Origin of the sequence: Runella sp. CRIBMP (genome assembly GCF_009905605.1) — a bacterium.
GTDB lineage: Bacteria > Bacteroidota > Bacteroidia > Cytophagales > Spirosomataceae > Runella.
Map to the genome: position 1 here is coordinate 1 of NZ_JAAAKZ010000004.1, position 115,343 is coordinate 115,343.

Genomic DNA, 115,343 nt, shown 5'->3' on the forward strand with positions numbered 1-115,343 from the left:
AACTTGTCAAGTGGCAGCTACCAAGTCAAAATCTTGACAGCTTCATTACCCGCAGGTTGCACCATTTCAACCCAGAAAGATTTGGGTGGTGATGATACCAAAGACTCCGACATCGACCCCACCACGGGCTTATCGCCAGTGATTGTGATAGATGCTTTAGGTACAGGCATTGCCAAAGACAACATGACTGTTGACGCGGCATTGTACTCGCCCAAGGGCAGTATCGGTGACTACGTCTGGAAAGATGCCGACAACAACGGCGTGCAAGATGCCACCGAAGCGCCAGTAGCAGGTGTGATTGTTCAATTGTTGCAAGGCACCACCGTCGTAGCAACCGACACCACTGACGCCTCAGGACTTTACTTGTTCTCGAACTTATCAAGTGGCAGCTACCAAGTCAAAATCTTGACAGCTTCATTACCCGCAGGTTGCACCATTTCAACCCAGAAAGATTTGGGTGGTGATGACACCAAAGACTCAGACATCGACCCCACCACGGGCTTATCGCCAGTGATTGTGATAGATGCTTTAGGTACAGGCATTGCCAAAGACAACCTCACCGTGGATGCGGCTTTGTACTCGCCCAAGGGCAGTATCGGTGACTACGTCTGGAAAGATGCCGACAACGACGGCGTACAGGATGCCACCGAAGCGCCAGTAGCAGGTGTGATTGTTCAATTGTTGCAAGGCACCACCGTCGTAGCAACCGACACCACTGATGCCTCAGGACTGTACTTGTTCTCGAACTTGTCAAGTGGCAGCTACCAAGTCAAAATCTTGACAGCTTCATTACCCGCAGGTTGCACCATTTCAACCCAGAAAGATTTGGGAGGCGATGATACCAAAGACTCCGACTTTGACCCCACCACGGGCTTGTCACCAGTGATTGTGATAGATGCACTCGGCACAGGCATTGCCAAAGACAACATGACTGTTGACGCGGCATTGTACTCACCTTGTGTCAAACCCGATGCAGGTCCCGACCAAACGTTGGTCTGCGCAACGACCGCTCCTTCTACCGCCAACTTGGTAGATGCCGCCACAGGCCAAAAATGGAAAGTACTTTCGGTACAACCCAACACGACGGTCACTGTGACGACCCCCGCAGGCGATGTTATGGGTATGACGGCCCCTGGTACGTACCGATTTGTGCTCCAAACACAGTCTGATTCATTGGCCTGCCGCGATACCGTCAGCATCATTGTCCCTGATTGTAGCTGCCCACAAGTCAATATTCTGACGCCCAATGCCACTGTTTGTAAGGATAGCTTGTTTCCAACCCTGAGCATCGCGCTCTTGGGTAGCAACACCCAAGGCGTAAGCGCGGCTTGGTATGCCAATGCCACAGGTGGTAGCTCTTTGGGCACTGGATTGAGCTTCAAACCCGCAGGCACAGCCTCGGTGACCGATACATTCTACGTGGCCTTGACGGGGGCAAGTGCCAACTGTTTGGCCCTGCCACGTACCCCAGTGATTGTGACGGTACAAAACTGTAGTGTAGAAATAGATTTGGCCTTGAAGAAGTCGATTAATATCAAGATTGCTCAAATCGGCGATGAACTCACCTACACCATTAAGGTTTTCAATCAGTTGAACGTGCCCGCAACGGGGGTAGAAGTGACCGATTCGATAGCGGCGACGGTGCAGTTTGTCGCGGGTAGTTTTGTGGCGAGTCGTGGCAGTGCAACGATTGTGGGTAATGTGATTAAGTGGAACATTGGAGGCATTGCGGCCAACGCGGGGGCCAACGGCGACACAGTCACGCTGACCTACAAGGTGAAGGCCACGCAAGAAGGCGTTCATTTCAACACGGCCGAGATCAGCAAGACCAACGAGAAAGACGTGGACTCTACACCAGGAGATGGCAAACTAGGAGAGGATGACATCGAAAGTCAGTGTTTTACGGTTCCGTTCAAGCTGTGCCCAACTGAAAAAGTGGAGGTCAATGTCCCAGCGTTTTTAACCAATGTGCAATGGTTTAAAGATGGAGGAACAGCCCCGATTGCCGCTGGCAGCACCGTATTATTGACCGAATTAGGAACGTATACTTACACGGCCTCCAATCAGATATGCCCTGCCAATGGCTGTTGCCCGATCATCATTGAGCCGGGTGTCAATTGCTGTCCCGAAGATTTGTGCATTCCGTTTACCATCCAGAAAGTTAAAAAGAAGTAAGAAGAAGGTAATTACGGCTTTAGTATATTCGTAGAGAAATCACTGTGGGGCATTTCCCGCAGTGATTTCTCATTTTCAGCCGTATATTTGTTCCTCAATTTTATGGAAGTATGTTAAAAACCATTGTAAAAATTAGTAATGTTACCAACCTGTCCGATGCCCGCTATTGCGCAGGGATGGGGGTTGAGATGCTTGGATTTTCGATTGATGAAACAAGTGATACCTACGTTGACTTAAAGCGTTTTCAAGATATTCGTTCTTGGGTATCAGGGGTTCAAATTGTGGCCGAAACCGACTCACTCGAGGCCGAGACCTTGCTGGAAAGGTTGATTCAGTACCAACCCGATGCCATTCAAGTGAGCCATGCCGAATTGTTGCCTTGGCTTAAAAGTGAAACAAGTAAGCCACTTATCCTCCGAATAGAAGCCGATCAGGATGCCGACACGATTGAAGAAATCATGACCAATCATACGGCCTACGCGACGTATTTTTTGCTCGAGTCAAGTTCAGACACCGCGTTAGACGGCGATTGGCCCTCATTTTTGAACACCTTGGCCGCTCGTTTTTCCATTTTATTGGGCTTTGGAGTCACCGTCGACAATGCAGATTTTCTCCTTGATGACGTAAACATTGCGGGCATTGCCCTGCGCGGAAGCGACGAAATTCGTCCTGGTTATAAAGAATTCGGGGAATTAATGGATGTGCTGGAAGCATTAGAGGAGGAATAACCCACTGGCGGGTAGTCTAAGTATTGTCCGTTTTTTACCCCAATGCGTGGGATTTCATTTCATAGTTTTGTGATGTTAATCAATCAAAACTATGAAAAATTCCTCCTTCACACGTCGCGAGCTGATGCATCTTTTGGGAACAGGAACCGTCGGCTCACTCATTTCTCATACAACATCACAGGCTTATTCGCTACCAAACGACGGGGTTAAACCCATTTATGTTTCGAAGGGAAACGGTGACAAAATACGCGTTGGAGGAAATGCGATGACTTTAAAACTTTCAAAAACGCAGACTGGCGGGGGTTTGTCTTTCTTTGAAAATACGCTAGCTGCTGGCTTTTTGGGCGCTCCACCGCATTTTCACCAAACCTTCGATGAAATTTGTTATGTACTCGAAGGGACCGTTCACGTCTTGGTGGGAGAAGAAGTATTTGAGCTAAATGTGGGCGATTTACATTTGCGTCCGCGTGGTATAATGCACACCTTTTGGAACTCTGGAACCCAGCCCGCGCGATGTTTAGAACTGAGTGTACCAGGTGGGCATGAGGCCTATTTGAAAGAAATTAGCGCATTACTGAGCAAAGCTACTCCTCCCAAGCCCCGTGATTTTGCCGAGTTTGAAAAAAAATACGACATCGTTTATCAAATGGATAAACTGCCCGAAATAATGCAAAAGTATCACGTACATTTGTAAAAAAGCTGCGTATGTTTATCCGCTTTTACCCGCCTACGCCCGCCTTACGCCCTTATATTCAGAGGTATATGGTGATGCACGTTCAAACTGGAGAATCGGTACGGCCCATCGTAAAGCCTTTTCCCGCGAGCCCCGAGCAGTGTTTATTTTTCTACGCAAGGGATGAAGTCAGGAGTTATAAAAACCAAAATGAGCAAACCGTTTTTTCGTCTGCTTCCATCATAGTAGGGCCTCAGGTGACGCGGGTCAATCTGCTGCTCTATCCTAATCACCTTACGGTAGCTGTTTTTTTTCAGTCTGGCGGACTCCATGCATTGCTTGGCGGAATGCCGATGACTGAAGCTTTTGATTTTTCGATTGATAGCACCTTAATTTGGCCCACCGAAATGCGCGAGCTGAACGAGCAGTTGGCACTTACTGATAATTACGATCTAATGGTGGCGCTGGTAGAGGGGTTTTTGGTGAGGCAATACGCCCGAAATCATTTGAGGACCGAACCGATTGATAAGGTGTTTCGACTCATGCTTGACCCTCTTCACGCGCCTTCGATTGATCAATTGGCGGATGTCGCCTGCTTAAGTACTCGGCAATTTCGGCGTAAATTTTATGAAAAAATGGGCTTGAGCCCCAAAGTATTTGCCCGCATTGTGCGATTTAACAAGGCCTTTCGTCTCAAAGAAAAAAATCCTCATCTGGATTGGTTGGATGTAATTTGCCTGACTGGTTACCACGATTTTCATCACTTATTGAGGGACTTTAAGGAATTTGCCCACACTACGCCCACCCTATTATTGGAAGATGAACATCGGCACGATATACGGCTTTACTCCTCCACTGGAATAAAGTAAAAAAAAGGCTCTCTGCGGCGAAACAGAGAGCATAGATACTAATAAAAAAAACACAGGTAAAGTGCTGAATATAAACCCCTAAAGGAGTTGTTAATTCAGGTGGGTGTACAGCAATTCGCTAGGAGTTCTAACTTTTTTGAGTTTTGCCAACCAGTCGTTTGCTTCATCGCGGTAGCCTAAAGCTAGGATGGCGGTGCTTTTCAATCCTTTGTCTTTTAAGCCCAAAAGCTCGTCCAGTGCTGCAGCATTGAAACCTTCCATCGGGGTTGCATCTACTTTTTGTTCGGCCGCTGCCAGCATCGCAATGCTCAAGGCAATGGCTGATTGTTTGGCGGTATGTGCAAAATTTTGTTCGGGTGTTTGGGTCGTGGTCATCGCAATCAACCGCGTACGGTAGGCATCCGTGGCGGTGTCTGGTAAGCCCCTTTCGGCGTTTGAAAAAGCAAAGAAATTATTGATGCGTTGCTCGGTATATTTATCCCAAGCGGCAAAAACCAACAAATGCGAAGCATCCGTGATTTGGCTTTGGTCAAAGGCGATGGGCCGAATTTTTTCTTTCAATTCCTGATTTGTAATGACCAAAATCTCGTAAGGTTGCAAACCCGACGATGAGGGCGACAGGCGTATAGCTTCCAGTATATAGTCAATTTTTTCCTGGGGAATTTTCTCTCCCGTCATTTTCTTAGTGGCATAGCGCCACTGCAAATTTTCAAGCAAGCTCATATCTGTAAATACATTAATTGTAATTGTATATATTACAATTACCTACTTAAAATCGTTCATTTATTGATTGAAATGAATATATTATGCTGGTAAACATTTGTATATCAATAATTTAGTGTGTACGTAATTTTGGTATATTAATAAATCAGGGTATAAAAAAAGCGGCCCATGAATCCAAGGGCCGCCAAGTTTATTTTGATTTTGTGTTACTGTAACAAGACATCAAGCAATGGCGTAAAAGTGCTGCCGAGTGGGTTGACGGTGATTCCTGGTCCTGAATTTTGCCATGAAAATACCCGGCCATCTTTCATCGTGGCCACAAAACGTACCCGAATACGGTCGTTGGCACGCAAGTTGGCGGTCGCAAATCCCGTTTTGTTCAGTAACTCACTCACCGAGATTTGCTCTTTTCCGTTGAGTGCCGTGATGGATTTTACCATTACTCCGTGAGGGGCGCTTGTGGTCGCCGCAGGCGTAACGACGGTTCCTCTGACATGGCTGACGTATGCATCAACTTTCTCAATTTCAACCGCGTTTTGGCTTTTGGTGGTAAAACTCATGGAAGCCGAAGCCACACCTGTCAACGGTACGGTAATAGTGTTGACATTGGCAGCGGTAACGGCGGTGGGTAGTGGGTCGGGCAATGCCACGAAATGGGCACCGTTTTTAATTTCAGGAATAGGGCTTTTCTGCTCGCAGCCAAAAAAAGCGACGGCCAGTAATGCGCCAACAAAGGATATTTTTACGCTATTTTTCATATTTTTTTTCATTATTGATTAACAAATTAAGACCTCACTTTTCAAGAGATAACTACTTTTGCCAGAACACTTTATCGTTGGCTACCACGCGTTGTGCGGGTGCGTTGGGGTTCAGTTGCAGCTCTCCGGGAGTGGGGTATGGGTACGATTGCGGATAGCCCCGGTTGACGTTGGTAAAGGCGATGCCGTCGGTGTTGGGGTCATAAATTTTTGGAAAACCCGTCCGACGAATATCGTTGTACGATTCAAGCGCAAAACCAAAATTGGAAATCCACTTTTCGGTCATGATAAGCTCCAATTTACCGCTGTCGTTAGCCGCGTCGTACTTCACCAACACCGCATCTACGTATTCTTTGATGGCGGCCGCCGTGATGGCAGGCGCTCCGCCCCGGGCGGCGGCGGCGTTGACTTCGGCAAATGCCGCGTTGATGGCATCGCTGAAAAGCTGTTTGGCATTTCCAGTACTCACCCCCGTTTGGGCCAGCTCGGCTCGGGTAAATAGGTGCGAGTGATACGGCAAGATACGTTGGGGCCCGTCGCCGCGCGCGGAAGCTCCGCTTACCCCAGCGGCGCTCACGCCATTTCCGTCGTCAAAACGCCCGCCACAGTAGTAAAGCCCAATGATTGCGATGGAAGAAGATTGGTCAAATCCTTGGTTGGGCCCTTGCGACGAAAAGTAAATGGAAACAAAGTTGCCGTTGCGATATTCTACCGCGTTTTGGGCGTTGGGACGCGCTGCCGAAAGTTGATTGAAATAATAATACGGAATCCGGGGGTCTTGAATGCCCGTTAAAATGGGGTTGAGCATACTCGTTCCGAGCAAGATTTCGTGAAAATACGGGCTGATGTAATTGTCACGCCCCGTGGTGGTGATGTTGTAATCTTCCCTAAACGCAGGGTGACGGTTGTCGGGGGCGCTTGAGGTGCCGTAGTTCAGCGAAAAATTCCCGCCGGGCTTCATTAAGTCATCTTCTGCAATCAGCGCATTGACGGGCGCACTTACATTTTGTACCAACCGAACTTGGTTGTATAGTTTTAGTTTTAAAGATTTGGCAAACTGCCGCCAACGCACCAAATTGCCCGCGTAAATCAAATCATCGGTACGAGGGCTGAGTGCCGACGCTTTGGCGAGGTTGGCAATTCCTTCATCAATCAGGGTAAAGAGCTGCGGATAAATATCCTGCCCCTTATCAAACTTCGGAAATTGAATTTTGGCCGCCGTACTGGCTTCCGTAAACGGCACATCCCCCCACACATCGACCATGTAACTAAACGCCAGTGCTTTCATGATTTGGGCCACCCCAGCGTAGGTAAATTGTTGATTGGCAGTGGCTTGGTCAGACAGTACATTCAGGTTTTGGATGGCGCGGTAGAGGTTAGCCCATGCCTGCGTTCCCGCAAAATCCTGCCCAGTGATGGCATATTGGTCATTGGTACTGCGTTGGGTTACCTGATGCACAAAAACCCCAGCAGGGTTGGACAATCCGGGAGGCCCTGACCCAATCGAATTGACGATGTCCAATTGTGCATTGGTCAGCAACTGGGCCGTCGAGACTGCCGAAGGGTTGTTGGGGTCGGTGTTGATGTCGAGATTACAGGCGTTCAGGAGCAGCATGGCCACCGTCAGCACGGCATATTTTATATAATTATTTATTCGGTTCATTGTGTTGCAGAATTAAGTGATGTAGTCATTTACCTTGGTCCGTTTTACAGAATTTTGGATTTACGATTGCATTGTCCGTATTCCGTTTAGAATGTAACGCTCAAATTGACCCCGAAACGCCGCACGGACGGAGCCGAGAAAAAGTCAATTCCTTGGGTATTGGTGTTTCCAAACGTGTTGACTTCAGGGTCAAAGTTGGCGTGTTTGGGGAAGTGGGGCGCAAAATACCACAGGTTGCGGCCGCTCAATGTGAGGCTCACGGCGCCAAATGGCGTTTTGGTCAACAACGTTTTTGGCAAAGAATATCCCAAGGTGATTTCGCGTAAGCGGACCACGGATGCATCCCACACCGAGAATTCATTGGGGCCGTTGATGGCCAATGCACCGCCCGCCGCCTGAAACCACAGGTTGTTTTCCATTACCTGAATGTTGTTGGGGATGGGTTGTCCGTCGCCGCCGAGCAGTGGTTTGAGGGTATTGGCATCGCCCAATACGCCAGCCACTACTTTGGGCACTTCGCGGTCTTCGGTGTCTTGTGTTACCCCGCGGCCCAGCAAAAACTGGTTTGTCCACGAGTACAGGTCGCCGCCGTGGCGATAATCGACCACGCCGCTGAGGGTAAATCCTTTGTATTTCAAGGTGTTGGTTACTGCCAAAATAAATTTAGGATTGGGATTGGCAATGATTTTCTGTTGGATGTCAGGAATGGTCAGGCCCGTATTTGGATTGATGAGGGCGTTGCCGTTTTCGTCGCGGGCCACGGCGGTTCCCCGCAATACCCCAAACCACTCGCCGGGGCGAACCACGGGAATCGGGTTGTTGGTAAAAATATTACGCAATGTCACTTCTTCGACGCCGTCGGCCAGTGATTCTACGATGTTTTTATTTTGGGTGTAAGCTGCGAAAATATCCCATTTGAAACTATTGGCGAGTTGAATTGGAACCAAGGTAATCCCCGCTTCAATGCCTGAGTTGCGAATCGAGCCGAAGTTGGTCACAAAAGAAGTGTAACCCGACGACTGCGGCAACGAACGACGGGCGATAATATCGGTACTGAGGCGATTGTAGTACGTAAAGTCAATCACGGCCCTACCGCCAAAAAACTCAAGGTTGGTTCCGAGTTCAATCTCTTTCGTAAATTCAGGTTTTAGGTTGGGATCAAAGGCCGAAGAAGCCACCGATGCACCAGGCTGACCGTTGAAAGGATAATCATTGTAGCGTGTAGAACCCGTTTGTCCTGAGCTTTCTCCGAAATTGATTCTGAACGTATTGAGCGTTTGGTAAGGGTCGGCATCGCGGCCTACTTTGGCGTAACCCACTCGCAGTTTGGCGCTGGTCAAGGCTTTCGATTTGATATTAAACGCCTCGGTCAAAATGAAGGAAGCACTGCCCGAATAGTAAAAATAACTGCGGTTGGAGGCTGGCAGGGTAGACGACCAGTCATTGCGGCCCGTGAGGTTTAAGAATAAGTAATTTTTGTACCCCAAGGTCATGTCGGTAAAGGCCGCGTACATCCGGCGCTTATTGATGCCCGTATTTCCAGTATTGGGCGTTACGGTACTGACGTTGGTTATCAAATCAATGCCTCGGGTGACAATGCCTAGCCCGTTTACGCTCGTTTGGTCGCTGCCGCGTTGGTTGTAGTTGGCGCCCACAATGGCCCGTAGATTTATGTCCGATGTCAGGTTTTGAGTAAGATTAAACAGCAGGTTGTGGTCTTGTTCTTGAAATTCAATGGCGTCAAACTGCATACTTCCCACTCCCTGAGCGCCCGACAGCGAACCCGCCGAAATACGCTGAAAACGGTTGTCGTTGTAGCTGTTGAAACCTCCTTTATAGGTCACGTTCAACCAATTGGTTATGTCGTACAAAATGCTGCCATTCAGGGCAATACGGTTTACTTTGCTCGTAAAAATGCTGTTGTTGACTGACCAATACGGGTTGTCGGCCTGCCCAAACGGGAAGAAAAAGACGCCATTGCCAAACGGGTCTTCGTAGGGCAGCTGGTCGAGTGGCCAGTTACGAGGTTGTTGAAACATCCGCGCTAGGGGAGAAGTGCCGTCGCCCCCAAAAAGCGGGCTGTTCTGAAGGGTGTTGGTATAAGCTAAGTTGGCTCCGACGATAAAGCCGTTGTCGAGGGTGGTATTTCCGCCCACGCTGATGTTGGTTCGTTCAAAACCCGACCCTGGGAAAAAGCTCTGCTGGTCGGTACGCGAAATCACCGATGTGATGCTGGCTTTGGGGCCGCCACCCGTGATACTGACCGAGTTTTCGTAGACACTCCCCGTGCGAAAGAAATTTTTCACGTTGTCGGGATATGCTTGATACGCCACGTTTCCGCCAGGGCGCAGGCCGTATTGTGCAGCCAGTGCAGGGTAGTTGGTGGTGTAGGTGTTGTAGCCAACCCAAATTGGAATGGAGTCGACGGGGGCGGTAGAATTGGCCCAACCGCCTGCCGCGTTGTAGGTGCGGCCTAGGCCGAATGCGGGCCCCCAGGTGCCGTTGGCATTGGCGTAGACCTGCTGCGAACCCGAGCCATATTTGTTTTGGAAATCAGGATAGCTCGCGATTTTCTCGGCCGAGTATGACGTATTGTACGTAATTTCTAATCCTTTTTTTGACAGCTTGTTGGTGCCCGATTTGGTCGTGATTACAATCACCCCGTTGGCGGCGCGGGTTCCGTACAGGGCGGCGGCGGCGGCTCCTTTCAAGACCGTCATAGAGGCGATGTTGTTAGGGTCAAGGTCGGCAATGCGGCTAGAAAAGGCCGCACCGTTGTCACGGAAATTGCCGCTTTCGTTCAGGTCGTTGTTGTACGGAATGCCATCCACCACAAAAAGGGGTTGGTTACTTCCAAAAAAAGAGTTGGCTCCCCGAATGGTAATCCGGGACGAGCTCCCCGCTGCCCCTCCTGAGCCGTTGATGTTGACCCCTGGAATCTTGCCCTGCATGGCTTTCAATACATCAGGTTCTGATTTCTGCACCAACTTGTCGGCCGAGAGGCGCTCCACCGAATAGCCCAGAGATTTGTTGCTGCGCTCAATCCCGACGGCTGTTACTACCACTTCGGTCAATTGCTTGACATCGTCGCTTAGAATAACGTTAATGGTGGTTTGGGCCCCAACGGCCACTTCTTTGGAGGAATAACCGATAAAGCTGAACACTAGCGTGGCGTTGTTGGGAACCTGGATTTGGAAGGTTCCGTCGGAGTTGGTGGTGCTGCCCGTGGCAGAGCCTTTAATAACGACGTTAACGCCTGGTAGTGGGGTTGCGTCGGAGGCGGCGGTCACTTTGCCCGAAACGGTGCGATTTTGGGCATGGCCGTGGATGACACTCAAGAAAACCCCAAGCATCAGGAACAATAAACTTTTTTTCATAAATGAATTGAAGATTTGGTTTTTTAAATCTGTTGTGAACAACCTTTTACGATTGCTGACAACAAAGTTCTCCAATTCAATTTTGTTAAAAATCACCCATTTATAGGGGTTTATCAGTGGCGATGTTACCTAAATATGAAATTGGATTTTGCCCAAAAAAGGCGAATATTTTAAGCATGGAGCAGAATTGCACCTTTGGGGAAAGACGCTTGCTGACCAAAAAATAAAATATTCTACCGTCATATCCCTCATTTACGGTTACCCCTATTGTTAGGGAGGGGAAAAAACATAAAGAAAGCCTAACAGCCAAAATGCAGATACATCAAGCTCCAAAAACTACTTTTGCTTTGAAAATAACGGGCTAAAAATGGCGCAATTAGGGTGATTTGCCGCATGATTTTTTTCAGGAGCTTTGTCCCATCAATCAACAATGACTTTCTACTGCAAATAGTATGAAGTACACATTTGCAGGTATTCATAGATAAAAGATTCTCATACGATTTAGTTTAGGTTAAGAATTATAGCCGCAGGACCTTGTCTTGCGGCTATTTACTTTTTATCCCCTGGGTCAATAAAGGCTGAAAGTAAAATAGTACGATAAAAGACTTTTATTTTCATAAACCTTTAGCATACTGAAAATGAACAAAATAGATGTAAACCGCCGGGAAACCATGAAAATGCTGGGCCTCGGTGGCTCTGCCGGACTCCTTGGACTGTTCGGTGGTGTATCCAATGCCCAAGCACGGGAAGAAAAAGGTACGCCGTCGTACGCCAAAGCGATGAAACCCGTCAAAATCACGAGCGTAAGGGCCATCGCTACGGCCCCCCAAGGCTCCAATCTCATTGTTGTAAAAGTTGAAACTTCGGAGCCGGGCCTTTATGGTTTGGGTTGTGCTACCTTTACCCAGCGCGCGGCTACTGTGAGTGTGGCCATCAATACCTACCTCAATGAGTTTTGTGTAGGAAAAGACGTCGACAATATTGAAGACATGTGGCAGGCCGCTTATGTGAGTTCGTATTGGCGCAACGGCCCCGTGTTAAACAACGCCCTCAGTGGTTTGGACCAAGCCCTTTGGGACATCAAAGGCAAACGCGCCGGAATGCCGCTTTATCAATTGCTCGGTGGTAAAGTTCGTTTTGCCATTCCATGCTATACACATGCCAACGGCAACACCCCTGAGGCCACGGTGGAGAGCGTAAAAAGCATCATGGAGCGCGGTTTTAAGTACATCCGAATCCAGCAGGGCGGCTACGGCGCCGTGGGTAGTACCGAACAAAAACCTGATTTTAAAGCGGCAGGTTTTGGCGGAGAAACCGACAACTACATGAATGAGCGCACGTACCTGAAATCTATCCCTAAACTGTTTGAAACCGTGCGGAAAGGTTGCGGCGACGACATTGAACTGCTGCACGATATACACGAGCGGGTGCAGCCGATGGATGCCATCAACATGATTAAAAAATTGGAAGATTATCGCCCATTTTTTATTGAAGACCCTTTTTCTCCCGAAAACATGAAGTGGTTTAAGCAACTTAGGGCCAGTACTTCGGTGCCGATTGCGATGGGTGAGTTATTTAATAATATTAATGAATTTGTGGAACCAATGGTTAACCAGTGGTTTGACTACATTCGCATCCACGTCTCCCAAATCGGGGGAATTACGCCCGCCATGAAGGTGGCGAGGCTGGGTGAATGGTTCAATATCAAAACGGCTTGGCACGGCCCGGGAGACGTGTCGCCCGTGGGACACTCGGCACACGCTCACATTGATTTGGCGGTTTGGAATTTTGGAATTCAGGAAGCCGTCTCTTTCAACGAAAAAACGCTGTCGGTTTTTTCGGGTTGCCCAACCATGAAAGACGGGTATATGTCGGTCAACGAAGTACCAGGTATCGGGGTGGATATCAACGAAAAAGAAGCCGCCAAATATCCCATCACCACCAAATCTAACTGGCAGGTAAGGAAGTTTGACGGAACCATCATCCGACCGTAGGGGTAGGGTTTACCCCTGTCCAAAGAAGGCAGTAACCTGAGTCGTAAATTGTAAATTTTTCGTGTCTGATTACGTTTGCCCTTTTTTATCTCCCTTCCATCCAAACCTTGCTACTTCATGCAACGAAGAAACTTTATAAAAACGGCGGTGTTAGGCTCAACTGCGCTGGCGGTTGGATTGCCATTGTACGAAGCAGAGGCCGCTTCCAAGCTAAAAATCACTAAGATTCGCTACTATACAGCGCCCGGCTATAACAAACCCCTTTTTAATCAAGCCCGGGGCATTGTTGAGATAGAAACCGACGGCGGCATCATCGGCATTGGCGAAGGCGGCTCCAAAGATATGATTGAGCAATGCGCTCAGATGCTGATTGGCGAAGACCCGTTCCGTATTGAGCACCTCTGGCAGTATCTTTATCGCGGTATGTTTTATCCCCCCGGCCGCGAAAAACTCCACGGACTAGGCGCATTGGAAATGGCCCTTTGGGATATAAAAGGCAAGGCCCTAAACGTGCCCGTTTATGAACTGTTGGGCGGCGCTACCCGCGATTACATCGAATGTTACGCTACGGGGTTTCGTGCCTCCAAAGCCACAACGGAGGAAGGCCGAGCGCAAGACTGCATCGCAGCGGGGCTGCGGGCGTATCGGATTGGTCCCACGGGCGGAAATGGCACCGAGCCTTTTGATTTTTACGAAAACGTCAAAAAAACCATTGACTTCTGCAAGCGAATCGACACAGCCGTGGGTGGGGGCGGTAAGTGGGCCATTGACCTGCATACCCGTTTTGACATGACCGACGGCCTTAAGATTTGTACGGCCTTGGAAAATCTCGAACCCTATTTTGTCGAAGACATCGTGCGTTCTGAAAATCCTGGGGTGTATAAAACCGTACGCGCCATGACCAAAGTGCCGATTGCGGTGGGAGAACAATTTGGGGACCGTTGGGATACCAATGAACTGATTGAAAATCGGCAGATTGACTACACCCGCTTTACCCTTCCCAACACGGGTGGTATCAGTGAATTTAAGAAATTGGCCGCGATATGCGAAACGCATTATGTGGGTATGATTCCGCATTTTACGGGGCCTTTGTCCACAGCTGCCCTCGTGCACGTGTTGGGGGCGAGTAGCCCCATGCGTTGCTTGATGGAACTCGGCGGGGGCGAACCCGAACGTCCGCCTTATTTCAACGAAGATTTTATTAACTTCAAAAATGGTAAACTGTACCTCAACGACAGCCCTGGTTTGGGCGTGAAGTTTGACCCCAAAAAAGCTACCTTTGTGATGGAAATAAAAGAAAAAACCAAGTTTCCACACCCTATTTTAAAGGCTCCCGACGGTTCTATTCATAATTGGTAGTTGATATGAAGCATACATTTTTACCCCTGATGCTGTTGGTAATCGGATGGACAGGTTTTATTGCCTCCGCAGATTTTCCTACGGCCAAAATTTCCAATGGCCTGATTGAGGCCGAACTATACCTGCCCGATGCCCAGCGAGGGTATTATCAGGGAACCCGCTTTGATTGGTCGGGTGTGATGCCTCGGCTAGAGTACAAGGGTCACAGTTATTTTGGTATTTGGAATCCCGCCCCTTACGACCCCAAATTGCACGATGCCATAGCAGGCCCCGTGGAAGAATTTGTGGCCGTAGGGATGAATGAAGCACCCGTTGGCGGAGAATTTCTGAAAATCGGCGTAGGAACGCTCATCAAACCCGATGCTAAACCCTACTCTTTTTTGACGCCCTATACCCTCAAAAATGGCGGAAAATGGACGGTGAAAACATTTAAAGACAAAGTGGAATTTACGCATGAGTTGACTGATGCCGCGGGCTATGGGTATCTATATCGTAAAACCGTAAAACTCACCAAAGGAAAGGCGGAATTGGTTTTGGAACACAGCCTGAAAAATACGGGTACAAAACCCATCGAAACTCAAACCTACAATCATAATTTCTTCATGATTGACAATGAGCCGACAGGCCCAAATATGCAAACCCTTTTTCCGTATGAAATCAGCGCCGAAGGTAAAGGATTTGGTACAGTGGTGAAAGCAGAAAATCGGATGCTCGTCTTCACCAAAGAAGTACCGCCGGGCGAGAATGTATTTAGCAGTGGCGTAAAGGGATTTGACGCGACGCCCGAAGATTACGACATCCTGATTCAAAACCTGAAAACGGGTGCAAGTGTACAAATTAAGGGAGATAAACCTCTGGAAAAATTGGTATACTGGGCCTGTCATACCACTTCTTGCCCAGAGCCTTACATCAAGCTGTCGGTGAAGCCGCAGGAGGAAGTAAAGTGGAAAATTAATTATGTGTTTATTGCACGCTAAGTTAAAATCACGCAGTGGCGCAACGTAGCAAATGTTTTAATGCTTAACTCTTTGCTTCTCTGAGACTTTGCGTGATTTTTAACTCTGCTTAATGCTGGAAAACCAACGTGTTATTGGTAAAAAAGACAAATATGAAGTATTGGAAACACGCTTTGGGTGGTTTTTTTGCCTTACTGATTTGCGGAGCTGCGTTTCAGCTAACAACTGATAACAACATCGACTGGCCCAAATACGGAGGCAATAGCGCGGGAAGTAGGTACGCGGAGTTGACCCAAATAAATGCGGAAAATGTCAATAAATTGCAACTGGTGTGGTCGTACGATACGGGCGAGAACAACAATCCCGACGGTAAAGGCAATGATATTCAATGTCAGCCAATTGTGGTCAATGGTATTCTTTACGGGACCACCCCGCGTTTGAAATTGTTTGCTGCCGATGCGGCTACGGGCAAAGAATTGTGGAAATATGACCCTTTTTCCAATCCAAAAGTAAAGCCCAATTTTCATCCCGTCAGAGGGGTAGTATACTGGGAAGAGGGTGCTGATAAAAGAATCCTATATTCCGTCGGCGCTAAGCTGATGGCGGTCAATGCTTTGACGGGAGCGTTGATAACTGATTTCGGTGAAAATGGCTTGGTTGACCTCCACGCTGGGCTCGGCGACCAGCAAACGCTGGGCTACGACGTCAACATTTTTACCATTCGTTCCACAACGCCTGGTGTCATTTTTAAAAATTTGCTCATCATGGGTTCGTCGGTTTCGGAAGGCGGCGACGCACTCCCTGGCAATATTCGGGCGTTTGATGTGCGCACTGGCAAATTGGCGTGGGTATTCCGGACTATTCCGTTGCCGGGAGAATACGGCTATGAAACCTGGTCGAAAGATTCGTATAAGAAACTCGGCGGGGCCAACTGCTGGGCAGGTATGGTTTTGGACGACAAACGCGGCACGGTGTTTTTGGGAACGGGTTCGCCTTCGGTTGATTTTTACGGCGGCGCGCGCAAAGGCACCAATCTGTTTGCCAACTGCGTTATTGCCCTCAATGCCGAAACGGGCAAACGCCTCTGGCATTTTCAAACGGTTCACCATGATTTGTGGGATCGCGATATTCCCTGTCCGCCCAACCTGATTACGGTGATGCACAAAGGCCCCGACGGTCGCTCCCGAAAAGTGGATGCCGTAGCGCAGGCCACGAAAGACGGTCTTATTTTTGTTTTTGACCGCGACACTGGTAAGCCGCTTTTTCCCATCAAAGAAGTGCCCGTGCCCAAAGTTGCGGCGCTGCCCGGCGAAGCTCCTTGGCCCACTCAGCCCGTTCCCGTAAAACCTGCGCCCTTTGCCAATCAGACATTTACCAAAGCAGATTTGACCAATATTTCTCCAGCATCAGCGGCGTATGCGCAATCGGTTTTTGAAAAAAGTAGAGGAGGATTGAAAAACCTTCCACCGAGCACGACCGAAACCCTTTATTACGGCATCGGGGGTGGCGCTGAGTGGGGAGGCAGTGCGGTTGACCCCAACGGAATAATGTACGTTAATGCCAATAATATGCTTTGGTTGTTGAAAATGCAGGCCACCAATCCCCCAAAAACCACGAAAGCATTGACCAAAGGCGAGAAATTGTTTACCACTAACTGTGCCGTTTGTCATGCAATGGATGCCAAAAATACCGCCCTTGCGACTACGCAGGCGTATCCCAATTTGCAGGATGTGGGCAAAAAACTTACCCGTCAACAAATCCATACACTCCTCGAAACGGGCCGGGGCAGAATGCCGTCTTTTCAGCACCTTACCAAGCCCGACCGGGAAGCCATTGTTCACTTTTTGCTGAAAACAGAAATCCCGACGAAGGCCGATGATATTCATCGGGTAACGACGATTGAGAACAAAACTGGGCGGGATTTTCCGTATACGCCATTGTACCAAAATAAGGGATTTCGTCAGTTTAGGGACGCCGACAACTACCCAGCCATCAAACCGCCTTGGGGCACGCTGAATGCCGTGGATTTGAACACGGGGGAATATCTTTGGAAAGTTCCGTTGGGAGAATACCCCGAATTGGCAAAAAAAGGCATTCGGAACACGGGTACCGAAAACCACGGTGGCCCCCTCGTAACGGCGGGTGGTCTGCTTTTTATCGCGGCCACTTACGACGAAAAACTGCGGGCTTTTGATACAAAAACGGGAAAAGTGGTGTGGGAATATACCTTGCCAGCAGGGGGCTTTGCCACGCCGATTACGTATCAGGTCAAGGGAAAACAATACATTGCCATCGCGGCGGGGGGCACCCGGTATGACTTAAAACCCGGCGGCAAATACGTGGCGTTTGCCTTGCCTTGATTACAATCACTATTCACAAATTCACTGTTAATTTTTATGAGTAAAACTGCATTTTCGTGGGAATTATTTAACAAAGCGCCCATCGTTGGCATCGTTCGGGGATTGTCGTTGGAAGAAGTAAAACAAATTTTGCCACTGTACCGGGAAGCGGGTTTGACCACCATCGAAATCACGATGAACACTCCCGATGCCGAGAAAATTATTGAGTATGCCGTTGAAAATGAACAATATGGCCTGAACATCGGTGCAGGAACGGTGTGCACAAAAGATGATTTGAAGAAGGCTCTGGAGGCAGGCGCGCAGTTTATTGTGACGCCAATTCTGGATAAAAAAGTAGTCAAGGCCTGCGTCAAAAAAGAGATACCCATTTTTCCGGGGGCGTTTACGCCTTCCGAGATTTTTAAAGCATGGAGTTTAGGTGCGAGCATGGTGAAGGTGTTTCCAGCTACGCAAATGGGGCCGTCGTACATCAAGGAATTGAAAGCGCCCCTCAATCAACTCAAATTGCTCCCCACGGGGGGCGTGAGCTTGGACAATATCGCTGAGTTTTTAAAAGCGGGTGCCGACGGTGTAGGAATGGGGGGGCAATTGTTGGATAAAAAGTTGATTCAAGAAAAAGATTGGCAAAAGCTCAAACTACATTTTTCACAATTTATTAAACAACTTCCCCGCCGATGAGCGCCCCTAAAATAAAAAACTACCGTTGGTTGATTGTGGTTTTGCTCTTTACCGCCACCACAATCAACTACTTAGACCGGCAGATTATTGGGTTGTTGAAGCCTATTTTAGAAAAAGAATTTGCGTGGTCAGAGACCGACTATGCGCGTATCATTATGGCCTTTACGGCGGCGTATGCCATTGGGTTGTTGGCATTGGGCTGGTTGATCGATAAAATCGGGACAAAGCATGGCTACTCCATCACCATTGTATTTTGGAGTATAGCGGGGATGCTTCATGCACTGGCCCGCAGTGCCTTCGGTTTCGGCGTGGCCCGGGTGGGATTAGGCTTAGGTGAAGGCGGCAACTATCCAGCGGCGGTGAAAACGGTGGCGGAATGGTTTCCCAAAAAAGAACGCGCGTTGGCTACTGGGCTTTTCAATGCGGGTACTAGCGTGGGCGTAGTGGTAGCCCTGATTCTTGTACCGTGGATTTTGACGACCTACGGCTGGCAGGAAGTTTTTTGGATTACGGGGGCGCTTGGTTTTGTGTGGTTGATTTTTTGGCTTATCTATTACGATATTCCAGCCAAACAAAAACGCCTGACCACGGAAGAGTACGAATACATCGTCAACGGTCAGGAAAAGGAAGAACAGCACACCAGCGAGAAAGCCAGTGTTAATTGGATGAAATTGTTTTCTTTCCCCCAGACGTGGGCTTATATTACAGGCAAGGGCTTAATTGACCCGATTTATTGGTTCTTTCTGTTTTGGTTGCCGTCTTATTTTGCTTCCACTTTTAACCTTGACCTCAAAAAACCGAGTTTGGAATTGATGCTTATTTATACCGCCACCACCGTGGGAAGTATCAGCGGTGGCTGGTTTTCGTCGCAACTCATCAAGCGTGGTTGGCCCGTCATCAAAGCCCGAAAAATGGTCATTTTGGTGATTGCGGTTCTTGAATTGTCCGTCATTTTTATTCAGTTTGCCCCCAATGTCTGGGTAGCGGTTGGGTTGATTAGCTTTGCGGTGGCGTTGCATCAGGCATGGGCTACCAATGTATTTACGTTACCGTCCGACATGTTTCCAAAACAAGCCGTGAGTTCCATTGTGGGCATCGGCGGAATGGCGGGCGCGTTGGGCGGGATTCTTTTTCCGATGCTGATTGGTAGTCTGTTGGATACCTACAAAGCTGCTGGAAACCTCGCGGGCGGGTACAATATCATCTTTACCATTTGCGGTTGTACTTACCTGATTGCGTGGGGTATCATTCATTTGCTGACCCGTAAATCCAAAATGCTGGAATTGACGGAGTTGGAGTAGAAGGGTCGCAGGCGCTCGCGTCTCGCGACGGGGTGGCCCGAGCCGTGATGGTTATTGTTAGGCCTCTGGCCGTGAAATTTGATAATATTCGACCAACGAACAGAGCCCTCACTCCCCCCGTACAAACGCTACATTTCGTTGTATTCCTTCCAACTTGGTGCGTTTGACGGCGGAGTGGCGGAATATTTCCTGAAATACTTCCTGCGTGATTTCTTCCCAATCGCGGTTGGTAAATTCGGCTAACTCGGGATGCAGATTGAACTCGGGTGTTTGGTGCGGTTTGGAAAAACGATTCCACGGACACACATCTTGACAAATATCACAACCAAAAATCCAATTCTCAAATGTCCCCTTTACTTCTGTGGGGATAGACTCTTTGAGTTCAATCGTAAAGTAACTGATACAGCGGCTACCGTCGACCACGTACGGCTCCACGATGGCGTCGGTAGGGCAGGCATCCACGCAGCGCGTACAAGTGCCGCAATAGTCTTTTACGGGCCCGTCGGGCCACAAATCAAGGTCACAGATGATTTCACCGATGAAGAAAAAACTACCCATGTCGCGGTTGAGTAAATTTGAGTGTTTCCCTACCCAACCTAAACCACTTTTGGCCGCCCAAACTTTGTCCATTACGGGAGCTGAATCCACAAAAATACGCCCGTTGATTTCGCCAATTTCTTCCTGCAACTGCGCCACCAACTCCTTCATTTTGTCTTTTAGTACAAAATGATAATCGGTTCCGTAGGCGTATTTGGAGAGTTTTAGGTCATTTTCTCCTTCGGGTAGGCGCTGTTGGGGGTAATAATTGAGCAATACCGAAATAACCGACTTGGCACCCTCGACCAGTTTGCGCGGGTCGAGGCGTTTGTCAAAGTGGTTGGCCATGTAGTGCATTTGTCCGTGGCGGTGCTGATTGAGCCAATGCTCTAGCCGAGGGGCTTCTTCTTCCAAAAAAGTGGCCGTCGATATGCCGCAAAAATCAAAACCTAGCTCGGTGGCTTTTGCTTTGATGCGTTGACTTCGCTGCTGCCTGACAAAATCGTCGGTGGTCATGGAGAAAAAGTTTATAACAGAACTTAAATGCCAAACAATGTGCGTTCAGCCGTCAGGCAAAGTTATGTAATCAAGGCCAAGTTTTGTTAATTTGTGGTTAGTACAAAACCTATTTCCTATTCAATGAGACCGTTTGCCTTTTTATTACCTGCGTTTATCGCGCTGCCACTTTTCGTATTTTCGCAGGAAGAGCCTGAAAAACACCCGATTGATGTCGCGTTAGACAACTGCATGGACAAAAATCCTTCCACGCAGGGCATGGTGGGTTGTTTGGATGCCGCCTACAAAAAATGGGACGCCGAACTCAACAAAAACTATAAAGCCCTGACAAGCCAACTGAACGCAACTCAGAAAGCCGCCTTGCTCGCTGCCCAACGCAAGTGGATTGAGTACCGCGATTTAGAGTTTAAGATGCAAACATCCGTTTATGCCACCATGCAAGGCACGATGTATCAACCCATGGCCATCAACGACCGCATGGAAGTGGTAAAGAAACGTGCCTTAGATTTGAAAAACTATCTGGATTTACTGGAAATAAAGTAAAACATTTCTTTCGATAACACCCCAAACATCTATTCATCATGAAACTATTAACCACCTTATTAGCAGGAATTTTAACGCTTTCGTTAAGCGTACAGGCGCAAAAATCGGACGAAGAATTGCGCCAATTGGCCGATAAAATTGCCCACAAATATATCCTCACCGATGGCCATGTCGATTTGCCTTATCGGCTCAAAATCAAAAACTTTAGGCTCGAACGCCAATATTTAGGTATTCCTATCAGCACCACTGAGGGCGATTTTGACTACGAGCGGGCCAAAAAAGGTGGACTTTCGGCACCGTTTATGTCGGTTTATATTCCGTCGTCGTACCAGCAAACGGGTGGTGCCAAACAGTTGGCTGATACACTCATCACGATGGTGAAGGGCATCGCCAAGGCGCATCCCGACAAGTTTGCCGTGGCTACAACCCCCCAACAAGTGGATGCTAATTTCAAGAAAGGCATCATTTCGTTTCCGATGGGGATGGAAAACGGCGCCCCATTGGAAAAACTCTCCGACGTGGCGTATTTTCGCCAGCAGGGTATCAGCTACGTGACGCTCACGCACGGAAAAGACAACCTGATATGTGATTCTTCCTACGACAGTACCTTCACCCACAAGGGTTTAAGTGCCTATGGCAGGGAGGTTGTAAAAGAGATGAACCGCGTTGGCATCATGGTCGATGTATCGCATATTTCCGACGACGCATTTTATCAGGCCGTGGAGCTTTCAACCGTTCCCGTGATTGCGTCGCACTCATCGTGTCGTTATTTTACACCGACTTTTAAGCGGAATATGTCTGACGATATGATCAAGCTATTGGGTAAAAAAGGCGGCGTGATTCAGATCAATTTCGGTTCCAGCTTTTTGGATGAAAACTACCGTCAACAAGCGGAAGTATTGCAGGGGAAATTTATGAAAATACTGAAAGACAAAGGTTTGAAATTCGCCGACCCCGCCGCGCAAGACTTGTTGAAGCAATTCCAAAAAGAAAATCCCGTGTTGTTTGCCGACGTTGAAACCGTAGCCAATCACATCGATCACGTGGTGAAACTAACGGGCAGTACACAGCACGTCGGTATCGGCTCTGACTTTGACGGCGTGGGCGACAGCCTGCCAACGGGCCTGAAAGATGTGTCGCAGTATCCTAACCTGATTTATGTATTGCTCAAACGAGGCTATTCCGAAAGCGACATTGCCAACATCATGTACAAAAACGTATGGCGTGTGTGGTCAAAAACCGTGGCCAATGCCAAAATATAGTTGAACGACTTATAACTACAAAAAGCGCTGGTTGACCCGTTTTGTAAAATTCGTGTCAATCAGCGCTTTTGTTTATCAAACTTGGCCGCGTTCCTCTTGTCGCTCCGTTAAGACAGAACGAGCAAAGAAAGAAGGGTTAATCCGCTTAAGATAAAGAGGATGCCCGCGATTTGTTTTTTAATTGAAGTTGTCATAGCTGTATGAATTTTTGTGTAAAACTAACAGGGTGCAAAACAGCTTTCCAATGAAATGGGTTGAACCGTTGAAAAATGTAAATAAATGGTTCAATTTGGAGGCTAAGCCGTTGTTAGTTCAAAGACGCAATCCTCAATTAAAAGGTTGGTAAGGGTTGAGATTTTTATTTTGAGGATTGTTTATGCCAAAAATCAATGGCAAAAACACCCCTAAATCCCGTAACTTTGCCCCATGCGAATTAGTAACGAAATAACCGAGCGAATCAAACAAGCCGCCGACATTGTGGAAGTGGTGGGGGATTTTGTGTCTTTGAAAAAAAGAGGGTCCAACTACACTGCCTGTTGTCCGTTTCACAACGAAAAATCACCTTCGTTTAACGTTAATCCCGTTCGTCAGATTTATAAGTGCTTTGGCTGCGGAGCCGCGGGTGATTCCATCAAGTTTGTGATGGACATTGAGGGTATAAGCTACGGCGAAGCCTTGCGGCATTTGGCCCAAAAATACAATATTGAGGTCGAGGAAGAACAGCAAACCCCCGAGGAAGTGCTGCGCCAAAATGAACGCGACAGTCTCTACATCGTCCTGAATTTTGCCCAAAAATACTACCAAAATCTGCTCATGGAGCACGAAGAAGGGCAGTCTATCGGGTTAAGCTATTTTCGGAATCGTGGTTTCAACGACCCCACTATCAAGTCGTTTGGACTTGGCTATAGTCTTACCGACTGGGACGGACTGACCAAAGAGGCCGCCAAAAAAGGCTATAATCCTGAATTGCTCGAAAAGGCGGGCTTGGCCCTGCATAAAGAAGCCGACCCCCAATCCAACCGCGCCACGCGCTACTACGACCGTTTCAGGGGACGGGTGATTTTTCCGATTCATAATGTTTCAGGCAAGGTGATTGCCTTTGGCGCACGGATTCTTTCGGCCGACAAGAGCCAACCCAAATACATCAACTCTCCCGAAACCGACGTCTACCACAAAAGCAAAATCCTGTATGGCATCTATCAGGCCAAAAACGCCATCCGGCAGGAAGACGTTTGCTATTTGGTAGAAGGCTACACCGATGTAATTTCGCTGCACCAGGCGGGTATTCAAAACGTGGCGGCATCTTCGGGTACATCGCTGACGGAAGAGCAAATCAAGCTGATTGCGCGTTTTACCAATAATATTACGATTCTTTACGATGGCGATGCCGCGGGTATCAAAGCGGCCCTGCGCGGACTTGATATGGTGCTTGAAGAAGGGCTGAATGTAAGCCTCGTGACCTTGCCCGATGGCGAAGACCCCGACAGCTACGTGTATAAAGTGGGAGCAGAGGGCTTCAAAAAACACGTTCAGCAGGCTACGAAAGACTTTATTACCTTCAAAACCGAAATGCTTTTGAAGGATGCAGGCGATAATCCGTTTAAGCGAGCCGAAGCCATCAATGAAATTGTGACGAGTATTACCAAAATTTCGGACCCGATAAAGCGCCAGATTTTCTTCAAACGCACCGCCGATTTGATGAAAATGGACGAGCAAACGCTCATTTCGGAAGGCAATAAACACCTGCGCCGGCGGGAAGATAAAGCTGCCGAAAAGCCCGCGCAGTCCAAGCCGAAAGACCGCTTTAGAGAACGGCCACAGGAGCCTGCGGATATCCACTTTTCGGATAATTTTATCGAAGAAGAATTCGGAATCTTGGTGGAAGACTCTGTTCCCAATTCCGTGCCCGATGTAGCACCTAGGCACGAACCGCCTACGGATTTGTTCAAGCAAAGACTGTATTTTCAGGAACAGGCATTTGTCAAATTGCTGATTTTGCACGGACAAACGGAGCTGGAGACAGGCATTTCGCTGTGTCGGTATTTACTCCATGAGATTGGGGAAATATCATTTGAAAATCAGCTGTTTGACTTGGTCCTAAATATCTTCCGTCAGCGGTTCGGTTTGGGAGAAATTCCTTCGACCGATTATTTTCTTTCGCACATCGACCCTGATATACAGCGTTTTTCAATTGACTTATGCACCAGTAAGCACCATTTGAGCGAGAATTGGGAAAAGCACGATATTGTAGTTCCGACCGACGAAGAGCTTCTCCACGAAATCGCCTTTAAAAAAATCCTTCGCCTTAAAATGGCATATTCGGCCACTAAGATGAAGGATTTATTAAATCAGATGGGAAAAATAACGGGGAACTCTGACGAAGAATTTGCCCAAATTATGGAAGTCCAACGTCAGTATAAATTTTACAAAAATATCAACGACTTGGCCGCCAAAGAACTCGGTACGGTGGTGCCGGGGTATTAGCTTTTTCTTATGAACGCATGATTAAATCGTAGGCCGTTTCGAGCAATTCTTCTTTGTCCAACAAACTCAAAGACAGCGGCAACTGCGCCAATCCGATGAGTCGACGCATGATTTCAACGCCCGTAAATTGGTCGACCAATTGCGGGTTTTTGATTTCTCCGTAGGCCTGATACACCTTGCGGATGGTTCCTTCGGGTTGTTTGGCCATCATGAGGTGGGCCGTCATCACGCCCAAATCAAATTCAGGGCATCCATAAAAACAAAATTCAGGGTCGATGACTTTGAGGCCATACGTGGTTTTGAGCCAGCTACCTGGGTAAAAATCTCCGTGCAACAAACAGCGTCCGTCTGAGAGGTACACCATGCCCAATTCCCTGACTTTTTGTTTCAATTTTGTGTCGATTTTGTAGCCCATCGAAATCATTTGTAGCCCGCTAGAGATGGTGTCAAGGTCGAAGCCGTTGTTTTCTATCAGTGGATAATTAAAAATGTGTTCGTGGTTCAGCCCCCGCATCTCACGGTTGGCAAAAGACTCATCAATCGTTTCTTGCCACGTGAGGCGGTGGAGCATGGCGAGATAATGCGCCAAGGCTTCCGCTTCGGTCATGGAGAGCTGTTGGTTAGGTTGGTACAAAAAAGTATAGTCGCTCGCGGTGCCTAAGTCTTCCAATACCAGAATATTGGCATCGATATCTATGCCAATCAATTGAGGCATAAATTCGTTGATACTGGCAAAGGGTTGAATCTTTTCATAAAACCGTCCTTCGGTCACAGCGCGGTTGGCAGGTGCGGCGATTTGTGGATATTTTTCCACGTACGGCCGAGACTGTTTTATGATGAGCGTACGGTCGTGAGTGCGTACCCGCAAGGTATAATTCATGTTTCCTTCGCCGGGTTTTTCTAAAATCAATACTTGCTCGTGTTGTTTGAGCCAATTCTTACTTTTCAGATAGTCTTCGAGGAGGTGTGGTTGAGTGATGTCTAAGTGCATATTGAGGAATGAATAGGATTCGTGCTGAATGTTTTGAAATGTTACTATGATTGTTTTTACACAAAAAACCATAAACGGAAGTTAGTGAGTATAAATTATTTACCATAAAAAAATAATACCAGTAATGCGGCTCCCCAGCGCTGAACCCTTACAAGTATAAAACATTAGGAATGAGTTTGTTCTGGTAATGATATACGTTTAAAACGCAAATTGCCCTTTTTTACTAAAAAAATGTTTGCCACAATCGTTTCCTGTTTGCTTATTTGCAACCCCAAAAAAGGAGTACTGGTAGCGTTTGAATGCGATTTACCGTCATAAATACGAACTAATTCAATGACAGCATCCCAATTTATTGCTCCTATTGTAGGAGTCAGTGAGCGTCAGGCCCACAACACGATTACATTATTTGATGAAGGAGCCACGGTCCCGTTCATTGCGCGTTACCGTAAAGAAATGACCGGACAACTTGACGAAGTCCAAATCAACGCCATTAAAGAGCAATATCAGAAATTTCAGGAGGTTTTGAAGCGCCGAGAGGCCATGTTGAAGAGCATCGAAGAGCAGGGGAAACTCACGCCCGAACTGCGCAAACGTCTCGAAGAAACCTACGTTATGCAAACGTTGGAAGATATTTATTTGCCTTACAAACAAAAGCGTAAAACCCGTGCTTCGATGGCCATTGAAAAAGGCCTTGAACCCTTGGCACAGGTGATTTTTGCGGGAAAAGAAGCCAATCCTGAGCGCAAAGCCGAGCAGTTCTTGAACGATAAAGTTACCACCATCGACGACGCCTTGCAGGGCGCGCGGGATATTATGGCCGAGTGGATGTCTGAAAATGTGGATGCCCGAAATAAAATTCGTTATGCTTTTGAACGTACGGCGCAAGTTTCGTCTAAAGTAAAGAAAAACAAGCAAGAAGAAGGGGCAAAATACCGTGATTATTTTGATTTCAGCGAGCCGCTCAACAAAATTCCGTCGCACCGATTGTTGGCACTGCGTCGCGGCGAAGAAGAGGGTTTTTTGAGCGTAGATATTTCGCCCGATGAAGAAATGGCCATCGACCTTCTCGACCGCCTGTTTATCAAGGGGTTGCCCGCCTGCAAAGACCAACTGGAACTCACGGTTTCGGACGCTTACAAACGCCTTTTGAAGCCCGGCATCGAAACCGAATTTGCCAATAACTCAAAAGAAAAAGCCGACCGCTACGCCATTCAGGTCTTCACCGAAAACCTGCGTCAATTGCTGTTGGCGTCGCCTTTGGGCCAGAAACGGGTGTTGGCCATTGACCCAGGATACCGCACGGGCTGCAAAGTTGTATGCTTGGATTCGCAGGGAAATCTTTTGGCTGATACCGTTATTTATCCGTTCGACAAAGCGATGGAAGCGGAAGCTACCGTTAAAAGTTACCTCCAAAAATACCAAATTGACGCCATCGCCATCGGAAATGGCACCGCTGGCCGCGAAACCGAAGATTTTATTAAAAGAATCATCGCTGCCCAATCTTCCGAGAAAACCGTAGGGTTATTTATGGTTTCGGAGCAAGGCGCTTCCATCTATTCCGCCTCTGACGTAGCGCGGGAGGAATTTCCGACCAAGGACGTCACCGTTCGCGGGGCCATTTCCATTGGTCGCCGATTGATGGACCCCTTGGCTGAATTGGTGAAAATCGACCCCAAATCCATCGGTGTGGGCCAATACCAACACGATGTGGATCAGGGAATGCTCAAAACGGCACTGGATACCGTGGTAGAAAGTTGCGTAAACTCCGTAGGGGTCAACCTCAACACTGCCAGTAAACATTTGTTGCAATACGTCTCGGGTTTGGGGGCATCTTTAGCAAAAAATATTGTGGAATACCGCGCCCAAAATGGTGATTTTAAATCCCGTCAGCAGTTGATGAAAGTGCCGCGTTTGGGTGGTAAAGCTTTTGAACAGTGCGCTGGTTTTTTGCGCATCGAAAATGCTGCTAATCCGTTGGACAATAGTGCTGTACACCCCGAAAGTTACCCCGTGGTGGAAAAAATGGCCAAAGATTTGGGCACCAACGTGGCCGAATTGATGAAGAAGCCCGAACTTCGCCGTCAAATCAACCCGCAGAAATATGTAGGCGAAACCGTCGGTTTGCTGACGTTGCAGGACATTCTCAAAGAATTGGAAAAACCCTCCCGCGACCCACGCGAAGCCATCACCGCCTTTGAGTTTGACAGCCGCGTGCGCAAACCCGAAGACTTGCACGAAGGGATGATTTTGCCCGGTATTGTCACCAACATTACTGCTTTTGGCGCATTTGTGGATATTGGCGTCAAGCAAGACGGCTTGGTTCACGTCTCCCAAATGGCAAATCGTTTCATCAAAGACCCCAATGAGGTGGTCAAACTACAACAACACGTCACGGTCAAAGTGGTGGAAGTAGACTTGTCGCGGAAACGGATTGCGTTGACGATGAAATTTTAGTTGTTTACGTCGGTGAGGGCTGGGCGCCCCCGTTCAAAACCTCGCCGACGTTTTCTCAGCCATGTTCCGCATAGCCTGCCTGATATGCCGTTCATCATGGGCGATGATAAATTGGAATACATCACCCAGCTTTAGCGTGATAAAACGCGCAATGGAAATGGGAATTCGAATGGAGTTCAGGTCAGCTGAACGAGCTTCTTTTAGAAAAATTAGCAAATTTTCCTGTTGCTGAATGAATTCGGCCACTACCGCATAAGCATCTAAGTCGGGTGCGGGAATGTGCCCTTTAAACGCTTTGTATTTCTTTTTGCCCGTTTCGGGGTCCATCATTTTGATGAAATAAGCCCCAAGCCAAGAACTTTTAAAGGTGTCTTTGGGTGGCAAGTGAACGTTTTTTGCAATCCCTTGCTGAATTTTTGGCAGATAATAGTGCCCGTAACTATTGAGGTGGTCAAGACACTGCGCGATGCTCCAGCCACCGTTGGAGGCGGGCTGGAGCAAATCGTGCGCGGTCATGTTTTGAAAATGCCGGATAGCCTGCTGTAAGTGGCCATCCACGAGGTGTTCGAGGCTGTTCAATAATTGTTCTTTGGGGAGTGTTTCCATGGCTGTTGTTTTTATGGTCACAAAATTGGGGCGTTTTGCCAAAACAATTATTGGTATTTACCAAGATTTAATCCATTTTCACTTTGTTCATAAGTTTGCTAAAATTGGTGGCATCCATGCCCAGATAATTGGCCAGATACTTGTGCGGAACCAATTGTAAAATATGAGGACTGCGTTGCAAAAGCCGCCGGAAACGTTCTTCGGTACTGAAGCATTGCAATTCAACGAGTCGCTCCAGTACTCCCGTAAGTGCCCCTGTAATGCCCTGTCTGATAAGAAGTTCAATGGAATCGTGCGATTTCATTAACGTCTGCAAGTCGTGATAAGAAGCCCGTAAAAAGACGGAAGCGGTGAGGGTTTCGTAAGAATAACGCGACGGTTGTTGTAACATCAGCGCGTCGAGTACCCCGCCAAAAGAAGGGGCATAAGTAAAAACCAGCGTTGCTTCGCGGTGTTGTTCGTCATAATAATAAACGCGCTGTACGCCTTCAACCACAAAATACAAATACTTTTCCTTGTCGCCAGCCGACGTAATCACCTCTTTGCGTTTGGCCGAAAAAGGTTTCCAAAGTTTAGAAAAAGCATCCCATTCTTCCTCCGAAAGCGGCTGAATCGAAAGCGTAAGTTGTTTTAAGGAATCAAAAGCACTTTGCATGGTTTTAGGGTTGATTTCTACGTAGAAGTTCAGGCCGCCAATTCCTCTTTTTTGGGTTGTTTGGCCATTTCGCCAAAGTACTTATCTTTTAGTTTTAAAATGGGTTTTTCAATATATTCAAAAGAGAGAGCCGCCACGGCAAAAGTGGCTAAAAAATTTAAACAAACGACCCACAACTCAAATCGGTTGGGGGTTAATCCAAAAGCATTAAGCCCTTTTAAGAGGGCTGAAGCAGCCAAAAAATGATAAATATAAATCCCGTAGCTGATTTTACCAGTGTAATTAATAAGGGGATGTATACTGATTTTTGTTAACGTTTTGGAGGGATAATAAATGCCCCACGCAATAAACCAGACGGAAAACAGTGAAACAAACGTTCGTTCGGTAATTCGATAAAGGTTATTGTAAAGTGAGTAATAATTGAAATCTAGCGCATTTTTCGAAATGTTATAATAGCCGGGCATACTGCATAAATAAAGAAAAATTAATATGCCTAAAAGGGCTTTATTGGCCAATAGCTTCTTTAGTTGGTGGGGGTGCTTATAATGATAATACGAGATTAGCGCCCCAATGCCAAAACAATCAATGCAACATTCGGTCGTGTAGTGATTATAGGTAAAAGGAAGCTCCAATGAAAAATACCAAAGTCGTATGGCCAACCCCGCAATGGACAAAAAAATAAAAAAAAGCTTATGAAAACGATTGGGTATCAGGTAAATAAACAGTGGAAGAAAAATATAAAATTGTTCCTGAACTGCCAATGACCACGTTTGGATGTAGTGTATGGGATTGGTAATGGGGTCTTTGTGGTAAGCAATGACGTAGTTTTGCGTAAACGTTAGAAAATTGATAATGTACTCACGAAAATGATTCCGATTTACAATGACATAAACCAACAGAATCAATAGATAGACGGGCAGCGTTCTCAATAACCGTCGTGCCAAAAAGCGGCTTGTAGTGTACCAATATGATGTCTTGTTTTCTTTCCCTTTTAACAAAGGCCCTGTCAACAAAAAACCGGAAAGCACAAACGCGATGGTGCTGCCGAATGGTAAAAAAGCAAAGGGGTTTTCGGCCACCCAGTGGTGCAGCAAGACGATAAAAACAAAAACTACCCTCAATAAGTCTAGGTGTGGAAAGTACTGACGTTGAGTCATTTAGAAATGGTGTACGCCCAATGATACTTTGATAACTGTCTGTTAACTATAAGATTAACAGGTACTTGTCAAAAACGGTGTGGAAATTATATACCAATCGGGGCGTGTATCAATTGGTATATAACTTTTGCCAAAGGAACTATTTCTAAAAAGAAAAGCCAAGAAAAACTGGAAATAGTTATCAAACGGTTGTTCGCCTAAAATGCCGTATGACCCATGGGCTGACTTTTGCGAATATTTACGCAAGAAATTGAGCCTCCGTTGCATAAACGGAGAGTGAAGAAATAAAAGTATGACTTTTAGTGAGGCCTTCTTATCACAGAATAGGCTGCCTAATCAACATCTTTAACGCAGCGAAACCCCACATTGTACCGGCTTATTTTTTCGGGATGTAAATAATACCGATGCGTAGTACGGGTCAAGGCTTGGTCGTTGAAATTAGAACCGCCGCGCATTACTTTGTAGGTTTCGCCGTACTGTTCCATGGGAGTGTCATTGCCGGGATAAGGTCTGTACCAGTCGGCGGTCCATTCCCACACACTGCCGGCCATGTCAAAGCAGCCGTAAGGGCTTTCTGGCTTGGCAATTGAACCGCCTCTCGATGTTTTTTGGTCCCAAACCACAAAAGATTCATCGTAATAATTACCCCACGGGAAAACACGTCCGTCGGTACCCCGCGCGGCTTTTTCCCATTCTTTTTCGGTAGGTAGGCGTTTTTTTGCCCATTTGGCGTAGGCCGTTGCTTGGTGCCATGTTACGATTGCCGCGTTGTTTTCTCTACCCGCTAGAAATTTGAATTCGGGGTCAAATTGGGCAAATTCGGCATTGCTTACTTCGTATTTATCAATAAAGAAGGCGTTGGTTTCGGCCATTTGTTGGGGGCGCTCGTCGGGGTCGCCGTAGTGGCTACCCATGATAAAAGCGCCAGCAGGTACATACACCATCCCTTTGGGTGGGGTAGGTTGGGCCAACGTTGATTGCCCGATCACGAAACTGAAGCACAGCGCGTAAATGTATTTTTTCATCTTTGATTTCTTTACCATTTTGGGTCAATTAAACCATAATACCTGCCAAACCAGTAGTTGCGAATCATGGCGGCGGCGGTGCCCTCTTCTTCCGATTTTACCGTTTTTGTGCCGCCACCCTTCATCGGAATCTTGAACTCCCGCGTTTGGCGCTCAAATCCCCACATATCTTTGATGGCCTTCTTGCGCTCTTCGGTCATGATTTCTTCGCCCGTGAGGGTCTGATAGACCATGATAAACCAGATGTTGCTTTCCCAATCGAAGTTAATTGTTTTCCAATCTTCCCAGTGGCGGTTTAGACTCATACGGTACTTGTTTAAAAGGTTTCGGTCTTTTTCGTAGCGCATGAGCATGTACAGGGAGCGGGCTGCGTGGTAATCGTCGCCCACGTTTCGCCATTCTGCCGGAAAGAGCATTTTGGCTTTCAACTGTTCGTCGTCGTAGTGGTAACGGTCGATAAGCATGTGATAGGCAGCATTGTAGCGTTCTTTGCCTGTGATGCGGTGCGCTACTTTGAGGCCCATCAGCATCTTCAACGAATTGAGCGGCTGGTGCGGTAGGTCAGGGCAAAAATTGCCCCACATCGTCATTTTGCCATCAAGGTCGGTGAGTTTAAAATTATTGTCAACGACGCGCCCCATGAACCGGTCGAGCAATCCCGCCGCTTTTTGTTTGTAAGCATCATCGGCGCAGAGTTCCCAGAAGGTGCCAACCCCGTAACATATCGAAGTAAATTTATCCGAACTCAAATCTCCCAACCAACGATAACCCGGTAGAGAAGTGGACTTGTGCCACTCGTGGTACCACAGAACTTCTTCGTGCCACAGCGGCTCGTCGGTTTGGTTAAAGCTTCGGGCCACCAATCCGGGCACGCCTGTTACTTCCTCAAGTTTGAGCACGGCCTCAAAGATTTGGTTGGCAATGTCGCGGTCTTTGGGGTCTTTGGTGAGCGCGTATTTGTGCGAATAGGCTGCCAGCATTTCGGAGGTAGGGTCCAGACAATCGGCCTGTGAACCCACAATCGGGCGCTCCAATCCCGCTGGTGGGAAGATAACGTGCTGCATAATGGCACCTTCATTCCAGTGGTTGCCGCGCATCAATTGATCAAACAACTCTACCTTGACGTGGAGTGGGTCGGTCTTTTTGGGGAATTGATTCACTTTTTGCCCCCACGAATCTGTACGACTAGTGAGGTAGAAAAACATAAAAAGCAACAACAGTGCGCGTAGAAGCATGAAAAAGTCTAAGGTTGAGGGTGTTTTCCTGAAATACTGCCCAAAGGCCTTAACAGGCCACTGTCAACCCTCATTATCTTATTTGGTTTTCAAATCCTGTAAATAGAATTCGTCCACCTCTTTGTTTTCTTGCCATGTGTATTCAATTTCGTAGGCTATTTTTCGGGCCAAGTCAATGCCGTGCCGATCGCTGATAAAACCCAGCGTCATGTCCATGCCAGCCGATATTCCCGCTGAAGTGTAAAACTTGCCGTCCACGGTCCAGCGGGCTTTTTTTACCCAATTGACCTTGGGCCCCTGCGACGTGGCCCAGTCGTAGGCGCGTTTATTTGAGGTAGCGACAATTCCGTTCAGTTGCCCTGTTTTGGCCAGCAGTGCCGAGCCAGTACAAACTGTCAGGGTATAAACGGAGGTGGAAGAAAGGGCTTTGATTTTTGAGAGCAGTGCTTCGTGCTCTACTTCTTTGCGCGTTCCTTGTCCGCCGGGAATGAGGAAAATGTCCAATTTTTCGTCTTCAGGCAGCTTTTTCGTGACAATTTTTACGTTTTGCGTGCTTGAAATGATTCCGCCTTCTAAAGAATAAAACTCGATTTTATATAAATCTTTCAACCGCCCGAAGACCTCCACGGGTCCAAATACATCCAAGGTTTCGAAGTTATTGAAAAGTAAAATCCCAATCGTTTTGGGCTGGGCTTTGGTGGTGTCGACAACCGCACCTGACTGCGAAAAAGCAGTAAAATAAGATATTACCAATAAGGCCGACAAAAATTGTTTTTTCGTAAAAAGAGCGTTCATGATGAAGTAAAATGTTAAGGGTTGCCCAAAGATACAAAAGGAAAGCTTCTCCTTGGGCTGTGTCATCGCTGTCCAGATGGAATTTATGACTTTTCCGACTTCGTTGTTCTTATGACCAAGAATTACCCAGCCGTTGCGGGAGATTTACCGCCCAGAAAGCTTTTGTACATCAACGGTCGGGTTATTCACCTTCCAGATGTATCCCCATGAAAAAGCACCTTTTTGTATTCTTATGGGCCACTTGTTCGGCTCCACTTTTTGCCCAAAATGAAGGGTTAATCAACACCGCCAAAAGCCCCTTCGCAAAACTTTATTCGCCAGGAATGTCAGACGTTCAGTGGACGGGTGGTTTTTGGGCCGATCGCTTTCGGGTATGTAAAGAAACGATGGTTCCGCACCTGTGGAAGGTCTACACAGACCCCAATATCAGTCATTCGTTCCGTAATTTTGAAATCGCCGCTGGGGTAGCGGAGGGTAATTTTAAAGGGCCGTCGTTTCATGACGGTGATTTTTACAAAACCTTTGAAGCCGTGGCCAGCCTCTATGCAGCCACCAAAGACCCTGCATGGGACGCCATCATGGACAAGGCCATTGACATCATGGCCCAAGCCCAGCGCGAAGACGGGTACATTTATACCAAAGCCATCATTGAGCAAAAGAAAACAGGGAAGACCAAGCTGTTTGAAGATAAACTCAGTTTTGAAGCCTACAACTTCGGCCACCTCATGACCGCGGCCTGTGTTCATCACCGGGCTACGGGTAAAAACACATTGCTGGATATTGCCAAGAAATCCGCCGATTTTCTGATTGGTTTTTACAAAGTGGCCACGCCCGAACAAGCCCGCAATGCGCTCTGCCCCGCGCATTATATGGGGCTGACGGAATTGTACCGCACTACGCGTGAAAAAAAATACCTTGATCTGGTCACTTATCTCATCAACATCAAAGGCACGACCGAAGGGACCGACGACAACCAAGACCGTATTCCGTTTCGGCAGCAAACGGTGGCCATGGGGCACGCCGTGCGCGGCACTTATCTTTATGCTGGGGTGGCAGATGTGTATGCCGAAACTGGTGAAGATTCGCTGATGCGCTCGCTGAATCTGATTTGGGACAACCTCACCCAACGAAAAATGTACGTGACGGGGGCCTGTGGTGCGCTTTTTGACGGAGTATCACCCTACGGGACTTCTTATAAGCCTAACGATGTACAAAAAACGCATCAGGCGTTTGGGCGGGACTATCAACTGCCCAACGTCAGCGCCCACAACGAAACTTGCGCCAACATTGGCAATGTGCTTTTCAACCGACGGATGTTTACACTCACGGGCGACGCAAAGTACATCGACGTCGTGGAATTGGCGTTATACAACAGTGTATTGTCGGGCATTAGCCTTTCGGGAGATGCCTTTTTTTATACCAATCCGTTGAGTGCCTCCAACGACTTTCCGTACCAACTCCGTTGGATGGGGGGGCGCCTTCCGTACATTCGCATTTCCAATTGTTGTCCACCCAATACCGTACGTACCATTACAGAAGTGAGCGACTACGCCTACAGTCTGAGCGACAATGCCGTTTGGTGTAACCTGTTTGGCAGCAGTCAATTACATACATCTCTCAAAAACGGACAGTCGTTGCATTTACAACAAGAAAGCAATTATCCCTGGGACGGCAATGTGAAGATGACGGTAAACCAAGCACCTGCCGCCCCATTCCAAATCAAATTGCGTCTGCCGGGTTGGTGTGCAGAAGCCAAATTGATGATTAACGGTAAAGCAACTGATTTTACCGTTGAAAAGGGATACGTAACGCTTCAGCGTTCGTGGAAAAAAGGAGATGTCATTCAATGGACTCTGGAAATGCCCGTTGAACTGCTAGAATCCAACCCCTTGGTGGAAGAAAATCGTAATCAAATAGCCGTAAAACGAGGCCCCATTGTGTATTGTGCTGAATCAAATGATATGCCCGCCAACACAAGGGTATTTGATATTGCCTTGCCTGCAAACATGGCCTTTCAACCCGTTTTCGTGTCCATCGGCAATAGTTCGGTCATGGGTTTGGAGGGAAATGCCGTGGTAATTAACGAACAAAAATGGCAAAACCAACTCTACCGACCCCTATCCAAAAGTAAAAAAACGTTGCCCTTGCGACTGATTCCGTATTACGCATGGGCCAACAGAGGCCCTTCCGAAATGACGGTTTGGCTGCCAGTGGTACGGTAGGTGGGAGATTTTTTAGAAGGGAAGGGGCACAAAACACAATAAGAGAATAATCTTAAAACATCCCCAAGCGAAGGGTATTTTCAACTTCGCTTGGGGATGTTTTTTTATTGAAAATCATCTTACGCATTTACTTTTTTTATCCAGTTCAATACGTACTCGGCTACTTCTTCCCAGCCTTTTTCGCCCGCAATAAAGTGGCTTCGCCCTGCAAACTCCTTAAAATCGGTTGTACTATTGCTATCCTTGTACGAACCTGCAATTCGCTTTGTAAAGGATGATGAAAAGATATTGTCTTTTTCTCCTCCAATAAACAACAAGGGATTGTGGGGCTTTTTGAAATCAATTTTGGCAAACGATGCAAGAAGCGTGTCACGCGCAATTTTTCTGCTTTCGGGTACGGCAATTTGATCAAACAGCAAATCACTTTCTTCCTTGGTGTAGTTATTGAAAAAAGCGCGGTGGTACCACTCTCTGCTTCCCAAAAAAGCCTCGTTGCCCTTGAAGAAATTGACCACGGGCAGTACAATTTTGACGGTGGCCCAAGGTGCTAATACGTTTTTTGGAGGCGCTCCGTCGATACTTACACCCGCAACGGCTTTGTCCATTTCGATCAATTTTTGAACGACCAAGCCAGCCAATGAGTGCCCAACGACGATTGGTTTTTCGGGTAACGTGTCAATCAATTTTACGATGTTCATCACCACATCTTCAAATCCTGTTTGGGTGAGGTCGGGGTGGATATTGCTGCGAAGTTGGGCTGGAGTACCTTCGTGGCCAGGGTTGGCAGGCGTATATACTTTATATCCTTGCGATTCAAAATACGTTTTCCATTGCGCCCAGCTTGTATTGTTTACAAATAGTCCGTGAATAAGTACGATTGTTTTTGTCGATTTCATTGTCGTAAGTGGTTTGTTTTGATGATACAAAGGTGCCACTCACCCACGGCAATAATTTTAACCCAAGTTAAAATCGAACTATTTGCGCGAAAGTCTTTTTCGAATACGGCTTAACGAAGGGCCTTGGATGCCCAAATAAGAAGAAATATGGTACAACGGCACGTTGTTGAAAATATCCGGGTGGTCGTGTATCAAATCTAGGTAGCGTTGTTCGGGCGATTTGAACAAAAATCCCTCCAGTCGAGTCATGGTTACATTGAAGGCTTCCTGCGCCAAAAGCCTTCCGAAGGTTTCCCATTGGTGCGATTGTCGATAAAGCGATAATAAATCAATGATATTGATATAAACGATTGTGGCGTCGGTCAGGGCTTGGGTGTGGTAATCGCAGGGAATTTGATTGATAAAACTCTTGAAAGTGACCAAGAAGCCATGGGAAGAGTACAAAAAAACGTTTTTCTCCTCGCCCGTTTCTTCGTTGACGGTATAAGAACGGAAAGTGCCCGAGGTGACAAACCCTAAATCCTTACAGATGTTGCGGTGAACGTTGTAAAACTCGCCTTTTTTGTACGTTTTATGTTTCCAATACGCGGCCGACAGTTCAAAATTCTCAGCACTCAGGCTGGCAAATTGCTGAAGGGCATATTTCAATTTGTCGATTTCGGTCATTGCTTTTTCTCTCTGTGAATGGGTATCACAAGATAGCAAAATACTTCTAAAATAGTGGCCTGTGAAGGCACAAGGCTACTATGATGTTTGAAGGCTTTGAATCAAGAGGTTTGGCACTCACCGTGTTACAAACACTATGATTATTTTTGGGTTCGGAGTGGCCTACGGAACACTCCGAACAACGGGGGGGTTATTACTTAAAATAGCAACAAATTTTTTGTTTACTTATCAAGCGGTAGTAAGCCGTTCAATTTGAAGTAAAGTAGTGTCCAGTACCCACAAAAAAAGCAGCCCTACCTCGCGGCAGGGCTGCTTTTTATATTTCTAATTCCAAAGAATTACTTCACTTCTTCAAAGTTCACAAACTCACCTTCTTCTTTGCCGTTTGCGTTGGATGCCTGACCCGCGTTAGGGTCTTGCGCTCCTGGCTGGGCACCTGCGCCCTCTGCGCCAGCGGCGTAGATTTCTTGCGAGGCAGCGTTCCATGCTTCTGTGATTTTGGTCATGGCGGCATCGATGGCAACTACGTTGCGGGTGCTGTGTGCGGTGCGAAGTTCTTCGAGCGCTCCTTCGATGGCCGATTTGTTGCCTGCCGAAAGTTTGTCACCGTACTCCTTCAATTGTTTTTCAGTGCTGAAAATCATCGAATCGGCGGCGTTTACTTTCTCGATTTCTTCACGGGCGGCTTTGTCGGCGGCTTCGTTGGCTTTGGCCTCTTCACGCATGCGCTGGATGTCGGCGTCTGACAAACCGCTGGAAGCTTCGATGCGAATCTTCTGCTCTTTGCCGGTGCCTTTGTCTTTGGCGGTTACGTTCAGAATACCGTTGGCGTCTACGTCGAAAGTCACTTCAATTTGTGGTACGCCGCGCGGTGCTGGTGGAATACCGTCTAAGTGGAAACGGCCGAGGGTACGGTTTTGGGTCGCCATCGGGCGCTCTCCTTGCAGCACGTGCAACTCCACCGAAGGTTGGTTGTCGGACGCCGTCGAGAACGTTTCTGATTTCTTGGAAGGAATCGTCGTGTTGGCTTCGATAAGCTTGGTGAATACCCCGCCAAGGGTTTCGATACCAAGCGACAACGGAATCACGTCGAGCAACAATACGTCTTTTACTTCACCCGTCAACACACCACCCTGAATCGCGGCACCAATCGCCACGGCTTCGTCGGGGTTAACGCTCTTGGATGGTTTTCTGCCGAAGAATTTTTCTACTTCTTCTTGCACCCGAGGAATACGGGTCGAACCACCCACTAAGATTACCTCGTCAATTTCCGAAATCTTCAATCCTGAATTGCTCAATGCGCGCTTGCAGGGCTCCATCATGCGCTGGAACAGACGGTCGGCCAATTGTTCAAACTTCGCTTTGGTCAACGAGCGCACCAAGTGCTTAGGAATCCCGTTGACGGGGAAGATATAAGGTAAGTTGATTTCTGATTGGGTCGAGCTTGAAAGTTCGATTTTGGCTTTCTCGGCGGCTTCTTTCAAGCGTTGGAGCGCCATGGCGTCCTGACGCAGGTCGATGCCTTCGTCTTTTTTGAACTCGTCGGCTAGCCAGTCGATGATTACTTGGTCAAAGTCATCACCCCCGAGGTGCGTGTCACCGTCGGTCGATTTTACTTCAAATACGCCATCGCCGAGTTCGAGGATAGATACGTCAAACGTACCACCACCTAGGTCAAATACGGCAATTTTAACGTCTTTTCCTTGCTTGTCGAGGCCGTAAGCCAAGGCAGCGGCGGTAGGCTCGTTGATGATACGTTTTACATCCAGACCCGCAATGATACCCGCTTCTTTGGTTGCCTGACGTTCGGCGTCGTTGAAGTACGCAGGTACGGTAATCACGGCTTCGGTTACGGTTTGTCCGAGATAATCTTCGGCGGTTTGCTTCATTTTGGTCAAAATGTGCGCCGAGATTTGCTGCGGAGTATAGAGGTTTTCACCGATACGAACGCGGGGAGTGTTGTTGGCACCCTGCTCAACGGTGTAGGCTACGGTTTTCATTTCGTTGCTTACTTCGTTGAAGCGTTTTCCCATGAATCGTTTGATTGACGAAATGGTGTTGTTAGGATTGGTAATGGCTTGACGCTTGGCAGGAGCACCTACTTTACGTTCGCCGTTACCATTGTCCATAAAAGCGACTACAGAAGGGGTGGTACGCGCGCCCTCGCTGTTTGCGATTACGACGGGTTCGTTACCTTCCATAACAGCCACGCAAGAGTTGGTAGTACCTAAGTCAATTCCAATTATTTTTCCCATGTCTTTGTTAATTATTAAGCGGTTGGCCGCTGTTGTGAATGAATAGGAGATTGAATGTTTACTTTTTCAATCTGTACGGTCATCATTACACAATGAGCGTGCCAGCCAAAATTTGGGGCTTAAAAGTGACAATTTGGCAGAAAGTCAAACCGTATTTCCGACGACTTTGGCAATTTTTGGGGAACTGGAACGACCAATCGGCAGAGAATACTGGATTGGTGTGGTATCAAACTATTTTTAAGGCCCGTTCCACTCCCTTCTGAAACAGCCGCCCGATGGGCAGTTCGGTGCCGCCAATCTCGATATGGGAGGAAGTATAGGTTTTTATTTTGTCGATGGCGACCAGATAAGAGCGGTGAATCCTGACGAAATGGCTTTCGGGCAGTATTTCTTCCAACGAACTGATGGCCTGTTTTACAACCAAAGAATTGGAATTGGTGGTAGTGATTTTGACGTAATCTTTCAGGCTTTCTACGTACAAAATGTCGTTTGTGAATACTTTTATCATTTTTCGGTCGGCGCGAAAGTATAAAAAAGCGTCTTTATTGGGCTGATATGCCATTTTTTCGGGGTCGATGCTGCCGTTGTTGTCAGACTTTGTCAGTTTGGCCACGGCCTTTAAAAAACGGTCGAAAGAAATGGGTTTGAGCAGATAATCCGTGACATCCAAGTCAAAACCATCTACGGCGTACTCGCGGTAGGCGGTAGTGAAGATAATTTTGGGGGGATGCCGCAGACTGCGCACAAAGTCGGTTCCGAGTAGTTGTGGCATTTTGATGTCCAGAAACAGCACGTCAATTTGTTTATCCTGCAACAGGCTAAAAGCGTGGATTGCGTTTTCGCATTTACCCACCAATTCCAAATTTTCGACCAATCTGACGTATGATTCGAGTACCGCTAAGGCCTCGGGTTCATCATCGACCAACAGGCAATTCATTTTCATGGTAGTAGGGGTGTTTAGGAGGGGTATGTTCGTTGAGGGCGATTTCGAGCTTTACCAAAAACAATTCTTCTTCGGGCAGTATTTTTAGGGTATAGTGCGCTGGATAAAGCGAGTCAAGTCGTTTGATGACGTTTTGAAACATGAGTTCGGGTGTGGCATGGGGCGGTGTGCCGTGGATAATTTTAAACTTCAACCACCCCTCTGTAACCCTTAAATCAATACTTACCCAAGCCTGTTCCAGCGACGTATCTTCTTTGAAGGCGTTTTCCACGAAAGGCAGCAACAGCAGGGGGGGGATGTATTTTTCGTCGATTTCGCCCGCGAAGTTGAGCGAGACTTCTAAGTTGTTTTGCGCGTGGGTTTTGGCCAAATACACGTAGTTATGAATCATCTCAATTTCTTTTGGGAGCAACACTTCCTCCTTTTGGCTATCGTAGAGGAGGTAGCTCAGAAAATGGGAAAGATGCAGCACCACTTCGGGCGATTTTTTCGATTTTAGGAGCGTGAGTGTATGGAGGTGATTTAGGGTATTGAACAGAAAATCGGGATTGATTTGGGCTTTTAGCAATTGTAGTTCGGCCGTTATTTTTTCGGTGGCTAGTCGTTCGCTTTCGGCCTGCATCCGCAGCCAATGCTGGAGTATTTTGAGCCCACCTGCAAACATCCCGACGAAAACAAAATAGTAAGCCAGCTGCTGCCGAAAGGCCGATTCTTCAAAAATACAGCTACAAAAAGGTCGGGTAGGTTGCCCAACCAAAAGGGGGTGAATGGTGCTTTGATAAAGTTCTCTAAAAATCAGGGTAAACAAGGCCGTCAAATAAATTAACGCAATGAGCATCGCTACGCCCGTGACAAATTTTCGATTGGTAAAGAAAGGCAGAACTACGTAGAGGAAAATGTAAGTGTAGAGGAGAAAAACGGGGAATTGGGAAAAAAGTAAGCCATTAAAAATTTCTTGCCAAGCGTAATCGTCGCTACCTGGGGAGATGAGTTGTAGCAACAAAATAAATGTAAAAATACTACCCCAAAAAAGGCCATGTCGAAAGAGTCGGCTTTGTTGAAATAACGTTTGCATAGACGTTAGTTGGTAGCAATGTTACAACGGTTTAGGTAAGGGCTATCCGGAGCCACACGGTAAATTTTTCACTTTGAGAATCAACTTTTAGCTCGTACTGCTGTCGGTAAATTAAATCTAATCTTTTTTTGACGTTTTTGAGGCCGATACCCCCGATATTGTTGTTGTGAGGCTCATTGCTGGGGTCATTTTGGCTGTTTACAAGTTCGAAAAACAGAAATTTCTCTTTGACAATCAGATGAAGGTCAATGTAGGCTTGGCTTACCTGTTCGGCGGCTCCGTGCTTAAAGGCATTTTCTACAAAAGGAATCAACAACAAGGGCGCAATTTTCTGGTCGGCTAAATCACCCAAAAACTGGGTTTTAATGGTCAGCCTTGGTCCGTACCGCAGGCGTTCGAGTGCGATATAGTCTTGGAGAACCGCTATTTCTTTGGTCAGAGGCACTTCAGGAGCGTTGCATTCATAAAGCATATAGTGAAGTAATCCCGAGAGTTTGAGCACAATTTCGGAGGCTGTGCTCGACTGTTTTTGCGTGAGCGAATAGAGGTTATTGAGCGTATTGAATAAAAAATGCGGGTGCACCTGCGATTTGAGGAGTTGCAGTTCAATGGTGCGGGTTTCGTGGGTGAGTTGTTGGTTGGCGCGTTCCTTTTGGTATTGGTAGCGCAGTATTTTAGGAATCGCTGCCACAAAAGCAATCGCGTTGGTCAGCATATAACTATTAACGGTAAAGGCTACACGGTAGGTTGAATGTTCGGGAACGGGCATGGCACGGGTTCGGAAAGGAATAAAGACAAAATAGCGAAAGAGAAAATTGCCTAACAATCCCAGCAACAGCCAGATAATCAGAAGGATAAGGGCGGTTTTGTGGCGCTTTTTGAAAAACCAAGGAATAATGCCGTACAGCAACACATAGGCCATAAATATTTGATAAGGCATCCATACCAAGGTATTTTGAATACTTAGAATCAATGGAAAATTATGATTATAACCGACCCCAACGGAGATGATGGTATTAAAAATAATCCAGAAAGCGACGTGCCTCAGTAGCCAATTTTGCCAAGGATGACTCGGATTGTCTTCTAATAAATTCATGGGAATCTATCGCCTTAAGCGTTTGAAGGGCTGAATAAATCAGGGCAAAATCAACTGATATGAAAGGTAATTTAATGAAAAAGCAATGAAACATCAACGAAAAGCTTCAATTATCGCTGAACGACGCTTTTTCGTCGCTAAACGGCATTGACCGTCGCTTAAAGTTGTTCGTAATTCTCAACAAGTCTTGTAGCGATAAATATCCCTACTTGGGCGAATAAGCTGGTAGCGAATTAGGATATTTTGCAATTTAAAGTGTTCTTTTTTTTCGAAAATTAACTTACCCTGCTATGAAAACGATCTGCCAAATAATTGCAACTTCGCTTGTTTTAGGTGTGTCGGCCATTGCCCAGGCCCAGGAGTCGCCCAAGTGGGCTGGTATTGAAACGCCCACCTTTCAGACCCTCACAACGTCGGTGGAAGGAACCTCCATTATAAAGGTCCACGTCAATAAAGACTTGGCTAGTACCGTGAGAATCATCATGGTTGACCATTCGGGGACGGTGCTTGCCAGTCAAAAAATGAGCAAGTATGAATACCAAAAACTGGTTCGTTTTGATCTGAGTCAATTGCCCGCAGGAAAATACAGCATCGTGGTGTGCGACCGAGAACATACCGCAACCAAGACCTTCAGAAAAGAAGTAACGACCTTGGGTATTCCGCTTACGGCCCAGAATTTAGTGGCCGCACATTAATTTTCATCATAGGTTTGGTAATACAGCAAGGCTTGCTGAATATCTCAGCAAGCCTTCTACATCATTTTATAAAATGTTATTTAATCTTCACTTTGGTAGCCCCGTACCCAAACTTCTCCTTTTGGGCATCCTCAAAAAACTTCACGTTTTTGTGTTTGCTCATGCGGCGGTGCAGCTCAGTGCGGAGTACGCCGTTGCCTACGCCGTGGATGAACGTAATCTCGTCCATGCCGCTGGCGATGGCTTTTTCGAGTTGTTGCTCAAAAGTTTTTAGCTGAATTTCAACCATTTGTGAATTGCTCAGCGTCATAAAATCGCGGGTAAGCTTTTCGATGTGCAAATCAATGACCGCCGCTGGGCGTTCTACTTTTGTTGGAAGCGGTGTATCAGGCTCATTTTTCTCAAACATCTTTTCTTTCAGCGCCTGCGCGTTCAGCGGTTGGTCAGATTTTTCCTTTTCATCGCTGTCGAGTTGATACAGATACGCGTCTTTGTCGAGGAGCGGAGCTTTGCGTTTATTTTTAAAAAACGTGTTGGCCCGAAACTTCACCCGCTTGCTAAACGGCGCACGCTCGGGGGCAAAACCAACGGTGTAATACAGGCAATTGAACACAAACGTGCCCCACTCGTCAAAGTCCTTGATTAACAAATCTTGCACTTTTACGCTGGTTTTGGCTTTCATCACCCCGCCCGAAAGACCGCGTTGGTGGCGCTCGGTGGGCATCGTAAGTGCGTAGGGAAGGTCCCAGTCGGTATTGTTGACCAAATGCAACGCAATTTCGCGGTCGTTGAGCGGTACAAACGCCATAAAAATGCCTTTTTCAGCCTTGATGCCCGTCGGTCGTGATTCTGATGACTTTTCGACAGTCGGACTGACTTTTTGTCCGCGAAAAAACTGACCTTCTACCGCCGACACCACGGCCAGCTCTCGTTTGAGGACTGGCAAACGGAACCCTTCTTCAATTTCAATCTCCACCACATCGTTTTGCAAAAAACGCGTAATGATGCCTTCCTCTTTGGAATGGACTAATCTGACTTTATCGCCTATGTTCATTTGGGTATGGTACTTATTTCTTGTAAAAAATAATTAAGGTGTAAGGAGGTTTCTCTGCGCCTTTGCGTGAATATTCGCTACTGACGCAGTCGCAATGTGCCTTCTCCTTCATAGACAACCACTTCATCCTCTAATAGTTCCCGAATGGTGTCAATGGCCGCCTGTTCGTTTTTAATGCCAAACGACGCCACCAACTGTTGGGGCGTAAGTGGGCTTAAATTCAGCAACCGTAAAATCTCCGCTTTGAGCTTACCGTTTTCGGGATTGGAGGGTGTTTTTTTCTTTTTGGCCAAACAATTATCACAAATTCCGCAACGTTCGTCGGTGTGTTCTCCAAAATACTGTTGCAACAACTGAGTGCGGCAGCGGGTGGAATGCTGCACATAATTAGCAACGGCCTCGATACGCTCAAGGTCGGCCCGGTGTTTTTCCTGAATCGCCAAGGCATTGATGGGCAGCATGTCGGCGTCGTAGCGAGGCGTGAGGAAGCTTAATTGTGGCTTGTCGCGCTGCTTTTCGTACACCAAAACGCCCAAATCATGCAAACTCTGCAACATTTTCACCACGTCGGGTTCCATGATGTAGTGTTTTTGTGCGATAACGCTTTCGGAAATGTTGACAAACTGCGTGAAAATTTCGCCGCCGTACATTCGCAGCAGCAATTTGATGAAGCTATCGTACTGCGGATACTTGAGCTGAAGGTCATACAGCGCGCGATTGTCGACCACAATGTGAATCTTGGACGAGCTGTTGTACGCGTCGCTCAATTGCAAAAAACCTTCTTCTTCCAGCAATTTGATGGCGTAGTGGGTTTCGGAGGCGGGCAAGCCAAACGTCCCTGTAAAAGTCTGTAAATCAAAGTCGAAATACTCCAGTTCTCCGCCACCCACGGGCACGCGGTAAAAATTAGCCAACGCCTGATACACCCGCCGAACTAGCTCAATGGGCGGGTATTTTTGCTCCACATTGCGCACAAGTTCGTTCAGGTCTTTGGGCGAATACAGCGCCACGGCGTAGGCTTTTTGGCCATCGCGTCCCGCGCGCCCCGCTTCTTGGTAGTAAGCTTCGAGGTTGTCGGGCAGGTCGATGTGAATCACCACCCGCACGTCGGGTTTGTCGATGCCCATGCCAAAGGCATTGGTGGCCACCATGACCCGCACGCGGTTGCGAATCCAAGCCTCCTGTTTTTCGCCGCGCTGTTTGGTGGGGATGCCCGCGTGGTAAAATTCCGCCCGAATACCCTGTCGGTTCAGCCAATCCGCCACTTCTTTGGTGCGTCGGCGGTTGCGTACGTAAATGATGGCCGAACCGGGCACATTCTGCAAAATCCGGACGAGGCGAGAGTCTTTGTTTTCCTCAAAAAAAGCCGAATACGACAGATTGGAGCGCGCAAACGTTGCCTGAAAAACGGCAGGTTCGCGCATTTGTAGCTTTTCGCAAATATCCAACTTTACGGGCTCGGTGGCCGAGGCAGTGAGGGCGATAATGGGCACGCCCGGAATCAGGGCGTGGAATTCGGCAATTTGCAGGTAAGAAGGTCGAAAATCGTAACCCCATTGTGAGATACAGTGCGCTTCATCGATGGCGAGCAAGTTGATTTTCATCATCTTGGCCCGCGTCAAAAAAATATCGGCCCGGAGCCGCTCGGGCGAAACGTACAAAAACTTGGTGGTTCCGTGGATGCAGTTGTCGAGCACAATATCGATTTCGTGCCAGTTCATGCCCGAATAAATGGCGGCGGCCATGATGTTACGCCGCCGCAGTTGCTCCACCTGGTCTTTCATGAGGGCAATCAACGGGGTAACCACAATGCAAACGCCCTCCATAGCCAAGGCGGGAATCTGAAAGCACAACGACTTTCCGCCGCCCGTGGGCAGCAGGGCCAAGGTATCTCGCTTGGCCAGCACAGACTGAATAATTTCTTCCTGTAAAGGACGAAATTGGTCGTATCCCCAGTATTGTTTAAGAATCTCGTGAATCATGGACAGGTACTCAAATGAAACGCAAAGGTAATGGTTGGGGAAGTAAATAAAATTTTATAATGTTGCTGAAAGAAAATGGGCAAGCCCTTGGTGGTGTTTGCTCCGCTAAGCCTTTTTGATAAAGTTATGCTTAGGAAATACTTAGGATAGTTGGAGAAATTCGGGCACTATAAAAATTGTGGGTGAAAAACACCCACAACGGCAAAAATGGATAAAAATCAGATAATCATCATTGTTAGCTTGCTTAGGTGGTGTATAATCCTAACAATACTTGCTATATTTTTGATGATTTTTTCATTCTATGAGTACATAGAAAATGATAATGCCGAAAGTCAACAACTTTATTGTGCTGTGATAGACTATAGTAATAAGCAATATGATGATTTAACAATCATGACCCCGATTCAATAGAAGATATTGGTGCTATTTTGGCATATATTGAAAGAAAATAGAGGTGAGGTCACTGCCCAATTTTGTTTGATAAAGTTATTGATAGAAAATATCCATCATAATCAGAGAAAATCAGGCATTGTAAAAATTGTGAGTGAAAAACACCCACAAAGGCAAAATGGGTGAAAATGTATTTTCAGTGAAATTAAGAAATTCAGCCCTTGGCAGTGTTGTCTCCGCCCAATTTTTATGGCTAAAGAATTCCCAAAACGGCCCCCATTATACCCACTCCATCCCAAACAACTCCGCCAAATGCCCTTTTACCTTTTCTTCCACTTCAGCCATCGGGAGTTCGCGGCCGAATTCTTGTTGCAGAGAGGTCACGGCTTTGTCGGTGATGCCGCAGGGGACGATGTGCCCAAAATACGATAAATCGGTGTTGACATTAAACGCAAAACCGTGCATCGTGACCCAACGACTGCATTTAACACCCATGGCGCATATCTTGCGCGGGTTTTGTAGGGTTTCAAAATCCAGCCACACGCCCGTCAGTCCGTCGATGCGCCCAGCCGACAGGCCGTAGTCGGCGCAGGTCAAGATGATGGCTTCTTCCAGCGTACGCATGTAGCGGTGAATATCGGTGAAGAAATTCTCTAAGTCCAGAATCGGATAGCCGACCAATTGGCCCGGGCCGTGGTAGGTAATATCACCACCGCGATTGATTTTATAGTAAGTGGCCTCTATTTCAGCTAATTGCGTTGCATCAACCAATAAATTGTCGGGATGTCCGCTTTTTCCTAGCGTGTAGACATGCGGATGCTGACAGAAAAGCAGGTGATTGGTGGTGCTGCGTTGTTGGTCGGCGGGGGCATTCCGATTGTGGGCTTTGATGCCTACATTTTCGGCCAAAAGCTTCTCCTGATAGTCCCAAGCCTGCTGGTAATCAATCAGGTTTAATTTCTCAAAACGGACTTTTTTATTCAATACGGTGTTCATACATCACTAATGAAAAGGCGAAATTACCTAACTTTGTCGAAACACTTACGGCCATGCGTCAAATAACCATTCAAGTGCCTGACCAACAATACGAATTTTTTATGCAGTTGGTTCGTTACTCAGAGTGTGGCTAAGTGTGTTTACATTTAAGAATTTATCCTAATATAAAAATACCATTTTGTCACCCTGCTAAGGGCCTTTTGAATGCGCTATTATTGCAGTGCATTTTATCTGTCATTAGATTTCTACGGAATGACAAAAAATGCGAGTGAAAAAGGATGACTGAAAAATTATGATTCTAATAGCAGATAGCGGCGCGACCAAAACCGATTGGCGTATCATCAATCCTCAGGGAGGAATTCAACAGGCAAAAACGATAGGGTTGAGCCCGTATTACCAAACATCTGAATCCATTGCGGCCGAATTGACCCAAAACTTACTGCCTGCGGTCGACGGTGAAGTGACCGAAATTCATTTTTACGGCACGGGTTGTGCAGGGGAAGAGCCCTGCGCCATTGTTCGACGTGGTTTACAGGCGGTTTTTCCAACGGCTAAAACCATCGAAGTAGATAGTGATATGCTCGGCGCGGCGCGGGGGCTTTGCGGACACGAAGCGGGCATTGCCTGTATCTTAGGTACGGGCTCCAACAACTGTCTGTACGATGGGCGCGACATTGCCGATAAAATCCCCTCTCTGGGCTTTTGGCTCGGCGACGAAGGCAGCGGCGGATATTTGGGCAAAACCCTCGTGACGGCGTTTTTACAAAAAGAAATGCCCGAAGACTTGGCAGAAAAATTCGCCAAGCGCTACGGGCTAAATCGTGAAATCGTGTTGGAAAATGCCTATAAAAAGTCGTTTCCCAATCGCTACTTTGCTACTTTTTCTAAGTTTTTGTTCGACAATCGCAGTCACCCGTTTGCGTACAAATTGGTGTATGATGCGTTTATTGAATTTTTGACAAAATACGTCTGCAAACTTCCTGATTATCAAAAATATAAAGCTCATTTTGTGGGCTCTGTAGCTTTTTATTACAGCGATATTCTGCGCCGGGCTGCCGCCGAAAAAGGCATTGTGGTGGGGCACATCATGGAAACGCCCATAGCAGGTTTGGCGCTCTACCATCGGCCGCAGTAAATTTTATAAAAGTCCGTGAATCTGGGCGTATTGAAGGAGCATAATCGTTTTTCCGTCTTTGATTTCGCCCGTTTCTATCATTTGGAGCGCCTGTTGGAAGGAAAGCTCCAGCACCTGTATGTTTTCCTGCTCATGTTCGGCTCCGCCGCCCTCGTTGACTTTCATGTCTTTGTGGTATTCGGCCACGAAAAAATAAAGAATTTCGGTCACAGAACCAGGCGACATGTAGGCTTCAAAAATTTTCTTCACCTGCGTAATTCGGTAGCCCGTTTCTTCTTCGGTCTCTCTTCTAATACAATCTTCGGCGTTATCTTTGTCGAGCAATCCCGCACAAGCCTCAATTAACATACCCGTCTCATTACCGTTGACGTAGGTTGGCATTCTGAATTGTTGGGTAAGAATCACGGTTTGGCTTTCACGGTTGTAAAGAAGAATCACAGCGCCGTTGCCCCGGTCGTAAGCTTCCCGTGATTGTTGGGACCATTGCCCCGCAGGATTTCGGTAATCAAAGGTGATTTTTTTGAGGGTATACCAATTGTCTGAAAGCAGTTTTTCTTCAATGATTTTAACGTTTGGATTATTCATGGCTACCAATTTGATTGTTTTTGATTGAATTTGATTATTTTTGAGCAAAATAAATAAGTTAAGATGAGTTATCAAAGCAGAAAGCAAATCATTTTAAAAATCGTTGAAGAAAAAGGAGAGGCAGAAGTCAAGGAATTGGCGCAATTGATTGATACTTCGGAGATTACGATAAGGCGCGATTTGGGGCAAATGGCGGCCGATGGCCTCATTTACCGCACCCACGGCGGAGCCATGAAATTGAGTCTGGTGAACCCACCCGTCAGTTTTGCGCAAAAATCAGGGGTCAATGCCGAAAAAAAGGAGCATATCTGTCGTTTGGCAGCAGCTGAAATCCACGACGGAGAGGTGATTTTTATGGATTGTGGCAGTACCGTTTTTCGGCTTTGCCCGTTCATCAAAAACAAAAAAATAAAGGTCATTACCAATTCTCTGCCCGTGGTGTATGAGCTGATGAATACGGAAGTTTCCATCAATTTGATTGGTGGAGAATTGGACAATGAGCGTCAGGCTGTTCATGGAGTCATGGCTACCGAGCACATTCAACGGTACCGTGCCAACAAAGCCTTTCTGGGAGTAGATGGCATTTCAGCCGAGAACGGCCTGAGTGCTGGAAGCGAAAAAGAGGCTGAAATGACCAAAGCAATGGCTGCCAATGCCCTTGTAACTTACCTGTTGTGTGATTCTACCAAGTTGGGCCGAAACCGATACCTGACCTTTGCACCCCTTCAATTGGTAGATGTATTGGTGACCGATGAGCAGGACGAAGGCAGAATAGAGGGGTTTAAAAACGCGGGTTTGCGGGTTTTAAATCAATAAATAACGGCGGAAAACACTTTGTTTATTCCCCAAAAAACAAAAAAAAGTCGAGGACGGCAGTTGCTGTCCCCGACTTGAGCGTGTGCGTTCCTCAAATAATAAAGGCAAACATGCCCTGTAAGTCCAAGCTCCCTCAGCCTTACAAAAAGTATGTACGGAAAAAATCACTTTGGGGTTGCGCTTTTCTGAGAAATTTCTGTAAAATCCTTGGAAGGGATATAAAAAATGAGAAAATTAGTTTTTACCTTTGTCTCGCTATTGGAAGTTTCTCTGTTTCTCTCGACCGCATTGCTGCGTACTTGTCATCTGTCGGACGGAGTTTAGATCGAAGGCCGTCCGTAGCGCACCAAACGTTTTTACTGATCAAACAAATGAACATTTATGTAGCAAACGTCCCGTTCAAGGCGAACGATGACGAATTACGCGAATTATTCGAGGAATTTGGCGAGGTATCTTCTGCCCGCATTATCATGGACAAGTTTACGGGTAAGAGCCGGGGTTTCGCTTTTGTCGAAATGCCTAATGACGACGAGGCTAAGCAAGCCATTTCACAGTTGAATGAATTTGATTTTATGGGTAAAGTGCTCGTTGTAAACGAAGCACGTCCCCGTGAAGATCGTCCTCGCACTGGTGGCGGTGGTGGTTTTGGCGGCGGCGGCAATCGTGGTGGCAGTGGCGGCGGAAGCCGTGGCGGCTATGGCGGTGGCGGTGGTGGCCGTGACAACGATTTCAAGAAACGTTGGTAATAATAACTACATGATTTCTGTAGGGAGCCGATTCGAAAGAATCGGCTTTTTTTATTTGTTTTATATGGGGAAATGTAAGTAGGAGTTTTGGCTCTCCCTTACTTCTTAAAATTGATTCAGTAAAAATTGTTCAATTTATTCTTGTAAAGTCAATAGCAAGGTCAGCTACTTAAAAACACCTTTCTAATGACTCATTTTAACCTCAAAGCTAAATTATACAGGAAATTTTGGACGTATTCAAGAGGGATTATTTGTGTCGGATTGGCAGGGGGTATGAGCATATTTGCTCTGTTGTCGACCCAACAAAAGGACGGGCCTTCTCCCGCCAAAACGCCTGCCGAAGAGAAACTGACCTTCCAGCTTGAACCGGGTTTTAAAATACAGTTAGTGGCAGCCGAACCAATGATTCAGGCACCCGTGGTGGTTACTTTTGATGAAGACGGGCGGCTTTGGGTAGTCGAAATGAGGGGGTTTATGCCCACCATCGACGGAGAAGGTGAGGAAAAACCCGTGGGACGGATTTCGGTGCTCGAAGATAAAAACGGCGACGGAACAATGGACCACAGTACCGTTTTTTTGGATGGATTGGTGATGCCCCGGGCCATCGCGCTGGTCAAAGGCGGTGCGCTCGTAGCCGCCAATAATTCCCTGTGGTTTGCGAAAGACGTGGATGGAAACCTAAAAGCCGAATCCAAAATACTCATAGATTCTACCTACGCCCGCAATGGCTTGCCCGAACATACAGACAATGGGCTGATGCTCAACACTGACAATTGGATTTATAATGCCAAATCGCGCTTACGGTATCGGCTTGAGGATGGCAAATGGCGGCGCGATAGTACCGAATTTCGGGGACAATGGGGCATGAGCCATGATGATGAAGGGCGTCTTTATTATAATTATAATTGGTCGCAGCTCCACGGAGATTTGGTGCCGCCCAATTACCTTTCGCGCAATAAAAACCATACACCTACTACGGGTATTGACCACGGATTTACGATTGACCGTCGGATTTATCCCATACGGCCCAATCCCGCCGTCAATCGGGGGTATATTCCTGGCACATTAGATGCTTCGGGACGATTGCTGGAGTTTACGGCCGCGTGTTCTCCGTTGGTGCTCAGGGGCAGTGTTTTCCCAAAAGAATACAACGGAAATGTATTTGTGTGTGAGCCTGCGGGCAATCTCATCAAACGCAATGCGGTAGACAAAACGGGCTTTATGGTATCGGCTCGCGACCCTCACCCAGGCAAAGAATTTTTGGCTTCGACCGACGAGCGCTTTCGCCCAGTAGCTTTGACGACTGGACCCGACGGAGCCTTGTACGTAGCTGATATGTACCGTGGACTCATTCAGCACGGGGCCTACGTAACTCCCTATTTAAAAGAGCAAACCCTTACCCGAAAATTGATGCAACCCATCAATCGGGGGCGTATTTGGCGGATCGTTCCAGCCGACTGGAAACCCACCAAGCCGCGTAAGTTATCGAAGGCATCTTCGGCGGAGTTGGTAGCGGTGCTGTCGCATACCGAAGGGTGGCAACGAGACATGGCGCAACGTTTGCTCGTTGAGCGAAATGATAAACAATGCATTCCGTTATTGACGAATTTGGTACTAAACAGAACCAATCACTTAGCTCGTTTTCATGCTTTATGGACGCTTGAAGGCCTTCATTCCACTTCCGCCGACTTACTTTTTACATTATTGGTGGATAAAAATCCTTTGGTTAGCGCCAATGCGCTTCGTTTATTGGAGCCTTTTGCGAAGAAAGACGCGACAGTACGCGTGAAATTACAGCAAATTATCGGGCAGATAGAGGTGAACGCGGCCCCCGAACAGGTACTTCAAATGGCCCTTTCTGCGTACGTTCTTGAACCCGACGCAGCTCAATCCTTGTTGGCGAGAATTTTAACGAAAAATATCACTTTTCCGCTGGTGCGCGATGCGGTCATGAGTAGTTTATACAACCGTGAATTTAACTTTTTAGCATCATTATTAAAATCACCTCAATGGAAAACGTCGCAACCAGAGAAAGAAATATTTCTAGAAATGCTGACGACGGCCGTTGTTCGTAAACGGGATGCCAAGGAGATGTCGGCGCTGTTAGCGATGCTGGATGTCGACAAAGCGTCGTTTGGTTGGCAGCAAAAAACGATGCTTACCGCCATGTCTATTCAGGGTAAAAACCGCAAACTTAAGCCCATTCAGCTTTCGTCAGCACCTACGCTGTTTGCCCGTACCGACTGGGAGCCTCTCCAAAAAACGCGGCTTCAAACCGCTTCGGCGTTGTTTGAATGGCCTGGCCACGTGGCTCAGGCGAGCCAAGTTCAGCAGAGTTTGTTGAATGATGAACAGCAGCAACAGTTTGCGCTGGGGCGTCAACATTATCTCACTACCTGTGCGGGTTGCCACGGCAGTGACGGGGCAGGACTCAGCCGTTTTGGTCCGCCGCTGGTAGAATCTTCGTGGGTGTTGGGTGATGAAAAACGGCTGGCACTCATTGTATTGCATGGCATGGAAGGCCCACTTGATGTGGCAGGAAAGCTCTATGACGTGCCTGATATTCTGCCCGTTATGCCTTCGCATTCTACAATGGACGACGGGGCCATTATGGCAATATTGATGTATATCCGCAACGAATGGGGCAACAATGCAGGGCCCGTAAGCAAGGGAATTGTCGGTAAAACCAGACATACTTCGCAGGGAAGAGTAGTGCCTTGGACGGCCAAAGAATTGAATCAGTATGTGGCAGATACGAAGTAGGAGGAGTCAGGAGCGAGAAGTTGAGATGGGAAAAGGAGGTAAGAAATCAGAAGTAAGAGTTAAGAATTTTAAAATTCGTCGTCATTTACAAATCGTGACCAATATCAATGAAAAGACGCCAATTTATACAAAAGACTGCTTTGGGTTTCACGGCGCTTTCGTTGCCTGAATTTCCTTGGCCAATGGCCTCTACCCGTATGGGTATTGTGGTGCATTCGTACGCGAGCCGATGGAACTCTAAAGTTCAAAGTGCTAAATACCCAGGATTTCAAAATGCGGTTGATTTACTGGAACATTGCCATCAAATAGGCGCAGGGGGCATACAGGTAGTGGTGAAAGATTGGAGTCTTGATTTTGCCCAAAAGGTCCGCGACAAAAGGGAGAAATTAGAACTTTACGTAGAAGGGTCCATTGGTTTGCCCAAAAAGCCAGAAGATGTGGCTGCGTTTGAGAATGAAGTGAAGAATGCCCGGGAGGCGGGTGCACAAATCCTCCGCACGGTCTGTTCGGGTGGGCGGCGCTATGAGGTGTTTCATTCGGCGGCGGCCTTTCAAGATTTTAAGAAAAGCTCGTTGGTTTCTCTACAATTGGCCGAGCCGATTCTCCGCAAATACAAAGTCAAACTAGCGGTCGAAAACCACAAAGATTGGCGGGCGAAGGAACTGGTGGCGGCGTTGAAGCAGATAAACAGCGAATGGATTGGCGCAACCTTAGATTTTGGCAATAACATTGCCTTATTGGAAGACCCCACCGAGGTAGTGCAGGCGTTGGCCCCGTATCTTTTCAGTACGCACATCAAAGACATGGCCGTGGAAGAATACGCCGAAGGGTTTTTATTGTCAGAAGTGCCCTTGGGGAAAGGAATATTGGATTTGCCCAAACTGGTGGGTATTTGCCAGCAACACAACCCTAATGTCACGTTCAGTTTAGAAATGATTACCCGCGACCCGCTGATGATTCCGTGTTTAAATTCGGATTATTGGGCCACGTTCGAGGGTATTTCGGGGGCTGAATTTGCCCAAACGCTTCAGATGGTCAAAAAAAACAAGTACGCTTCGGCGCTACCGAGGGTATCACAACTAACGCCCGAGGAACGGCTGGCAGTAGAAGAAAATAATATATTGGAAAGTTTGAAATACAGTAAAGAAAAATTAGGCCTTAAATAACCAAAAAATTACCCCTGAATTGCACCCAAATGGATAGAGAAACATTCCCCGGAATCAAACAATTTGACTTGACAGGAAAAGCCGCCATCATTACTGGAGGTTCGAAAGGACTAGGACAGGCGATGGCCGCTGGACTCGCCTCGGCGGGAGCCAAAGTGATGATTGTTAACCGAAATGCAGAAGAAGGTGCTCAAACAGCACGGGAAATTAGCGAAGAATTTGGGGTCAAAGCCCTCTCTTTCAGCGCCGATACGACCGATTTGACCCAAACCGAAGCAATGGCCAAAGCCACGATGGACGCCTTTGGCCGCATTGATATTTTAATCAACAGCGCTGGTATCAATATTAGGGGCGCCATTGACGAAGTAACACCCGAAGATTTTAAAAAAGTAATGGATGTCAACGTCAACGGTACGTGGTTGTGCTGCCGGGCGGTGGTTCCGTACATGAAACAAAACAAGCGTGGTAGTATTATCAATATGGCCAGTACTTTGGGAATTGTGGGCTTGGCCAACCGAACGCCATACACGTCGAGCAAAGGCGCGGTGGTGCAAATGACCCGGGCGCTTGCGTTGGAGTTGGCGCCTTTCAATATCAACGTAAATGCCATTTGTCCAGGCCCTTTTTTGACCGAAATGAACTTACCCATTGCTGATACGGAAGAATCTAAAAAGTTTATTGTGGGTGCAACCGCGCTGGGGCGTTGGGGGTTGCTGCGGGAGATTCAAGGGGCCGCGATATTTCTGGCCAGCGATGCTGCCACGTACATGGTTGGCTCGATGCTTACCGTAGATGGCGGTTGGACAGCAAAGTAAGCCATAAGTACCCAAAAAGCTCGGTTTTTATACCTAGTTTGGCTGTGGCCCTTCGGATAAAATATTCGTAGGGCCATTTTTATTAGACAATGAGAACAATCACTTAAATCGTTGTAATGTCAAACCCTGATTTATGTAAATTGTAGCGATATAACCGTTATAAGTATATTCATTACCCCACACTGATTAGACGTACCTAAAGTTTGAAAATAGCTATGAAAAAAGTATTTATTTTAATGATTATAACCGCCGTTTGGCTACCTAGCCAAGCCCAGTTAGGCTACCGTACTCAGTGGGAGAAATCGGTAGGCTCCTCGTTAAATGGTGAGCTAGCCATTGGATGGCCTTTCAGTCATCAAACGCCCAACGGTTCAATCCTCTTTAGTTTTCCGTATCGCCTGTGTGTCCTGAAATGCAGTACAACCGTCGTGAATCGGACCATTTTTAGGGACAGTACTTTTAAAAAGGATAGCCGCTACTCACTTAACAATAATTTTGATTATCAGCCTTTTATCAATGGGTATTTTGTAGAAACTGGGAATTTTATTGATTCTCAAACCAATAAAATTTATTATACCTCAACCGTTTATGACCCCAACAGCGATGTGAAAGCCGTTTTTAATCGTGCCGAAAATCCTCTGAAAGTCGGAGCACTAACGCCCACTTCCAACGGAGAATTCTTGATTTCGTTGCATGAAAATGGGGCTTTTATCCCCGATAGTATCGTAAGTGTGGGCAAGAATGGGCAAGTTGCCTGGAAATATGCGATGCGTTCAGAGTTGTTTCGTTGGCAGGACTCTTCATATAAACCTACCGCATCTGATGAGCCTTTTTTGGGGAATGATAAGACCGCGGCCTACATTGCTAAGAGAGAGATTCGTTCTAAAACTGACTTTTCACTCCTTTTGGCTACCACCAAAAATCTCGTGTTGGTAGATAGTGCTGGGCGCGAAAAATGGAGTGTTTTGGCCGATTCAAGTGTTTATACAACCAAAATTGTGGGTCAGGATGCACAATCTCGCTACGTAGTATTGACGGTAAAAGATTCGACAGGAAATCTGCTAAAATTTGATAGAGAAGGAAAAAAAGCCAAGACGCTTTCCCTAAAATTGTCGCCTTTCTATAACCTCAATAATGTTGCCTTTCAAAGTACGCCCGACCACGGATTTTTGCTTTTTCGTAAAAACTACGCCATTCCTGAGCTCATCAAATTTGATAGTACTGGTTTGCCGCAGTGGCGGTTTTTGGGTCCTTCCTATTTGAACAAATTAAAGGTTTATTCCAACGGCAGAATCTTGGGATATTCGCACTATTACAACGATTACAAATTGTTTCTGCTTACGCCAAGTGGAAGTCCGATTTTCTCCGATAAAATTATTCATTTTGTGGAAAATAATCAGGGATGGATTTATTTTACTACGTCTCAGAAAGTCTACGCGGTCAATCCCGAAGGAGAACTCGCTTGGACGGTAGAACGGCCTACCTCCTATGCCATTTTAAGTTTTGACCGTGACGGAACGCTGCTTTTGACCGAGACCATTTCTGCAAAGAATGAAAATGCAGCAAGTTTCTTGAAATTGGCTGGTTTAGACGTAGTTAACAAATACCGTATTTCAAAATTTTCATCGACTGGGCGGTTGATTTGGGCATTGCCAGTTAAGCTACCCGTACAAGATTCCACCCGACAGGCTCGAATGCTGGCGGGCACGTATCCCTCCAACGACCAAAAAGGCGAATATCTGATTACCCAAATGTTGATCACCCTGAATCCTAACGCGACGATGGGAAATTGGGATAACTTTTCGCATGTCACCTCCGTCACTAAAATCACGAGGCCTTGCTACGAGAATCTTACCGCCATGCTTCAATCAACGGCATCGACCCTCTGCGAAGGACAAAAGCTACCTTTGACTGCGAATCCCGATTCGCTCCATTTTTTATCCTACCAATGGCAGCGCAACGGGCAAATTCTACCCAGTGCCCTCCAGTCCACTTTTGACGCCACCGCGACGGGAACCTACCGCGTTTTGGTGAGGGATACGGTTTGTGGGGTTTCTTCGTTATCGCCCGTCGTTGAAATAAAACCTGCCATAGAAGCCACCGTTACGCCCGAAGTGACTGGGCCGATTTATGCCCCACTGAAGGCCAAATTGAAAGCCAACGAAGGGGCAGGATTAACCTATCAATGGTTGAAAGATGGTATAGAAATCACAAGAGAAACCAGCGCGGTGTATGAAGCGGGAGAAAGTGGAAACTACGCCGTAAGAGTAACCAAAGACGGCTGTCGTAATACTTCCCAAACGTTGGGAGTTACGATTTTACAGCCGCTTAGTGTAGAACCTACGTTGACTAATTTGGTAAATGTTTACCCCAATCCCACGAATGGTAGGTTTCAATTGACGCTACCACCGCAGAGCCAACAGCCTTTTGTAGAAATGCTTGACGCCACGGGGCGTTCATGGCCTTTGCAGGGGCGTGCGGGGCATTATCAAGCAGACGCTACTCCTGGTTTGTATTGGATACGGGTGAAAGTTGGCAATGAGGAGATTAAAAAACGATTAATCATCATTAATTGAGGCTAAATAAGTGAAGAAAATATACCTGTTTGTTAGTTATTTGGGGGCTGATTCGCAAGATTCAGCTCTTTTTGTTTTATTCGCAATATGAAAAACCCTGTTTCCTAAACCTTTAACTTTTTATTGCAATGGCTGACCGAATAGGTGGTTATCGTATTGGCAAAATGCCAGACGATGTAACCCAAAAAAAAATCAAAAAAAACATTAATCTCCCGCCCAAAGTCGATTTGCGAAAATTTATGACTTCGGTCGAAATGCAGGTGGGAAATAGTTGCGTGGCCAACTCCTTTGCGGGAGCATACGAGTATTTGGCCAAGCGTACCCTCGGGGATTCTTCGGACGTAAGTCGCTTGTTTATTTACTACAATGCCCGGTATTTTGCGGGGGAACAAGACGAAGACAATGGCTCGATGATGGTCAATGCCATCGAAGGACTAAAAGAGTACGGTGCTTGTTCAGAAGATTATTGGCCCAACGATGAAGATAGGATCACTGAAGAACCAGATGAAGATTCCTACAATCACGGTTCTAATTTCCGGATTGTAGAAGCCGAATTCATCAAAACAGACCTAAATCTGTGGCGGCAGACCCTGGCAGAAGGTTACCCGATTGCGTTTGCTCTCAATACCTTTAAATCTTTTGACAGCGCAAATCGCAACAAAGGCCGCGTAATTATGCCCAGAGCTTCTGATGAGGTTCGGGAAACGCACGGTTGGCACGCCATGCTTTGTGTGGGTTATTCTGACCCCGACAAAATGTTTATCGTTCGGAATTCGTGGGGCGAAAGATGGGGCGACGGTGGTTATTGCTACATTCCGTACGATTATGTCATGCACGAAGACTACAACGGACACGATTCATGGATTGTGAAAGCCGTAGAAAATTTGGATTACAGCGAGGGTATTTCTGACGACAGCGAGGAGTCCAATTTCTACGATGAAGACCGGACCTACCTGACGGATTTCTACATTCAAGTCGAAGACCCCGAAGATTTTGCGGTTCAGCTAGAAGCCCTTTGTCAGGAGTACGTTACGGAGGAAGATGAGTTTTATTTTGACTACGAAACCATCGAAGATGAGGACGGGGTAGAGTATCTCGAAATCACCAACTTTGAAATTCTGACGGATGTGTACGAAGATTTCTTGGCAGATTTGGACGCGCTTTGCGACGAATACGCCATTGACGGAGATTATGAATACGCGCTAGTTGGGGCCGAAGAAGAGGAAGAAAACGAATAACGCAAGCATTGACAAGGGTTGGTTGAGACTTCAGTTTGTCATTTTGTGGTTATTTATATAATTTTAAGGAGATTTGTTTGTGATTTCGCTTTGTCAAACCAACCCTTTTACAATTATGAGAACCATTGATGCTTGGCTGAATGAATACGGCGAAAGCCATCAGAACCCTACCAATAAACTGGTGCACTGGATTTGTGTACCTGCCATTTTTTTTAGCGTGGTAGGATTGCTTTACAGTATTAAACTGCCCGTTTTGATTGCCGAAAATCTACCGCTCAATGTAGCAATGCTCGTACTGGCACTGGTGACGATTTATTACATACGTTTATCCGTTACTTTGGCCGTGGGGTTGATTTTGTTTACGAGCTTGTGCCTTTTTCTAGCCCAACAAGTTGAAAATCAAGGCTGGACGCTATGGCAGGTTTCGTTGGGCATTTTTGTAATTGCTTGGGTTGGTCAATTTTGGGGGCATAAAGTGGAAGGAAAAAAGCCTTCTTTTTTTAAAGATTTACAATTTTTGATGATTGGCCCCGCTTGGTTAATGCACTTTATCTACAAAAAAGCGGGAATACCTTATTGATAGTTTTATCTCAAATTTGGGGGTAATCGGTGCAATGCCGATTACCTTTTTTGTTTTCCTAAACCTAAAATACCAACTGATTTACCCTGCCTTATGAATGCCTTTGAACGTCAGAAAAAAATATACATTGAAGGAGCCTCTGGAATCGTGTCTTCCATTCCCGTTGACGCTCAGGGGCTGGAAAACAAAGCGATAAAAGCTTTGTCGCCACAGGCAGCGGCGTATATTGTGGGGGGAGCGGGTCACGGGGATACCATGCGCCAAAATCGTCGGGCGTTTGAGCGGTGGCGCATCATTCCACGTATGTTGCGCGACGTGTCGGCGCGGGATACGAGCATTGAATTATTCGGCAAAAAACATCCGTATCCCTTATTGTTGGCTCCCATTGGCGTGCTGGAAATGGCGCATCCTGAGGCAGATTTGGCCGTAGCCCGAGCCGCCGCCGCCATGCACATACCTTACATTTTTTCCAATCAGGCATCGGTACCAATGGAAGTCTGCGCGGCGGCAATGGACGACCAAACGCGGTGGTTTCAGTTGTATTGGAGCAAGTCGGACGAATTGGTAGCGAGTTTTGTTCGACGTGCCGAAAGTGCTGGTTGTGAAGCAATTGTGGTTACTTTGGACACGACCCTTCTAGGCTGGCGTACCCAAGATTTGGAGTTGGCGTATCTGCCTTTTCTGCGCGGAATGGGCATTGCCCAATATACTTCCGACCCCGTTTTTCGTCGATTGTTGGGAGAACCAGACCCCACGCCTGCGCCCAAACCTAAGATAACGTACGACGCCATACGTACCTTGTGGAACGTTATCCGACATTATCCAGGGAGCTTTTTAGAAAATACCAAATCGGGCAATCCTCGCAAGGCGGTCAAAAAATTTATTGATATTTATACGCGCCCTTCGCTGACGTGGGAAAACCTGGCCTATCTGCGCGAGATTACTAAACTACCTATTTTGCTCAAAGGAATTCTTCATCCCGACGACGCCCTCAAAGCCTTGGATCATGGTATCAACGGTTTGGTCATTTCAAACCACGGCGGTCGTCAGGTAGACGGCGCAGTGGGCACGATGGATATGTTGCCGCGCATCGCCGAAGTAATCAAAGGACGTATTCCTTTATTGTTGGACAGCGGCGTGCGCGGCGGGGCCGATATTTTTAAGGCTTTGGCGCTCGGCGCTACTGCCATTTGTTTGGGACGGCCTTACGTGTACGGGCTGGCTTTGGGGGGCAGCGAAGGCGTACAGCAAGTTTTGGCTAATTATCTCGCAGATTTTGATTTGACAATGGCATTGGCGGGTTGTCGCTCCATTGATGAAATCGTGCCAGAAAGCGTGATGGAAACGTAGGGTTGTAAACCGTAAAACTGCAAAACTGAAAAATTTTAAACCGAAAAACTTTAGACTCAGAACGCAATGTAAAAGTATCTTCTTTTAATTCTTTTTCAGCGCCAATGCCGATACCAGCGTCATGAGCAAACCTACTGGAAACGGCTCCATGAAGGTGACGGCAAAATTGTAAAACGGATTTTGATATTGGGCGTTGGCCTTGGCAATTTCGGCGGCTTGTTGGGCGATTTCAGCCGCGCTTTTACCGTCTTCTTTCATTTTTTGGAGATGATAGGCCCCAAAATCTTCCATAAAAGTAGGAAAGAAATTGAAGTAAAAAATCAACCACGTCAAAGCGTAACAAACGCAAGAAATAACCGTCACTGAAATACCGATTTGAAATGCCTTCCCAAACGTAATTCGTCCTTCGCTGTGTTGGTCGCGGTATGATTTGATACCGAAATAAACCAACGTTAAAGAGAGAATAATGGACGTAAATCCAAACCATACGCCGTAATCCGCAAAGGTTTCAAACCCAATGGCCCGGCCAATGGTGGTTAATAAAACCAGTAAAACAGATGAAACCGCGCCCGAAATAAGCCCGAACCGAATAATTGTCTTTTGCATAATTGGTAGTTTTGAAAAGGTGAATGTTAAACGGGGTGAAACCCTGTGCAAAAGTAAGGTTGAAGCCAAGAACGGACGGTCATCCTTTTGGGTGATTTTTTAGAAATAGCCTTAAATCATTCTTTAGTTTACCTTTAATATTCCCAATTCTTTGGCGCGGTTGATGGCTTTGGTGCGGCTGTTTACATCCAACTTTTCAAACAACCTCGCTGAATGTGTTTTGACGGTGTTGAGCGAAACAAACAGTTTATCCGCAATTTCCTGATTGGTCAATCCCTGCGTAATCAATTCCAGCACTTCCAACTCCCGTTTGCTGATTCCCAATTCCTTGATTTTATTTTCGTCAAATACCGGTGGTGCCTGAACAATGATGGGAGCGGGGGCTTTGCGGGTGAATTTAAGCCCCGCCCAAACCCCGATTCCCATGAATAGAACCGCAATCAATCCACCGTATATTTCAAAAATGTGCATTCGCACCAAAAATTGGTACTCGATGAGTTTGAGCACAATCAGCAGGAGACCCAATCCAAGTCCGTACAAAAGATACGTTTTTCTCATTCCTTCAAAAAAACAAATGACTGCGGTGGCATGACTTTTTCTCAAAATTGATTAAAATTGACAAACAACTCAATTTCTTCTCCATTATTCGCATGAAATTAGCTCATCAAACCGCCATTATTACCGGCTCTAGTTCGGGAATTGGCCGTGCCATTGCAGTTGCCTTCGGAAAAGAAGGAGCCAACATAATTGTCAATTACAACAGCAGTCGGGCAAAAGCCTTGGAAGTTGTCAAACAAATAAAAGCCGAAGGCGGTGATGCCATCGCGGTCAAAGCCAACGTGGGCAAAGAAGCCGACGTGCTCAAAATGTTTGAAAAGGCCATTGAGGCGTTTGGACAAGTGGATATTTTAGTGGCCAACAGCGGGATTCAGGACGATGCCTCTTTCCTCAACATGACCCTCGACCAATGGAACAACGTCATAAACATCAATCTGACGGGTCAGTTTTTGTGCGCCCGCGAAGCCGCCCGACATTTTGTGGCCCAAGCCGAAGGAAAAACCACCACGGGAGCCATTGGCAAAATCATCTGCATGAGTTCGGTACATGACATGATTCCGTGGGCAGGCCATATCAACTATGCCGCCTCCAAAGGGGGAGTGTTGATGTTTATGAAATCCATTGCGCAGGAGCTGGCCCCGCTCAAAATCCGCGTTAATGCCATCAGTCCGGGCGCGATTCAGACCCCCATAAACAAAAGCGTGTGGTCGTCGGAGGAAAACAGGCAAGCGTTAATGAAACTGATTCCTTACCGTCGGATTGGTCAACCCGAAGATGTGGCCAAGGCCGCCATTTGGCTGGCTTCTGACGATTCTGATTATATCACAGGAGAAACCCTCTACGTAGACGGCGGCATGATGCTCTATCCTGAGTTTTCAGACAACGGTTAATGAAACAGTGGTGCAGGTTGTGAGCAACCTGCACCACACTCCTACAACCTGCCCCCACTACTTATTTATCCCTCAAAATCCATCGTTTTTCCCAATCGACTGCTTTCAATCGCTAACTCCATCACGCGGGTGGTATTGCGCGCGTGTTGCGGCTTCACAATCAGCTCTTTGCCTTCGGCAATGGCTTCGTAGATGTTGTCATAAAAAGGAGTGTAGTGGCCTGGTAACGTTTTGATGGTTGCTTTTCCTGCTTCGGTGTATAATGTTCCCCACTGGTTTTCGGGTTCTTCTCCCCAGTTTTGGGTGTTGGGTAGGGTGTTTTTTCGCAACGTATCTTCCTGAATGTCAAGCCCGTATTTGATAAAGCTCCCCTTCGTTCCGTGAATGATATAGCGTAAGTTGTTTTCAAAAACCATTAAACTTGCTTTAAGAATGACGCTTTTGTCGGCATAATCCAGCCGGATGTCAAAATAATCGTCGGTTTCTCCACCAGAACGAACGATTTTGATAGTGGTGGTTACTTTTTGGGGAGTGCCAAACAACACCAATGCTTGGTCGATTAAATGAGGCCCTAAATTGTATAGCGTTCCTGCCCCTGCAGCGGCTACTTCTTTCCATGTTCCTTGGGCTACCTCGGGGCGAAAACGGTCAAAATGTCCTTCAAATTCAATCACTTCTCCCAACGTTCCGTCGTTGAGCAGTTTTTGGATGGTCAAAAAATCAGCATCCCAACGGCGGTTTTGGTAGGCCGTTACAACCAATTTTTTCTGTTCGGCCAGCGCAATCAGTTCGTCGGCTTCTGCGGTTGTATTGGTGAATGGTTTTTCAATGACTACGTGTTTGCCTGCTTCCAAAGCGGCCTTGGCGTAGGGAAAATGGAGGTCGTTGGGGGTACAGACAAACACAAGGTCGATGGAATCGTCGGCCAAAAGGGCTTCGGTGCTGCTGATAACCTCAATGGAGGGGTCGAATTCGTGAACTGATGCGGCGTTGCGCGTCACCACTTTGGTCAATTTGAAATGAGGGTTGACTTTCAAAAACGGCGCGTGAAAATAACGCCCTGATAGCCCGAAGCCAATTAAACCAACATTTAAAGGAGTAGACATAATAACAAGTTTTGAGTAACGTAAGGGGGTCTAAAACAGATTTGCAAATAACGAAAGCATTCTCCAAAAATGAAGGGTAAATCTTTCAAAAGTTACTGTATCGGCGCCGTCTTTTTTTAAGGAGTCGGGTAGGAGCTTCTTCCTGATTCGGTCCACAAATGTTAGTCATAGCAAGCGGTGTGTGTTGGGGGAATTCCTGATAAATTGGGCAAAAAGTTTTACCTTTGGCCTCTCAAAACTAGAACAGCTTTCGACGAATGCGTTTTTTTCAGAAGAATACCACGCTCTTTGCCCGACTCGGCTATTTCATATCCATTGTTATCTTATTGATTCTTTCGGTCATTGCCATTGAGTTTTTTGTGGGCAACGGCGACGGTATTTGGTTTGATTATGATTTAAGGCTCATTGGTTTTCGGGTGGTGGCGTGGGCCGTTGGATTGGTCAGTCTTTATTTGTTGATTCGGCAAAGTCCCCCCGTGGTTCAAAATATTTTGTTGTCATTGACGAGTGTATTTTTTGTCATTTACGGGATAGAAACCGTCGTAGGGTGGATTCATGATTCGGGCCAAAAAGCCCCCGCTGCCAACCAGCCCCAATATGCGGGCCCTGCGTATGATTCGAGCTACGCGTTTGACGAGTTCTTGGGTCGAAAACCCATCCCGAACCACAATTTTAAATGGGTTAAAATGCTGAATGGCAAGCCAGTGATTGATGTGTTGATGCACGTAGACTCGTTTTCGCGGCGCATTACTCCCTTTGCCGATAGCCTCAACGCCCAACGTAATCGGTATGCGTTATTTTTTGGATGTTCGTTCACCTACGGCGACGCAGTAGCTGACAACGAAACCATGCCCTATTATTTTCAGAAAAACAACTCGGCTTTTCAGGCGTACAACTACGGTTTTTTTGGGTACTCACCGCGCCACATGCTGGCTCGTTTGCAGCATCAAAACATGACCAAACAGGTGACTCAAAAGCAGGGTTTTGCGGTTTATACCTACATTGAAGATCACGTCAATCGGGCTATTCCGTCGGCGGGCTGGATTGGCATGTACGATGGTTATTTTCCAGACGTGGATGAATCTTCGATGCAAACCAACGGGGTGTATCGTTTTGTCCATCCGCTCAAATACCGCTTTGGGATGATGGTCTTCAAAAGCAAAGTCCGTCAGCATTTTGCCATGGATTTTCCGTTTGCGTATCGTCCAAAAGATTATGAACTTACCGCCAATCTCATCAAAAAATCGCAAGAAGAATACAAAAAACAGTTTAAAAATGACGATTTTTATGTGGTTTTGTACCCAGATGCTTTGAAAAAAGATTCCCCCATGCTTGGGTTGTTGAAAGAGCGGGGCATTAAGGTCATTGATTTTAGAAATCTGTTTCCATATCCGTCCAAAAAGTACCAATTGCAACACGATGGGCACCCCAATCCAGAAGCGCATCGACTATTGATGCAAGAATTGTCCAAAGAGTTGAAAACGAAAGGTGTTATTTAGCCTTCGTTTGACAAATAACCGAGTCGTATCATCGTATGCTTCAGATAGAACCGTTTGATTTACAGGGTATAAGCCAAGTGGCGCAGCGGCTCATTCAAGCCTGCCAGACAAGCCCAGTGTGGTTGTTTGAAGGCCAAATGGGGGCGGGGAAAACCACGCTCATAAAAGCTATTTGCCAGCATTTAGGGGTCGTAAATACAGTACAAAGTCCTACTTTTTCCATTGTGAATGAGTACCTTACCACGAGCGGGGAGGCTATTTATCATTTCGATTGTTATCGGTTAAAAAACACCGCCGAAGCCTACGACATTGGTTTGGAAGAATACCTCGATTCGGGTAATTTGTGTTTGATTGAATGGCCTGATAAAATTGCCGACTTGCTCCCCGACCGATTTGTTACCATCTCAATCAGAGAAGTCGTGAACGGGAAGCGGGAAATAATAGTTACCGATAACAACACTGACACGAACGACTAAACACTTTTTACAGAAATGACAGGTTTTGGAGAATTGGCTCAACAAACCGCTCTTTACCCACAGGAAGCACTGGCACCCGTCAAAGTGGGTCAACAAAGTTTGTTGATCGGACTGCCAAAGGAGGTGTCATTGCAGGAAAATCGGATTGCCCTAACGCCCGAAGCGGTTGCAATTTTGGTGCGCAACGGACATCAGGTAGTGGTAGAAAAAGGAGCGGGAGAAGGCGCTCAATTTCCTGACCATGAGTACAGCGAAGCGGGCGCTCAGATTGCTTATTCGCCGCAAGAAGTCTATACATCAGACTTGATTTTGAAAATTGAGCCGTTGGTTGAGCAAGAATTTGCGCACCTTAAAAACGGTCAAAAGATTATTTCGGCCCTCAATTTGCCCACCCGAGAACGTTCGTATTTTGAATTTTTGAACGAAAAGCACATCACTGGTATCAGTTACGAATACATCGAAGATAAAGTAGGCGGATTGCCTGTCATTCGGTCGTTGAGCGAGATTGTGGGGAGTACCGTCATGCTGATTGCGGCCGAATACCTCAGCAGTGCCAACAACGGACGAGGGATTATTTTGGGCGGGATTACGGGTGTGCCACCGACCAAAGTGGTCGTTATCGGGGCAGGAACTGTGGCTGAATACGCCGCCCGCACTGCCTTGGCTTTGGGGGCAGAAATTAAGATTTTTGACCAACACATCTACCGCCTTCAGCGCCTCAAGTACGCCATTGGTCAAAATATTTATACCTCAATCATTGAGACAGATACGCTGGCGGAGGCCATTCAGAGGGCCGATGTGGTGATTGGCGCGCTGCGCCCCAACGACGGCTACAGCCCAAGCATCGTTACCGAAGAGATGGTGTCAAGAATGAAGCCCAACTCGGTCATCATTGATGTATCCATTGACCAGGGAGGCTGCATCGAAACTTCGCGCATTACGACCCACAAAGACCCTATTTATCGGGTTCACGATGTGATTCACTATTGCGTTCCTAACATCGCGTCGCGGGTGGCACATACGGCGAGCATGGCGTTGAGTAATGTGTTCTTGCCTATGCTGCTACGGGCAGGAAATACGGGAGGTATTGAACAAATGATGTACGCAAATCGTTGGTTTAGCAAGGGTGTTTACTGCCACGGTGGTATGCTCACCAATCCGATTATTGCTAAAAAATTCAATATGCGGCACAAAGATTTAAGTCTGTTGCTGGCCGCAAGAATGTAAAAATAGGAGATATGAATGAGGCGTCAGAAGCCGCCGCTGCGGTAATGTTTAATTCTTCTTTTGACCCCTCACTTCTCGCTCCTCACTTCTGAAAAATTATGATTAACAACAGTAACGAAAACGCGTTGATGGACGATGCCAATTCGCCAGAAGTCAACCGACGGCTTTTGGGATTGATATCGCAGGATTTTGTTAAAATATCCGACCAATTAAAAGAGGCTTCGTACCAGATTCGAAAAAGAGGATTTTCGGAAAATCCCATTTTTGTGGCGGTACAAAACAACTTAGATTTAGGAGTTTTATTGATTGCCCAAAACGAACTGGATAACGAATGGTCGTACCGGGCCTCATTTCTGGATGAATTTACGCAGCGAGGATTAGTCGGTCCCGAAGCGGTAGAAATGTTTAAAGAAAACTACCGCAATCCCGACGAATATTGCTGTTTGTTCGTCATTCAGGGGGACTTTGCGGGATTTGTTTTTATCCCGTTTCCCGAAGACTAATACCATAGGGGCGGGGTCGTAGCGTCGTTTCGCTTGGCTCCGTCCTTTTTATTCGCCCTCAAACAACGGCGGGTGGTGGCACAATCATTTTAAACGCATTGGGAATTAGAATCGCTTTTACCTCGTTTACCTTACCCAAATATTCTCCATCTATTTGAAAGTGGACTTTTTTGGTGGACTTCATTCTCAATGCGTCTGTTTGAAAAATTTCTACGGTTTCTGAATTATAAGAAGCGTGAAAAAAGACCATCTTAAACAGCTCTCGTACCGCTAGTTTTTTAATCACCACCACTTCAAATAATTCATCTTCCAGCGTGCCGACTGGGTTGATAAGCGCCCCCGTACCGTATTTTGTGGCGTTAGCAATGACAATCATGGCGGCTTTCATTTTAATGGCTTTTTGGTCAATTTGGAGTTCAACTTCCATCATTGGATTTTGCCACAAAACCTTCAAGGAGGCAATCAAATATCCCCACATTCCTCGTACCTTCTGAATTTTAAACTTTTTCATGGCATAGGCGTTCAGGCCAATGTCACTGAGGTGAAGGCACAGCTCGCCGTTAATGACCGTGGTGTGAATTGTTTTGGTAATTCCCGTAATCAACACATCCAATGCCTGCGCGGGATTGTCGGTGATTCCCAATTCGTACGCCAGTCCATTGGCGGATCCTGCGGGCAAAATGCCCAATGAGATGTTGGTGTGTAAAATACATTCGGCCGCTAATTTGATTGTGCCATCCCCTCCGACCGCAACCACCCGATGGGGAGAAAACTGCTCAATTTTATCCTTTATTTTGGCTACGTTGGCACTTTTGGGGAGTTTATACAATTCAATCGTGTGATTCAGAGGGGCAAAATAGTTTGTTATTTCCTGCGCCCAATCTCTGGTGTTACGCCCTGAACCGGGGTTGAGGATAAAAAATATTTTGTAGTTTTCGGGGGTTGACATGGGTGGATAAAAGTTGCGATTAACTGCTATAATTTAGTAAATTGCTGAAGATGGAACACAAAGTAAACAATTCTGTCGTATCAGTGAAGGTTTATCACGGATATGGCCACCAAGAAAATATGATTTTGTATGGTCATGTGCTGGCTGGTAAAAAAGTAGTTCGACATCGGTACAGTACCAATGTTTTAAAGAATGTACTCCATTTGATAAAATTATTTTTTGTTAAACCCGTTCCAGGGGCCCGAGTGCAGTTAGAATGGGGCGAACAAAAGTTTTATACCACCACCGAAAAAGACGGTTTTTTTAAATTTGAATGGCAATCTACGGCCAATGTAGACGCGGGGTGGCACTTTTTAAAAGTACACTTACTCAACGAACAAGGCCAACCCACCGCCACAGGTGAAGGTAAAATTTTCGTGCCACACTCTACTCAATACGGATTTATATCCGACATTGACGATACGGTACTGGTTTCACACTCGGCCGACACGGGAAAAAAATTAAGGGTAATGTTTACCAAAAACCCCCGCAGCCGTAAAACATTTGCCGATGTAGTACGATTTTATAAACTCCTCGCATTTGCACACACGGAGCCTAATTTACCTAACCCTTTTTTCTACGTATCCAGCAGTGAATGGAACCTGTACGATGATTTGAATGAATTTTTCAAACACAATGGATTGCCAAAAGGAGCTTTTTTGCTCAATAAAATAAAAAGGTGGTACGAGTTGCTGCAAACGGGTGCCACGAAGCACCAAGGGAAATTGATGCGGGTAGTGCGGATTTTTGAGGCTTTTCCCAAACAAAGATTTGTATTGCTGGGCGATAATTCTCAAAAAGACCCCGAGATTTATGCGCTGTTGGCCAATAAATATCCCGAAAGAATCATTGCCCTCTACATCAGAAACATAAGCCCCGAAAAGGAAGATTTTACGAGAACAGTCCTAGATTCGATTCAGGATAAAAGCATACATACCTGTCTTTTTAAACATACCGATGAAGCCATCGTCCATTCAAAATCAGTGGGGTTGCTTGATTGAATCTTTGCAACTGCTTAATAATAAAGATTTTAAACTTAACTAAACACTTAATACTCACTAACCATTTATGCTGATTATTGATGCCCACTTAGACATGGCGATGAATGCCGTTGAATGGAACCGCGATTATACCTGTACGGTACAGGAACTTCGGGAGCGCGAAATTGAAAAAAATCTTTCGGACAAACGCGACCGGGGCAAAGGTACGGTTTCGCTGCCTGACTTGAGAAAGGGCAACGTGGGTTTGGTGGTGGCTACCCAATTGGCGCGGGTTACCCAACGCGGAAGTGCCTTTGACGGATGGTATTCGCCCGCGCAAGCCTGGGCCATGACCCAGGCGCAGGTGGCGTGGTATCAGGCCATGGTTGATTTGGGGGAAATGGTTCAGATAACCAATGCCACGGAGCTAGATTCGCACATCGCACTTTGGGAAAATACCGAAGTGCCCAACGATAAAAAGCCCGTGGGATTTATTCTTTCGTTAGAAGGGGCCGATTCGCTCGTTAACCTTTCGTATTTGGAAAAAGCCTACGGTTATGGCCTAAGAGCCATTGGCCCAGCTTGGTACGGCTCTGGTCGTTATGCGTCGGGGACGGGCACGACCGACGGGCTGACGGCTGCGGGCAAAGATTTGCTGCGAGAAATGGATGCGCTGGGAATGATTCTGGATGCTACCCACCTCACCGATAAGGGGTTTAATGAAGCTTTAACCCTTTTTAAAGGTCCTGTTTGGGCAAGCCATCATAATTGCCGGGCATTGGTGCCGCATCAGCGACAGCTTACCGATGAGCAAATTTTGCGGCTGGCTGAGCGCGGTGCGGTCATTGGTGGTGCGTTGGATGCTTGGATGATGGCCCCGGGTTTTGTGCAGCGACAATCAGACCCGAAAGCGTTTGGGGTAACCATGTCAAAACTCGTAGACCATTGGGATCATATCTGCCAGTTGACGGGCAATAGCCGACACGTTGCATTTGGGACAGATTTGGATGGAATGTTTGGTCGTGAGCAATCTCCCTATGATTTAGATACCATCGCCGATCTGCAATTATACCAAGATTTGCTCCGTAAGCGAGGATACGGGGAGGATGATTTAAAAAATATCTTTCACCAAAATTGGCTGCGGTGCTTGAAGCAAGCTTGGCAAAACAATATTTTATAAAAAGTTGTTGTCGCAATAAAACCTAGTTGCAAGTATTTGATATGTCCAAATTTTAAGTGTATAAATGACATATTAAAAAAAATTAATAAATAGTGCATATAACTTAATGGAAATTTGAAAATTACCTATAATTTGCGTTTGAGTAATTAAACTAATCCAATCTATTTATGCGTAAAACTCTATTGGTAAGCCTGTTATCGTTTTTTGTCGGTATAGGGCAATTGATAGCGCAGGACAGAACCCTGTCAGGTACTATCAAAGACGAAACTGGGCAAGCCCTGCCCGGCGTGAATGTTCTTCTCAAAGGCACTAATCGCGGAACAAATTCCGACGGTGAGGGTGCCTTTAAATTGTCGGTTCCTGCTTCTGGAACGCTGGTGTTTTCATCGGTTGGTTATTTGACTAAAGAAGTGGAATTGGGTGCGGCAACAGTCATTAACGTTCAAATGGAAACCGATGCCCGGACCCTCAGCGAAGTGGTGGTGACGGCATTGGGTATCTCCAAAGATCAGAAAGTATTGAGCTATGCCACCCAAACGGTGCAGGTCGCCAATATCTCCAAAGCCCGTGAATTAAACGTGGCCAACTCTCTGGCGGGTAGAGTCGCCAACCTCGACATCGTTCGTTCTTCTTCGGGCGTGGGTGGTTCTTCTCGTGTTGTTTTGCGCGGCGACCGTTCCATCACTGGTAATAACCAAGCCCTGATTGTGATTGACGGGGTGCCGATGGACAACTCAAACTTCAGTCCGGGCAATGCCAACGGTGGTCGCGACGGAGGCGATGGGCTTTCCAGCGTTAACCCCGACGACATTGAGTCTATTAATGTACTGAGCGGAGCCTCGGCCACGGCCCTTTACGGTAGCCGTGCTGCCAACGGTGCCTTGATTATTAGTACCAAAAAAGGAGCCGTTCGCAAAGGATTTGGCGTAACCATCAACAGCTCTTTCCAGGCAGAGCAGGCCATGGTTTTGCAAAAGTTTCAGGATGAATACGGACAGGGAAGCGCGGGTGTTTATAACCGCGCCAGTGAATTTAGCTGGGGACCCAAAATGACAGGACAATCGGTGGCCCTGTGGGGACCTGATCCTGCCAACGCTTCCAAAACGTACAACATGAACGCCAACCCAGGAAGTTATAAGGATTTCTATTCGACGGGTTCTCAAATCTCAAACTCCATCGCGTTTTCGGGAGGAAGTGAAAAGACCCAGACCTATTTTTCTTACACAAACGTAGGAGCAACGGGTATTGTTGACAACAACAAGTTGAAGCGTAACAACCTCAACCTGCGTATCTCCAATCAAATTGGCGAGCGGCTTTCATTGGATACTAAAATCACCTACTTGAGCGAAAAAATCGATAATCGCCAACAAACAGGAGAGGCTTTTGCCAACTTGCAGCGCCATATTCTGCGGATGCCGCGCAACATTTCGTTGGAACAAGCCCAACAATTTGAATACATTGACCCCGTAACGGGCAACCTGCGTCAGAACTTCTGGAATCCAGGTTCAAACGGTGGACAAAACCCTTACTGGATTAAAAACCGCGTCATTGCGGCCGATAACCGCGACCGTATCACGGGCTTTACTTCGTTGACTTATAAGTTAACTTCGGCCCTCAAAATCATGGCGCGGGGTGGGATAGACCGCTACGTTGATAAGTTTGAAGGAAAATGGTATAACAACACCTATACCATTGCCGACAACGGCGACTACCAAACCAACTGGCGTGAAGTGAGTGAGCAGAACTATGATTTGTTTGCGATGTACGACAAGAAATTCTCGGATTTCATTGCCGTCAATGCTACCGTGGGGGGAAGTATTCAGCGCCGTAAGCAATTGGATCAGAACACATCCAACGGTGGCTTGAACCGCGAGAACTTGTTCATCACCACCAATGCCCGCAATACCCAAACCACGCGCGGCATCAACGAAACCGAAAAGCAGGGTATCTTTGCCACGGCTGACGTAACATTTAAAAATGCCCTTACCGTAACCCTTACGGCCCGTAACGACTGGTCTTCGACTTTGCCCAAAGAAAGCCAATCGTACTTTTTCCCTGGGGCAGGTTTTTCGGCCATCCTGTCCAATATGATTACCATGCCGGAGGCCATTTCGTTTGCAAAAGTGCGGGGCTCTTTTGCCCAAACGGGTAACGACGCCCGCCCGTACCTGTTGAACCAAACCTATTCGTTTTTGCCGGGCGGTCCAAATGGATTTATCACCCGCGACGGAATCAAACCATTCCCTAATCTCAAACCTGAGTTGACCACGGCACTTGAGTTTGGTTTGCAGATGAAATTCCTTAACAACCGTTTCGGGTTTGATTTAGGTTGGTACAATAGTGATTCTAAAAACCAATTGTTCCAAGTGGCTATTCCACCAGCCTCAGGTTGGTCGTCGGAGTTTATCAACGCTGGTTTGGTTAACAACAAAGGGGTGGAACTTACCCTCAACGCTACGCCCGTACAGGCGGGAGATTTCCGCTGGGACATTGACTTGAACTACGCGAAAAACGTCAATAAATTGGTTGAATTAACGCCAGAATTGAAGGTTTTGAACTTGACCAATGACTTTATGAACAACATCCGCGCCATTGAAGGGGAACCGTTGGGTCAAGTGTTCAGCCGTGGTTATGTTCGTAATGCCTCAGGACAGGTAATTGTCGGTACCGATGGTCTGCCGCAAATTACTCCTGGTACTACGGTATATTTAGGAAACTCACGTCCTGACTGGACGGGTGGTTTGAGCAACCGGATTACTTACAAAAATCTGGCGCTTAACTTCCTCATCAGCGCTCGTATGGGCGGTGTAGTGACTTCCTTTACCAATGCTGTTATCTATGCCGACGGGGTAACCGAAGAAACCCTCGCCGGACGCGACAGCTACACCTTCCCGGGCGTAAAAGCAGACGGCTCTGCCAACAATATTGCCACCACTGCCGAGCGTTATTGGTTGAAAGTAGGCGGGCGTAACACCCCTGCTGGTGAGGTGTTTACGTACAGTGCGTCCAATATCCGTTTGAGAGAAGTAGCCCTGAGCTATAACTTACCATCGGGTTTGTTGCAGAAAACACCTTTCCAAGGTGCTTCGCTTTCGTTGGTGGGTCGTAACCTGTTTTTCTTCCTAAACAAAGCAAAAGGTTTTGACCCCGAACTCACCGCTGGCGCCCAAAATACCACGGTTGGTTTGGAATCTTTCTCGATGCCTTCAACGCGTACATTTGGAGTCAATTTGAACCTCTCTTTCTAATCCATTGACGTTTAATTTTGGGGATCAAACATTGTTTAACATTACAAATAGAGACAAAATGAAAATTTTCAAAAAACTTGTCATTCCGGTTGGTATGCTGCTGACGGCTTCGGTTGGGTTTTATGCCTGTACTGATAAGTTTGAAACACTCAATACCGATAAAACAAAGCTGACTTCCATTGATAAGTCGGCCGTTGGAAATGCCTTTGCGGCGGCACAGTGGCGCGGCGTATTTGGCGACCGTGGACCTTTTCAGTTGATGGAAAGTTTATTCGCCGATTTGCACGCGCAATATTATGCCAACGTAGCCATCAACTTCCCTTCTGACCGCAACGTGATGGTGGGCAACTGGCTGAATGGTGCTTGGAATAACTTTTATGGACAGCAGATTCCGCCGCTTTTGGTGGTGTTGGATGCCACCAAGCCCGGCGGGCAGGCCGAAGATGCGGCCATTTTTGCGATGGCTTCAATTTGGAAAGTACAGATGTATTTGCCCATGACCGATTATTGGGGCGCGATTCCGTACTCAAAAGTGGGTAGCGGCGAAAAAGTGGTAGAGTATGACAGTCAGGAGTTTATCTATAAAGACTTCTTGGCCACGCTCAAAGCGGCGGTGACTGAACTGCAAAAGTCCAAGGGAAAAACCATTTTGGGAAACAATGACCAAATGTATGGCGGCAACGTGGATCGTTGGATTAAGTTTGCCAACACCATGCGTTTGCGTTTGGCCATTCGTATGTCAAAAGTAGACCCTGCCTTGGCTAAAACGGAGGCAGAAGCTGCTGTTGCTGCTGGTACATTGGAAACAAACGCTGATGATGCTTTCATCAAAGTAACGGCCAATTCACCCAACCCGCTCGGTGGTATCACGGCATGGAACGAGTTCCGGATGAGTGCTGCCATGGAAAGTACGCTCAAAGGCTACAAAGACCCTCGCATCAGCAAGTTTTTCAGTCCAGTGTCGGGCGATACCTACAAAGGATTGCGTAATGGATACTCGCAGGTGCAATTGGGCCTACCCGAAAATGCGCCGGGAGCCAATTCAAACGTAGCGCCTGCATTTCAGGATGCCGCGCGTTTTACGCAACCTTGGGGTATTATGTTTGCTTCCGAAGCTCATTTCCTCCGCGCCGAAGGTGCTTTGAATGGCTGGAGCATGGGTGGAACGGCCAAAGATTTGTATGAAAAAGGAATTGCGCTTTCTATGACTCAGTGGGGTATCACCGACGCGGCTGCGATTGCCGCTTACACCGCTGGTACTTCTACGCCCGTCGCCTTAAATGACGTGGTAAAAAGCCCCGGTATGACCGACATTCCTGTAAAATGGGAAGCCACGGCCGCCAAGCAGCGTGAGCAAATATTGACGCAAAAATGGTTGGCGTTGTTTCCGTATGGCTTTGAAGCCTGGGCCGAATACCGTCGTTCAGGATTTCCTAAATTGTATCCTCGGGTAAATTCAGATGACCCTGATGTACCAGTGGGTAGTATTGTGCGCAGAGCGCCGTTTGTAGCGGGCGAAATCAGTACCAACAAGGCTGGCGTTGATTCTGGCGTATCCAAACTGGGTGGCGCGGATAAATCAATTACCCGTTTGTGGTGGGATAAACCTTAATTACACGTGTGAAGATAAATGACCGAAACGGGCGAGAAATCGCCCGTTTTTGGTTTAATACTCAATTTCTTCGTCCCAGAGCAGTTGGGCAAGATTTAGGACGTAGTCATCCAATAACGGAATGTTTTCATCGTAATTGACTAAATACCAAGGCGCATTGGGAGTAATGACAAAAATCTTCTTGGTTTGGGTGGTGATCCAAATGACTTTTTCGACACCAAAATCAAGCATTTTCTGCGATTTGTTCAACATGTACTCTAGGTCATTCGTAAGGCCAGTTCCTTCCAGAGCTATTTTAATGTCGACCTCAACGACAATTTTGGGGGCTACGTCAAAGTATTTATCGGTCAACGTAATTTTCTCTTTTTCAAAAACGGCAATATCGTTGGCTAGATTACTCCCCGAATTTACATGCAGCCCTGACTCATTGGAGGCTACTAAATATTTTTTTCGATTGATACGAACCCCAATATAAAAACCAATTAAATAGACAAGAACTGCCTGCAATGAACTGCTGCCCTTAATTTCTTCGAATGTTTTTTTTCCTGATAATACCTCTAAATAGCCACGATAAGGCAGGACTTGCCCGTCAAGCTCCTCATAGACGAGATGCGCGGGAATTTTAAGGATTTTTGGGCGGCGTTTGGTGGCAATAACAACCATAGCGTTTTCTTTTTTTGACAATTTTACTCAAAAAAAACGGCATAAACCAAGCCGAAATTTTATCTTGCATTCTCCAATAACCTCGTATATACCAATGAGTCCGGTTCATTTTTTATCCCCAAAACATTGGTTGTTTACCAGCCTGTTTTTGGTATTAATCCAAGCTTCAACGGCCCAAAATGCGGTTGTCCGCGAAACAACCCAAACCCTCACCACCTATCCTTTTTCGGACCCTGACCCCGTTCCCCAACCTGGTCGGGTGTATCCTTATTTTAGGTATGACGGCTACACCGCTCAACCGGTGATGAAAGAGTGGAAGTTTATTGAACTCGAAAACGACTACATTAAAGTATACATCACACCCGAAATCGGCGGGAAGATCTGGGGTGCGTACGAAAAGTCAAGTGATTATCCGTTTATCTATTACAACCACGTTGTCAAATTCCGCGACGTGGCCATGCGCGGGGCGTGGACGTCGGGTGGGATAGAAATCAACTTCGGCGATATTGGTCACGCGCCTACGGTCTCGGCACCCGTCGATTATTTTACCCGTACCAACGACGATGGCAGTGTTAGTTGCTTTTTAGGTGCTTGGGACTGGTCAGCCCGCACGCGTTGGATGGTAGAAGTAAATTTGCCGAAAGACAAAGCGTACTTTACTACCAAATCACACTGGTACAACGCAACTCCCTTAGAGACAAGCTATTATCACTGGATGAACGCGGGTTTTAAAGCCGCTGGCAATCTTGAATTTGTGTTTCCGGGTACAAATTACATCGGCCACAACGGTGAGGCGGGCACGTGGCCCAAGGATTCTTTGGGAAGAAACCTGAATTTTTATGAACAAAACAACTTCGGTTCTTATAAATCTTATCATGTGTTGGGAAAAAATACCGACTTCTTCGGCGGTTTTTGGCACAACAACAACATGGGTTTTGCCCGATATTCGCCTTACCACGAGAAATTGGGCAAAAAAATATGGATTTGGGGCCTTTCCCGCCAAGGCATGATCTGGGAAAAACTCCTGACCGATACCGACGGGCAGTATGTGGAATTACAATCAGGACGATTGTTCAATCAGGCTTCCGAAGGCAGTATGTACAGTCCTTTTAAGCACGTGTCATTCATGCCCTACACGCATGACAGTTGGACGGAATACTGGTTTCCGGTCAAAAATACCCGTGGCCTGACCCATGCTACGCCGCAGGGAGCAATGAATCTGCGCGTGCAGGATGGTTGGCTCAAACTGGATTATTGCGCGGTTTCGGCGGTACAGGATACGTTGAAAGTGCTGGAAAGGAATACGCTTGTTTTTGCAAAAAAACTGTCTTTAAAACCGCTCGAAATGGTGCGTGATTCGGTAAAGTGGACGGGGGATTTCGCCTCGCTCAGGATTCAGGTCGGGGCGGAGATTCTGGCCGATGGAAGGTCGACAAATACCCAACGGTTTTTAGGATTTGCAAAAAAAATTGATTGGAAATCAGATTATGGCATGTATCTCCACGCCAAAGATTTGATGAATCAACGCAAGTACATAGAAGCGGATTCAATAATTAATACATTACTGGAAAAAAGCCCTTCTTTTAAGCCTGCACAGGTCTTGCAGGCAGAAGTGGCTTATGTCAGAGGATCCACCCGTGCAGGTATAGTTGCTGATTTTGTGCTAGGTGATAATGCCTATGATGCCAAAGCCAATTTTATTGCTGGCCTGGCCTACGAAGGTATAGGAGAAATGTGGACGGCGGCCAAAGACCGTTTCGCTACGGCTTCCCTCGACCCGACTTATCGCGCTGCGGCGCTGTATCATTTGGCAAAAATGGCGGTCAGAGAAAAAAATTATGTCAAGGCGTTGGCGCTTTTACAGAAGGCGCTGGAACGCCAAGCCGACCACTGGGACGCTAAAGCCCTCGAAATTATTGTGTTACGCCTGTTGAAATCAAATGAGGCGGCTTTACAAAAAGCAAAAGAGATTTTGCAAAACGACCCGCTGAATCATCTCGTTCGGTTTGAAATAGCCCGGATGACGCAGAAACCGGAAGATAAACAGCAGTTTCTGGGAATGATACGGAGTGAATTGCCTTCTGAAACCAACTTGGAAATGGCTATCAGTTATGAAAAACTAGGGCTGTACCCAGAAAGTCTGGAGGTACTGGAATCATCGATTTCCAATCCAATGGTGAATCTATGGAAGGCGTATTTGTTGGATAAATTGAACCGAAAAGCGGAATCGGCGCAAGCCCTGGAAGCCGTGCTTTTGGCCTCTCCTGAAGGTGTTTTCCCTTTTCGTAACGAAACGGTGGAAGTTTTAAAATGGGGTTTGACGAAAAAACAACACGGGAAATTACGCTACTATCAGCATCTCGCAACGGCTTCAGTGCGTGGTATGCACGATGTAAGTGACTTTAGGGCTATCGAAATATATAACCCGCTACCTGATTTTTTTTCTTATTATTTGTACAAAGCGGAGGCATTGAAAAAGGACAAAGTCCAAGTAAAAACCGCTCTCGAAAAAGCCTATGAATTGGCGCCAAATAGTTGGCGAACCGTAAAAGCCCTCGCGGATTTTTATGCCGAAAACGGGCAGTTAAAAAAAGCCCTCGATGTCAATGAATCACGACTTTCTAAGTCTCAAAGGCTTGGCAAATCTGAAACCCCACTGCCCGACCACGAAGTGTACATTTTGGGGCAACAGCGGGCGCGGTTACTCCTGAAATCAGAGCGCTATAAAGAATGCATTGAGCTGATGCAATCTTTGAATATCCTGCCCAATGAAGGCGCTTCGGGCGCTCATGCGTTGTTTCGGGAAGCCAATATTCGGTACGCCGCCGAATTGTCCAACCGTAAAAAATACAAAGAAGCACAACTTTATCTAGAACAGGCCGAAACATGGCCCGAAAATCTGGGCTCAGGCGAACCTTACGACCCAGACAACCGCCTGACGAATTATTTGAAGAAATTTGTCAATCAAAAACTCAAAAATAGGGAACCAGAGGCGGTCGATTTATTGAAATTGAGCAAAGGTCTTTCAGCTAAAGAATTTGATTTACTGAAACTCTTTGAATAAGTTAAAATTCGTTACAAGCACCGATAAAATACCCCCCAAGGTTTGTTTTTTTAACTTTCGTAACTACTTGAAATTTACGTAGATGTCTACTTTTAAATGCTTTTTTGTGCTTGCCCTTGGGTCGATTTTGGCATCATGCCGCCCCGATTCTGATACCCTGTTTACCCGCTTAGACGCCGACGATACGGGGGTGACCTTCAATAATTTTGTGGAAGAAGACGCCGATAACAATGTACTAGGCTACGGTTATTTCTATAATGGTGGTGGAGTGGCCGCGGGTGACTTTAACAACGATGGCCTTGTTGACCTGTATTTTACGGGAAATATGGTAGCCGATAAATTGTACCTGAATTTGACGGCAAAAGGCGAAGGTATCACTTTCGAAGACATTACTGAAGCCGCAGGAATCAAACACAGCGGCTGGAAAACGGGCGTGTCGGTTGTTGATATTAACAACGACGGTTGGCTGGATATTTACGTTTCTCGCTCTGGGGCCGAAGACCCGAATTTGCGTCGTAATCTATTGTATATCAATCAAGGCAAAGTCGAAAATGGGGTGCGGTTTATCGAAAAAGCGGCTGAATATGGCCTCGACGACCCTTCCTACACCACGCAGACCGCGTTTTTTGATTACGACAAAGACGGAGATTTAGACTGCTTTTTGCTGAACCATTCGGTGCAAGAGTACGCGGGTTTTAGCAATTTGATTGCGCAATACCGGGATCAAACCGATACCCGTTACGGGAGCAAATTGATGAGAAATGACGCGGGAAAATTTGTGGATGTATCACGCGAAGTGGGCTTGATTAACAACGTATTAAGTTTTGGTTTAGGGCTGAATGTGACGGATTTGAACAACGACGGCTGGCTGGATTTATACGTATCTAACGACTACAACGAAAACGATTATTTATACCTTAATCAGCAGGGAAAAGGCTTTAAAGAATCCATCAGGGAAGCAATGGGACACACCTCTCTCTATTCGATGGGCACCGATGCCGCCGATGTCAACAATGATGGATGGATGGACATTGTGACGTTGGATATGTTGCCCGCCCAAAACGAACGCATCAAACTCACCGCGGGGGATGATAATTACGATAAATACCAATCCCTTATTCGGGCGGGCTTTCACCAGCAGACCATGCGGAATATGTTGCAGTTGAATACTGGCCTCCCAACCTCCCCCCAGTTAGGGGCAGGAGTAGGATTTTCTGAAATCGGGCAATTGGCGGGGATTTCCAATACGGATTGGAGTTGGTCGGCGCTGTTTGCAGACTTTGACAATGACGGATTCAATGACCTTTTTATTACCAATGGATACGCCCGGGATTATACCAACATGGAGTTTTTGAAATACTCCGCTGACGTACAGACGGAAAGCCGCCAAACGGGTAAAAATCCTGAAACGATGGACGTAATTGCCAAAATGCCGCCCATCAACGAGCCTAATTATATCTTCAAAAATAAAGGCTTTACGGAGCAAGGAACGTGGGAGGGGGGCTTTGACAATAAAATCAAAGAGTGGGGTTTTGAGCAGCCCAGTCAATCAAACGGGGCGGTTTATGCTGATTTGGACAACGACGGAGACTTGGATTTGGTGACCAATAATGTGAGCGAAAAAGCCTTTATTTATCAAAACAACGGACAACAGAAAAGCCCGCAAAACTACCTTCAAGTGCTACTCAAAGCACCCAACGAAGCCTTGAAAATTGGCGCAAAAGTACGCGTATATTCCAAAAATTTGGCACAGACGCAGGAGTTTCAGCCCGTTCGGGGGTTTCAGTCGGCGATGTATGTGCCGCTGCATTTTGGGCTTGGAAAAACAACAGAGATTGACTCACTGACCGTCACTTGGGCCGATGGAAAATCATTTTTGGTCAAAGCCCCTAAAACTAACCAACGCCTTATTACGGATTATGCCGACGCAATTTTGACCACTGCGGGCCTTTCAGCTTTCACCGCTCAGCGGCCGTTGCTCACGCCAGTTTCGTCCTCTCTTTTTACCCATTCCATTCCCTTGGTCAATGATTTTAAAATTCAGACGTTGCTGCCTCAAATGCTTTCGGGGGTGGGGCCCTGCATGGCCAAAGGCGATGTAAACAGCGATGGCCGTGAAGATGTGTACATCGGTGGCGGACGTGGGCAGGCAGGAGGATTGTTTGTCCAAACGAACGCGGGCTTTGTCAACTCGTTACAGGTAGATTTTCAAAAAGATGCTGTGTTTGAGGATGCGAGTGCGGTTTTTTTTGACGCCGACGGCGATTCCGATTTAGATTTGGCGGTAGTCAGTGCTGGCTACGCCTTAACGCCCGTGGATTCGCTCTTGCAACCTCGTTTGTATTTTAATCAAAAAGGAAAATTTGTACGAGCAAAACTGTCAGACGAATTGAGCAAGTTACGCATCAACGCATCGATCGTGGTAGCGGCAGATATTGACGCCGATGGCGACCAAGATTTATTCATCGGGGCGCATTGCACACCCGGAAGGTATCCAGAGGCGCAGAAGTCGGTTTTAATGCAAAATGACGGCAAAGGGAATTTTTCGGCAGTGCGTACTTTTTCACATTCATCATTAGTAACAGGAGCGGCTTTTTCCGATGTAAATGGTGATAAAAAACCTGATTTACTCCTTGCGGGTGAGTGGATGAGACCCATGGTGTATCTCAATCTAAACGGAAAATGGAATGAAGCCAAAGAAGCGACGAAATCGCTTACTTCTCAGCTGTCTTATGCACTCAAAAAAGCCGATTTGGACAACGACGGGGATGATGATTTTTTGGTTGGAAACATGGGCCTCAATACCCAATACCACGTTACTTCGGGCGACCAACTAAAATTGTACTTTAACGATTTTTCAGGAAATGACGGAATGTTGCCTTTGGTAGCCGTCACTGAGAACGGAAAAGAATACCCTTATGCGGGTCGTGATGAATTGTTGGACCAAATCCCCGCCCTCAAAAAGAAATATTCTAGTTATGTGACTTACGCCACTGCCACCCTGTCTGAAATGTTGGGCGATGATTTGCTGAAGTCGGCGCGCCAATCTAATGCGCAGGAATTACGCACTGGAATCCTGTGGAACGAGCGTGGCCAATTCGTTTTCAACCCTCTGCCAATTGAGGCCCAATTTGCTCCTGTGTACGGTATTGAGGTGGTAGACATCGACAAAGACGGAAAGCCAGACGTAATTTTGGGCGGCAATTTGGACCGGACCCGCGTTCGTTTGGGAAAAATTGACGCCAGTAAAGGGCAGGTATTTCTAAACGCGGGTAATCACGATTTTCGTTATGCAAATCAGGAAAAAGCAGGTTTAAACATAGAAGGAGAGGTGCGCTCTATACGTGCTGTGGGTCCCTATTTATTGTTCGGAATTAACCACCAGTCAGTTCAAACGTATAGGTTGCCTTAAACCAGTAAAATTTAGGATTTTTGCCCAGATTCTTGTATCTTTACGCGTTAAAAAATTGAAATATTTACAGTGGGAGCACCCTATTCGTTACTAATTCCAAAATATGGCAAACGAAACGATTGAAATTCCGGAACAAGTAGACAAAAGTAATTATTCAGCCGAAAACATTCAAGTTCTTGAGGGTCTGGAGGCGGTGCGGAAGCGTCCCGCAATGTACATTGGTGACATCGGCGTCAAAGGCCTTCACCACCTTATTTGGGAGGTTGTAGACAACTCCATTGACGAAGCGCTGGCGGGGTATTGTGATCGGATTGAGGTAGTAATTAATACCGACAATTCCGTAACGGTAAAGGACAACGGACGGGGAATCCCGACGGGAATGCATACCAAGGAGAAAAAGTCGGCCCTTGAAGTGGTTATGACTGTACTTCACGCGGGGGGAAAATTTGACAAGGATACCTACAAAGTTTCTGGTGGATTGCACGGGGTAGGGGTATCTTGTGTTAATGCCCTTTCAAAATACCTGCGTGTTGAAGTACATCGTGAGGGAAAAATATTTGAGCAAGAGTACAGCATCGGCAAGCCCCTTTATCCTGTTCGTGCTATTGGCTCAGCCGATGACACTGGGACCTTTGTTCACTTCCTCCCTGATGACAGCATTTTTACGGCATCTGAGTACAAGTACGAAACCGTTGCTAACCGAATTCGCGAACTTTCTTTCCTGAACAAAGGAATCACGCTGACACTCACTGATTTGAGAGACCTTGACGAAAGTGGTCAGCCTCGCTACGAAGAGTTTCATTCACAGGGTGGTTTGGTTGAGTTCGTTACTTACTTGGACAACACCCGCGATCACCTCATCCCGACCCCCATTTATATGGAGAATGAAAAAGGGGTGGTACCAGTAGAGGTGGCGATGATTTATAACACGTCGTATTCTGAAAACGTGGTTTCTTACGTCAACAACATCAACACCATCGAAGGCGGTACCCACGTATCGGGTTTCCGTATGGCGCTGACAAGGACGCTCAAAAACTACGCCGAAAAGTCGGGAATACTGGCCAAAGAGAAAATTGAAATCAGCGGCGATGACTTCCGCGAAGGTCTGACGGCGGTCATCTCGGTAAAGGTGCAAGAACCGCAGTTTGAAGGACAAACTAAAACCAAGTTAGGTAACTCCGACGTGGCGGGGGCGGTAAGCCAAGTGGTGAGCGAAATGCTCGACAACTTCTTGCAGGAAAACCCCAAAGAAGCACGTACCATCGTTGATAAAGTAATCCTCGCCGCCAAAGCCCGTATTGCCGCCCGCAAAGCCCGTGAAATGGTGCAACGCAAAACGGTATTGGGAGGCACAGGCTTACCTGGAAAACTGGCTGACTGCTCCGAAACTGACCCTGCGGGCTGCGAATTGTACCTCGTGGAAGGGGACTCGGCGGGTGGCTCGGCCAAACAAGGCCGTAACCGTGCTTTTCAGGCCATCTTGCCGCTTCGTGGTAAAATCCTGAACGTAGAAAAAGCGCAGGAATACAAGATATATGAAAACGACGAAATCAAAAACATGATTACCGCTTTGGGAGTTGTGTTTGGAAAAGATGGCGACGAGCGCGCCCTCAATATGGACAAGCTCCGCTACCACAAAGTGATCATCATGACCGATGCTGACGTGGACGGAAGCCACATCCGTACGTTGATTTTGACGTTCTTCTTCCGATACATGAAAGACCTCATTGACAACGGGTACGTGTATATTGCACAACCGCCGTTGTACTTGGTGAAGAAGGGCAAAGAAGAGCGTTACTGCTGGACTGAAACCCAACGCGAGCAAGCCGTGATGGAAATTGCGGGTGGCAAAGAAGATAGTGTTTACATTCAGCGCTACAAAGGTTTGGGAGAAATGAACCCTGAGCAGCTCTGGGAAACGACCATGGACCCTACGCGCCGCAGTTTGAAGCAGGTAAGCATTGATTCGGCGGCCGAAGCAGACCACCTGTTCTCAATGCTGATGGGCGACGAAGTTGCCCCCCGTCGTGAGTTTATTGAACGTAATGCTAAATATGCGAGAGTGGACGTCTAATTGTTAGTGTTAACAAACCATTAAATTGAGCCACTCTGCCCCCGGGACGAGTGGCTCAATTGTTTTATAAAGTACCTTTGACCTTACTTCATTACGTGAGCCATGGGATAAATGAAAAGAGAGCGGTTTTGCAGAAAACGCTCTTTCTGAACAATAATCACCACGTTTACGCATTTGAATAAATATATATTCCATTGGTTATCTCAGTTAAAAGATTGTTTTAAATTCCGAATTTCTTATGCCTAGTTCTCAGCATTCTAACGATAATCGCAAAAGTGGTTTTTCTTCTTTATTTTCTTTTATTCGCGACCGTAAAGAAGTGAAGGAAGGGGAAGCGCCTTACGACGGAGACCGCTTTGCCCGCTCGGCCGAACGCCTTAGTCAGACCATTGAGCAAAGTAATTTTATCAGCCGCGACCTTAGCTGGCTACAATTCAATTACCGGGTATTGGACCAAGCACGTAGTGCCCGTCGGACCGTATTTGAGCGGATGAAATTTCTGGCGATTTCAGATTCAAACCTTGATGAATTTTTTACCATTAGGGTGGGGAGTTTGTACAATTATCTTGACTACGGAAAAGAGCGGGTGGATTATTCAGGATTACGAGAAATTCCGTTTCGGAAAGCATTATTTTCCGCCATTCACAAGTTCACACAGGAACAGGACGAAGTTTTTGAGAATGATTTATTGCCCCTTTTCGGAGAACAAAAATTAAAAATAGGTCGGTGGGATGATTTGGAAGCACCTGAGCAGGAAGAAGTTGGGAAATACTTTGACCGGACCATTTATCCGATGCTTACGCCCATGCTGTTTGACTATACGCATACTTTCCCCATTCTGCTGGCCAAAACCCTGATTTTCGCCGTCGTCACTCGCGCCACCGAATCGTTGAAGGAAGATGAAGAAAATCGTAAAATTTCGTTTGTTCAGATTCCCGCCAATCTGAAACGTTTGTATACAATTGAACGAAAAAACGGGGAAACCGTATTTATTCCCATTGAAGAAATCATGCGGCATGAACTGCGCAAACTGTACCGCAATGTCGAGATTTTGGATATGCATTTGTTCAGAATCGTGCGAAATGGTGATTTTTCCATTGATGACAACGACGACGTTGAAACCGACTTTTTGGACGAAGTAAAGCAAAAACTCAAAACGCGTCGGTTGGGGCGAGTGGTACGTATGGAAGTGGAGCCAAATATCTCCGAATGGCTGCTCAATTTATTGAAAAAACGTTGGGAAATAGATGATTATAACGTTTTTACCTGCCGACATCTCTTAGACTTTACTTGTTTGTGGCAAATAATCAAACATCCAGAGTTTGCGGAGTTGGTTCCTACCCCGCCCGCACCCGTACCGCCTTTGGGGGTAACTCGCGAAGAGATGGAGGATATTTTTGAAACCATCAAAGAAGGGGATATACTTCTGCATCACCCTTACAATAATTTTGAGCCCGTACTGGAGCTTTTGGAAGAAGCCGCTGACGACCCCAAAGTGTTGGCGATTAAATTGACCATTTATCGTTTGGCCAAAAAATCACGCATCACAGAGGCCTTGCTGAAAGCCGCCGAAAACGGCAAGCACGTCTCGGTACTTTTTGAGGTAAAAGCCCGCTTTGACGAAGAAAATAACATGCGGGAAGCCCAACGCCTGCAAAAAGCGGGGTGCTTTGTTATTTACGGCATTAGCCGTTTCAAAACTCATACCAAACTACTTCAGATTGTGCGGGCCGAAGAGGAGGGCGTCATAAGTTATTCACACTTGGCCAGTGGAAATTATAACGAAGAAACGGCCAAACTATATACTGATATTGGCCTTCTGACCTGCGATGAAGTCTACAACCGCGACATTACCGAGTTTTTTAACGTCATTACGGGGCATTCATTGCCCAATGATTACCAATATTTACTCACGGCTCCGCGCGACATGCGCAAGCAAATCATCAAGTTGATTCAGCAAGAAGCTACCAATGCGGCCAACGGTTTGGTGAGTGGTATCTGCTTTAAAATCAACTCGTTGGAAGATAAAACAACTATTGAGGAACTCTACAAGGCATCACAGGCGGGAGTGCCTATTCGGCTGATTGTAAGGGGTATTTGTTGTCTTCGTCCTGGGCGGCAGGGGTTGAGTGAAAACATTACTGTGCGTTCAATTGTGGGTGATTTTCTTGAACACACCCGGATTTTCTATTTCCACAATAACGGCAATCCCAAGATATACGGGGGCAGTGCCGACGTCATGGTGCGCTCCTTTGACCGCCGGATTGAATCCATGTTTGCCTTTGTTAATCTCCGCGTGAAGCAGCAGGCCATCAATATTTTGGATTATAATCTTCGTGACAATGTCAATTCGTACGAGTTGTTGGAAGATGGGCATTACGTAAAATGCGTGGAAAAGGGGGACGAAGAATCGTTTGATATTCACAAAAAGTTCTTCCACGTAACTTTGGAAGAAGTAATGAAAGCAAAACTTTTTGCCGAAGCCAAGGCCGAATCAACCGAAAATTCAACGGTCGAACCAACCATAACCCTTTCTGAATCAGAGGTATGAGAGTCGTTTTAGTCTCGTTGTCTTTTGTTTTATTTGGGGGTTGTTTTTTGCAGCCTATTCAAGCTCAAACAGAGAAGAAAAAAGCGCTCTTTGTCATTGTCGACGGAATTGCGGCGGATGTGATTGAAAAGTTAAAATTGCCAAATCTGACGGCTATTGCCCAAACGGGAGGCTACACACGAGCGTATGTGGGCGGCAAAAAAAACACCTATTCTCAAACTCCCACCATCTCGGCGGTGGGGTACAATAGCTTGTTGACGGGAACGTGGGTAAACAAACACAACGTGTGGGACAATAACATCAAAGACCCTAATTATCATTATTGGACCATTTTTAGGTTTTTTGAAGCGCAGTATCCTCACAAGAAAACAGCGGTTTTTTCAACTTGGCTCGACAATCGTACAAAACTGATTGGGGAAGGGTTGCCGCAAACCAACCAACTACAACTAGATTATTTCTTTGACGGATTTGAATTGGATACGCTTCATTTTCCGCACGATAAAGAAGCCGAATATATCCATCAAATTGACGAAAAAGTGGTTGACGAAGCCGCGCGATACCTCCAAAACGAAGCACCTGACCTTTCGTGGGTTTACTTGGAATATACAGACGACATGGGGCATAAATTCGGTGACAGCGACCGTTTTACCAACGCAGTTCGTCTGATGGACAACCAAATGGGGCGATTGTGGAAGGCCATTCAGTATCGGGAGCAAAATTTTGGGGAAGAATGGCAACTGTATATTACCACTGATCACGGACGCGACGCCGCAAGCGGCAAAAACCACGGAGGACAGTCGGACCGGGAGCGGAGCACTTGGATTGTAACCAATGCCAAAGACCTTAATGCCTATTTTCAGGGAAAAACGGGAGCCGAAACGCTCCCTGCTGTGGTGGATATCATGCCATCTATCGCTCGGCATTTGGGCGTTTCGATTCCTAAAATACAGGCATTTGAAGTGGACGGAAACCCTCTGACTGGCAAATTGTCGCTCGTAAATTCAACCTTGAAAAAAGAGGGAAATCAGTTGGACTTGACGTGGAAAGCGCTAGAAAAGGAAGGAACCGTAAAAATATGGCTAACCACCACCAATGAATTTGAGCAGGGTAAAAAAGATCGCTATTTGCTCATGGACGAAGTGCCCGTCGTCAACGAAAAAGCCCTGATAGATGTAACAAAAATTCCTTCAAAGTTTTATAAGATTGTATTGGAAGCAAAATACAATGTACAAAATAAGTGGTTGGTAGAATAAATACACCATTCCAACCTTTGGCTTGATGTCAGCGTCATGGTTTTAGCAGCTTTTTTTGCTGTCTATACTATTATAAGCAGAATGCGTTGACACAATGAAAAAAATAATTTTGTTCGGACTGGTGGCTTTGATTGGTATTCGCTGTCAGTCCACTTCAGATGCAGTACTGGCCCCAGAGGCGGCGGGATGCATTTCCGATCAGCCGATTTTAACTGGGAAATGGACGATGACGGAGTTCCGTTATTTTGGGGGATGCTGTCCCGTTATTGCCGATTCTTCTTGGAAAAAAGCCCCCGAAAATTCGTATTTATTGGAATTTACCAACGACGGTCAGTTAAAAGTGACAAATAATCTTTCGGGAACTAATGGTGTAGCGCCAGCATTTCCCGCCAGATTAATGACAGATTTTAAATTTGATGGAAAACAGATTTCGTTGGGGGAGCAAATTCTTGGTGGGGTGGCCTGGGAAAAGAAAACGCGGGTGGTAAAATTAACCACTAAAGAATTGATACTGGGGATAATCGTGGGCAAAGAAGGCGAAACCAATGAGCGAAAGTTTGTGAGAATTTGCCAATAAAAAACGATTGCACGTGGATTGATGTTGGTTATAATAGACAGCAGGGTAGAACAACGATTGCAAAACAAGTAAAACCTGAATCTAAGGTGCTTCCTTAGGTTGTAGAAGGTTTTCTACAACTATTTAGCAAGATTTTTAGGGTATTTTGCTTTACAGTTTGTAGTTTTATGCCTGTAAATTAACTCATCAATTTCATATACTATGGCATTATTTGATTTAGATATGATGCAAAGCCTCTATGCTAAGCTCGGTGAACGAGTAGAGGCTGCTCGTAAAGTGGTAGGCCGTCCGCTTACGTATACAGAAAAAATTCTGTATGCTCACCTTACGCAAGGAGACGCAACCACCGTTTATGAGCGTGGAAAATCATACGTTGATTTTGGTCCCGACCGCGTAGCTATGCAGGATGCAACGGCTCAAATGGCGTTGTTGCAGTTCATGCAGGCGGGTCGTCCTAAAGTAGCGGTTCCTTCAACCGTACACTGTGACCACTTAATTACGGCCCAGGTAGGTTCGTCGGAAGATTTAAGTAAAGCAGTGGTTGAAAATCAGGAAGTATACGATTTCCTTTCTTCTGTTTCCAATAAATACGGCATTGGCTTCTGGAAACCCGGAGCGGGTATCATTCACCAAGTGGTGCTTGAAAACTACGCATTTCCAGGCGGTATGATGATCGGAACCGACTCACACACCGTAAACGCGGGTGGATTGGGAATGATTGCCATCGGAGTGGGTGGTGCAGATGCCTGCGACGTAATGGCTGGCTTGCCGTGGGAGCTTAAATTCCCTAAATTAATTGGGGTAAAACTAACGGGTAAATTGAGCGGCTGGACGTCGCCAAAAGACGTAATCCTAAAAGTAGCAGGTATTCTTACTGTAAAAGGTGGAACGGGTGCTATTGTGGAATACTTTGGTGAAGGGGCTACTTCGATGTCATGTACCGGCAAAGGAACGATCTGTAACATGGGTGCTGAAATCGGAGCCACAACTTCCACCTTTGCCTACGACGAGTCGATGGAGCGCTACTTGCGTTCAACGGGTCGTGATGCCGTAGCCGACATAGCCAACACGGTAAAAGAACACCTTACGGCTGATGCGGGGGTATACGATGAACCCGAAAAATATTTTGACCAAGTTATTGAAATCAACCTCAGCGAACTAGAGCCACATTTGAACGGGCCATTTACGCCTGACTTGGCAACGCCAATTTCAAAAATGAAAGAAGCGGCTTTGGCCAATGGTTGGCCGACCAAAATTGAGGTAGGGTTGATTGGTTCATGCACCAACTCTTCTTACGAAGACATTGCTCGTTCGGCTTCTTTGGCGCGTCAGGTAGCGGCCAAACACCTTAAAACCAAAGCTGAATTTACCATCACTCCCGGCTCTGAGCAAGTGCGTTACACGGTAGAAAGAGATGGCTTCCTGGCCACTTTTGACGAAATTGGCGGTAAAGTATTTGCCAATGCCTGCGGTCCCTGCATTGGAATGTGGGCGCGGGTGGGTGCTGAAAAGCAAGAACGCAACACCATCGTTCACTCGTTTAACCGTAACTTTGCCAAACGGGCCGACGGAAACCCCAACACCCTGGCATTCGTAGGCTCGCCTGAATTGGTGACGGCCTTGGCCATTGCGGGTGATTTGACATTTAATCCCCTGACTGATACCCTCATCAACGAATTGGGGGAAGAGGTAAGACTTGACGATCCAAGCGGAGACGAACTGCCACCACGTGGTTTTGACGTAGAAGATGCTGGCTACCAAGCCCCTGCTGAAGACGGCAGCGGTATTTCAGTAGCCGTTTCTCCGACATCGAATCGTCTTCAATTGCTTGACCCGTTTGCGGCTTGGGAAGGTACCGACCTCAAAGGTTTGAAAGTGTTGATTAAAGCCAAAGGAAAGTGTACTACCGACCACATTTCGATGGCGGGTCCGTGGTTGAAGTACCGTGGTCATTTAGACAATATATCAAATAACCTTTTGATTGGTGCTGTAAACTTCTTTAACGAGAAAACGGATAACGTTAAAAACCAATTGACGGGCGAGTACGGTCCTGTACCCGCTACCCAGCGCGCTTACAAAGCGGCGGGTATCGGTTCAATTGTAGTTGGTGATGAAAACTACGGTGAAGGCTCGTCACGTGAGCACGCGGCCATGGAGCCTCGCCACTTGGGAGTACGTGCGGTACTGGTAAAATCGTTTGCTCGTATCCACGAAACCAACCTGAAAAAACAAGGAATGTTGGCCTTAACATTTGCGGATAAGGCTGATTACGACAAAATTCAAGAAGACGACAGCGTTGATATTGTTGGATTGACAGAATTTGCTCCAGGAAAATCGTTAACGTTGGTATTCAACCACGCTGATGGAACCAAAGACGAAGTAGTAGTCAATCATACTTACAACGACCAACAAATCGAGTGGTTTAAAGCAGGTGCTGCATTGAATATCATTCGGGCGCAAGTTGCTGGTAATTAGTCTGTTACTCAGAAATACGTAATAGAGTAAGCGGGGCATTTGCTCCGCTTATTTTTTGTTCAGTTGGTGAAGTGACAAAATAAAAAAAGCTGCCGAGAGGCAGCTTTTTTTGAAAAGTCTTTGCAGAAATGTTATTGGCGGGCTGCCTTCCAAGCTACAAAGTCAGACATATTTACCTGACCGCGAATTTCTCCACCTCTATTAACAGCCGTGTGAAGATTGGCGTAAAATAGACCTGAGAAAAGCAAATTTTCCTGTTGTTGGTTTAATCCCTCCCATCTACCAGAAATAGGTGATGTGGTTACTGCGCTAAACGTATGGACTACACCGCCAGTTTCCCAACTGTTTCCGCTGTGGAAGTGACCAGCCGTTGGGGTAAGGCCAGAATACGTAATGGTATAAGTAAGGGTTTTGGTTTCTTTGTTGTAAATCCCTTCCATCCTACCTGTAGCACTCGTTGTAACAGGAGGAACCTCATTAGCACCAGTCAACGTCGCTTCAAATTTAACCTCTGGATTTGTGTGTGGACCTTCGTCTTTACAGCCAACCATAACGCCTACCGTGAACAGGGCGAAAAAAACGGGTAAAGCTTGCGTCAATCTCTTCATGGAATTTGCTGATTTGTTTGTTTAGTTGCAATAATATAGGTTTATCTCAGAATATACAAAAATTTGTGCATAAAAATCCTTCAACGTACCCTCCAAACGTCTAATTTTCGAACGTAAAGCGGCTGTTGGTCCCACCAAATACGGAGCCACTCGTCGGTTTCTCCGATGACCGTTACTTTGTTTCCCTGGGCAATCGACAATGTGACCGGAGCCGCCGAGGAGGGGGCATCCCGCAGATAAGTTTGACCTTTGTTGATGATGGCAATCTGGTAAGAATCAGGGAGATTGAGTAGCAAAAGTAGGGCAATTAAATAGGCAATCACCACAAATTTATGACGGCTTCGAATGGATTCTCCCTTGACTCTCTTTTGGTTTAACGCCCAAAATGCATAAATGGCCACAATCAACAAAAATAAATTAAAGTAGAGGGAGTATTTGCGAAAGAAAAGGAAAACAAAACTAAAATCATCCACTTCATAACCCATCAGGTTGTGATTGGCGGCAATTTCGTTGATTTTGTTTAAGATGTTTTGACGGGGTTGTTTATTATAAATCATGCTTAGATAATAAAGTGCCCGTGCATAGTCATTTTGCTTTTCGCTGATGAAAGCCAATTTATAATAAATTGGAATGGGAATAGCGGTCGTGTTGACGACCTGCGAAAGGTGCTTTTCGTACAGTACCTTTGCCTCTGCCTGCCGGCCGCTCAAAAACAACGAATCAGCTTGCGATAGGTTTACGTCCTGCGCCTGTGTCGACAGCGTGATGATGAGTAAACACATCCATTTCCAACAAATCGATAACCATTTATTGTTCTTCAATTGTTTTTTATCGGTTGGTATATCCCTCATTTTCCACGCCACTCTTCCCGTTTTTTCTTATTAATTATTCAATTTCACAAAACCACCGTCGATTAAGTAATCACATCCTGTAATGAAACCTGCTTCGTCAGAACACAGGTAAAGGGCCAACGCGGCAATTTCTTTGGGTTTTGCCATTCGCCCGATGGGTTGTGTTTTAGAAAGTTTCTCAAACATTTCTTCTTCTTGCCCGGGGTAGTTTTTAGCAATAAAGCCATCCACAAAAGGTGTATGTACGCGAGCGGGCGAAAGGCAATTACAACGAATGTTGTTGTGTAAATAATCTTTAGCCACCGAGAGTGTCATGGCAATGACGGCACCCTTACCAGTCGAGTACGCAAAACGATCGGGAATCCCTACCGATGCTGCCACCGAAGCGGTATTCAAAATAACGCCGCCCCCTTTAGACAAGAAATGGGGAATAGTAGCAAAAAGGCAATTGTACATGCCCTTTACATTGACGTTCATGATGCGGTCAAAGTCACTTTCGGTGGTGGTATGTACTTTACCGATGTGGGCGATTCCTGCGTTATTGACTAAAATATTAATGGGATGTTGTTGGGAAATGGCGTCAATTGTGGCAATCACGTCTGCCTGTTTGGAGACATCCAGCCCGTGAGCTTGGGCCTTAAACCCTTCGTTTTGGAGTTCAGCGGCCACACTTTGCGCGAGCGTTTCGTTCAGTTCAAGAATATGGACGTAAGCGCCTTGTTGGGCGAAGAGTTGACTGATTGCCAGTCCAATACCACTGGCACCGCCCGTAATAAGGGCTACTTTATCGGTAAGTGAAAACATGAGGTGTAAAATCTTTTTGCTGATTAAAGCGCTAAAGGACGTAAAATTACCGCGATTTTATAAAATTGAACGTTTTTAACCCTCTAATTTTATAAATGACTAACTTTTTAGGTCCATGAATCCAAACCGTGTTTGCAATCGTATATGTACCAATTATTCAAAATCGTATCTTTAACCACTAAATAAGTTTCTTTTGAAGAAATAAGGCCAATTAGGTAGTATTGTTTTTATTAAAATTTCTAAAAAAGATGCATAAGTATACATTAGCATTGGCAGGCTGGTTGATAGTAGCCTTGGGAGGATGTAAATTGTCAGAGATTACCCCAGCCATTGAAGAGGAAGTGACTGGTTACAGAGAGTTTATTAATCAAGCGTACGGTGCTGATCCAGTTCAAAAATGCGATATATACGCCCCTGTGACAACGGGAGAGCGCCCTTCAGAAGTGTTGATATTGTTGCACGGAGGCGCGTGGGGGTCGGGAGATAAGTCGTTTCTGATTCCAAGCGTGATGGGGCTCAAAGGTCGAAACAAAAATTTAACCATCGTCAACGCTAATTATCGCCTTACGAGTACCAAAGGCATTCGGTTGGAGCAGCAAATGGCGGACATCCAACTATTGGTGGAGTATTTGCGGAAAAATGCCGATAAGTTTAACATCACCCCAGAGGGGTTTGTGATTGGTGGGGTAAGCGCAGGGGGACATTTGGCCTTAAATTATGCATATTCCAATTTTGCTGGGGTAAAGCTCAAAGGAGTGGTGGGTATTGCGGCCCCGACCGACTTAACTTCCGAGCCACTTCGGGAAGCGGGCCTCGAAATCCCAATTCAACAACTGATCGGAAAAACCTTCTCAGATTCACCAGAAGAATACCAAAAAGCAAGTCCTTTCTTTATCGTTAACCACAAAGCCCCACCGATTACGATGCTTTTTTATGGCGGCAAAGACAGGGTGGTTCCCAAAGAACAAGGTGAAATTCTTTGCTTCAAACTCAACCTTCTGCGTCTAAAATACCGTTATTATTTTTATCCTGAAGAAACCCACGATTTTACGGCAGACCTGCTAATTGATAAGATATTAAGTATTTATTGAAACCTTACTTAATAACGGTCATCGTTCCTTTGAAGGTACGATCGGTAAATTTCAGGCCGTAATAATATTGTCCCGTAGGCACTCCTTCGGCGCACCATTTGAATTTGCGGTCGGTAGATGTAAAAATAAGTTTCCCCCATCGGCTGTAAATATCAACCTGCAAAAACTGTGGCCCGCAGGTAGCGACAGAAAGACTTTCCAAAAAGAAACAATCGTTTTTGCCGTCGTTGTTGGGGGTAATTACGTTCGGAATGTTTTTGTCAAGACTTTCAATGCTGGGCAAGTCACCAAATCGTAACACTACCGCTACGGTATCGGTTTTTACGGGGCCGCAACTGTTGTCTTCGGTAATGAAATTGACGGTTAATTCTTTGCCCGACAGCTCAGTGTATTGGGTGCAGGAAGGCTCCCATTCAAAGCGAGAAACCAAGCGGGGTGCGCCCGTTTTATCACTAAACTTCATCCCGTATTGGGCAAGCGTAAAACCTTTGGGTTGGGCATAGAGCCTGAGTTGGTCGGTCTTGTCGAGGTCATCACCAAACACGTCAAACCCGAGGACGGCGGCATCTACGGAAGGGAGCGGCACATCAATGGGCTGTCGGCTCGTCAAACTCGTCGATACATCGGGGGCGTTGTTGGGCTTGGCGGTGGATTGTAGCCGTACACTGACGGTATCTTTTACTTGCTTGTTGCAGGCCACATCCGTAACGATAAAGTCAACGATATACTCTCGATTAGTGGCCGTACAAGGTGGAGTCCATGTAAAAGGCTGCGTTACGCTTCCCTTGCCTGTGGCGTTGTTAAAGGTCATGCCCGCCGCCGCTAGCTGAAAGTCCCGCCCTTTGGCTTCCAAGACCAAATCATCATTGTCGAGGTCAATCCCCGTTACTTTGAAATTGAGGGTGGTACCTTGCGGAATGGTGGCGCGGTTGTTGCTCAAATCGGTGGTTACGTCGGGATTATTGTTGGTCGAACCTTCGATAATAACCCGAATTCGTAAGGTATCAGTCAAGGGTTGCGGACAGCCGTCATCGCTCACAATCACCTCCAAAATAACGGGTTGATTGTTTCGGCTTTCCACGCATTTTTCAAAACAAATCTGTGCTTTTAGGGTATCTGTTGCGGAAGTAGTAATGAATGAAACAGGGTTGGCTACGACCGACTTATCGTCAAAATTAATGCCAACTGTTTTGATGGTCAGCCGTTGGTTGGGATCACCGTCGGTCAGCATGATGTCTAGGCATTTGGCCTGATCTTTTTTGATAGTTAGGGTCTCGCCTTCTTTGTAAAAGGCTCTTTTGCCCGTTTCGCGATAGAGGGCTACGGGCGTTCGGTTGAGGGGACAGTCCACGGCTTTCAGCTGAAACTCCCGCCGTGTGGCGCCAATTTTTACCCCTTTGCGGTATTCTTCCACCAGTACTGCAAATACGTACAGCCCCGCTTTATCGGCGGTGACGCTCAGCACGCCCGTTTGGCGGTTGATGGTCAACGGTCGTGGGCCAGGAATCATGTTTTCGTTGGTGATGCCCGGTGCCCAGTTTACTTCGGGGTAGCTACTGGCTCCGCGCGCAATAGGCTCGGGATTGTTAGGGCCTGCGTACCCCGCCCATGGCTTAGAGAGAGAATAAACGAGGCTGTCGCCATCGGCATCGGTACCGCTGAAATCGAAGACAAAAGGGCGATTCAGGCAAATATAATCCCCTTTTAGCTCCCCGAACTTGGGCGATGAATTAACGTAGGGAAGATTATTTTGGACCAACGCGGGGAACTCCGTGTAAAAAGTCTCTCCCGTGCTGGCGGGGTTGGTAATGTTGGTAATGATACTATTGCGACAACAGCGTTCCCACACGATGTAATAGCCCTTGGGGTCGTTGAAATTTTGGGTATTAATGACGATTTCGGAAGAATACCTGAGCAGTAATGTCCTTAAATCGGTATTGGCATTGCTGCACGTGGGGTTGGTGTAATTAATGAGCTTTCGGGTAGTTTGCGGAAGCTCAATATTACCCATGGGTGCATTGTCTGATTTACGGTAAAAATACAGAATCACGGTGGAGGTTTCGGCCCCAGTACGACCGTTGGCTTGGTCAAAATAAAAATTAAGCCCAATGTAAAAACGGTTGGCAGAACGGTTGGTTGGATAAAATTCAATTTCGCCTCCCACAATATGCGACGCCCACGAAGTGAGCGGAAAAAGCACCAATATCCACAATGCGCGAAGTAGAATTTTTTTCATAAGGTTTTAGGGCTTAACTTCTCGTTGTATTTTTGCCGAATTGTTTCAAACTCTTACGCAAAAAAACACCGTTGCTTTGCTTGATGAGTAGAAAGGAATCAATGTAAAGATTTATGGATAACGTAACGAATCAAATTGGATGAAAAATTACAAAAAAAATAGACAAGTCGTATCTAATTTACTCATTGAAGATTTTGCATCCGAAGGAAAATGCATTGGAAAGCTGGAAGGCGCGGTTGTTTTTGTGGAAGGCAACGTGGCTCCAGGAGATGTAGTTGATGTTGAAATTCTAAGTTTTAAGAAAAAAAAGTTCTACGAGGCCCGCGTTATCAAAACGCATTCATTGTCGGAGAAGCGGGCGGAGCCGTTTTGTGAATACTTCGGCACTTGCGGAGGCTGCAAGTGGCAGCATATTGGCTATAAAGAACAACTTCAATTTAAGTGGCAGCAGGTCAGCGACCACCTACACCGCATCGCCAAGGTGCCATTGCCTGAAATTGAGCCAATTTTTCCCTCTGAGAAGACCACTTTTTATAGAAATAAACTGGAATATACTTTTTCTAATTTGCGTTGGTTTACCAACGAAGAAATTGCACAAGGTGTTGAACTTGAGCGAAATGCGTTGGGTTTTCACATTCCCAAACGTTTTGACCGGATTCTGAACATTGAAAAATGCTTTCTTCAACCCGACCCTTCCAACGATATTCGCAACCAACTGCGGACGTTTGCGCTTTCAAAAGGGTTTCGTTTTTATGACCAAAAACACAATGTCGGCTTTGTACGTAATGTCATTATCCGAACCGCAAATACGGGCGACGTGATGGTGATTGTGCAGTTTGCGGAGCCGAATCAGGAAGATATTGATGTGACAATGGCCTTTCTGGCCGAAACTTTCCCCCAAATCACTTCGCTACAATACATCATCAATACCAAAGGTAACGATTCTTACTATGACCAAACGGCCATTCTTTACGCGGGTAAGCCGTACATTGAAGAACAAATGGAAGGCCTGACGTTTAGGGTTGGTCCCAAATCTTTTTATCAAACCAACTCCGACCAAGCCTACGAATTGTACAAAATAGCACGTGACTTTGCGCAATTGACGGGTAATGAGCACGTCTATGACTTATACACGGGTACAGGAACGATTGCCAATTTTGTGGCGCGACAGGCCAAAGCCGTGATAGGTGTAGAGTACGTGCCCGAGGCCATCGAAGATGCCAAAATAAATTCAGCCATCAATGGCATTGAGAACACGCGCTTTTATGCGGGCGACATGAAAAACGTGTTGAACGAAGAATTTGTAGCACAAAATGGCCATCCTGATGTCGTCATTACTGACCCGCCACGCGCAGGGATGGATGAGCCTGTGGTACGCACGCTACTGCGCATGGAGCCGACTAAAATCGTGTACGTAAGTTGTAACTCTGCCACGCAGGCGCGCGATTTGGCGTGGTTGGATGAGAAATACACCGTACAGCGCGTACGCCCCGTCGATATGTTTCCGCATACGCACCACGTGGAGAATGTGGTGTTGTTGGAGAAGAAGTAGGCATACCTATCAGATCACATTTTTACTCTTGCTGAGTTTTTGATTCGCTGACTTCCTCAAAGCCTCATCTGTTCAGGGTGAGGCTTTGAGGTTGAAATCCTACACTCTTTTATCGCTCTATTGCATAAATACTTTGCACTTCTGCGTTGGTGAGGGCACGGTTGTAGATGCGGATGTCGTCTAAAAAACCATTGAAAAAATAGCTCCAACAACCCATCTTGCCAATATATAAATCACTGGCGTTGGTAGCGATAAAGTTATTAGAAACGGCCTTCGAAGAAATTAAATTACCATTCACAAATTGTTTTAATACAATGCCATCATAGGTAATAGTCAAATATCTCCATGTATTTATTTGAAATGGTATCGTAGGATAATCGCCGTTATTGCCAGCCCAAACGTTTGACACAAATGTGCCGTTTGGCTGAGGTGAAATAGCCCAACTTAACGTTCCCGTATCACAGCTTTTGGCAATCATCGTGTGGTTGCCATAGGGCACAAGGCTTCCGTTTCCATCTCGTCCTGTTGCAGATTGCATGTTGGCCCAAATACTAATTGTGAAAGCATTTGGCAAACTCAATGAGCCACTATTAGGCACTCTTATAAAATTGCCGTCAGTAAATCTATATGCTTTATTGGTATTTCCAAATCTATCTGTTCCTAAACTTGCCCCATTGACTATGCCGTGATTCAAATTTCCACTTTCGTCATTGGCATTGCCATTGAATGGGTAATAGGCAATGAGGCCGTTGTTCGAAACACAAGCTTGAATCTCGGCGCGAAAAACAGTACCCGATGAAGTTTTAAACCCCGGATTAAGGGTAACCGATTGGCCTGCAAAAAAATTGGTTCTTGCACCTGAGAGAATTGTAGCGGTGGTAGTGATTGTTCCATTGGTTTGTATATTGGTGGTTCCATAATTGCCAGATGAATTTTGATTCCCTACGCATGGTAATGGGGTATAATTGATGGTAAGTTGTCCCCTCGCACTCTCACAACTATTGACGGTGCAACTTATATAATAATAAGTTGTGGCATAAATCGTGGGTGTAGTATAGATTCCACCAGTATTTAACAAGTTGCCACCTGTTTGTGCATCATACCATTTGATTGTTCCTCCTACACAAGCATTGGTATAGTTTAGCGTAACGCTTGTAGCCATCCCAATACTTGTAGCCGGCACATTTGGCACTGCAGGTGGCGTACAGCCTCCACTTATCGTTACTGTACCACTGCCCGTACTACTTTCACAGTTGTTGACCGTACAGCTTGCATAATAAGTGGTAGTAGTTGTGAGGGCTGAGGTGGTGTAGGGGTTGCCCGTAAAGAGCAACGTACCGTTTGTTTGTTGGTTGTACCATTTGACCGTGCCGCTACAGCCCGAAGCTGTGAGGCTCGCCGTTTGGCCGCTGTTGATGGTGGCGGAGGGGACGGTAGGAGCGGTAGGGGGCGTACAAGCTCCGTTGGTAATGACCAGTGTTTGACGATTGCCCAAAGCATCGTAGGTATAAACTACCTGTGTGCCATTGGGATAAGTAACCGACGACAACCTGCTGAGGTCATCATAGACGTAGCTTATTTTTTGGGGAGTTTGGGCATAGCTATTAACTACCCAAAAGCCCATGAACAAAATGATGATATATGTTTTCATTATTAAAATTCATTTTAAAATTTTTTAACAGAAGGAATTTAAAAGAGACAAAATCTTAGAGAACCTCAAACTCCCCCCTCGACACCCACAAGCCCATTGAACCTGTTTGGGTTTTTGCATTCACTTTTCATTTTTGAACCTGCCTTTGAGGATTACAAATCCTTTATCTCCGAGGTCGAAATTACAAATCCCGAACAACTGGAGGAAAGGCGAAAAATCTCGAACAACGGGGGAAGCAAAGAGATTATTTTACTTTGACATTTTTGTAACTTCCTCTTCCTGCATTATCTATACTTTCAAGATATTTTTCATAGGCTTCTTCATCCTCTGAAAATTTAACTGGATCATACCCCATTATTGCATTTATACCTTTAAGAACGCCAGGGGTTTTAAACAATTTTAATACTCCTGGAGTAACATAGGGGCCATAGTACGTATCTACATTTTCAATGAACTCATAAAAGTATGCGACACGTTCTTCCTGAGTTTGAATATCTTTTAAGTTCTTATTTAGAAAGCTTACAACTTCTTTTGTTTCTTTAATTCTATCATAAACGTCGCCTCCCAACCATGAACCTATTTTATCGGCTAAGGTAATTTCTATATCAAACCTATTTTTTTTTTCATTGTACACGACAGATAACAAACCACTTGCATCTGTTCTCATCACAGGATTATTATCCGCATACGGATACAAATTAGTCGCCCAAATGGGGTCTTCGCTTACAAAGCGGCCTGTGGTGGGGTCGTAGTATCTGGCACGCATAAAGTAGAGGTTGGCGTTTTCGTACTGTACGCCGTGCTGCCCTACGTACCTAAATGGGTTGTCGTCGGTGGTAGGGGTTTGTTGTAGTATTTTGCCAAAGGCATCGTATTGGTATTGGCGTACTACCGTTTGGGTAGCATTGGTGGTGGCTATGGTGCTGCCTCTAAAATCGTAGTGGTAAAACTCCGTTGTGCCTCCTACACTTTGTCGGTAAAGCAAGCCCGTGGGGCCATATACATAGTAATATTGGTACGTACCTGCATCATCGGTTTCGGCTATTACGCTGTTGGTCAGTTCGTTGATGATGTATCGTTTGCCTATTTTGGCTCGGCGGGTTTCGTTGCCGTCGTAATAGTAGCTGTTGCCGTAGCCTGTCAGGAGGTTATCACGGGTATCGTAGGTCAGGGTTTGCCCTGCTTGGGTCGTGATGGCTCCGTTGTTATCAAAGCCGTAAGTATTGCTCCCCGCCTGCGTTTGTAGGTTGGCGTTGTCGGTGGTGTAGTTGGTTGTGCCTGCCGTTAGGCTTATTGCTGCCGAGTACAGCTCAACGATGTTTTCTTCGAGGTGGTTGCCTGCGGCATCCAATACGTAGGTGTAGCTGTTCAGCACCACGGCCCCTGTTTTTTCGTTTCGCATACCCGTCATACGCCCTGCGGCATCGTAGGTATAGATGCACTTCATGCCGTTGGGTAGGGTGTAGTTGAGTAGTTTGCCGTCGTCGTCGTAGCTGTATGTAGTGGTGCGGTTTGCCCAATCGGTTACGGTACTGAGGCGGTCGTTGTTGTCGTAACCGTAGGTTACGGTTTTGCCGTCGGGGTAGGTAAGCGTGGTCAGATTGTTATTATTGTCGTAGGCGTACTGTACGGCTTTGCTGTCGAGTGTTGTTTTTGAGATCCGTTTTAGCAAATCATAGTCGTAGTCCAATATATAGTTTCGTCCGTTTGAGGTGTTGCTGATGGTGTTGAGTGTGCCGTCGGGGTTATAATCGTAAGTGGCATAGCTATCGGTTTTTACCCGTCCGCTGGCATCGTAAGTAAACGTAAATACATTGCCATGTTTGTTGGTATAGGTTTTCAGCGAGCCATCATCGTAGTAGGTAAAAGATTCGGTCTTACCGCCAAACGAGCGGCTCATGAGTTGGTCGGTCTGTGTATTATAACTCATGGTAGTGGCAAATCCCTTAGCGTTGGTGATGGTCGTCAGATTGTCGTTGGCATCGTAGTTGTAGTTTGTCGCCACGCTCATGGGGGCGGTGGTTTTCTTCAAAAGGTCATTGGCATAATACTCGTAGGTGGTTTGCTTAGAGCGTGGGTCGGTGGTAGTGGTCAGTCGGCTGAGGGCATCATAAAGGGCCGAGGTTGCAATTGCAGGATTAGCACCATTGGCTACGCTCGTACTGGTCAGGTTGCCATAAGTGTTGTACCCAAATGTAGTTTGTATGCCCGTAGGGGTCGTTACGATATTGACCAATCCATCGGTACGGCGAGAGATGAGGGTGTTTTTGCCTAATGGGTCGGTGATTTTGGTCAAATTGCCTGTGCCGTTGTACTCAAATGTGGTCGTAAATCCTCGCCCGTTGGTAGAGGTCAGTACATCGTTGAAGCCATTGTAGGTAAACGACTGAGTAATACTATCTCCTGCGGCTTTGGCAGTTTTGATGAGTTGCACGTTGTACGGTGGCGTAGAGTAGTACTGAATCCTCACGCCAGTACCATTTTGCATAAGTCGTGTTACCGCAGTGGGGTCGTTGGAGTTGCCGTAGTCCATTCCCAAGTCAAGCGGTTGGGTGCCTGTGGTGGTTACTTGTGTAGGCAAGCCGTTGGTATTGTGGTTATAATTAGTAGTTTTCTGCAAACCATTTTCATCCGTTGTTTTTACAACCGAACTCGATGAGGAAACCGTACCTGCGTAGTTGGGCGTAAGGTTTACGTCCATTTTTTGTACCACGTTTGCCCCGTTCATGGTGCGGCTGCTCGTGAGTTTCCGCTGTTGGTAGGTATTGTCTATGACATTTCCTTTGGGTAGGGTGATGGTTTTGAGTAAGTGGGCTGTACTGTCGGTGTATGTAAAATACCCGTAAGTAGTGGTTTTGAGTGTCCCGTTTAAGTCTGGCTCTTTGTATTCTTTTAAGTCAGGATATCCATCGCCGTCAATGGGTATATGATAATCAAAAGTGATTTTACGACCATTAAACACACCGACACCACTTAAATTTACTTCCGTTAGCCAATTGGTAGAGGTTTTATACAAAAAATTCAGAGTACGCCCAGCAGGGTCAGCTACGGATTTTAGGCGTGGGTAGAGGCCATCCCCTAATTCGTTGGTAAATGTGAGGGTATTGTTATTGCGGTCTTTGATAGATTTGATGAGCATATACTTTCCCGCTTTTCCTGCCTGTGTCTCAAAACGATACACCACTTTGCTCGGGGTCGTAATTTCTATAAACCCACTGCCCTGTATCATTGTATCAAAAACACCTATACTTTCTGGCACCCATGTTCCGCTTGAATTTTCCTTGTAATAGTGTAAAGTTCCGTCGGGATAATGCACTATTCTTCTGCGATTGGGGTCGGCGGATTCGCCATAAGCCAATACGTAGCAGTTGAAAGAGTGCGTCCAACCACGCCCCAGTGGATTGTTAAAAAGCGAATCGGGCAATTCGGTCGTATAAGAATTGTAACTATGGGCAAAAACCAACGGCACTGTACCATCAATGGCAAAACTTGTTTTGGTGTAGTGGTTAAAATTCCCTCTGTCATTGCCAATGCCTACGCCCAGATTGTCGGGGCGGAAAGTGTTGGGAATGAAGAACCCAGCATTGATTTGGGCAAGCGTAGGTTTTGTGATACTTGCCGAGGTCATGATGCGGTAGAGCATCAAGAAAGCATCTTCGCGGGTGCAATTGGCATCGGGAAAAAAACTACCACCCGCCCCCGTAACAATGCCCAAATTATAAGCCTTTTGGATGTATTTGTAATAGCCGTGCGTAGTAGGGACATCGCTAAATGGTAATGTGCTGGTGCCGGTATTTTCGTCAATGTTCCATGCTTCGAGTAGAACTTTCAAAACAGCACCTCTACTGATATAACTCAAAGGCTCAAAATAAGTACGATTTCTATCAAAAGGAGAACGTCCGTCTTGATATTGTAGGTAAGAGAGAATCTTAGGATAGCGAAGCGAATCAGAGTTGAAAGCTGCTGTTTGTAAATCTACAAAAGGAACATCAAACTTTTCTGCATTAAACGTATTTCCGGTTGGATTGTTAGCGAAGGCTATACGCTGGTTCAAATCCAAAAGGGATAGTGTGGTGATTTTGGCTAAATCAATGCGGGCAATGTTGGTAGAAGCACCAGTCGAAGGGCTTAAAATACGGTTGGCAGAAACATTTTGGGGGGTATACCCTTTTATGATTTGTTGCTGACACAGATAATCAATAGCGGGTTGGGTTATGGTTGGGTTTACTCCACAGTTTGTAGTCGAATTACAATCAGCGAAAGTACAATTTACTGTTACTGGTGGAGCCATGCAATATTGTACTGAACCTCCTGTGGGTTGCGAGATGGTAATGTTGGTATTTGTATTCGCATAATTTAGAATACACATAATAAAAATTTGTCCTGCTTGGACAGAAATGCCCGAATTGACAACCGTGCCTCCACAGAGGCTGCTATGAGTTACACACGGTAACTCTACATTGGCATCTCCGTTATAATCACAAGCCAATGGTGTTTGAGTTGTTAAATTGCAGGCCTGCGAAAAATCGTTGTTAGGCAATGGACCCCAAATGATACCGTCCACATCTACATTGGCTGAATTGGTAAAATTGAAGCGTAATGTTCCTGTTGTAAGTGCTTTTACATAAAACCACGTTTGATTATTTCGTGTACTAATACAGTCCCAACTTGTATTGGTAGTACCATCTACACAGTTATTCCCCACAGGACCAGGATATGTAATAGAAGTATTGCTGCATACCAACTGCGAAGTTGGAAGCGTAAAAAATAAGTTACAACCTATGATTGGAGATTCACAAGTACTTAATGCAGCGAAAGTACTGAGACGCTTTTTATCTTGTGCATAACACGCACAGCTGATTGTCAAAATGATGAGAAGTCCTAGTTTTTTCATAGTGAAAACTTGGTTTATTTTAGTTATTATTCTTCCCCTCACACCTTCCTCCTCCGCGCCACTTTCAGCCTAAGCCCATTTTGGAGGAGGATTTCGGATTTGGAGAGGTGGGTCTGGATATAGTCGCGGCGGATGAGGTAAGTCTTGTTTATGCGCACAAACTCTTCTGCGGGGAGGCATTCCTCAAAGCGTTTAAGGGTTTTACTACAAACTGTTTTCGTGCCGTCGGCAAAGCGCAAGATTGTGTAGTTGCTGGCACCTTCGAAGTACACGATCTTGTGGATGGGTACGGAAGGGTCGGCACGTAGTGGCCAAGCGGGTGGAGGGAGGACTTTCATCGTGTTAGCGTATTAAAATCGTAGCTGAAATAACTATATGCCCGCAAGATTTTGTCGAGAAAGTCCTACCAATGGTTCAAATTTCGAACCATTGGTTTAAAAAGCTGCTTTTATGGCAAGAGGAGCTTGTTACCCCCTCCCCAACAATTTCTTGAAAAAACCTACTAGTGCACCAGATTGTGGGGCGAGGTGCTGTGGGGGATGGGTCAAAAATTGACGTAGGCGTTGGCCGCCTTGGCGTGAAGCGTACAAGGCTTTTGATGTGTGGTGAAGTTTGATAGCCAACTCACTGTGGTTGTAGTTGTCGAGGTAATCAAGGTTGATGAGCAGGGAGTTGCTCACCGTAAAAAAACGCGCGTCGGTGTAAAGCGTTTCGGTATAGTGGCCCAGATTACGGCTCGCAATGATTGTGCTGTGGTCTTTGAAATAAAAAGTGGTCATGCTGCTTTTGGCCTCCAAATACAGCACCTCGTCGAGCGATACCATCTGAATTGTACCCTTGAGGAGGGTAACGGCTAGGCGCCCGCGCGACGGGCGGGTAGGTGTGCGCAACAGGTCGAGGAGCATATCCAACTGTGCCATGCTTTGCAATGGCTCACGCTGACGAGCTACTTGCTGCACGGCCTGTTGGAGTTCATCTCCACTAAATGGTTTTACCAGAAAATCAACAGCGGCGTATTTGAAAGCTTGGGTGGCGTTTTGAAAATTCTGGTGACCCGTCATAAAAATAATGCTCAACCCCTCCAAACACCCGTTTTGGCGCAGGTTGTCGAGTAGATGATAGCAGCTTCCGCCCGAAATCTGTACGTCGGTAATGAGCAAATCAGGCCGCATGTTGGCAATGAGCGCTGTACCATCGTCCACTGATGAAGCCATACCTACCACCTGTGCCTGCGGACACAGTTGCGCCAAAAACGTACAGACGGTTTCAAGCTCGGCAGTGTTATCTTCTACAATAACGGTACGCAGCATACGGCCTTGGTTTGGGGATATGATTTCGCCACTGTTTTGCATGTGGAGTATTGTTTAGACGTAACCAATCTGAATAGTTACCACTGTTCCAGTAGTTTTTTGTAGATCTTCTACGATAATCTCAATTTTATAACCCAACTGATTGAGCAGTTCCATACGAGTTTGGGTCAAACTCGTCGAAACTGACTGATGTTGTTTGTCAGGTTGTAGTTGAGCCGCGGCTTCACGGCCTATGCCGTCGTCTTCTACTTTGCACACGAGGGTCTCGTCGGTAAGTGTCCAAAAGTGGATTTGTAGCGTTCCTTTTTCAGATTTGTGCAGCAGTCCGTGAACAATGGCGTTTTCGACAAAAGGCTGAATTAAAAAGGGGGGCAGGCGGTGATTAGCTGGGTGAAGGCTGGTTTTTAACTCCAACACGTACTCAAACCGCCCTTCGTACTGCAACTGCATCAAGTCAACGTACATTCGAAGCAGTTCTACTTCGCGCTCCAACGAAATCTCGCGAGTGAAGGGATTGGAGTCAGTAGTTTCCTTGAATAACGAGTCTTCTAAATAGGCCCGCGTCAAGCGACTCATTTTGATGAGGTTGTCATTGGCCCGCTCGGTGTCTTGGGTGAGTACTAGTTTTTGGATGGCCGACAGTGCATTGGACGTAAAGTGCGGGTTCATCTGCGACTGTATCGTTTGGGCTTGTAACAGGCGCATCTGCCGCTCGCGGGCTTCGATTTGGCGTTGTTGAGCCAGCAGATTACGGCTTTTTTTGCGGTCACGCCACCATAAAAATCCAATGAGTACCGACAACAATGCTCCTATCAAGCTCGCATACCAAAAGAAATTGGGTGATTTCCAAAAGTACAGCGATACCACAAATTGAACCTTAGCTATACTCGAAGTACTGCCTTGAAGTGTACCCATGCGCGAGCGTATTTGCAAGTTATGGGTGCCACCTGGTAGATTAGCCAAATGAACCACAGGGCTTTCTTGCCATTGGCTCCACGAGTCGCTGTAGTTTAGACGAAAGCTAAACTGGGAGCGGTAGGGTTTGTCCTCTCCCAATGATTCGACTTTGATGCTGACATTATTTTCGCCAAAAGGGAGACGTATTGGGTCGATTTGGCCCGAAAATGGCACGCGTTCTTGATTGACCTGGGTGATGATGGTTTGGATAGGGCGCACCCGCAAATCTAACTGCTGCGGGTCGAGTACTGACAAAACCGTGGACGACGTGAGCCAGATATGCCCGCGCGAATCACGATAGCTGCCCAACTGGCCGGGTTCTAAACCCAAAAAGCCGTTATGGTGATTAAATGTCTTTACTACCTCGTTGCCTTTTTGGTGAAGGTGTTTGAGGTCTATCACGTGCAAGTTTTGCATATCGCCCACCAGCAGGTGCGTGGGGGTAATTTGCTCTATCAACTGTACGTATTTGTTAAACTGTCCTTGCAATACCTCTTCAAAGTTGTCTTTTTGGGCGTTGTAGCGGCATAGTATCTCATGGCCTCCCGCCCAAAGCGTGCCTTTCCAGTCAAAATACAGTACAGCAATTCCTCTGGTAGGGAGTTTACCGTTATCTTTGGTGTAAGATTTATATTGTCGGGTGTCGGGGTCGTAGCGTTCGATGCCCAAACCCGCAAACCAATAGTCGCTGTTGGGGGCTACGGCATTACACATAATGAGGTGGTCAAAAAGGGGGGCTTTGCCTCTTATTGAATCGGTACGGTAGGGCGGTTGGGTTTCGATGGTGTAAAAATACTGATCACCAGCCGCGACTATTTTACGACGATTTTTGTCTTCGGCCAAACAGAACGCCATCGGGTTGCGCTTGGTAGGTCTGAAATACTGCCATTGTCCATTAGCATAACGATACACGCCCTCGGCTTCGGGAAGCCAACATGCCCCCGATTGGTCGCGTAGGGCGCGGTAGTACCACTGGTCAGGAAATATTGGTAAAGAAATCCGATGTTGCTGACTGTAACGATTGGAGACCGTTACGTAATTTTTGGGTAAATCAGTCAATTCTTTGCCATCAAATTCTTGCAATGATACCCTATAGTTACCAATCAAAAACTTCCCGTTGGCCTGTTCCACAACCGTCCAAGCGTAAGGCACTTGCTCGGTTGTGAAGTGTTTGAAACCGTTGCGAACTAATCCCCATAAACCTTTTTCGGTAGGTAACCACAGTATCGAAGAGGCTGATTGGTTCAAAAACTGGTCATGCCCCGACATGGGCGGGTTCTTACCCAGCGACTTGGGAGTGTTGCTGTTGGCGGGTAGGTAGTAGAGTTGGTCTTGGTGGGTAAATACAAAATCATAAGGCAGCACTTTGAGTACCTGTAATGTGTTTGGCGTTAACCTTAGATAGGGGACCAGTGCCTTGCCATTCCATATATAGCGTTCAGTATTGTTGGGTGTGATGGTTTTTATCAGATGAACATCCCCGTGGATTTGCACCATCATACCCAAACTTTTTCCAATCGTGCTGATTTTACCTTTTTGGTAACTGTAAATGTGGGTGTGGTTTTGTAGAAGATAGCTATCGCTAGCAGCATGATAGGCGTATCCTAAGATGTTCTCTTTGAGTTTTTTTACCCAGGCAACGGTCAGTAAAGTATCGCCTTGTACTTCGAGCAAGGCCCCTTGTGCGGCTACTTGTATTTTGTTTTGCTTGGTGAAAATTAAGTTTCCGAAGGTGTAAGGCGCTTGGTATTTTTTGAAAGTCCGCCCATCAAAACAAGCAATGATTCCTCCTCCTGTTAAAAACCAAATGTTGCCTTTTTTATCTTCTTGAATATCCGTTACTTCTCCATTCCAAAGTCCTTCTTTTTTGGTAAAGTTTTCAAATGTTTCGCCATTGAACTTACTGGCTCCGTACCAAGTGCCACACCACACGTAGCCACGACTGTCTTTGAGTACGGTCAGCACTTGGTTTTGTACCAAGCCGTCTTGGGTGGTGTATTTCAAGACAGGGTATTGCTGGGCAACGACTCTTGGGGTTATCAGCCACAAAATCAACCTTAAAACATAAAACAGATGCTTCATCAAGTTGGCATTTAGGCTGCGATGTTAGTAATTTCTCCCACAAAACGGCTCAGATTTTTCTGATTTTGGTTGTTTTTTCAAACCATTGGTAGAAATGAGGCGATTTATTTACATGTAGTAGTATTGGAAAAGAAATAATAGCATCCTTCTGTCACTTGTGTCTTGTTAGCCAAAGCCTTAAAAAAACAACCCCTCGACGGAGGCCCGCCGGGGGTTACTGTTTTCGTTACCTATCAATTATCTATTATCTACTTTTTGTTTAATGAGCAATATTGAAAAATTCACTTTTTCTTCAGAGGCCACATTTCTGACTTCACTCGGTTGTCGGCAAAGGCTTTTTCGGCTTTAGCTACGATGTCTGGATATTGGGCTGCCACGTTATTTTCTTCACCGATGTCTTTTTTTAGATTATAGAGTTCCAATTTACCCCCTTTGGCACTTAACTTGACGGCTTTCCACTCTCCTCCCAATCGTACTGCTTGGTCAAAACCGCGCTCATAAAACTCCCAGTAGAGTGATTCATGTTTTTTCTTCAAGGGTTTTCCTTTGAGTGTATTGGCAAAAGAAAGTCCGTCTAAATCTTGGGTTTTGCTACCACCTGCCAACTCGGCTGCGGTTGGGAAAAAGTCCCAGTTGGCCAAGACGTCGTTGTTGGTCAATCCTTTTTTTACTTTGCCACCCCAAGCAATCAGCGGAACGCGGATTCCACCTTCGTACATATCGCGCTTGATGCCCTTCAACGGGCCATTGCTATCAAAAAACACGGGGTCTGCTCCGCCTTCTTGGTGTGGGCCGTTGTCGGAAGTAAAGAATACGTAGGTGTTTTCAGTCAAATCAAGGGATTTTAATAAATCCATCAAACGCCCCATATCGCGGTCTAAGTGCGTAACCATGCCTGCAAAATTGGCCTTGGGTTGTGCCTGTGAGCGATAGCTACCCCCTTTTTGAATAAATGGAGTTTCTGGAAACAGACTTGTTTTTTCAGCACTTAAAAACGGAGAGACCGACTCAGGCGTAGGGGCAAAAACCTCGGCGTGAGGCATCGTAATGGCCAAATACATGAAGAAAGGTTTTGCTTGGTTATTCTTGACAAATTCCAAAGCAGCATCCATGATATACAGATGCGAATGCCTGAGTGAGTCAATGGGTTGAATCACGGTTTTGCCCTCTTTGATAGTCCAAAGATTGTTAGTAAAAAAATGATGGGCATGAACGTGGTGGGTGTACCCCAAAAACTCATCCCAACCTTGCTTCTCGGGTGAGCCGGTATTATGTGCCTGTCCTAAGCCCCATTTACCAAAAATACCCGTGTGATAGCCGTTTTGTTTGAGATACTCGGCGATGGTAAAGTCTTCATCGCGCAGCGGTATTTCGCCATTGCCTCTGATGTAGGCATGACCCATGTGTTTGCCAGTCATCAAGGCACAGCGCGAAGGCGCACAAACCGTACTGCCAGAGTGGTAGTCAGTGTAACGAATACCTTCTTTTGCCATTTGATCGAGATGGGGTGTTTGGAATTTTTTCTGCCCGTAGCAGCTCAAGTCTCCATAGCCCAAATCATCGGCCATGACATAGATAATATTGGGTTTGGAAGTTGGTTTGGTGTTTTTAAAACCAAAAATGCCCACAGTGAGAAGCAGTGCAATGATGATTGAATATTTCATATTATTGGGATTGCTTTTTTACTTACCATAGCCTGGATTCTGTTCTAAGGCGGTATTATTTTGCAATACCACTGTGGGAACAGGCCATAAATAATCACGGTCTTTGTTGAATTTACGTGTACCGATTTTACCGCCTGTAAAATTATAAATATCCGTATTCATTACCTTCTCTGCCGTACCCCACCGACGAATATCATGGTAATATAGCCCCTCGCCAGCCAACTCAATGCGCCGCTCGTGACGTATTTCTTCACGCATTTGCTCTTTCGTCAGTCCAGAAGTAAAATTGGGCATACCAGCACGTTTGCGGATAAGGTTCAAAGCATCATAAATGGCTTGGTTGGGGCCTGTTACCTCGTTTTGAGCTTCTGCAAACATTAATAAGACATCAGCATAGCGGAATACCATGTAATTCAATTCTGACAATCCAGCCGCAATGGTTGTCCCCGCTTCGTTGTCTTTATAAACAGTATATTTTTTTTGTCCAATTCCCGTAAAACCAAAGGTGTTGGCAAGTACCGTTTTTGCTCTAAATGTACTGCCTGGTAAAATATTGGTTTGGTTCATGCGGGGGTCACGGTTGTCGTAGGGCTTTTTGGGGTCAAAAAGCTTTGACTGAGACGCTGGCAAACCATCAGTCATGTAATAATCATTGAGCAAATCGGGTAGGGGGGCTATCGAATTGAAATCAGTAAAGGTAATGTCCATTGAATGGGTAAACTCGGGATTTTTGAACTGAACATCAAAAATTACTTCTGTATTCCCTTCTTTGTCGAGTTGAAATAACTCACGATAATCAGGAAAAAGGGTATATGACTTGCCATCAATGATTTGTTTGGCCGCCGACGCTGCCCCCTGAAAATCACCTTTATAGAGCATTGTACGGGCTTTTAGAGCCAATGCAGCCCCTTTGGAGGCATGTCCTTTGGTAGTGCCAAGTTGCGGCAAGTCAACTACGGCTTCATCACAGTCTTTGATGATTTGTGCATATACCTCGTCGGCTTTATTTCTGGGCAATGTTCCTTGTTTTTCTAAATTGGGGGTTTCTAAAATTAGGGGTACACCGCCATAATACAGCCAGAGGTTGTGATAAAACAATGCCCTCAAAAACTTTGCTTCGGCAGCATAGCGTTTTTTTAGGGTTTCGTCCATGGCTATTTTACCTATGTTGTCTAACAATGTGTTGGCGCGTCCAATACCTACATAACAAGCGCCCCATTTGCTATTGATGATTCCATTGTTGGCGGCATCGTGGATACTTTGGGAAAGAAACCCACCACCTCCTGTGTTATTGTAAGTAAATGCATTGGGCGTGGCTGCCTCCATGGCAATCATGGACACGTCGCCATATACATTGGTATTAAGAAGGGCATTATAGGTGCCAATAAGTGCCGCCTCAGCGTGTTGGCGAGTTTTCCAAAAGTCCACTTGGGTGAGTCTGTCGGAGGGCGATACATCTAAAAAATCGGAACAACTGCCCAAAACCAGACTGAGGGCTAAAATTATGTATTTTCTCATTTTGCGTTTCGTTTATGAATTAAAAAGTAACACTTAAACCTCCGGTTACCACCTTTGCAATGGGATAGGCAATGATATTCTCGTTGGCGGCATTTCTTTCTGGATCACCCAAGGTAAAATCAGCAAAAGTCAGTAGGTTTTGCCCATTTACAAAAGCCCTTAATCTGCTTATCCCCAGTTTTTTAGTGAGTTTGTCAGGAATAGTATAACCTAACTGGATATTTTTCAATCGGAGATAGGACGCATCTCTCATCCAAAAATCAGACACTTGGAAGTTTTGCGGATACCCATTGGCCGTCGTCAATCGCGGATATTTCGCATTGGGATTATTGACCGTCCACGATTCTGTCAGGAATTCTTTGGTGACCCCTGCTCCATTGCGGTACGGGAATCCTAAGTTGGCATTGACGTAGTTTTGAAGCCCTTGCACCCCTTGAAAGAAGGCGGAAAAATCAATGCCTTTATAGTCGGCACCAAACGTAAAACTGTAAGTGTATTTAGGGATAGTATTGCCGATGATTTCGCGGTCGTTATTATCCACTCTATTATCACCGTTTACATCCACGTAGCGAATGTCGCCGGGCAAAGTGACCGTATTTTGAAAGGGGGCCGCTTTGATTTCGTCGGTATTTTGGAAGTAGCCCATACTGCGTAAACCAAAATAGGAATCAATCGGATACCCTTCAAAAATCACGCGGTTTCCATTGAATATTCGTTGACCTCCTGTGTTCAGAACATTGTTGGACAATTGCAATAAGTTACCACCGAGGTTATAACTGAGTTTACCTATTTTATCCCGCCAATTGAGGGTAAACTCGATACCTTTATTTTGAACTTCGCCTATATTTCGTACTGGCCCGGTCAGGTTTCCGACTTGCTGTGGAATATTCACCTGACGCAAAATACCCGAGGTGATTTTATTGAACCAGTCAAACTCGCCCGTCAAGCGTTGATTAAAAAGCCCAAAATCAAGCCCAATATCCGTCATGGTGGTCGTTTCCCAAGTTAAATTTTGCTCGGCTATTTGTGTAACTGCCCCACCGCTTACTACGGTATTATTGTAATTGTAATTTATTCCAGACGTGACGGCCTCTATGAATCCAAACAATTGTTGCGGCTGACTACCCAATTGTCCCCAAGAAGCACGCAGTTTGAGGTTAGAAATCGGTTTTACGTTTTTCATGAATTCCTCTTCATTGATGCGCCATCCCGCCGAAATTGAGGGAAAAAAGCCCCAACGTTTATCGGGAGCAAAGCGCGACGAGCCAT

At 46.4% G+C, this 115,343-nt stretch carries 83 protein-coding genes (1 of these 83 running past the window's edge); 44 read left to right on the plus strand and 39 right to left on the minus strand.

Annotated elements, in window-relative coordinates; translation table 11 throughout:
• From GVN20_RS13410 to GVN20_RS13425, 4 genes are all read left to right on the plus strand, one after another.
• Positions 1-2,175 (plus strand): SdrD B-like domain-containing protein (locus GVN20_RS13410; RefSeq protein WP_206023266.1); only part of this gene is annotated, 2,175 nt, incomplete at its 5' end.
• Positions 2,176-2,285: 110 nt separating this feature from the next.
• Positions 2,286-2,903: an N-(5'-phosphoribosyl)anthranilate isomerase gene (locus GVN20_RS13415; RefSeq protein WP_166558828.1), complete on the plus strand. Its 618-nt coding sequence runs from the start codon at positions 2,286-2,288 to the stop codon at positions 2,901-2,903.
• A 91-nt stretch (positions 2,904-2,994) separates the two neighbouring features.
• Positions 2,995-3,597, plus strand: a complete 603-nt coding sequence (locus tag GVN20_RS13420; RefSeq protein ID WP_166558829.1) for a cupin domain-containing protein — start codon at positions 2,995-2,997, stop codon at positions 3,595-3,597.
• An 11-nt stretch (positions 3,598-3,608) separates the two neighbouring features.
• Positions 3,609-4,445: a helix-turn-helix domain-containing protein gene (locus GVN20_RS13425; RefSeq protein ID WP_166558830.1), complete on the plus strand. Its 837-nt coding sequence runs from the start codon at positions 3,609-3,611 to the stop codon at positions 4,443-4,445.
• Between the two features lie 90 nt (positions 4,446-4,535).
• Here the strand turns inward: GVN20_RS13425 and GVN20_RS13430 are convergent, their stop codons facing one another.
• From GVN20_RS13430 to GVN20_RS13445, 4 genes are all read right to left on the minus strand, one after another.
• Positions 4,536-5,168 (minus strand): NAD(P)H-dependent oxidoreductase, encoded by a 633-nt coding sequence (locus tag GVN20_RS13430; RefSeq protein WP_166558831.1) that lies wholly within the window; start codon positions 5,166-5,168, stop codon positions 4,536-4,538.
• Between the two features lie 206 nt (positions 5,169-5,374).
• Entirely contained in the window at positions 5,375-5,926 is a 552-nt protein-coding gene (locus GVN20_RS13435) for a hypothetical protein (RefSeq protein WP_166558832.1), read from the minus strand.
• A gap of 52 nt (positions 5,927-5,978) precedes the next feature.
• Entirely contained in the window at positions 5,979-7,589 is a 1,611-nt protein-coding gene (locus tag GVN20_RS13440) for a SusD/RagB family nutrient-binding outer membrane lipoprotein (RefSeq protein ID WP_166558833.1), read from the minus strand.
• 86 nt (positions 7,590-7,675) lie between these two features.
• The gene (locus tag GVN20_RS13445; RefSeq protein ID WP_166558834.1) at positions 7,676-10,966 is read right to left on the minus strand and encodes a SusC/RagA family TonB-linked outer membrane protein; all 3,291 of its coding nucleotides are present in this window, start codon (positions 10,964-10,966) and stop codon (positions 7,676-7,678) included.
• 638 nt (positions 10,967-11,604) lie between these two features.
• Here GVN20_RS13445 and GVN20_RS13450 point away from each other — a divergent pair.
• From GVN20_RS13450 to GVN20_RS13475, 6 genes are all read left to right on the plus strand, one after another.
• Positions 11,605-12,960 carry an enolase C-terminal domain-like protein gene (locus tag GVN20_RS13450; protein ID WP_166558835.1) on the plus strand — a complete coding sequence of 452 codons (1,356 nt, stop codon included), beginning with the start codon at positions 11,605-11,607 and terminating at the stop codon, positions 12,958-12,960.
• A gap of 117 nt (positions 12,961-13,077) precedes the next feature.
• Positions 13,078-14,319 (plus strand): mandelate racemase/muconate lactonizing enzyme family protein, encoded by a 1,242-nt coding sequence (locus GVN20_RS13455; RefSeq protein ID WP_166558836.1) that lies wholly within the window; start codon positions 13,078-13,080, stop codon positions 14,317-14,319.
• A 5-nt stretch (positions 14,320-14,324) separates the two neighbouring features.
• Positions 14,325-15,296 (plus strand): hypothetical protein, encoded by a 972-nt coding sequence (locus tag GVN20_RS13460; RefSeq protein ID WP_166558837.1) that lies wholly within the window; start codon positions 14,325-14,327, stop codon positions 15,294-15,296.
• Between the two features lie 131 nt (positions 15,297-15,427).
• Positions 15,428-17,635 carry a PQQ-binding-like beta-propeller repeat protein gene (locus GVN20_RS13465; protein WP_166558838.1) on the plus strand — a complete coding sequence of 736 codons (2,208 nt, stop codon included), beginning with the start codon at positions 15,428-15,430 and terminating at the stop codon, positions 17,633-17,635.
• A gap of 36 nt (positions 17,636-17,671) precedes the next feature.
• A complete protein-coding gene (locus tag GVN20_RS13470) occupies positions 17,672-18,313 on the plus strand; it encodes a bifunctional 4-hydroxy-2-oxoglutarate aldolase/2-dehydro-3-deoxy-phosphogluconate aldolase (RefSeq protein ID WP_166558839.1) in 642 nt (213 codons plus the stop codon).
• Complete coding sequence (locus GVN20_RS13475) at positions 18,310-19,614, plus strand: MFS transporter (protein WP_166558840.1); 1,305 nt, start codon at positions 18,310-18,312, stop codon at positions 19,612-19,614. The genes GVN20_RS13470 and GVN20_RS13475 overlap by 4 nt, the downstream gene beginning before the upstream one ends.
• Positions 19,615-19,722: 108 nt before the next feature.
• Here GVN20_RS13475 and queG read toward each other — a convergent pair whose 3' ends face one another.
• Entirely contained in the window at positions 19,723-20,667 is a 945-nt protein-coding gene (queG, locus tag GVN20_RS13480) for a tRNA epoxyqueuosine(34) reductase QueG (RefSeq protein ID WP_166558841.1), read from the minus strand.
• 123 nt (positions 20,668-20,790) lie between these two features.
• Here queG and GVN20_RS13485 point away from each other — a divergent pair, with 123 nt between their 5' ends.
• From GVN20_RS13485 to dnaG, 3 genes are all read left to right on the plus strand, one after another.
• The gene (locus tag GVN20_RS13485; protein WP_166558842.1) at positions 20,791-21,210 is read left to right on the plus strand and encodes a lysozyme inhibitor LprI family protein; all 420 of its coding nucleotides are present in this window, start codon (positions 20,791-20,793) and stop codon (positions 21,208-21,210) included.
• Between the two features lie 38 nt (positions 21,211-21,248).
• Positions 21,249-22,472, plus strand: a complete 1,224-nt coding sequence (locus GVN20_RS13490) for a dipeptidase (protein ID WP_166558843.1) — start codon at positions 21,249-21,251, stop codon at positions 22,470-22,472.
• A gap of 426 nt (positions 22,473-22,898) precedes the next feature.
• Positions 22,899-24,956 (plus strand): DNA primase, encoded by a 2,058-nt coding sequence (gene dnaG, locus GVN20_RS13495; RefSeq protein WP_166558844.1) that lies wholly within the window; start codon positions 22,899-22,901, stop codon positions 24,954-24,956.
• Between the two features lie 7 nt (positions 24,957-24,963).
• Here the strand turns inward: dnaG and GVN20_RS13500 are convergent, their stop codons facing one another.
• Positions 24,964-25,947 carry a phosphotransferase gene (locus GVN20_RS13500; RefSeq protein WP_166558845.1) on the minus strand — a complete coding sequence of 328 codons (984 nt, stop codon included), beginning with the start codon at positions 25,945-25,947 and terminating at the stop codon, positions 24,964-24,966.
• A 333-nt stretch (positions 25,948-26,280) separates the two neighbouring features.
• On the opposite strand from GVN20_RS13500, the gene GVN20_RS13505 reads away from it, so the two are divergent.
• A complete protein-coding gene (locus GVN20_RS13505; protein WP_166558846.1) occupies positions 26,281-28,401 on the plus strand; it encodes a Tex family protein in 2,121 nt (706 codons plus the stop codon).
• Positions 28,402-28,434: 33 nt separating this feature from the next.
• Here the strand turns inward: GVN20_RS13505 and GVN20_RS13510 are convergent, their stop codons facing one another.
• From GVN20_RS13510 to GVN20_RS13535, 6 genes are all read right to left on the minus strand, one after another.
• Positions 28,435-29,007 carry a DinB family protein gene (locus GVN20_RS13510; RefSeq protein ID WP_166558847.1) on the minus strand — a complete coding sequence of 191 codons (573 nt, stop codon included), beginning with the start codon at positions 29,005-29,007 and terminating at the stop codon, positions 28,435-28,437.
• A gap of 67 nt (positions 29,008-29,074) precedes the next feature.
• A complete protein-coding gene (locus GVN20_RS13515) occupies positions 29,075-29,662 on the minus strand; it encodes a Crp/Fnr family transcriptional regulator (protein WP_166558848.1) in 588 nt (195 codons plus the stop codon).
• A gap of 29 nt (positions 29,663-29,691) precedes the next feature.
• Entirely contained in the window at positions 29,692-30,819 is a 1,128-nt protein-coding gene (locus tag GVN20_RS13520; RefSeq protein WP_166558849.1) for an acyltransferase, read from the minus strand.
• Between the two features lie 332 nt (positions 30,820-31,151).
• Positions 31,152-31,844, minus strand: coding sequence for an SUMF1/EgtB/PvdO family nonheme iron enzyme (locus GVN20_RS13525; protein WP_166558850.1), 693 nt, complete (start codon positions 31,842-31,844; stop codon positions 31,152-31,154).
• Positions 31,845-31,855: 11 nt separating this feature from the next.
• The gene (locus GVN20_RS13530; RefSeq protein WP_166558851.1) at positions 31,856-33,079 is read right to left on the minus strand and encodes a hypothetical protein; all 1,224 of its coding nucleotides are present in this window, start codon (positions 33,077-33,079) and stop codon (positions 31,856-31,858) included.
• Between the two features lie 78 nt (positions 33,080-33,157).
• On the minus strand, positions 33,158-33,874 hold the full coding sequence (locus GVN20_RS13535) for a DJ-1/PfpI family protein (RefSeq protein ID WP_166558852.1): 717 nt from the start codon (positions 33,872-33,874) through the stop codon (positions 33,158-33,160).
• 206 nt (positions 33,875-34,080) lie between these two features.
• Here GVN20_RS13535 and GVN20_RS13540 point away from each other — a divergent pair, with 206 nt between their 5' ends.
• A complete protein-coding gene (locus tag GVN20_RS13540) occupies positions 34,081-36,096 on the plus strand; it encodes a glycoside hydrolase family 127 protein (protein ID WP_166558853.1) in 2,016 nt (671 codons plus the stop codon).
• A 119-nt stretch (positions 36,097-36,215) separates the two neighbouring features.
• Here the strand turns inward: GVN20_RS13540 and GVN20_RS13545 are convergent, their stop codons facing one another.
• The 6 genes from GVN20_RS13545 to GVN20_RS13570 form a co-directional block, all read right to left on the minus strand.
• Complete coding sequence (locus GVN20_RS13545; RefSeq protein WP_166558854.1) at positions 36,216-36,992, minus strand: carboxylesterase; 777 nt, start codon at positions 36,990-36,992, stop codon at positions 36,216-36,218.
• A 78-nt stretch (positions 36,993-37,070) separates the two neighbouring features.
• A complete protein-coding gene (locus GVN20_RS13550; protein ID WP_166558855.1) occupies positions 37,071-37,658 on the minus strand; it encodes a Crp/Fnr family transcriptional regulator in 588 nt (195 codons plus the stop codon).
• A gap of 338 nt (positions 37,659-37,996) precedes the next feature.
• Positions 37,997-39,913 carry a molecular chaperone DnaK gene (gene dnaK / locus GVN20_RS13555; RefSeq protein WP_166558856.1) on the minus strand — a complete coding sequence of 639 codons (1,917 nt, stop codon included), beginning with the start codon at positions 39,911-39,913 and terminating at the stop codon, positions 37,997-37,999.
• Between the two features lie 226 nt (positions 39,914-40,139).
• The gene (locus GVN20_RS13560) at positions 40,140-40,856 is read right to left on the minus strand and encodes a LytTR family DNA-binding domain-containing protein (RefSeq protein WP_166558857.1); all 717 of its coding nucleotides are present in this window, start codon (positions 40,854-40,856) and stop codon (positions 40,140-40,142) included.
• Positions 40,828-41,931 carry a sensor histidine kinase gene (locus GVN20_RS13565; RefSeq protein ID WP_166558858.1) on the minus strand — a complete coding sequence of 368 codons (1,104 nt, stop codon included), beginning with the start codon at positions 41,929-41,931 and terminating at the stop codon, positions 40,828-40,830. Before GVN20_RS13565 ends, GVN20_RS13560 begins: the two co-directional genes overlap by 29 nt.
• Before the next feature lie 31 nt (positions 41,932-41,962).
• Positions 41,963-43,027 carry a sensor histidine kinase gene (locus GVN20_RS13570; protein WP_166558859.1) on the minus strand — a complete coding sequence of 355 codons (1,065 nt, stop codon included), beginning with the start codon at positions 43,025-43,027 and terminating at the stop codon, positions 41,963-41,965.
• A gap of 290 nt (positions 43,028-43,317) precedes the next feature.
• Between GVN20_RS13570 and GVN20_RS13575 the strand changes: the two genes are divergently transcribed.
• Positions 43,318-43,722, plus strand: a complete 405-nt coding sequence (locus GVN20_RS13575; protein ID WP_166558860.1) for a hypothetical protein — start codon at positions 43,318-43,320, stop codon at positions 43,720-43,722.
• Positions 43,723-43,798: 76 nt separating this feature from the next.
• Here the strand turns inward: GVN20_RS13575 and GVN20_RS13580 are convergent, their stop codons facing one another.
• The 3 genes from GVN20_RS13580 to lipB all read right to left on the minus strand — a co-directional run bounded on the left by GVN20_RS13580 (position 43,799) and on the right by lipB (position 48,144).
• A complete protein-coding gene (locus tag GVN20_RS13580) occupies positions 43,799-44,776 on the minus strand; it encodes a DUF2027 domain-containing protein (protein WP_166558861.1) in 978 nt (325 codons plus the stop codon).
• A 77-nt stretch (positions 44,777-44,853) separates the two neighbouring features.
• Positions 44,854-46,758 carry an ATP-dependent DNA helicase RecQ gene (locus tag GVN20_RS13585; RefSeq protein WP_166558862.1) on the minus strand — a complete coding sequence of 635 codons (1,905 nt, stop codon included), beginning with the start codon at positions 46,756-46,758 and terminating at the stop codon, positions 44,854-44,856.
• Between the two features lie 669 nt (positions 46,759-47,427).
• Positions 47,428-48,144 carry a lipoyl(octanoyl) transferase LipB gene (gene lipB, locus GVN20_RS13590; protein ID WP_166558863.1) on the minus strand — a complete coding sequence of 239 codons (717 nt, stop codon included), beginning with the start codon at positions 48,142-48,144 and terminating at the stop codon, positions 47,428-47,430.
• Between the two features lie 292 nt (positions 48,145-48,436).
• On the opposite strand from lipB, the gene GVN20_RS13595 reads away from it, so the two are divergent.
• Positions 48,437-49,279: an N-acetylglucosamine kinase gene (locus tag GVN20_RS13595; protein WP_166558864.1), complete on the plus strand. Its 843-nt coding sequence runs from the start codon at positions 48,437-48,439 to the stop codon at positions 49,277-49,279.
• 3 nt (positions 49,280-49,282) lie between these two features.
• Here the strand turns inward: GVN20_RS13595 and nudK are convergent, their stop codons facing one another.
• Positions 49,283-49,864 (minus strand): GDP-mannose pyrophosphatase NudK, encoded by a 582-nt coding sequence (nudK, locus tag GVN20_RS13600; protein ID WP_166558865.1) that lies wholly within the window; start codon positions 49,862-49,864, stop codon positions 49,283-49,285.
• Positions 49,865-49,927: 63 nt separating this feature from the next.
• On the opposite strand from nudK, the gene GVN20_RS13605 reads away from it, so the two are divergent.
• The 9 genes from GVN20_RS13605 (at position 49,928) to GVN20_RS13645 (ending at position 61,914) form a co-directional block, all read left to right on the plus strand.
• On the plus strand, positions 49,928-50,680 hold the full coding sequence (locus GVN20_RS13605; RefSeq protein ID WP_166558866.1) for a DeoR/GlpR family DNA-binding transcription regulator: 753 nt from the start codon (positions 49,928-49,930) through the stop codon (positions 50,678-50,680).
• Between the two features lie 371 nt (positions 50,681-51,051).
• A complete protein-coding gene (locus GVN20_RS13610; protein ID WP_114459469.1) occupies positions 51,052-51,426 on the plus strand; it encodes an RNA-binding protein in 375 nt (124 codons plus the stop codon).
• 186 nt (positions 51,427-51,612) lie between these two features.
• Positions 51,613-54,189 carry a c-type cytochrome gene (locus GVN20_RS13615; RefSeq protein WP_409033839.1) on the plus strand — a complete coding sequence of 859 codons (2,577 nt, stop codon included), beginning with the start codon at positions 51,613-51,615 and terminating at the stop codon, positions 54,187-54,189.
• Positions 54,190-54,296: 107 nt separating this feature from the next.
• On the plus strand, positions 54,297-55,355 hold the full coding sequence (locus tag GVN20_RS13620) for a sugar phosphate isomerase/epimerase (RefSeq protein ID WP_166558867.1): 1,059 nt from the start codon (positions 54,297-54,299) through the stop codon (positions 55,353-55,355).
• A gap of 29 nt (positions 55,356-55,384) precedes the next feature.
• Positions 55,385-56,170 carry an SDR family NAD(P)-dependent oxidoreductase gene (locus GVN20_RS13625; protein ID WP_166558868.1) on the plus strand — a complete coding sequence of 262 codons (786 nt, stop codon included), beginning with the start codon at positions 55,385-55,387 and terminating at the stop codon, positions 56,168-56,170.
• Positions 56,171-56,385: 215 nt separating this feature from the next.
• Complete coding sequence (locus GVN20_RS13630; protein ID WP_166558869.1) at positions 56,386-58,746, plus strand: T9SS type A sorting domain-containing protein; 2,361 nt, start codon at positions 56,386-56,388, stop codon at positions 58,744-58,746.
• 128 nt (positions 58,747-58,874) lie between these two features.
• The gene (locus GVN20_RS13635; RefSeq protein ID WP_166558870.1) at positions 58,875-59,984 is read left to right on the plus strand and encodes a C1 family peptidase; all 1,110 of its coding nucleotides are present in this window, start codon (positions 58,875-58,877) and stop codon (positions 59,982-59,984) included.
• A gap of 115 nt (positions 59,985-60,099) precedes the next feature.
• Complete coding sequence (locus GVN20_RS13640; protein ID WP_166558871.1) at positions 60,100-60,564, plus strand: DUF962 domain-containing protein; 465 nt, start codon at positions 60,100-60,102, stop codon at positions 60,562-60,564.
• A 93-nt stretch (positions 60,565-60,657) separates the two neighbouring features.
• The gene (locus GVN20_RS13645; RefSeq protein WP_166558872.1) at positions 60,658-61,914 is read left to right on the plus strand and encodes a lactate 2-monooxygenase; all 1,257 of its coding nucleotides are present in this window, start codon (positions 60,658-60,660) and stop codon (positions 61,912-61,914) included.
• 84 nt (positions 61,915-61,998) lie between these two features.
• On the opposite strand, the gene GVN20_RS13650 is transcribed toward GVN20_RS13645, so the two are convergent.
• Complete coding sequence (locus GVN20_RS13650; RefSeq protein ID WP_166558873.1) at positions 61,999-62,520, minus strand: DUF4199 domain-containing protein; 522 nt, start codon at positions 62,518-62,520, stop codon at positions 61,999-62,001.
• Between the two features lie 123 nt (positions 62,521-62,643).
• On the minus strand, positions 62,644-63,123 hold the full coding sequence (locus GVN20_RS13655) for a response regulator transcription factor (RefSeq protein WP_229599068.1): 480 nt from the start codon (positions 63,121-63,123) through the stop codon (positions 62,644-62,646).
• 47 nt (positions 63,124-63,170) lie between these two features.
• Between GVN20_RS13655 and GVN20_RS13660 the strand changes: the two genes are divergently transcribed.
• The gene (locus GVN20_RS13660; protein WP_206023267.1) at positions 63,171-63,968 is read left to right on the plus strand and encodes an SDR family oxidoreductase; all 798 of its coding nucleotides are present in this window, start codon (positions 63,171-63,173) and stop codon (positions 63,966-63,968) included.
• A 65-nt stretch (positions 63,969-64,033) separates the two neighbouring features.
• On the opposite strand, the gene GVN20_RS13665 is transcribed toward GVN20_RS13660, so the two are convergent.
• A complete protein-coding gene (locus GVN20_RS13665; protein WP_206023268.1) occupies positions 64,034-65,074 on the minus strand; it encodes an oxidoreductase in 1,041 nt (346 codons plus the stop codon).
• A gap of 257 nt (positions 65,075-65,331) precedes the next feature.
• Between GVN20_RS13665 and GVN20_RS13670 the strand changes: the two genes are divergently transcribed.
• The 4 genes from GVN20_RS13670 (at position 65,332) to GVN20_RS13685 (ending at position 68,779) form a co-directional block, all read left to right on the plus strand.
• Positions 65,332-66,573 carry a hypothetical protein gene (locus GVN20_RS13670; protein ID WP_166558874.1) on the plus strand — a complete coding sequence of 414 codons (1,242 nt, stop codon included), beginning with the start codon at positions 65,332-65,334 and terminating at the stop codon, positions 66,571-66,573.
• Between the two features lie 35 nt (positions 66,574-66,608).
• The gene (gene tsaE, locus GVN20_RS13675) at positions 66,609-67,049 is read left to right on the plus strand and encodes a tRNA (adenosine(37)-N6)-threonylcarbamoyltransferase complex ATPase subunit type 1 TsaE (RefSeq protein ID WP_166558875.1); all 441 of its coding nucleotides are present in this window, start codon (positions 66,609-66,611) and stop codon (positions 67,047-67,049) included.
• Positions 67,050-67,064: 15 nt separating this feature from the next.
• Complete coding sequence (locus GVN20_RS13680) at positions 67,065-68,276, plus strand: alanine dehydrogenase (protein WP_166558876.1); 1,212 nt, start codon at positions 67,065-67,067, stop codon at positions 68,274-68,276.
• 98 nt (positions 68,277-68,374) lie between these two features.
• Positions 68,375-68,779 (plus strand): hypothetical protein, encoded by a 405-nt coding sequence (locus GVN20_RS13685; RefSeq protein WP_166558877.1) that lies wholly within the window; start codon positions 68,375-68,377, stop codon positions 68,777-68,779.
• Between the two features lie 58 nt (positions 68,780-68,837).
• Here the strand turns inward: GVN20_RS13685 and GVN20_RS13690 are convergent, their stop codons facing one another.
• On the minus strand, positions 68,838-69,728 hold the full coding sequence (locus tag GVN20_RS13690; RefSeq protein ID WP_166558878.1) for a diacylglycerol kinase family protein: 891 nt from the start codon (positions 69,726-69,728) through the stop codon (positions 68,838-68,840).
• Positions 69,729-69,778: 50 nt separating this feature from the next.
• On the opposite strand from GVN20_RS13690, the gene GVN20_RS13695 reads away from it, so the two are divergent.
• From GVN20_RS13695 to GVN20_RS13710, 4 genes are all read left to right on the plus strand, one after another.
• Entirely contained in the window at positions 69,779-70,768 is a 990-nt protein-coding gene (locus tag GVN20_RS13695) for an App1 family protein (protein ID WP_166558879.1), read from the plus strand.
• A 67-nt stretch (positions 70,769-70,835) separates the two neighbouring features.
• Positions 70,836-71,927, plus strand: a complete 1,092-nt coding sequence (locus tag GVN20_RS13700) for a dipeptidase (RefSeq protein WP_166558880.1) — start codon at positions 70,836-70,838, stop codon at positions 71,925-71,927.
• A gap of 167 nt (positions 71,928-72,094) precedes the next feature.
• Complete coding sequence (locus GVN20_RS13705; RefSeq protein ID WP_166558881.1) at positions 72,095-75,175, plus strand: SusC/RagA family TonB-linked outer membrane protein; 3,081 nt, start codon at positions 72,095-72,097, stop codon at positions 75,173-75,175.
• A gap of 58 nt (positions 75,176-75,233) precedes the next feature.
• Positions 75,234-76,787 carry a SusD/RagB family nutrient-binding outer membrane lipoprotein gene (locus GVN20_RS13710; RefSeq protein WP_166558882.1) on the plus strand — a complete coding sequence of 518 codons (1,554 nt, stop codon included), beginning with the start codon at positions 75,234-75,236 and terminating at the stop codon, positions 76,785-76,787.
• 54 nt (positions 76,788-76,841) lie between these two features.
• Here the strand turns inward: GVN20_RS13710 and GVN20_RS13715 are convergent, their stop codons facing one another.
• Positions 76,842-77,450, minus strand: a complete 609-nt coding sequence (locus GVN20_RS13715; RefSeq protein WP_166558883.1) for a Uma2 family endonuclease — start codon at positions 77,448-77,450, stop codon at positions 76,842-76,844.
• Positions 77,451-77,544: 94 nt separating this feature from the next.
• On the opposite strand from GVN20_RS13715, the gene GVN20_RS13720 reads away from it, so the two are divergent.
• From GVN20_RS13720 to GVN20_RS13750, 7 genes are all read left to right on the plus strand, one after another.
• Positions 77,545-80,514 (plus strand): DUF5107 domain-containing protein, encoded by a 2,970-nt coding sequence (locus GVN20_RS13720; RefSeq protein WP_166558884.1) that lies wholly within the window; start codon positions 77,545-77,547, stop codon positions 80,512-80,514.
• An 82-nt stretch (positions 80,515-80,596) separates the two neighbouring features.
• On the plus strand, positions 80,597-83,926 hold the full coding sequence (locus GVN20_RS13725; protein ID WP_166558885.1) for a VCBS repeat-containing protein: 3,330 nt from the start codon (positions 80,597-80,599) through the stop codon (positions 83,924-83,926).
• Positions 83,927-84,029: 103 nt separating this feature from the next.
• Positions 84,030-86,000 carry a DNA topoisomerase (ATP-hydrolyzing) subunit B gene (gene gyrB / locus GVN20_RS13730; protein WP_166558886.1) on the plus strand — a complete coding sequence of 657 codons (1,971 nt, stop codon included), beginning with the start codon at positions 84,030-84,032 and terminating at the stop codon, positions 85,998-86,000.
• A gap of 238 nt (positions 86,001-86,238) precedes the next feature.
• On the plus strand, positions 86,239-88,551 hold the full coding sequence (gene ppk1 / locus GVN20_RS13735) for a polyphosphate kinase 1 (protein WP_166558887.1): 2,313 nt from the start codon (positions 86,239-86,241) through the stop codon (positions 88,549-88,551).
• The gene (locus GVN20_RS13740) at positions 88,548-89,804 is read left to right on the plus strand and encodes an alkaline phosphatase family protein (RefSeq protein ID WP_166558888.1); all 1,257 of its coding nucleotides are present in this window, start codon (positions 88,548-88,550) and stop codon (positions 89,802-89,804) included. Before ppk1 ends, GVN20_RS13740 begins: the two co-directional genes overlap by 4 nt.
• 94 nt (positions 89,805-89,898) lie before the next feature.
• Positions 89,899-90,381 (plus strand): hypothetical protein, encoded by a 483-nt coding sequence (locus GVN20_RS13745; protein WP_166558889.1) that lies wholly within the window; start codon positions 89,899-89,901, stop codon positions 90,379-90,381.
• A 201-nt stretch (positions 90,382-90,582) separates the two neighbouring features.
• Positions 90,583-92,856 (plus strand): aconitate hydratase, encoded by a 2,274-nt coding sequence (locus GVN20_RS13750; RefSeq protein ID WP_166558890.1) that lies wholly within the window; start codon positions 90,583-90,585, stop codon positions 92,854-92,856.
• A gap of 131 nt (positions 92,857-92,987) precedes the next feature.
• Here GVN20_RS13750 and GVN20_RS13755 read toward each other — a convergent pair whose 3' ends face one another.
• The 3 genes from GVN20_RS13755 to GVN20_RS13765 form a co-directional block, all read right to left on the minus strand.
• A complete protein-coding gene (locus GVN20_RS13755) occupies positions 92,988-93,464 on the minus strand; it encodes a CHRD domain-containing protein (RefSeq protein WP_166558891.1) in 477 nt (158 codons plus the stop codon).
• 80 nt (positions 93,465-93,544) lie between these two features.
• Entirely contained in the window at positions 93,545-94,285 is a 741-nt protein-coding gene (locus GVN20_RS13760) for an SH3 domain-containing protein (RefSeq protein WP_166558892.1), read from the minus strand.
• A 60-nt stretch (positions 94,286-94,345) separates the two neighbouring features.
• A complete protein-coding gene (locus GVN20_RS13765) occupies positions 94,346-95,119 on the minus strand; it encodes an SDR family NAD(P)-dependent oxidoreductase (RefSeq protein ID WP_166558893.1) in 774 nt (257 codons plus the stop codon).
• 248 nt (positions 95,120-95,367) lie between these two features.
• Here GVN20_RS13765 and GVN20_RS13770 point away from each other — a divergent pair, with 248 nt between their 5' ends.
• Positions 95,368-96,210 carry an alpha/beta hydrolase gene (locus tag GVN20_RS13770; protein WP_166558894.1) on the plus strand — a complete coding sequence of 281 codons (843 nt, stop codon included), beginning with the start codon at positions 95,368-95,370 and terminating at the stop codon, positions 96,208-96,210.
• A gap of 4 nt (positions 96,211-96,214) precedes the next feature.
• Here GVN20_RS13770 and GVN20_RS13775 read toward each other — a convergent pair whose 3' ends face one another.
• On the minus strand, positions 96,215-98,446 hold the full coding sequence (locus GVN20_RS13775; RefSeq protein WP_166558895.1) for a gliding motility-associated C-terminal domain-containing protein: 2,232 nt from the start codon (positions 98,444-98,446) through the stop codon (positions 96,215-96,217).
• A gap of 139 nt (positions 98,447-98,585) precedes the next feature.
• Here GVN20_RS13775 and rlmD point away from each other — a divergent pair, with 139 nt between their 5' ends.
• The gene (gene rlmD / locus GVN20_RS13780) at positions 98,586-99,998 is read left to right on the plus strand and encodes a 23S rRNA (uracil(1939)-C(5))-methyltransferase RlmD (RefSeq protein ID WP_166558896.1); all 1,413 of its coding nucleotides are present in this window, start codon (positions 98,586-98,588) and stop codon (positions 99,996-99,998) included.
• Positions 99,999-100,107: 109 nt separating this feature from the next.
• Here the strand turns inward: rlmD and GVN20_RS13785 are convergent, their stop codons facing one another.
• The 8 genes from GVN20_RS13785 to GVN20_RS13820 form a co-directional block, all read right to left on the minus strand.
• Positions 100,108-101,649, minus strand: a complete 1,542-nt coding sequence (locus GVN20_RS13785) for a LamG-like jellyroll fold domain-containing protein (protein WP_166558897.1) — start codon at positions 101,647-101,649, stop codon at positions 100,108-100,110.
• Positions 101,650-101,893: 244 nt separating this feature from the next.
• Positions 101,894-106,543 carry an RHS repeat domain-containing protein gene (locus GVN20_RS13790; RefSeq protein WP_166558898.1) on the minus strand — a complete coding sequence of 1,550 codons (4,650 nt, stop codon included), beginning with the start codon at positions 106,541-106,543 and terminating at the stop codon, positions 101,894-101,896.
• Between the two features lie 38 nt (positions 106,544-106,581).
• Positions 106,582-106,881, minus strand: coding sequence for a LytTR family DNA-binding domain-containing protein (locus GVN20_RS13795; RefSeq protein WP_166558899.1), 300 nt, complete (start codon positions 106,879-106,881; stop codon positions 106,582-106,584).
• A gap of 129 nt (positions 106,882-107,010) precedes the next feature.
• Entirely contained in the window at positions 107,011-107,895 is an 885-nt protein-coding gene (locus GVN20_RS13800; RefSeq protein WP_166558900.1) for a LytTR family DNA-binding domain-containing protein, read from the minus strand.
• 12 nt (positions 107,896-107,907) lie between these two features.
• Complete coding sequence (locus GVN20_RS13805; RefSeq protein ID WP_166558901.1) at positions 107,908-110,892, minus strand: histidine kinase; 2,985 nt, start codon at positions 110,890-110,892, stop codon at positions 107,908-107,910.
• Between the two features lie 281 nt (positions 110,893-111,173).
• Complete coding sequence (locus GVN20_RS13810) at positions 111,174-112,556, minus strand: arylsulfatase (protein WP_166558902.1); 1,383 nt, start codon at positions 112,554-112,556, stop codon at positions 111,174-111,176.
• Positions 112,557-112,574: 18 nt separating this feature from the next.
• Positions 112,575-114,074, minus strand: a complete 1,500-nt coding sequence (locus tag GVN20_RS13815; RefSeq protein ID WP_166558903.1) for a RagB/SusD family nutrient uptake outer membrane protein — start codon at positions 114,072-114,074, stop codon at positions 112,575-112,577.
• A 19-nt stretch (positions 114,075-114,093) separates the two neighbouring features.
• Positions 114,094-115,343 carry the 3' end of a SusC/RagA family TonB-linked outer membrane protein gene (locus GVN20_RS13820; protein WP_166558904.1) on the minus strand. The gene runs 2,149 nt beyond the window's last position, so the window shows 1,250 of its 3,399 coding nt (coding positions 2,150-3,399); its start codon lies off the right edge, out of view; its stop codon occupies positions 114,094-114,096.

Excerpts from the sequence above, each read along its gene's own strand:
- GVN20_RS13415 (WP_166558828.1), top strand. The coding sequence starts at position 2,286 with ATGTTAAAAACCATTGTAAAAATTAGTAATGTTACCAACCTGTCCGAT.
- GVN20_RS13420 (WP_166558829.1), top strand. The coding sequence starts at position 2,995 with ATGAAAAATTCCTCCTTCACACGTCGCGAGCTGATGCATCTTTTGGGA.
- GVN20_RS13425 (WP_166558830.1), top strand. The coding sequence starts at position 3,609 with ATGTTTATCCGCTTTTACCCGCCTACGCCCGCCTTACGCCCTTATATT.
- GVN20_RS13430 (WP_166558831.1), bottom strand. The coding sequence starts at position 5,168 with ATGAGCTTGCTTGAAAATTTGCAGTGGCGCTATGCCACTAAGAAAATG.
- GVN20_RS13435 (WP_166558832.1), bottom strand. The coding sequence starts at position 5,926 with ATGAAAAATAGCGTAAAAATATCCTTTGTTGGCGCATTACTGGCCGTC.
- GVN20_RS13440 (WP_166558833.1), bottom strand. The coding sequence starts at position 7,589 with ATGAACCGAATAAATAATTATATAAAATATGCCGTGCTGACGGTGGCC.
- GVN20_RS13445 (WP_166558834.1), bottom strand. The coding sequence starts at position 10,966 with ATGAAAAAAAGTTTATTGTTCCTGATGCTTGGGGTTTTCTTGAGTGTC.
- GVN20_RS13450 (WP_166558835.1), top strand. The coding sequence starts at position 11,605 with ATGAACAAAATAGATGTAAACCGCCGGGAAACCATGAAAATGCTGGGC.
- GVN20_RS13455 (WP_166558836.1), top strand. The coding sequence starts at position 13,078 with ATGCAACGAAGAAACTTTATAAAAACGGCGGTGTTAGGCTCAACTGCG.
- GVN20_RS13460 (WP_166558837.1), top strand. The coding sequence starts at position 14,325 with ATGAAGCATACATTTTTACCCCTGATGCTGTTGGTAATCGGATGGACA.
- GVN20_RS13465 (WP_166558838.1), top strand. The coding sequence starts at position 15,428 with ATGAAGTATTGGAAACACGCTTTGGGTGGTTTTTTTGCCTTACTGATT.
- GVN20_RS13470 (WP_166558839.1), top strand. The coding sequence starts at position 17,672 with ATGAGTAAAACTGCATTTTCGTGGGAATTATTTAACAAAGCGCCCATC.
- GVN20_RS13475 (WP_166558840.1), top strand. The coding sequence starts at position 18,310 with ATGAGCGCCCCTAAAATAAAAAACTACCGTTGGTTGATTGTGGTTTTG.
- queG (WP_166558841.1), bottom strand. The coding sequence starts at position 20,667 with ATGACCACCGACGATTTTGTCAGGCAGCAGCGAAGTCAACGCATCAAA.
- GVN20_RS13485 (WP_166558842.1), top strand. The coding sequence starts at position 20,791 with ATGAGACCGTTTGCCTTTTTATTACCTGCGTTTATCGCGCTGCCACTT.
- GVN20_RS13490 (WP_166558843.1), top strand. The coding sequence starts at position 21,249 with ATGAAACTATTAACCACCTTATTAGCAGGAATTTTAACGCTTTCGTTA.
- dnaG (WP_166558844.1), top strand. The coding sequence starts at position 22,899 with ATGCGAATTAGTAACGAAATAACCGAGCGAATCAAACAAGCCGCCGAC.
- GVN20_RS13500 (WP_166558845.1), bottom strand. The coding sequence starts at position 25,947 with ATGCACTTAGACATCACTCAACCACACCTCCTCGAAGACTATCTGAAA.
- GVN20_RS13505 (WP_166558846.1), top strand. The coding sequence starts at position 26,281 with ATGACAGCATCCCAATTTATTGCTCCTATTGTAGGAGTCAGTGAGCGT.
- GVN20_RS13510 (WP_166558847.1), bottom strand. The coding sequence starts at position 29,007 with ATGGAAACACTCCCCAAAGAACAATTATTGAACAGCCTCGAACACCTC.
- GVN20_RS13515 (WP_166558848.1), bottom strand. The coding sequence starts at position 29,662 with ATGCAAAGTGCTTTTGATTCCTTAAAACAACTTACGCTTTCGATTCAG.
- GVN20_RS13520 (WP_166558849.1), bottom strand. The coding sequence starts at position 30,819 with ATGACTCAACGTCAGTACTTTCCACACCTAGACTTATTGAGGGTAGTT.
- GVN20_RS13525 (WP_166558850.1), bottom strand. The coding sequence starts at position 31,844 with ATGAAAAAATACATTTACGCGCTGTGCTTCAGTTTCGTGATCGGGCAA.
- GVN20_RS13530 (WP_166558851.1), bottom strand. The coding sequence starts at position 33,079 with ATGCTTCTACGCGCACTGTTGTTGCTTTTTATGTTTTTCTACCTCACT.
- GVN20_RS13535 (WP_166558852.1), bottom strand. The coding sequence starts at position 33,874 with ATGAACGCTCTTTTTACGAAAAAACAATTTTTGTCGGCCTTATTGGTA.
- GVN20_RS13540 (WP_166558853.1), top strand. The coding sequence starts at position 34,081 with ATGAAAAAGCACCTTTTTGTATTCTTATGGGCCACTTGTTCGGCTCCA.
- GVN20_RS13545 (WP_166558854.1), bottom strand. The coding sequence starts at position 36,992 with ATGAAATCGACAAAAACAATCGTACTTATTCACGGACTATTTGTAAAC.
- GVN20_RS13550 (WP_166558855.1), bottom strand. The coding sequence starts at position 37,658 with ATGACCGAAATCGACAAATTGAAATATGCCCTTCAGCAATTTGCCAGC.
- dnaK (WP_166558856.1), bottom strand. The coding sequence starts at position 39,913 with ATGGGAAAAATAATTGGAATTGACTTAGGTACTACCAACTCTTGCGTG.
- GVN20_RS13560 (WP_166558857.1), bottom strand. The coding sequence starts at position 40,856 with ATGAAAATGAATTGCCTGTTGGTCGATGATGAACCCGAGGCCTTAGCG.
- GVN20_RS13565 (WP_166558858.1), bottom strand. The coding sequence starts at position 41,931 with ATGCAAACGTTATTTCAACAAAGCCGACTCTTTCGACATGGCCTTTTT.
- GVN20_RS13570 (WP_166558859.1), bottom strand. The coding sequence starts at position 43,027 with ATGAATTTATTAGAAGACAATCCGAGTCATCCTTGGCAAAATTGGCTA.
- GVN20_RS13575 (WP_166558860.1), top strand. The coding sequence starts at position 43,318 with ATGAAAACGATCTGCCAAATAATTGCAACTTCGCTTGTTTTAGGTGTG.
- GVN20_RS13580 (WP_166558861.1), bottom strand. The coding sequence starts at position 44,776 with ATGAACATAGGCGATAAAGTCAGATTAGTCCATTCCAAAGAGGAAGGC.
- GVN20_RS13585 (WP_166558862.1), bottom strand. The coding sequence starts at position 46,758 with ATGATTCACGAGATTCTTAAACAATACTGGGGATACGACCAATTTCGT.
- lipB (WP_166558863.1), bottom strand. The coding sequence starts at position 48,144 with ATGAACACCGTATTGAATAAAAAAGTCCGTTTTGAGAAATTAAACCTG.
- GVN20_RS13595 (WP_166558864.1), top strand. The coding sequence starts at position 48,437 with ATGATTCTAATAGCAGATAGCGGCGCGACCAAAACCGATTGGCGTATC.
- nudK (WP_166558865.1), bottom strand. The coding sequence starts at position 49,864 with ATGAATAATCCAAACGTTAAAATCATTGAAGAAAAACTGCTTTCAGAC.
- GVN20_RS13605 (WP_166558866.1), top strand. The coding sequence starts at position 49,928 with ATGAGTTATCAAAGCAGAAAGCAAATCATTTTAAAAATCGTTGAAGAA.
- GVN20_RS13610 (WP_114459469.1), top strand. The coding sequence starts at position 51,052 with ATGAACATTTATGTAGCAAACGTCCCGTTCAAGGCGAACGATGACGAA.
- GVN20_RS13615 (WP_409033839.1), top strand. The coding sequence starts at position 51,613 with ATGACTCATTTTAACCTCAAAGCTAAATTATACAGGAAATTTTGGACG.
- GVN20_RS13620 (WP_166558867.1), top strand. The coding sequence starts at position 54,297 with ATGAAAAGACGCCAATTTATACAAAAGACTGCTTTGGGTTTCACGGCG.
- GVN20_RS13625 (WP_166558868.1), top strand. The coding sequence starts at position 55,385 with ATGGATAGAGAAACATTCCCCGGAATCAAACAATTTGACTTGACAGGA.
- GVN20_RS13630 (WP_166558869.1), top strand. The coding sequence starts at position 56,386 with ATGAAAAAAGTATTTATTTTAATGATTATAACCGCCGTTTGGCTACCT.
- GVN20_RS13635 (WP_166558870.1), top strand. The coding sequence starts at position 58,875 with ATGGCTGACCGAATAGGTGGTTATCGTATTGGCAAAATGCCAGACGAT.
- GVN20_RS13640 (WP_166558871.1), top strand. The coding sequence starts at position 60,100 with ATGAGAACCATTGATGCTTGGCTGAATGAATACGGCGAAAGCCATCAG.
- GVN20_RS13645 (WP_166558872.1), top strand. The coding sequence starts at position 60,658 with ATGAATGCCTTTGAACGTCAGAAAAAAATATACATTGAAGGAGCCTCT.
- GVN20_RS13650 (WP_166558873.1), bottom strand. The coding sequence starts at position 62,520 with ATGCAAAAGACAATTATTCGGTTCGGGCTTATTTCGGGCGCGGTTTCA.
- GVN20_RS13660 (WP_206023267.1), top strand. The coding sequence starts at position 63,171 with ATGAAATTAGCTCATCAAACCGCCATTATTACCGGCTCTAGTTCGGGA.
- GVN20_RS13665 (WP_206023268.1), bottom strand. The coding sequence starts at position 65,074 with ATGTCTACTCCTTTAAATGTTGGTTTAATTGGCTTCGGGCTATCAGGG.
- GVN20_RS13670 (WP_166558874.1), top strand. The coding sequence starts at position 65,332 with ATGCGTTTTTTTCAGAAGAATACCACGCTCTTTGCCCGACTCGGCTAT.
- tsaE (WP_166558875.1), top strand. The coding sequence starts at position 66,609 with ATGCTTCAGATAGAACCGTTTGATTTACAGGGTATAAGCCAAGTGGCG.
- GVN20_RS13680 (WP_166558876.1), top strand. The coding sequence starts at position 67,065 with ATGACAGGTTTTGGAGAATTGGCTCAACAAACCGCTCTTTACCCACAG.
- GVN20_RS13685 (WP_166558877.1), top strand. The coding sequence starts at position 68,375 with ATGATTAACAACAGTAACGAAAACGCGTTGATGGACGATGCCAATTCG.
- GVN20_RS13690 (WP_166558878.1), bottom strand. The coding sequence starts at position 69,728 with ATGTCAACCCCCGAAAACTACAAAATATTTTTTATCCTCAACCCCGGT.
- GVN20_RS13695 (WP_166558879.1), top strand. The coding sequence starts at position 69,779 with ATGGAACACAAAGTAAACAATTCTGTCGTATCAGTGAAGGTTTATCAC.
- GVN20_RS13700 (WP_166558880.1), top strand. The coding sequence starts at position 70,836 with ATGCTGATTATTGATGCCCACTTAGACATGGCGATGAATGCCGTTGAA.
- GVN20_RS13705 (WP_166558881.1), top strand. The coding sequence starts at position 72,095 with ATGCGTAAAACTCTATTGGTAAGCCTGTTATCGTTTTTTGTCGGTATA.
- GVN20_RS13710 (WP_166558882.1), top strand. The coding sequence starts at position 75,234 with ATGAAAATTTTCAAAAAACTTGTCATTCCGGTTGGTATGCTGCTGACG.
- GVN20_RS13715 (WP_166558883.1), bottom strand. The coding sequence starts at position 77,450 with ATGGTTGTTATTGCCACCAAACGCCGCCCAAAAATCCTTAAAATTCCC.
- GVN20_RS13720 (WP_166558884.1), top strand. The coding sequence starts at position 77,545 with ATGAGTCCGGTTCATTTTTTATCCCCAAAACATTGGTTGTTTACCAGC.
- GVN20_RS13725 (WP_166558885.1), top strand. The coding sequence starts at position 80,597 with ATGTCTACTTTTAAATGCTTTTTTGTGCTTGCCCTTGGGTCGATTTTG.
- gyrB (WP_166558886.1), top strand. The coding sequence starts at position 84,030 with ATGGCAAACGAAACGATTGAAATTCCGGAACAAGTAGACAAAAGTAAT.
- ppk1 (WP_166558887.1), top strand. The coding sequence starts at position 86,239 with ATGCCTAGTTCTCAGCATTCTAACGATAATCGCAAAAGTGGTTTTTCT.
- GVN20_RS13740 (WP_166558888.1), top strand. The coding sequence starts at position 88,548 with ATGAGAGTCGTTTTAGTCTCGTTGTCTTTTGTTTTATTTGGGGGTTGT.
- GVN20_RS13745 (WP_166558889.1), top strand. The coding sequence starts at position 89,899 with ATGAAAAAAATAATTTTGTTCGGACTGGTGGCTTTGATTGGTATTCGC.
- GVN20_RS13750 (WP_166558890.1), top strand. The coding sequence starts at position 90,583 with ATGGCATTATTTGATTTAGATATGATGCAAAGCCTCTATGCTAAGCTC.
- GVN20_RS13755 (WP_166558891.1), bottom strand. The coding sequence starts at position 93,464 with ATGAAGAGATTGACGCAAGCTTTACCCGTTTTTTTCGCCCTGTTCACG.
- GVN20_RS13765 (WP_166558893.1), bottom strand. The coding sequence starts at position 95,119 with ATGTTTTCACTTACCGATAAAGTAGCCCTTATTACGGGCGGTGCCAGT.
- GVN20_RS13770 (WP_166558894.1), top strand. The coding sequence starts at position 95,368 with ATGCATAAGTATACATTAGCATTGGCAGGCTGGTTGATAGTAGCCTTG.
- GVN20_RS13775 (WP_166558895.1), bottom strand. The coding sequence starts at position 98,446 with ATGAAAAAAATTCTACTTCGCGCATTGTGGATATTGGTGCTTTTTCCG.
- rlmD (WP_166558896.1), top strand. The coding sequence starts at position 98,586 with ATGAAAAATTACAAAAAAAATAGACAAGTCGTATCTAATTTACTCATT.
- GVN20_RS13785 (WP_166558897.1), bottom strand. The coding sequence starts at position 101,649 with ATGAAAACATATATCATCATTTTGTTCATGGGCTTTTGGGTAGTTAAT.
- GVN20_RS13790 (WP_166558898.1), bottom strand. The coding sequence starts at position 106,543 with ATGAAAAAACTAGGACTTCTCATCATTTTGACAATCAGCTGTGCGTGT.
- GVN20_RS13795 (WP_166558899.1), bottom strand. The coding sequence starts at position 106,881 with ATGAAAGTCCTCCCTCCACCCGCTTGGCCACTACGTGCCGACCCTTCC.
- GVN20_RS13800 (WP_166558900.1), bottom strand. The coding sequence starts at position 107,895 with ATGCAAAACAGTGGCGAAATCATATCCCCAAACCAAGGCCGTATGCTG.
- GVN20_RS13805 (WP_166558901.1), bottom strand. The coding sequence starts at position 110,892 with ATGAAGCATCTGTTTTATGTTTTAAGGTTGATTTTGTGGCTGATAACC.
- GVN20_RS13810 (WP_166558902.1), bottom strand. The coding sequence starts at position 112,556 with ATGAAATATTCAATCATCATTGCACTGCTTCTCACTGTGGGCATTTTT.
- GVN20_RS13815 (WP_166558903.1), bottom strand. The coding sequence starts at position 114,074 with ATGAGAAAATACATAATTTTAGCCCTCAGTCTGGTTTTGGGCAGTTGT.